Origin of the sequence: Nitrospirillum guaranorum (genome assembly GCF_034653275.1) — a bacterium.
In the GTDB taxonomy this organism is placed as follows: domain Bacteria; phylum Pseudomonadota; class Alphaproteobacteria; order Azospirillales; family Azospirillaceae; genus Nitrospirillum.
Map to the genome: position 1 here is coordinate 2693612 of NZ_JAYEES010000003.1, position 88592 is coordinate 2782203.

Genomic DNA, 88592 nt, shown 5'->3' on the forward strand with positions numbered 1-88592 from the left:
ATCGGCCACCGGCCGCGCCTCGGTCACGCCGAAACCGTGGCGGTCGCCCAGCGCGCGCAGCAACGCCATGTCGCCGCTCCGGTTGTGACCGAACAGGAAGTCGTAGCCGGCCACCACATGGCGCACGCCCAAACCCTGGACCAGCACCGTCTCCACGAATTCCTCGGCCGTCATGCCCGCCAGGGCGGCATCGAAGTGCAGGACCACCATGGCGTCCACGCCCAGGGCCTCGACCAGGTGGGCCTTGATGCGCAGGGGGGTCAGACGGAAAGGCGGGTCGTTGGGGCGGAAAAAGCCGCGCGGGTGCGGCTCGAACGTCAGCACGGCGGCTGGGCGGCCCAGGTCGTCGGCCAGCGCGCGGGCCTGGCCGATGACGGCGCGGTGGCCCAGATGCACGCCGTCGAAATTGCCCAGGGCCACCACGGCCCCGCGCAGGTCGGCGGGCGCATCCTCATAGTGGCGCAATAACTTCATGACCGGCGGCTTTCCGTCGACTTGAGGTGGGCCGTGAACAGGCGGGTATCCGATGCGTCCGGATATAGGCTCTAACACCCCGCCGTGCAAAGCCCTTCCCGCGCAAGCCCCCTGCCCTCAGGCCGCATGGGCGGGGCCGGAATAAATCTTCAGCCGGGCGTTCAGGGCGGCGCTGGCGAACAGCAGGATGGCGGTCACGAAGAACACGGCGCGCATGCCGACATGGCCCCCGACAAAGCCGCCCAGCAGCGGCCCCGCCACCTGACCGGCGAACTGGGCGGAGGTGGAATAGCCCAGGATGGCGCCCGCCACCCGGTCGGGCACGGCATGGCGGATCAGGGTGGTGATGGCCGGCAGCAACCCCGCCAAGGTCAGGCCCATGAGGAAACGCAGGCCCACCAGCTGCCAGACGTGGGTGACGAAGGCCTGGGGGATCATCAGCGCGCCGGTGGCGGCCAGGCAGGCGATGACCACGGTGCGCGGCCCCAGCCGGTCGGTCAGCCGCCCCACGCGGGGCGCCGCCAGCATGCTGGCCAGGGCGCCGCCCGCCATCACCAGGCCGGACAGGAAGGCGATGTCGCTGCCGGGGGCAGCGATCTGGCCGACATAGACGGTGATGATGGGCTCGATCGACATGTTGGCCACCATCAGCATGCAGGCGGTCAGCAGCATGGCGTAGACCGGCCGCCGGTCGGGAATCTGGCGCCACGGGCTGCCGGCGACGTGGGGACCGGCGGCCCTGGCCCGCGGCTCCTCCCGGATCAGGGTGGCGGTGGCGATGAAGGTGAGGAAGATGACGCCGGCGGCGGCGAAGAAGGTCTGCCGCAGGCCGATCAGGCCGGGCAGCGCCCCGCCGATCAGCGGCCCCGCCAGGCTGCCGGCCAGCATGCCGGTGGACAGGATGCCCAGCGCCCAGCCCGAGCGCGCCTTGGGCGTCTGCGTCGCCACCAGCACGATGGAGCCGGAGGCGTAACCGCCCAGCAGGCCAGCCAGCAGGCGCAGGGCCGCCAGCTGATAGACGTCCTGCACCAGGCCGGTCAGGGCGATGGCCACCGTCATGGCCAGGCTGGCGCGGATCAGGATGACCTTGCGGCCGTAGCGGTCGGCGAACTTGCCCCACAGGGGGGCGGTGGCGCCGGCGCCGAAGAAGGTGGCGCCATAGGCGATGCCCGACCACTGCACGATGGCCGCGTGCCCCACCACCCCCAGACGCTCCACGTACAGCGGCAGGAAGGGCAGGATCAGGCTGAGGCCCGCGATGGTGGTGAAGGACCCGAACAGGCAGACGTACAGGTTCCGTCGCCAATGCAGGGATTCCATGATGGCCATCCTCAAAATCAACCGTTCGCCCTGGAAACTGGCGCCGCTGACGCCAGAGGTCCAATATATGGCGCAGGCGATCGTGATCGCTTTCAGCAATGGCGGGGCCAGGACCATGGAACTACGCCACGTCCGCTATTTCCTGGCGGTGGCCGAGGAAGGCAACTTCACCCGCGCCGCGGCGCGCCTGGGCATCGGCCAGCCGCCGCTGAGCCAGCAGATCAAGGCCCTGGAGCGCGAGGTGGGGGCCGCGCTGTTCCACCGCGTGCCCCATGGCGCCGAACTGACGGAGGCGGGCCGCGCCTTCCTGGACCGCGTTCGCCCCTTCCCCACCCTGGCGCAGCGGGCCCTGGACGGCGCGCGGCGGGCGGCGCGGGGGGAGCTGGGCAGCCTGCGGGCGGGCTTCACCTCCTCGTCCGCCTTCAACCCGGCGGTGGCCGGCGCCATCCGGGCCTTTCGCCGGGCCTACCCTGAAGTGGACCTGGGCCTGGTCGAATCGAATTCCATTCCCCTGCTGGCGGCACTGGAAGCGGGTGAGGTCGACATCATCTTCCTGCGTACCGATCCGCCCCCGGGCGGCCCGGTGCGGAGCCGCCTGCTGGCGGTCGAGCCCATGGTGGCCGTCCTGCCGGCCGGCCATCCGGCAGCCGGTGCCCCGGTGCTGGATCTGGGCCGGCTGCGGGACGATCCCTTCATCCTGTTTCCCCGGGGTGCCGGGCCCAGCATGTTCGAAACCACCTTGGCCGCCTGCCGCGCCGCCGGGTTCGAGCCGCGGCTGTACCAGACGGCGCCGCAGATGAGTTCCATCGTCAACCTGGTGGCGGCCGAACTGGGCGTGTCCATCATGCCGGCGTCGATGTCCCAGGTGCGGGTGGCGGGCGTGGTCTTCCGGCCCCTGGCCCCGCTGCCGGACATCCCCCAGCCGACCGCCCGGCTGGCGCTGGCCTGGCGGCGGGGTGACACGCGTGTACTGGTGCGCAACTTCATCAACCACGCGGGCCCCGCCTTGGCCGAACCCGAGGGCGCGGATGAAACTTCTTCCACATCCCTGTGAGCGCGCGCATAGCGGGAAGCGGCACCCCGCCAATAATCTGACAAAATGTGCAGATATGGATCGGCGACTTGATCGCGGCCCCGAATCGCGCCGACAATGGGGACAACAGCGCCGAGAACTATGCGGGCCGGAACCGTCGCCGTCATGGACAACGCAGTCGAAACAACCCCGGGCGCGCCATCCCCCGGCGCCACGCCGGCGGGATGGACCTACCCATCGGGCGGCGCCGGGTGGGCCTTCCTGTATCTGGACCGCCCGGACGGCGCGCGGCTGCGCCTGGGCTGCTGGCAGAGCGGGGGAAGCGAGAGCCGCCGCGGCACCTGCCTGCTGGTCAACGGCCGCAGCGAATTCCTGGAAAAGTATGCGGAGCAGGCGGCGGAGTGGGCCGCCCGGGGGTGGCGCGTCGTGTCGTTCGACTGGCGCGGCCAGGGCCTGTCCACCCGGCCCTTGCCCAACCGCCAGCTGGGGCACATCGACGACTTCTCGACCTACCTGGAGGATCTGGAGGCCATCGTGGCCGCCCTGTGCCCGCCCACCGGGCCGGTCGTCGCCTTCGCCCACAGCATGGGCGGCCACCTGATGCTGCGTCATGTGCTGGACTGCGACACGGCGATGGAGGTGCCGCGGCTGAAGGCCCTGATCCTGTCGGCCGCCATGCTGCGCATCAACACCGCCCCCCTGCCCGGCCGCGCCGCCGCCCTGATCGCCAACCTGGCCTGCCGCCAGGGCAAGGCGGAGGCGTACGCCCCCGGCCAGCGTGACTTCGACCCTGACGCGCAACGGTTCGAGGGCAACCCCCTGACCAGCGACCCGCGCCGCTTCAACGTGGCGCTGGACGCCTGCCGGAAGCAGCCGGACCTATGCCTGGGCGGCGTCACCTATGGCTGGCTGGCGGCAGCCTACCGCTCCACCGACTATCTCGCCCACACCACCATGTCGGGCCTGGACCTGCCCATCCAGATCCTGGCGGCCGGCGCCGACCGGATCGTCAGTTCCCCGGCCTTGCGTGCCCTGGCCCGCCGCCTGCCCGACGCCCGTTTCCACAACTACCCGGGCGCCCGGCACGAACTGATGATGGAGAACGACACCATCCGCCGCGCCGTGTGGGAGGATGTGGACAACTTCCTGGAAGAGACCGGGCTGTAGGGTTTTAGAGTTTTTCCGACTTTCGTTGAAGCGTCGGAAAAACGCCGCCTCACCCCTGGTCCGGCGGCATCAGCATCAGGGGTTGCAGCGCCGGGGCGAGGACGCGCAGCAGCTGGGCCGGCAGGGCGCTGGTGAAGTGGTAGTTGGCGGCCTGGGCCCCGTGGACGTGGGCGGTGATGACACCGAAGAAGCGGTCGCCGGCGTAGAAGACGAAGGTGGCGGTACGGTTCACCACCCGTGATTCCAGCAGCACCCCGCCCGGCCCGAAGCGGTCGAAGCGCTGGTCGCCGGTGCCGGTCTTGCCGCCGAGCGGCAGCGGATTGCCCTCGGCATCGTGGAAGGCGCCCTTTGCACGCTGGGCCGTGCCGTTCTGCACCACGTCCAGCAGATGGGCCTTCACCACCTCCACCAGGTCATGGGACAGCACCCGTTCCCCCTTCATCTGGTCATCCAGGCCCACCACCGTCTCATAGGGCGTGCCGGCGGCGAAGTGCAGGCGGGTGACGCGGGCGGTGGGCAGGCGGATGCCGTCATTGACGACGATGCCCATCAGGTCGGCCAGCGCCCCCGGCCGGTCGCCCGAGCTGCCGATGGAGGTGGCGTAGGAGGGCACCAGCGCCTCGAAGGGATAGCCCAGGCGCTTCCAGTCGGCATGGATGCGGGCGAAGGCCTCCTCCTCCAGCACGATGCCGATGCGCGTGTCCTGCGCGTGCTTGTAGCGGGTGGAGAACAGCCACTGATAGCTTTCCTGGCGCGAGGTGCTGCTCTCCTTCAGCATCTGACGCTTCGGCGCCTTGGGGCTTTCCTGCAGATAGGCCACCAGCCACAGTTCCAGCGGGTGCACGCCGGCCATGTAGCCGCGGTCGTTCAGGCTCCACTTTTCCGGATCGGCCTTCTCGAACAGGGCGGCCACGGTAGCCGGCTTCAGCGGCTGGGGCTTGGCGTTGGCATGCGTCCCGGGCTGCCGGTTGTCGTTTTCCACCGCGCCATGGGCGGCCAGGAAGCGGGCCAGATCCTCCGGTGTCGAATTCGGCCGGACGGAGCGGTAGATGACGGCCAGCCGTTCCTCCCGCGTGCCGGCCTTGGCCGCCAGCTTTTCCAGCGCCTTGTCGGGGCTGAGGCCGCCGTATTCGTCCCAGAAGTGGTTGAGGAAGGTGCTGCCCTCCCGGTCCGCGAACTGGGCAAGATAGGTCTGGCGGGCCGGATGGTGCGGATCGTCCAGGACGTCGTCCTTCCGCGCCGGGCCCTCGGCGATGTAGTGGTTCACCACGTCGCGCATCAGGCGGATGAACACCAGGTTGACCGAGCGGCGCAGCGCCTCCGACACCGTCAGGATGCGGTGGTCGTCCGACTTTTCGAAGTTGTTGAAGCTGTGCAGGCCGCCGCCGGTGAAGAAGCGCTCCCCCGTCCCGGCGGAATAGGTGCGCTCCATGGCCGCGTTCAGCATGGCCGGCAGGCCTTGGTCCCCGGTCTGCGCCAGCGTGTCGGTCACCCAGCGGGTGAGGTTGTCGTCCGCCGCGGCCGAGATGTCGCGCAGCGCGGCAGCGTCGCGCTGGTGATAGTCGCGGTACAGCTTCTCGATGATCTCCAGGTAGGAGATCAGGGTGCGCAGCTTGGCGGTGGAGCCCAGGTCCAGCCGCGCGCCCTCGTTCAGGTCCAGCGGCTGGTCCAGGGTGTCGACCTGCACCCGCACCAGGTTGGCATGGGGGGCCCGCTCATACAGGGTGACGGAATAGACCACCTTGGCCGGATCGGCGCCGGTCAGCAGCCGGTCGCCGGTCAGGCCCAGCTCCGCCGTCGCCGCCGGGTCCGCCAGGCGCTTCAGCACCCCGGTCACCCGCTCCTGCGCCGCCTGGTCCAACGTCGTCTCGGTCGTCAGATCCAGGCGGTCCAACTGGTACAGCGTATGGGCGCCCAGCATCGTGGTCAGGCGGTTGCGGATGGCGTTGACCGCCTTCTGCTCCACATACGACACGTCGGGCGGGTCCGGCGTCTCCTCCCGGAAGCGCAGCTTGAAGTTCTGGGCGGCGTCGGCCAGCGCCGGCGGGATGACGCCCGCCTTCTCCAGCACCCGCAGATGCTCGTTGCACAGGGCGTCCAGCGCCGTGCGGTTGGTGGTGAGGTAGAAGGATGGCCGCCGCTGGGCCAGCAGCAGGCTCAGCACCTGTTTGTAGACCACGGCCTGGGTCGCCAGATCCTCTTCCGTCCGGGGCGTCGCCCGCAGGATCTGGTTGGCGGCCACGAAGTCGGTGCCGTACCAGGCCCACAGGCCGTCGCCCAGGCCGTTGATCTCGCCGATGCCGGGCCGCGCCGACAGGGGCGTGGAGTTCAGATAATCCACCAGGATGCGGTAACGGGTCTGCGTGGTGTCGGCGCCGTCCATATAGGCGCGCATGCTGGCCGACGCCATCTGGCGCAGCTTCTCCACCCCATCCGCCGTCTGGCCCCCGGCGGAATGGCGGTACTTCTCCGTCTGGGTCGCCAGGGTGCTGCCGCCAATCCGCTGGGCGCCGGGGTTGACGACCTGCAACGGGATCTGCAGCAGGGCCAGGCCGAAGCGATCCCAATCCACCGCCGGGTTGCGGTAGGGATGGGCCGGGTCCAGCAGCTGGCGGTTCTCGATGAACAGCAGGGTGTTGGCCACCAGGGGCGGGACGGAGGCGTAGCTGGTGAACACCCGCTCCGGATAGCTGGCGCCGTAGAGCAGCGTGCCGCCCCGGTCCAGCACCTGCAGCCCGGCCGAGGTCTTTTCCGCGTATGGCGGGTAGAAGCTGAGGTCCAGATAGTCCAGCAGGGTGGGCGACATGCGCGCCTGCGCGGTGACGCGGTAGGGCCCGGCCGTCAGCCGTTCCAGGAAGCTGGGCATCTGGGTGTAGCCCAACCGCTCGTCATACGGCCCCGCCGTGGGATAGCGCACGGCGGTGGTGGGGCCGGGATAGACGGAATAGCGCAGGTCGCGCCCGACCCGGGCCAGCAGCACGGATTCGAAGCCCGACGTCTCCGTCTCCAGCCAGGCGGCGCCGCCGATGCAGCCCAGGATGGCCAGGCTGGTGGTCCAGCCCAGGATGCGCACCCATAGCGGCGTGCCCCGCCGCCGGACTTTCGGCGGCTTGGGCGCGGCGTCGGCCGTCTCCGCCCGTGACCCCGCCCCCGGCGCCAGGCGGGAGACGGGCGGGCGCAAGGCGGCCAAGGTATCGGCCCGCCCATTGACACCCGTCAGGGAAGCCCCGCCCAAGCTGTTGTCGGTGCTGGTCGTCATCGCCCGCGTACGCGGTACCCCCCTCAGCGCAGACCCATCATAGGCCACCGGGCAGAGGCTCACCCCCCACCTCAACTAAGCGGCCTATCCTGCCCGCGATCAAGCGATATCAGGGTCAGCCCCCTGTAGGGGGTAGGTTTTGCCGCCGGTTTGACCAAATGCGCGGGCGTCGACGCAAAGCCCGTGCCGGGCAGGAGCATCCCGCCCGGGCGTTTTACCGGGCGCGGCCGAACGCCGCCAGCAGATGGCCGGCCAGATCGGCGCGGGCCACGGCGGCCTGCTCGCCGCTGGCCAGGCGCTTGACCGTGACGGTGCCGGCGGCGGCCTCGTCCGGACCCATCATCAACACCACGGGGATGCCGGCGCGGTCGGCATATTTCATCTGCTTGGCGATTTTTGCCGGCTCCAGATGCACCTCGACGTTCAGGCCGGCGGTGCGCAGCTCACCCGCCAGGGCCAGGTAGTCGGGCAGCAGCTCGGGCGCGAACTGGGTGACCAGCACGTCGATGGTGCTGGTCTGGTCCTTCACCAGGCCGGCCTGGTCCAGCACGTAGAACAGGCGGGTGGCGCCGATGGAGATGCCCACGCCCGGCAGCTTGCTCTTGGTGTACTGGCTGGCCAGGTTGTCGTAGCGCCCACCGGAGCAGACGCTGCCCATCTGCGGGAAATCGGTCAGGAAGGTCTCATACACCGTGCCGGTGTAGTAATCGAGACCGCGGGTGATGGAGAAGTTGACCCGGAAGTGGCTGTCGGGCACGCCCAGGGCGCGCAGGCCCGCCACCACCTGGGTCAGTTCGTCCAGGCCTTCCTGGGCCAAGGCGCTGGCGCTGCCCAGATCCTTGGCCTTGGCCAGCATCTCGTCCGTGGTGCCGTCGATGCCGACGAAGGCCAGGATGGCGTCGGCCGTCGCGGCCGACAGCGCCTGTTCCCCCGTCAGGGTGGTACGCACGGCGTCCACGCCCACCTTGGGCAGCTTGTCGATCTCGCGCAGCACGGCGGCCTGGGCCTCACCCTCGGTCAGGCCCAGCCCTTCCAGGAAGCCACGCAGGATCTTGCGGTTGGACAGGTTGATCTGGAAGGGGCCGACATCGATGCCCACCTGCGCCAGGTCGCGGAACACGGTGTAGATGACGGCCGGCATTTCCGCGTCATAGGCGACGGACAGGCTGTCCTTGCCGATGACGTCGATGTCGCACTGGTAGAACTCGCGATAGCGCCCCTTCTGCGCCCGCTCCCCCCGATAGACGCGCTGGATCTGATAGCGGCGGAAGGGGAAGCTCAGGTCATGCTCATGCTCCGCCACGTAGCGGGCGGTGGGCACGGTCAGGTCGAAGCGCAGGGCGATGTCCGGGCGCTTGGCCTGTTCCAGGGCGCCGGTCGACTGCACGAAATAAATCTGCTTTTCCGTCTCGCCGCCCGATTTGGTCAGCAGCACGTCCACGGTTTCGAACACCGGCGTTTCGATCTGCAGGAAGCCAAAACGCTCATAGCCCCGCCGGATGGTGTCCAGCATGCGCTGGAAGGCGATCTGCTTGGACGGCAGCAGTTCCATCGTGCCGGGCGGCGTGCGGGGGGCGATCAGGGCCATGGGATCGGACTCGGAATCTAAGAGACGGACAAGACGGGCTTCATACCCGATTTGCCCAGCGGTGCGCCACAGGCATGGGCGCCAGCGGCCTGCCCCGGGCCACCGGGGCTTGAGCCCGCGCGCCTGAGCGCGTAGGACTGGCGCCCGGACATCATAAGCCGGACCCTGCCCCATGAGCGCGACCACCGCCGCCCGCCTGACCCTGCACCGCCCCGACGACTGGCACCTGCACGTTCGCACCGGTGCCATGCTGCGCGCCGTGCTGCCGCACTCCGCCCGCCAGATGGGCCGGGCCATCATCATGCCCAACCTGGTGCCGCCGGTGACCGACCGGACCGCCGCCCGGCGCTACAAGGCGGAGATCCAGGAAGCCCTGGCCACCCTGCCGGAAGACGGCGGCGCCCGCTTCCAGCCGCTGATGACCGCCTACCTGACCGATGGCAGCAGCGCCGACGAGATCGCCGCCGGCTATGAGGAGGGCCTGTTCCGGGCGGTGAAGCTGTACCCCGCCCACGCCACCACCAATTCCGCCCACGGCGTCACCGATCTCGCCAACGTGGCCGGCGTGCTGGCGCGCATGCAGGACATCGGCATGCCCCTGCTGGTCCATGGCGAGGTGACCGACCCCGCCATCGACATCTTCGACCGCGAGGCGGTGTTCATCGAGCGCGTGCTGCTGCCGCTGATGGACCGCTACCCGGCCCTGAAGATCGTGCTGGAACACGCGACAACCGAGGAAGCCGTGGCCGTGGTGGAGGCGCACGGGGCCGGGGGCCGCCTCGCCTGCACCATCACCGCCCATCACCTGATGATCAATCGGTCGTCCATCTTCGCGGGCGGCATCCGGCCCCACCTCTATTGCCTGCCCATCGCCAAGCGGGAGAAGCATCGCCTGGCCCTGCGCCGCGCCGCCACCAGCGGCCAGCCCTGGTTCTTCCTGGGCACGGACAGCGCGCCGCACCCCACCAGCGCCAAGGAATCCGGCTGCGGCTGCGCCGGCATCTACACGGCGGCCAGCGCCATCGAGCTCTACGCCCAGGTCTTCGACGAGGAAGGCAGGCTGGACGCGCTGGAGGCCTTCGCCAGCCTGAACGGCCCGCGCTTCCACGGCCTGGCGCCGAATGAGGACACCATCACCCTGGTGCGCGACGGCTATACCGTTCCCGACCTGGTGGACGCCGGCGGCAGCAACGCTGTCCTGCCCTTCCGCGCCGGCGAACGGCTGGACTGGCGCCTGCTGCAAGATTAAACCCGACACCAATCCCAATTCAGTGCCCGAGGCCCCCGATGATCGACGCCCAGACCGCCGCCAGCCTGACCGCCCGCATCCTACTGGACATCAAGGCGATCCATTTCAACGCCACCCAGCCTTTCATCCTGACCTCGGGCAAGGCCAGCCCGGTCTATATCGACTGCCGCAAGGTCATCAGCTTCCCGCGCGCCCGCTCGGCCATCATCGACTACGCCGTGCAGACGGTGATGCGCGATGCCGGGTTCGAGGCGTTTGACGGTGTGGCCGGCGGTGAGACGGCCGGCATCTCCTACGCCGCCTGGATGGCCGACCGCATGGGCCTGCCCATGCAGTACGTGCGCAAGAAGCCCAAAGGCTTCGGCCGCAACGCCCAGATCGAGGGCCAGTTCGACGAGGGCGACCGCATCCTGCTGGTGGAAGATCTGACCACCGACGGCGGCAGCAAGGTGGGCTTCGTCAATGCCCTGCGCCAGGCGGGGGCGGTATGCGAGCATGCCTTCGTCGTCTTCCACTACGGCATCTTCCCCAAGAGCGTGGAGACGATGCGCGACATCGGCGTCACCCTGCATGCCCTGACCACCTGGTGGGACGTGCTGAAAGTGGCCCGCGACCATAACTATTTCGATATCGCAACGATGGCGGAAGTGGAGAAGTTCCTACACGCCCCTGCCGAATGGTCGGCCGCCAACGGCGGTAAGGTGGAAGGATAAACCCCTCCCCGCGACCTCAGCGAATACCTCACAGCGGCAGGGCCATCCCCTGCCGCTGTTTGTTTATGCGGGACCTTCGGCCGCCAACGCCCTGCACCGTTCCGCCGTGCGCTCATCGGCTGGGAACATGCACTCGATGCGCAGTTCCTCCACCGTCACGTCGCGGGCGGTGCCGAAGGTGGTGATAGTGGAGAAGAAGCGCAGGGGGTGGCCCTCGCCGTCCAAGGCGCCGCCGGCGAAGACCGTGGTGCACAGCGGCAGGGGGTAGGCGTCGGGGTCCCGCGACCGCCAGCGGGCGGGCACGCCGGGATAGGCCAGCACGTCGTCCAGCAGGGTGCGCAGGCCCTGATCCAGGGGCGTGGCCGCCACCTCGTTGTGCAGATGGCGGATCAGGTCGCCGGCCAGGCTTTCCCAATTGCCCATGACGGCGCGCATGTCCTCTGGATCGAAGATCTGGCGCAGGATGTTGTTATGTCGGGGCATGCGGCCACGCGCCAGGCTGACGATGCGGGCGGTGGCACGGTTGATGCGCACCACGTCCCATCGGCGGTCCATCACCAGGGCGGGATAAGGTTCCTGCTGCTTGATGATGAAGTCGATGGCCTGACGCACGGGTGCCATCTCCGGCATCGTCAGGGTGCGCTCGCCATAGCGGGGCGCGTAGCCGGCGGCCACCAGCAGGGCGTTGCGCTCCCGCAGGGGCATGTCCAGCGTATCGGCCAGGCGGGCCAACAACTCGCGGCTGGGCTGGGCCTTGCCGGTTTCCACACAGCTGAGGTGCCGGGTGGAGACGCCGGCCTCCAGCGCCAGATCCATCTGGCTCATGCGCCGCGCCGCCCGCCATTCGCGCAGCAGCAGGCCCAGCGGAGTCAGCTGGGAGGGGATGGCGGTCACGGTCGCGGCGGCATGGGTCATGGTGGGTGAATGATACGGCGGCCGTGGGCAAAAGCCATGACCTTGGAGGTCAAGAAACCATGACCTGGCGGGTTATCGACCGCGCATGAGACCCGGGCGTATCCCTGGGGCATCCGAACCACCCGCCCCCACCACCCTGCTCCAGAGGGGATGAGAGATGCTGACCGCACCGTTCGCCCGCCGTCATTTCCTGCAAGGCCTGGCCGGGGCCGGCGCCACGCTGGCACTGGGAAGCCCCGGTGCCGGCGCGGCCGCCCTGTCCGGCACCGGGCCGCTGGACGCCGCCGCCTACCGGTCCTTGCGCCGCTACGCCGGCACGCCCTTCGGCCATGTCGCCTACATGGACCAGGGCAGCGGCCCCGACGCCCTGTTCCTGCACGGTTTCCCCCTGAACAGCTTCCAATGGCGCGGCGCCATCGACCGGCTGTCGGCCCATCGCCGCTGCCTGGCGCCGGACTTCCTGGGCCTGGGCTACAGCCGCGTGCCGGACGGCCAGGCGGTGACGCCCATGGTCCAGGTGCGCATGCTGGCCGCCTTCCTGGACAGCGTGGGCGCCAACACCGTGGACATCGTGGCCAATGACAGCGGCGGGGCCGTGGCCCAACTGTTCGTCACCCAATACCCCAAGCGGGTGCGCAGCCTGCTGCTGACCAACTGCGATACCGAGCCCGACAGCCCACCCCCGGCCCTGCGGCCGGTGCTGGACATGGCGCGGGCCGGAACCTTCGCCGACCGCTGGCTGGCGCGCTGGGTGGCGGACAAGGATTTGGCCCGCGGGCCCACGGGCCTGGGCGGCCAGACCTTCAGCGACCCCACCCGCCCCACGGACGAGGCCATCGACTATTACCTGGGCCCGCTGGTCAGCAGCCCCCGGCGCAAGGACCTGGTGCACGCCTACACCCTGGGCCTGGACCCCAACCCGCTGGCCGGCATCGAGAAGGAATTGCGCCGCGTGACGGTACCCGCGCGCATCGTCTGGGGCACCGCCGACACCATCTTCGACCCCGCCGGCGGCGACTACCTGGCCGGCATCCTGCCCAATTGCCAGGGCGTGCGCCATCTGCCCCAGGCCAAGCTGTTCTTCCCCGAGGAATATCCGGACGTGATCGCGGCGGAGGCCAGGACGCTGTGGGGCGTGACCGCCTGAAAGCCCACCGTCCCCTTTTCCAGCAAAAAAAACCCCGCGGGAGCGATCCCGCGGGGTTTTTCGATGCGCGAGAGCGGCTTAGGCGGCGCGGACCTGCTGCAGGAAGCGGTCCACCTGGCCGGCCAGGGTGTCGGACTGCTGGGCCAGGCCGGTGGCGGCGCCCAGAACCTGGGTGGCCGACTTGCCGGTATCCTCGGCCGCGTGCTGCAGCGAGCCGATGTTGCGCGACACTTCCATGGTGCCCATGGAGGCCTGCTGGACGTTGCGGGCGATTTCCTTGGTCGCCGCGTCCTGCTCTTCCACCGCGCCCGCGACCATGTCGGAGATGTCGTTGATCTCGGCGATGGTCCTGGAAATGGTGATGATGGCGTCGACCGCGTCGCGGGTGGCGTCCTGCATGGTGGAGATCTGGGCGGAGATTTCCTCCGTCGCCTTGGCCGTCTGGTTGGCCAGGCTCTTCACCTCGCTGGCCACGACCGCGAAGCCCTTGCCGGCTTCACCGGCGCGGGCCGCCTCGATGGTGGCGTTCAGCGCCAGGAGGTTGGTCTGGCTGGCGATGTCGGAGATCAGCTTCACCACGTCGCCGATGCTCTGGGCGCGCGAGGCCAGCGACTGCACGGTCTCGTTCGTCTTCTCGGCGGTGGAGGCGGCGGCCTTGGCGATGCGGGCCGAGGTGTTGACCTGGTTGGAAATCTCGGCCAGCGAACCGGCCAGTTCCTCGGTGGCGCTTGCCACCGATTGCACGTTGGCCGAGGCCTGCTGCGTGGCGGCAGCGACGGCGCCGGCCTGGCTGCGGCTTTCGTCGGCCGAACCGGACAACGTCTGCGCGCTGGACTGCATGCGGGTGGCGGCCTCGGACACCTGGGCCACGACGCCCTTCACGGTGCTCTCGAACTCATCGGCCAGTCGGTTCATGGTGCGGCGCTTCTCTTCCGCCGACTCCCGCTCCGCCTGTTCCTGCACCTTCTTCAGGCGCTCCACCTCGATGGCGTTGTCCTTGAACACCTGGACGGAGGCGGCCATGGCGCCGATCTCGTCGCCCCGCTCCGTGCCGGTGATGTCCACGGTCAGGTCTCCGCTGGCCAGGCGGCCCATGGCGGTCTGCAAGGTGGTCAGCGGACGGCTGACCAGGAAGTGCAGCAGCACGGCCAGACCGCCGACCAGGATGGCCAGCACGATGATGGCGGTCAGCAGCGAGCCCTTGACGGTGGAGGAGATGGCCTCGTTCAGGCCCTGGCGGCTCCACGCCACGATCAGGGTGCCGACTTGGTCATGGTTGGCGCCGGCCTTCACCGGCGACATGACGATCAGGTGGTCGCCCTTGTCGAAGGACTTGGTCTCGGTGACCTTCTTGGGCAGGTCCTTGTCCTTGTCGATGGCGTAGGTCGGCAGGGTCTTGCTGTCGAAGCTGTCCAGGGATTCGCCATCGGCGTCGTTCACGCGCACACCCGCCAGGCTGCCGCCCGCGCGGGTGCTGAGGTCGGCATAGGCGTCGGCGATAGAATCCTGCTGCTTGAAGCGGACGGCGGCGCTCATCTGCTGCGCCAGCATTTCCGTTTCCTGCCGCTCGGACGCCACGGACTGGGCCAGCATGGCCTTATGCATCTGGTTGGTGCTGAGCCAAATGACAGCACCCAGGCCGATAATCGTGGGAATGGCGACCGCGGGGGCGATCTTGCGCCCAATGGTAAACCAGCTCTTGGAATTTTCCGGCTTCTTCACCAGGCCACTGACGCGTCCCAAAAACCCATCTGCCTCATACGACATTATTAACTACCCCTGCTTTGTTCATTGCCCCGCGCCGCTCTCATCGCCAAGACCGGCAACCACCCTGCCGAACCCGGTGCGCGCCCCCGGGCCCCACCCACAGTTCGGTGGCGGCCGGCCTAGGCCCTGGGCTAATACCTAGACATGCTTTCGCAGACCTGTAAACTGACTTATAACCTCAACTACAGTTAACGCCGCCAGGGACCACGACGACTGAAATTTATCCTTCGCAATGCGGAAAGGATTTCAGTTCTGATCCATTAGCGTCCGACTCTGGTTAAAACGCCGGAATCCAAGGCGGTAGCGGGGTGAGGTAAACGAAATGGGGGGAAAGGGGTCGGACCCCGCTGTTCTTCTTAGCATTTTAAGTAATAAAAATTCAGCTCGGATGACAAAAAACATCATCGCTCCGTCACATCGGATCTCGGCCGCCATCGCTCCGGCCGACCGGGACGGCGGCTGATCGCGAACAGGGCGTGGGCCCGCAGCGTACGGGCCCCGGGCGTGAACACAACCGTAGGTAACGATCCGTAAACCTTTGGCGGATAGTCTTTTTTTGACCGTGTACTTACTGGACTCTGGGAGGTTGGTGCAGATGATGAAGCGGGTGGCAGCCATCGTCCTGATGGCTGGTTTGGGGGTTGCGGGCGTGGCGCGGGCGGAGTGCTCGCTGGGCGCGCCCCCCGCCGTGCCGGACGGCAGCAAGGCGGCGGAAGCGGAAATGCAGGCGGCATCCGCGGCCGTGAAGAAGTTCATGGCGGAGACCCAGGACTATATGAGCTGTGTCGAGTTCGAAGGCAAAAACGGCAACGGCAACTGGCAGAAGAAGTACAACGACGCCGTCGACCAGATGCAGAAGCTCGCGAGCGAATTCAACAAACAGTTGAAGGCCTTCAAATCCAAATAAAGGTTAACGCCCTCCGTTCCGCCGCCCCTTGCTGGGGCCGGCGGACGGGCGGCGTGGCGCCTCGTTTGGTGGCGCCACCTTAAGTGGCGGATAACGGGTAAGGCGCCTCACCGCCGGTGCGGCGTTTTGTCCGCCGATGGCGAGCCCGCGTTCGACGGACCGGGGGCGCCGGGCACGGCGGGGGCGGTCGGCAAATCCGGCTGGGCAGCCTTTCCATGGGACGGGGCCGCGTCCAGCGGCACCGTCACCACCGTTGGCGGCTTGCGAGGCGTGACGATGGGCGGCATGGCCAGCCCCTGCGGCTGGACGGCGATGGAGGAGTAGGGCGTGCGCTTGGGCTCCGGCGGGCGCTCCAGGTGGCGCGTCACCAGATTCACCAGGGTGGCGTCATCCCAAGGCTCCACCGCGCGGCCCAGGCGCAGGATCACCAGGTCCGCCGCCTTCGACACATAGAGCCGCTGGCCACCGGCACCGGCCATGAAGACGGTGTCCGGCTCGGCGAAGGCTTCGGCCGCCTTGATGGGCCCGCCCTTCTCCCGCGGCCAAGCCAGGCGCACCCGCATGCCCTCGTTGCGGGCGAACAGCGTGGGGCGCTGCATCTCCTCCACCCAGGGCATGGGCAGGACGGGGCGGTTCTCCACCTGGCCGCCGTCCTTCAACAGCAGGCCCAGGCGCAACCAGTCGCGCGCCGTCGCCTTGACGCAGCACCCCACCACGGTGGCGCGGCCGCCGTCATCCAGCAGCATCTCCGCCGGGCGGGCGCCGATCGCGGCCCACAGCCCCTGCGACAAATAGGCCGCCAGCGGCTGCCTGGTCGCCTTCTCCAACACCAGGGCCAGCACCTGCAATTCACCTTCCGCCGGCTTGTAGCGGGTGCCGGGCTCCGCTTCCAGCGCCAAACCCTTCAGCCAGGCGCCGGCATCGGCCGCCGCCGGGCCGCCCGGGGTGCCGTTATCGGGCGGGAAGCCCAGGCCGCTGCTGCCCACCAGCAGGTCGCGCACGGTGATCCGGCCCCGGGGATCGTCCTTCCAGTCCGGGAAGATCTGGCCCAGCGGCTGATCGGCGGAGGTGAGGAAGCCGTCCTGGATGGCCTTGCCGGTCAGGAAGGTCAGCAGGCCCGCCTGGAGGCCGGCGCCGTCCATCAAATCGGCCGGGCGGGTGCCGGGACCGTAGTCCTCCACCTGCAAGGCGCCGCGATACCAGACCAGCAGGGCGGTGGTGCCGGTGTTGGACTCGAAGGTGTGCAGCGCCTTCAGGCCCTCATCGGAAATCTGTCGGTCATCGGGCGAGGCCACCGTCAGGATGGCCCCGTCGCCGCCCGCAACCTCCACCGTCACCGGACCGCGGGGGGCCGGGGGCTCCGCCGCCACCGGTGGCGGGGGTGGCGGCGTTTCCGCGCGCTTGCCCCAGTGGGCCAGCAGCAGGCCGCCGCCGATGGCCACCGCCGCCACCGGTGCCAGCAGCAGGGCCACCCGAAGATAGCCGCCGCGCGGCTCACCAGGCTTGGAAGCGCCGGGCTTGGGCGGGGTCGGCCCCGATTTCGGTGATTGGGACATCGGTACGTAACGCTCCCCAGGGGCGGATGGGTCCGCCCGGGCGCCGGCCCGGCACGAACTCCGCCATAAGCCTTGGCCGTGACTGTGGCACGGCCAAGGCAGCGAGAGTTGGCGGGGCCGCCTTACTTGCGTTCGCGGACCGGATAGTCGACGCCGTCGACCACTTCCCAGCTGCCATCAGGCTGGCGGCAGATGAAACCGGTCTGATGGCGGAACAACTGGCCCTGGAACACCACCGAGTGGAACTCGCGGCACGGGCGGTTCTTGGCGTCGAAGCCGTCGCGCAGCATCTTCACGGTGCCCTGTCGGCCCGTCTGCGGGTTCGTCCAGCTCACGGTTTCCTGGATGGGCTTGCCCGTGGCCTCCTTCAGCGCCGTCTGCAGCGCGGCCAGGTCGCTGGCATCCAGCGTGATGTCCGTGGGCGGCGGCTTGGGCGCCTCGACGGCCGGCGGTTCGGCCGGCGCCGCGGGCTTCTCCTCGGGCTTGGCGGCGCAACCCGCCAGCGCCAGCAGCATCAGTCCCGCGACCGATAGCTTCATCTTCATCCCTTTGGCTCCTGCATCCCCTGGTGAACGCCCCCCAATATCGATGGCGCCCCGATCGAGCGCCCCTTTTGCCAAAGGTGACGCCCGCCGCGCAATCCCCGCCGAAGCCCGACCCCCGAAAGCCAGAGCCCGGAAGCCATATTCCGCCGAAGGGCCGAGACGGGCGGGTGCGACGGATCGTCCGTGAAACCGCTCCCCTTCACGGGCGCAACTGGCATAATGCGGCCCGTATTCGTGCCAGTACCGAAAGCCTGCATCGCATGACCGACATGAAAACCGGCGTAAACCCCCTGTTCCTGCGGGAGGAGGAGCTACGGCAGGCGATGGAGATGCTGTTCTACGCCTACCGCGACTTCACCGCCGAGCCCGACACCATGCTGGAGAAGATCGGCCTGGGCCGGGCGCACCACCGCGTCATCTACTTCGTGGGCCGCCATCCCCACATCACGGTGACCGACCTGCTGGGCATCCTGCGCATCACGAAGCAGAGCCTGTCGCGCGTGCTGCAGGATCTGGTGCGGGAGGAATACATCGTGCAGCGCCAGGGCACCCGCGACCGGCGCCAGCGCCTGCTGGACCTGACGCCCAAGGGCCAGGAACTGGAGCGCCAGCTGTCCGAACCGCAGCGCCAGTTGATCGCCCGCGCCTACCGCCGGGCGGGGGCGGAGGCGGTGGAGGGCTTCCGCAAGGTCATGGTCGGCATCATGGACGACAGCGACCGGGACACGTTCGCCCAGGCGCGGCCCGCCGTGGCGGCGCTGGCGAAGCGCTGAGCCCCAGTTATGCTATGCTGCCGCCCCGCGACCGTTAGGGAGAGCATCCGGCCATGACGATGACGCAGCAGGCCCTGCCCGAGGAGCAGCCCCACATCCTGGTGGTGGATGACGACGACCGCCTGCGCGAGGCCCTGCGGCGGTATTTGTCGCAGAACGGCTTCATCGTCTCGGCCGCGGCGGACGCGGCGGCGGCCCGGCGCATGCTGGCCTCCCTCAACTTCGACCTCATGGTGCTGGACGTCCGCATGCCCGGCGAGTCGGGGCTGGAGCTGACCCGCAGCCTGCGCGCCGATGGCGGCCTGCCCATTCTGCTGCTGACGGCCAACGGCCAGCCGGACGACCGCATCGCCGGGCTGGAGGCGGGGGCCGACGACTACCTGCCCAAGCCCTTCGAGCCGCGCGAGCTGGTGCTGCGCATCACCTCCATCCTGCGCCGCCTGCCCAAGCCGGCGGCGGCCGCGGCGGAGGTGCGCCTGGGCCGCTGGGTGTTCGACGCGGAACGGGAGGAGCTGCGCTCGGGCGAGGAGACCGTGCGCCTGACGAGTGGCGAGGCCAGCCTGCTGCGCACCCTGGCCGCCCAGCCGGGGGTGGTGTTCACGCGGGAGGATCTGGGCCGCGCCGGCATCGACAGCAACGCCCGCGCCATCGACGTGCAGGTCACCCGCCTGCGTCGCAAGATCGAGACCGACCCGCGCCAGCCGCGCTACCTGCAGACCGTGCGCGGCGAAGGCTATGTGCTGCGGCCCGACTGACGCCGCCCTTGAGTCGCTGAAGGACGCCCCATGAGCATGACGCGTGAACAGGCGCCCCGGCGCCAGAGTCTGGGGGCGCCCCCGGTGATCAACCCTTCCGGCATGGTGAAGCGCCTGCTGCCGCGCACGCTGTTCGGCCGGTCGCTGCTGATCATCACCACGCCGGTGATCCTGGCCCAGGCCATCGCCACCTTCTATTTCTATGACCAGCATTGGGAACGGGTGACCAACAACCAGGCCTTCGGCGTGGCGGGCGAGATCGCCATGGTCATCGAGCAGCTGGGTCGCGACCAGACACCGGAAGACCAGGACGCGACCCTGGACATGGTGACCCGCACCACCGACCTGATGGTGACCTTCCGCCCGGGCGAACGGCTGCCCAACTGGCACCGCCAGCATCTGTTCGGCATCCTGGAGCACACGCTGGGCCGGGCCCTGGATGAGAAGGTGGGCCGCCCCTGGACCATAGACACCCACGTCGCCCACGAATGGTACGGGATCAACGTGCAGCTGCCCGACGGCGTGCTGCACGTCCTGTCGCCGGAGCGGCGGCTGTTCAGCTTCACCAGCTGGGTGTTCATCCTGTGGATGGCCGGCAGCTCGCTGCTGCTGTTCACCATCGCCATCATGTTCATGCGCAACCAGATCCGGCCTATCCGCCGCCTGGCCATCGCGGCGGAGGCCTTCGGCAAAGGCCGCGACACCCCCCTGTTCAAGCCGGAGGGCGCGTCGGAGGTGCGGCAGGCCGCCACGGCCTTCCTGCAGATGCGGGAACGCATCCAGCGCCAGATCAGCCAGCGCACCGAGATGCTGGCCGGGGTCAGCCACGACCTGCGCACCCCGCTCACCCGCATGCGCCTGCAGCTGGCCATGCTGCCCGAGGCCCAGGAGGTGGAGGAGCTGAAGGCCGACGTGGCCGAGATGGAGGGGATGATCGAGGCCTATCTGGCCTTCGCCCGGGGCGAAGGCGCCGAACCGCCCGCCCCCACCGACGTGGGCGCCCTGCTGACCGACGTGGTGGCCAACGCCCGGCGCGAGGGCCGCTCGGTGGAACTGAGCCTGCCCGACGCCACCATCCTCGTGCCGCTGCGCGCCAACGACTTCCGCCGCTGCGTCGCCAACCTGGTGGGCAACGCCGTGCGCTATGCCGGCCGCGCCTGGGTGACCCTGCAGCGCCAGGGCGGCCACCTCTATGTCCTGGTCGACGACAACGGCCCAGGCATTCCGGTCGAGATGCGGGAGGAGGTCTTCCGACCCTTCCACCGCCTGGACAGCTCCCGCAACCAAGCCACCGGCGGTGTCGGCCTGGGCCTGGGCATCGCCCGCGACATCGCCAACCGCCATGGCGGCAACGTCCTGCTGGAGGACAGCCCCCGGGGCGGCCTGCGGGCGGTGATCAGGCTGCCTGTGTAACGCGCGCCCAATGAGCACGCGATCCGGAAAGCAAAAATGAAAACGGGCGGCACCCGAGGGTACCGCCCGTCCGTCATTCAGCGCGAGGCTGCAACCAGGCTTAGTGCTTGGTCTGGGCCTTGGCGATGGCGGCCTTCACTTCCTCGATGCTTTCCTTCACGCGGTTGGACAGCACGTCGGCGGCTTCGCTGTTGGACTTGGCGATCAGCTCGGCCAGTTCCTTGACGTTGGCCAGGGCCTTCTCGAAAGCGGTCTTCACCAGCTCGGCCTGCTTGGCGACCTTGTCTTCCGGGGTGCCGGTGGACAGGAAGTCGGAAACCACGGAGGAGGTCTCCTCCAGGCTCTGGCGCAGGATTTCGGCCTGGCGGCGCAGGACGGCCTGGATGCCTTCCACGGCCAGCTGGTTGGCGGCCGTCACGGCCTCGATGTTCTTGCGCTGGGCCGCGACGAAGGCATCGACGTCGATGCCCGGCACCTTGTAGTCGGCCAGCGTCTTGCTGAAGTCCACCTTGGTGAACTCAGCGAACTTGGACGGGTCGAAGAACTTCGTCATGTCGAAGTCGAGAAACGGATTGGTCGCCATAGTGTTCAGATCCCTATACGGCTTGCGCCGCTGCGGTGCGGCAATTCCGGGGGGATAATGCTCGGGGTAAGCCAGCCGGTCAATGGTTTTTGTGCACCGCACAATAAACTCTTTTGGCTAGTATGGGCCGGCCGAGCACCGCCATAGGTCGAACCGGCTAAGACACCGGTGGCACCCGCCCCTTACGCCTAGGCGACGTCCACAACCCGGGCGCCGGTCAGTCGGGCCAGCACGTCGGGGGCGATGGCGAACACGGCGTTGGGGGTGCCAGCCGCCGCCCAGACCGTGGGAAATGACAGCAAACGGCGGTCGAACAATGTGACAGGCGTCACCGCATGGCCCAGCGGCGGAACGCCGCCGATGGGGAAACCCGTGGTCAACCGCACATATTCCGGATCGGCGCGCAGCAACCGGTCGCCGTTCAGCATGTCGGCGAGGGCCTTGGCCACCAGGGCCTCGTTGATGCGGGTGGCGCCCGACGCCACCACCAGGACGGAGGCGTTTTTTTCGCGCGTGCGAAAAACGATTGACTTGGCGATTTGTGCCGCATCGCAACCAATCACCGCCGCCGCCTCGGCCGCCGTACGGGTGGTGGCGGCGAATTCCACGACGTGGATGGGCTGGCCCAGGTCGTTCAGCAGGTTCTGAATCTTCTGCGCGCTGGGGCTGAGGGGTCCGGCCATGACGCGTCAGCCCGCCAGTTCCCGCGACCGCCGACTGGCGGCGGCGACCGCGCGGGTCATCAGCGGCGCCAGGCCCTGCCCTTCGTCCATCAACACGTCCAGCGCCGCCTGGGTGGTGCCCTTTGGGCTGGTGACGTTGATGCGCAACTGGGTGGCGGTGGTTTCCGGGTTGCGGTACAGCAGTTCACCCGCCCCGGTCACGGTGGCCCGCGCCAGACGCAGCGCCAGATCCGGCGGCAGGCCGACGGCGGCGCCGGCGGCGGCCATGGCCTCCACCAAATGAAAGACATAGGCGGGGCCGCTGCCCGACACGGCGGTCACCGCGTCGATCAGCCCCTCATCCTCCACCCACACCACCTCGCCCACGGCGCTCAGCAGCCGCTGGCACAGGTCGCGCTGGGCGGCCGAGACGGCCGGCGTGGCATAGGCGCCGGAGATGCCCCGGCCCACGGCCGCCGGCGTGTTGGGCATGGCCCGCACCAGCGCGGCGCCCGCCCCCAGCACCTTCTGGAAATAGGCGATGGTCTTGCCGGCGGCGATGGACAGGAAGACGGCGCCGCCGGCATACGCGGCGTAGGCCGGCAGCGCCTGGTCCATCATCTGGGGCTTCACCGCCAGCACCACGGCGGTGGGACTGAAATCCGCAGGGATGGCGGCGGGATCGGACACCAGGACGGTCCCTTCCGGCGCGGTCGCGGCAGGGGCCGCGGGGTCGACGATGACCACGCGACGGACGGTGCCCGCCGCCTGCCATCCGGCCAGCATGGCGCCGCCCATCTTGCCGAAGCCCACCAACAACAAATCCACAGCCGTCATCCCCGCACCATAGTCATGACATTCAAACGGAGGTCCCGGGGTGTGGGCTGTATCAAGCTTCGCCGAGCGTGTCCAGAATGGCGGCGGAAACGGCGTCCGCGGCACTTTTGCCGCCCCAGATGACGAACTGGAACGCGGGGTAGTAGCGCTCGCACTCCGCCACCGCGATTTCGACCAAATCCTCGATCTGTTCGACGCTGGCGGCCCGCGCGCCCCGCAGCAGCAGGGTCTGGCGGAACATGGGCGTGTGCTCTTCACTGCACACGTCGAAGTGGCCCAGCCACATCTTGCCGTTCACCTCGGCCAAAAGCTCGGTGACGGCCAGCTTGCGCGCCGGCGGCACCTTCATGTCGAACTGACATGAGAACTGCATGGCGCTGACTTCGTTCTGCCAAACGAAAAACAGCCGGTAGTCGCACCACCGGCCGTTGATCTCGACGATCATCTCGTCTTCGCTGGCGCGCTCGAACGGCCATTCGTTGGCCGAGACGATCTCCTCGACGATATCAAGGGGATTGTGGGTGGTGCTGCTAGTCTCGACGGCAAGTGCCGACATGATACGCCCTCCTGTCGCGCGCGATGGCAAGGGACGACCCATCCCACCCGGCGCCGGACCGGAAACGTCCGATCCGCTCAAAACAAAATCTGGTGCTGCCGGGCGTGGGAGCTACCAGGGGTACGGTGCCAGAGGACAACCGCACTCGCAACCGTCTTCTACCCGGCCGCCTAGGCCGCTTAACCCCACTTCCCATGTGGGCAGGGCCGGAAGCCCGGGATCCCTTGGGTTTCCGGCCCAAGGCACCCCTTTCGGCCAGGGGTGCGCACGCTCAGGCCGGCTTGTCCGCCTCGGCCGCGGCCTTGGCCACAACCGACTCAAGGTGGGCGACGCGATCCAGCAGCGCCTGCTGCAGGGCCATCAGCCGGTTGATCTCATCCTCCTGCGCGCGGGCGCGGGCGGCCATCTCCTTCACGGCCTCGAACTCGTCCCGGCGGACCATGTCCAGGCCGCTGAGCACGCGTTCCAGGCGCTGGCGCACATGGCCCTCGACCTCGTTCTTCAGCCCTGCCACGGCGCCGACGGCGCCCCCGGCCACGCGGGCCAAATCGTCCAGCACCTTGTTGTCCACCTGCATCGCCCTTATCCTCAAAGCAGTGCCGCCGCCTCGGCCCCGATGCGGCGGGACCCCGGAAAGCGAACGGCCATCAAGCCGCCATTATCGCGCCCCACGTTCGCACGTGCAACAGCACCTTCGAAGCGCCCCGGGTGACCGTCATGGGGCGTGCCGCAGGGCGTTCGCATACCGGCCGCCGGTTGCGACCGGGGCGCGGGGCCCCTATAAAGCCGAACAGCCGAGTCCATTTCTTTCACACGGCCGGCCATGTGGGGGTGGATGCCGGCCGGGACAAGGGCGTGCCGACGTGCCCGGCGCCCACCGCATGACAGGCCGGAAGAAGACGTCCACGGGGATATCCGCAGCATCATGGCCCTCGCCTTTCCCAACATCAGCCCAACGATCGTCGAGATCGGCCCCTTCGCCCTGCGCTGGTACGCGCTGGCCTACATCGTGGGCGTCACGCTGGGCTACCGCCTGGCGCTGGGCATGGCCCGGCGCATGAACGGCCGTCCCACCCCGGCGGAGTTGGACGACTTCCTGGTCTGGGCGGTGGTCGGCGTGCTGGCCGGCGGGCGCCTCGGCTTCATCCTGTTCTACAACCTGGATTTCTACCTGCAGCACCCGCTGGACATGTTGAAGGTCTGGAACGGCGGCATGTCCTTCCACGGCGGCATGACGGGCGTGGCCCTTGCCGTGCTGCTGTTCGCGCGGCGGCGCGGCTTCAACCCGCTGTCCTTGGGCGACCTGGCCGCCGTGGCCGCCCCCATCGGCCTGTTCCTGGGCCGCCTGGCCAATTTCGTGAACGGGGAATTGTGGGGCCGGCCCACCGACGTGCCCTGGGGCATGGTCTTCCCCCACGCCGACGACCTGCCCCGCCACCCCAGCCAACTGTATGAGGCGGGGCTGGAGGGCATCGTGCTGTTCACCGCGCTGTTCCTGCTGTCGCGCGTCCCGGCGGTGCGGGACCGCACCGGCACGCTGACCGGCGCCTTCCTCATCGGCTACGCCCTGTGCCGCATCACGGCCGAGTTCTTCCGCGAGCCCGACGTGCAGGTGGGCTTTCTGCTGGGCGGCGGCGTCACCATGGGCCAGATCCTGTCTGTGCCCATGCTGCTGATCGGCGTGGTCCTGGTGGCCCTGGCCCGCCGCCGCGTGCCGGCGGCGGCCTGATGCCAGGGACGTCTTCGCCCCCCGGAACCCTGGCCGGCCATCTCATCCGCCGTATCCGTGACGAGGGGCCGTTACGTCTGTCCGCCTTCATGGCCGAGGCGCTGGGCCATCCCACCCTGGGGTATTACACCACCCGCGACCCGCTCGGCGCCGCCGGCGACTTCACCACCGCGCCCGAGATCAGCCAGATGTTCGGGGAACTGCTGGGCCTGTGGTGCGCCCAGGCGTGGCTGACCCTGGGCTCGCCTGCGCCTTTGCACCTGGTGGAACTGGGCCCCGGGCGCGGCACGCTGATGGCGGACGCGCTGCGCGCCATGGCCCGGGTACCCGGCCTGACCCAGGCCCTGCGCGTCCACATGGTGGAAACCAGCCCGTCCTTGCGCGCCCGTCAGCGCGCCACCCTGGCGGCCCTGCCCGCCACCGCCCAGCCACCCCATCCCGTCGCCTGGGCCGATAGCCTGGAGGCGGTGCCCGATGGGCCGCTGCTGGTGCTGGCCAACGAATTCTTCGACGCGTTGCCCATCCGCCAGATGCAGAAGACGGCGCGCGGCTGGGCCGAACGTTGCGTCACCTGGCTGGAGCCGGAAAGCCGCTTCGCCTGGACGCTGGACGCCGGCGGCGGCGCCGAACTGCTGGTGCCGCCCGGCCTACGGGACGCGCCCGACGGCGCGGTGGTGGAACTGTGCCCCGCCGCGCTGACCGTTGCGGGGGAGATCGGGCGCCGCCTGGCCGCCCAACCGGGCGCCGCCCTGGTGGTGGACTATGGTTATGACGCGCCGCCGCTGGGCGACACGCTGCAGGCGGTGCGCGGCCACGCCTACGCCGCCGTATTGGACGACCCCGGCCAAGCCGACCTGACGGCCCACGTCGATTTCCGCACCCTGGCCGCCATGGCGGTGGCGGCCGGCGCCCAGTCCCATGGCGTTGTCGAGCAGGGGGCCCTGCTGCACCGTCTGGGCATCCAGCAGCGCGCCGCCACCTTGAAGCGGGGCGCGGTGGCCCCGCAGGCCCATGCCATCGATCTGGCGCTGGACCGCCTGACCGCCCCCGACCAGATGGGCCGCCTGTTCAAGGCCCTGGCCCTGACCAGCCCAGGCGTGCCGGCGCCCGCCGGCTTCGAACCCAATGAAGGCTGATCCATGACCGCCCCGATCCCTGACGCCCCGATCCCCGAAGGCCGCGCCTACCTGACCTTAGACGCCCTGGATCTGCCCGGCGTGCGCCATGGCTATTTCACCCGGCGGGGCGGCGTCTCCACCGGGCTCTACGCCGGGCGCAACGTCGGCTTCGGCTCCAACGACGACGCGGCGGCGGTGACGGAGAATCGGGCGCGCTGCGCCGCCGACCTGGGCCTGGCGGCGGACACCCTGGTCACCGTGTACCAGGTGCACAGCCCCACGGTGGTGACGGTGGAACAGCCCTGGGCGCGGGAGGACGCGCCCAGGGCCGACGCCGTGGTCACCCGCCGGCGGGGCACCGCCCTGGGCATCCTGACGGCGGATTGCGTGCCCGTGCTGTTCGCCGACTCGACCGCCGGGGTGATCGGCGCCGCCCATGCCGGCTGGAAGGGCGCCTTCACGGGCGTGCTGGAGGCCACCGTGCGGGCCATGGCGGCCCTGGGCGCCGACCCCGCCCGCATCGTCGCCGGCGTCGGTCCGCACATCGGCGCCACTTCCTATGAAGTGGGGCCGGAGTTCGAGGCCCGCTTCCTGGAGGCCGATGCCAGCAACGCCCGCTTCTTCCATCCCGGCCGGCGGGCGGACCATCCCCTGTTCGACATCGGCGCTTACGTCGGGCACCGGCTGTCTGGGTGCGGCCTGGCCAGGGTGGCGCATACCGGCCACGACACGGTTGAGCGGGAGGATTCTGTTCTTCAGCTATCGGCGGTCCACCCTGCGGCGTGAAGGTGATTATGGTCGTCATATCAGCATGATAGCCCTGGAACCCAGCCGCTGAGACCGCTTCCGGCGAGGGGTCGGCGCCCCTGTATCGGCGCATGCCCCCCGTGCCCAGACAGCGGGGGGCGGCGGTTTACAGCCTAGGCCTTGCTTGATATGGTCCGCGCGCCTTTATGAAGGTATGAAGACGCTCCGGCGTCGCCCACTTCCTGTTTAAAAGAGCGACCCCATGAAGCTCATCGCCGGCAACAGCAATCGTCCGCTTGCCGAGGCCATCTCGGCCTGCCTGAATGTCCCACTGACGAAGGCCAGCATCCGGCGCTTCAGCGACATGGAAGTCTTTGTGGAAATCCTGGAAAACGTCCGCGGCGAGGACGTGTTCGTCATCCAGTCCACCTCTTATCCCGCCAACGACAACCTGATGGAACTGCTGGTCACCATCGACGCCCTGCGTCGTGGTTCCGCCCGGCGCATCACGGCGGTGCTGCCCTACTACGGCTATGCCCGCCAGGATCGCAAGACGGGCCCCCGCACCCCCATCTCGGCCAAGCTGGTCGCCAACCTGATCACCACCGCCGGTGCCAACCGCGTGCTGACCATGGACCTGCATGCCGGCCAGATCCAGGGCTTCTTCGACATCCCCACCGACAACCTGGTGGCCGCCCCGGTGTTCGTGCAGGACATCGAGGCCACCATGGGCCGCGAAAACCTGATGATCGTGTCGCCGGACGTGGGCGGCGTGGTGCGCGCCCGCGCCATCGCCAAGCGCCTGGACGCCGACCTGGCCATCATCGACAAGCGGCGTGAGCGCGCCGGCGTGTCTGAGGTGATGAACGTCATCGGCGACGTCAGCGGCCGCGACTGCATCCTGGTCGACGACATCGTGGACAGCGCCGGCACCCTGTGCAACGCCGCCGTGGCCCTGAAGGAGCGGGGCGCCAAGTCGGTGCGCGCCTACGTCACCCATGGCGTGCTGTCGGGCGGCGCCGTCGCCCGCGTGGCCCAGTCCCCGCTGGAAGCGCTGATCACCACCGACAGCATCCAGGCGACCGAGGCCGTGCGCGTGTCGCGCAACGTCCGCCACCTGACCGTGGCCCCCCTGATCGCCGAGGCCATCGAGCGCATCAGCCACGAAAAGTCGGTGTCGTCCCTGTTTGACTGATCACTGATCAAAGGCCCCCTCAAACGCCGGGCGCGGCCATCCGGCCGCTTGGCTTCCTCGGCTTCCAGTCCACTGCGTTCCCCGGAAACCTCCGGCGGACGCAGTCGCGTCCTACAGCGGCATGAGTTCAGAACTCATGCCGCTGATATGCTTTATGCCGGCGGTGCCAAGTACCCTCGAAGGCGGCCTCATGGCCGCCTTCTTGGAATTTATGGCTTGACTCCGGGTTCGCGCACGCATACACCCGCGCATTCCGACCGCGTCAGCACCCCTGGAGGCTGGCGCATTTTCTTAAGGAGAGTACCAATGACCCAGATTATCGCGCTCGCCGCCGAGGCGCGGAACGGGGCAGGCAAGGGGACCGCCCGTCAGACCCGCCGCGATGGCCGCATCCCTGCCGTGATTTACGGCAACAAGGAAAAGCCGGTGACGATCTCCCTGGAGGCCGTCCATTTCACCCGCGTGCTGCACAAGCCGGGCTTCTTCACGCACCTGTACGACGTGACCGTCGACGGCGTGACCACCCGCACCCTGCCGCGCGACGTCCAGTTCGACCCGGTGACCGACCGTCCCCTGCACGTCGACTTCCTGCGCGTCAGCGACACCACCGAAATCGTGGTGAAGGTGCCGGTGGAATTCGTTGGCCATGACGCCAGCCCCGGCCTGAAGCGTGGCGCCGTGCTGAACATCGTCCGCCACGAGGTCGAACTGCACGTCCGCGCCAACAACATTCCGGAGCACCTGACGGTGAACCTGGATGGCGTTGACGTCGGCGCCTCCATCCACATCAGCAGCGTGACGCTGCCGGAAGGCGCCCGTCCGGTCATCGATCGCGACTTCACCATCGCCACCGTTGCCGCTCCCTCGGGCCTGAAGTCCGAAGAGAACGCTGCGGCGGCTGCCGAGGCCTGATAGACGATGCGGCTGGTGGTCGGTCTGGGCAATCCCGGCCCGGAATATGCGCACCACCGGCACAACGTCGGCTTCATGGCGGTGGACGAGATCGCCCACCGCCATCGGTTCGGCCCCTGGAAGAAACGCTTCCAGGGGCTGATCACCGAGGGGCAGATCGGCCCCGAAAAAGTCTACCTTCTGAAACCGCAGACCTTCATGAACCTGTCCGGCCAATCGGTCGGGGAGGCGATGCGGTTCTATAAAATGACGCCCGACCAGGTCATCGTCCTACACGACGAACTGGACCTGCCGCCGGGCAAGCTGCGCGCCAAAAAGGGCGGCGGCCACGGCGGGCATAACGGCCTGCGCTCCATCGACGACCATATCGGCAAGGACTATTGGCGCGTGCGCCTGGGCATCGGCCATCCGGGGGACAAGAACCTGGTGCACGGCTGGGTGCTGTCCAACTTCGCCAAGGCCGACCAGGCCTGGCTGGTCCCTTTCCTGGACGCCGTCGTCGGCGATTTCAGCCTGATGACCGAGGGCGAGCCCGAGAAGTTCCAGAGCCGCGTCGCCCTGGTCACGCAGCCGCCCAAGCCGGCCCCCAAGCCAGACAAGACCGGTCCTGCGGCCGACAAGGCGCCCAAGGCCTGAGCCGAGACCCCGGCCGCGCGCCACGCCGCCGTTATCCGCAATTTTCGAAAAGCCGCCTTAGGCGAAAATATCCAGCAGCCGCTTGCTGTTGTCGTCCACCGTCTGGGCGACCTTGGTCAGGGCCTTGAAGGTCAAGGCGTCGCCGCTGAGGCTGACCACGTCGGTGGGATTGATGTCGCCGCCCTTGGACGCCGCGATGGCCGTGGCGTCCCGGTCCACGCGCGCGCTGCTGGACTGCAGGCCGGCGGCCACGGTGGCATAGGGGTTGGGGGCGGAGATGCTGGTCATGCCCCGGAATATAGCACCGCCGCCGGCCCTGGCACAGGGGGCCGCGCGCGAAAGGTGCCGGGCTCAGCCCTGCGGCGGCACCACCAGCACGGTGATGGTCGCCGCAGGGCTGTTGGAGAATTGCAGTTGGTAGCTGCCGGCGGCCAGGCCGAAGTCCACCACCTTATGGATGCCGGAGCAGTTGGGGCCATGCTTGTGGCTGGTGCTGTCCAGCGACTTGCCGTCCGCCACCACGTCGACCCAGGCCCCCCCATCGATGGCGATGCGGTAGGGGCCCGCGGCGGGCACGGTGAAGGCCACGGTGCCGGCGTAGGTCTTCTCCCCCGCCGGCTTGGGCGGGGTGACGGCCAGGGTCACCCCCTCCTTCGCCGCCAGGGTCACGCGCGCCGGCGTGCCGGGCGTCAGGGCGGGCGCGCCGGCCGGGGTGGACGCGGCCGTCACCGGCACCGCCGCCAGCCCCCAGGCCTTGAGGTCGGCCGGCCATTCCACGGCGACACCCTTGCAGGATGGGTCGACCATCTGCGCCCAGGCCGGCGCCGCCAGCGCCATCACCACCGCTACCGTTCCCACTGCCACGGTTCCCACTGCCACGGTTCCCACTGCCACGGTTCCCACTGCCGCCGCCGCACGCCTCATGACGGGTTCCCCTCACTGCGAAGTCCGCGCTATATTCAATTAGATATAGCGTGAATGCTTCCTTGATGGACAAGGAAATTGCGCGGAAAGGCGCGGCGGCAAGTCGGCATTGCCCCTAAAATCGACCGCCAACCGGCCCTATACTTGCCCCAATCACAACCCTTAGTAAGAGGGCGGCCGATGGGGGCCGGTGATGGACAGGATGGGGATATCCTTGAAAGCCATACTGTACGGGCGGGCGACGCTGATCGCCCTGGCCTTGGGGTGCGCCGGCGCGGCCGGCGCCCAGACGACTGAACAACCGCCGACTGGACAACCGCCGGCCGGGCAGCCGGCGGCGGATCAAGCACCGACGGCGCAGGCCGAGGCCCAAACCGAGGCAGTGCCGGAAATGGTGGTGACCTCGCGGGAACAGTTCGGCAAGACCTCCTACCGCACGCTGGCGGAAGCCCTGAAAGTGCTGGACCGCATGGAGAACTCCAGCGGCCGTCACCTGCGCATGATCTTCAAGGTCGAACTGGCCAAGGACAAGTCCGGCCCCCTGCCCATCCAGCTATGGGCGGTCTACAGCGGCAAGGAAGAGCCCATCGAGTCCACGCCCGACGGCTATTTCCACGTCCCCTACCGCGCCGACTGGGAGGCCGCCGACGCCAAGCTGGTCAGCAACCAGGCCAAGGGTTCGCTGCGCGCCACGGTGATGCTGGAGGTGCTGTCCGACGGGAAGCAGCCCATCGCCTATGGCGAGTTGCGCCAAGGCGCCAAGGTGTTGGACCAGGCGATCGAGGAATTCGTAGGGCCCGTCATGGGCTTCTTCGTCCCCAGCATCGACGAACTGGACTTCAGCTGCGAGCCGGACGCCCACTGCCACGTCCATGCCGCCCTCGACACGGGGGAGGCGCTGGAGACCGACGACAAGGGACGGCCCATTCTGGAATTCGGCCGCAAGCTGGACCGGCGCAACCCAACCCTGCAGCTCGGCGCCACGGCGGAGGACGGCACCCCCACGCGTCTCTACGCCCTGCCCCAGTTGCATGTGTTCTGATCGGAAAGGCGGGGCCGGCGGCATCATAGCCGGCCTACATCCCAGATTGCCCAAAAGGGTGGACGGGGCGCGGGGCCCCGTCCACGGCAATCAGAAGCCGTTGTTCTTGGCGACCTTGGCGTACCAGAGGCCGCTGTCCTTGAGGGTCCGCTTCTGGTCGTTCTTGTAATCGACATAAGTCAGGCCGAAGCGCTGGGTGTAACCCTGGGCCCATTCGAAATTGTCCATCAGGCTCCAGGCGTGATAGGCGCGCACGGGCGCCCCGTCCTGGATGGCGCGGGACAGGGCCGCGAAATAGGCCTTCATGTACGCGATGCGCTTTTCATCCTTCACGTGGCCATCGACCAGCGGCGTGTTGTAGGCCGCACCGCTTTCCGTGATCTCGATGGGGCGGCTGCCGATGGCCTTGGCCATGCGCACCAGCGTGTCGTGGAAGCCGTCGGGGTCGATGTCCCAGCCGATGTCGGTCTTGGCGTGCGGGCCCTCCCCCCACTCGTGCGCCGTGTTCAGGCCGGGGACGCCGTTGCCCTCGGGCTTATCCGCCACCACCCAGCGGGTGTAGTAGTTCAGGCCCACCATGTCGTAGTCGGCGCGCATGATCTTCTCATCGCCCGGCTGGAAACCCAGCAGGGCGTCGCGCTGGTCGGCCGGCAGCACGTCGGGGTAGGAGCCGTCCAGCACCGGCTGCAGGAACCACAGGTTCAGGAAGCGGTGGTAGCGCTCGGCCGCGGCCTTGTCCGCCTCGCTGTCCGTGCGTGGCACCATGTTGGCCACGTCGCAGACGCTGCCCACCTGGAACTTGGGGTTGATGGCCTTCATCGCGCGGAAGGCCTTGCCTTGGCTGAGGTTCACCACGTGGGTGGCCTTCAGCATCTGCAGCGGGTCCTTGTGGCCCGGGGCGAAGATGCCTTCCCAATAGCCCAGGTGGGTGAAGGTCTTGGGCTCGTTCAGGATGGCCCAATGGTTGATGCGGTCGCCCAGGGCGCGGCCCACGATGTCGGCGTACTCGGCCAGCCGGTCCGACGTGTCGCGGTTGGTCCACCCGCCCTCATCATCCAGGGCCTGCGGCAGGTCCCAGTGGTACAGCGTGACCAGGGGGCGGGCACCCGCCTCCAGCACCGCGTCGGTCAGGCGTTTGTAATAGTCCAGGCCGGCCTGGTTGACCGCCCCCTTGCCCAACGGTTGCACCCGCGACCAGGCGATGGAATAGCGGTAGCTCTTCAGGTTCATCCGCCGGATGAGGGCCGCGTCTTCCTTGTACTTGTGGTAGCTATCGCAGGCCACGTCGCCGGTGTCGTCGTTCTTGATGCGGCCCAGGCCCTTCTGATGGGTGAAGGTGTCCCAGATGGACGGCCCCTTGCCGTCGGCGTTCCAGCCGCCCTCGACCTGATAGGCGGCGGTGGCGGCCCCCCACAGGAAGTCCTTCGGGAACACGACCTTGCCCGCCGGCGTGGCGGCCAGCGCGGACCGCCAGGTCGCGGCCGTCCCCCCAGGGCGCCCACACCGGCCAGGGCGGCGGCGCCCTGCAAAAGGGTGCGACGATTCATCATGCTCATTACACTCCGCTTCTTGGTAGCGCCTCATCCCCACGGAGGCCCCGCCGCGAACGCTCATCCCGCGGCAAGATCCGGTATCGGCTGTACGGCAAGGCCAGGGCGCGCGCCGGCGGTGTCGATCCAACCGGGTGAACCGGCCTGGAAACGGTGCCAGCCTTGGTTTTTGTCATGCCCTTCCTCCCAGCACGACTTTTACCCCATCCCGGACAACGCTGTCACACGTCATGTGACCGCTACCGTGCCGGAACCTCGTCCCTTACCCCGGGCCTATCCGATAGAGTCACATTTCACACTTTTTTCATGGCGATTTATTGAAAGACGCATGGCACCGTTGTGAAAGACGTGCCTGCACCCCACGGCGTGAAGGTTGTACACGCTCCGGGGCTTATGCATTAATCTCGCGTCTCGAATTTGGGGAAAGGCCGCTCATGACCCGACCGGGTTCGTCTCACGTCGACTTATCCCTTTCGGGCGGGGAAGCCTCGTGACGGCCGCGGCGTCGACCACGGCGGCCCGGCCCGCCAAGCGGGGTTGGCTTTTCCTGGCCCCCACCATCCTGCCGGGCTTCGGCACCGCCTTCGGCTTCACCCTGGCCTATCTCTGCCTGATCGTCCTGATCCCCCTGGGCCACATGGCCCTGCGCGCGGCGGACGTGGGGTGGGACCGGTTCTGGGCCATCACCCTGGCGCCCCGGGTGCTGCACGCCTTTTATGTCAGCTTCGGCTGCGCCCTGGCGGCCGCGCTGATCAACGCCGTGTTCGGCCTGGTGGTGGCGTGGGTGCTGGTGCGCTACCGTTTTCCCGGCCGGCGCATCATCGACGCCATGGTCGACCTGCCCTTCGCCCTGCCCACCTCCGTCGCCGGCATCGCGCTGACGGCGATCTACGCCCCCAACGGCTGGATCGGGGCCCTGGCCAAGGCCGCCGGGTTCAAGATCGCCTTCACCCCGCTGGGCATCGTCATCGCCCTGGTGTTCGTGGGCATGCCCTTCATCGTGCGCACGGTGGAACCGGTGCTGCAGGACCTGGACGCCGAGGTGGAGGAGGCCGCCGCGTCGCTGGGCGCCACCCGCTGGCAGACCTTCACCAAGGTGCTGCTGCCGGCCATCCTGCCGGCGCTGATCACCGGCGTGGCCCTGGCCTTCGCCCGTGGCGTGGGGGAGTACGGCTCCGTCATCTTCATCGCCGGCAACATCCCGGCGGTGTCCGAGATCGTGCCCCTGCTGATCGTCGCCCGGCTGGAGCAGTACGATTATGCCGGCGCCACCGTCATCGCCACGGCCATGATGGGGCTTTCCTTCCTCATGCTGCTGGGCATCAACTTCCTGCAGCGTTGGACCCGGTCGCGCCATGCCCGCTGATCCGCATTCCCGCCGCCCCGCCGTGGGCGAAGGCCCCGTGACGCGCCTGGCGCTCATCGGCCTCGCCATTCTGTTCCTGGCGGCCTTCCTGGCCCTGCCGCTGGCGGCGGTGTTCAGCCAGGCCCTGGCCAAGGGTGTCGGCGCCTTCCTCAAGGGACTGGCCGATCCCGACGCCCTGTCGGCCATCCGGCTGACGCTGACGGTGGCCGCCATCGCCGTGCCGCTGAACCTGGTGTTCGGCGTGGCCGCCAGCTGGGCCATCGCCAAGTTCAATTTCCGGGGCAAGAGCCTGCTGCTGACCCTGATCGACCTGCCCTTCTCCGTCTCGCCCGTCATTTCCGGCCTGGTCTACGTGCTGCTGTTCGGCCTGCACGGCAGCTTCGGCCCCTGGCTGCGCGACCATGGGGTGCAGATCATCTTCGCCGTGCCGGGCGTGGTCATGGCGACCGTCTTCGTCACCTTCCCCTTCGTGGCGCGCGAGCTGATCCCCCTGATGCAGGAGCAGGGCGTGGAGGATGAGGAGGCCGCCATCGTGCTGGGCGCCAGCGGCTGGCAGACCTTCCGCCTGGTGACCTTGCCCAACATCCGCTGGGGCCTGCTGTACGGCGTATTGCTGTGCAACGCCCGCGCCATGGGCGAATTCGGGGCGGTGTCCGTCGTCTCCGGCCACATCCGGGGCAAGACCAACACCATGCCCCTGCATGTCGAGATTCTGTACAACGAATACAACTTCGTGGCCGCCTTCGCGGTGGCCTCGCTGCTGGCGCTGTTGGCGCTGGTGACCCTGGCGGCCAAGGCGGCCCTGGAATGGCGCTTCGCCGACCAGATCGCCGCCGCCAAGCGCTAACAGGGGCAGCGACAATGACGACCAAGCAAACGGGCGGCGCGCATGGCCATTGAAATCCGCAACGTGGAAAAGACCTTCGGCGCCTTCACCGCCCTGGGCGGCGTCAGCCTGGACGTGCGCTCGGGCGAGCTGCTGGCCCTGCTGGGGCCCAGCGGCTCCGGCAAGACCACCCTGCTGCGCATCATCGCGGGGCTGGACCATGCCGACGCCGGCGAGGTCAGCTTTGACGGGCAGGACACCCGCGACCGCGCGGCGCGGGACCGCAAGGTGGGCTTCGTCTTCCAGCACTACGCCCTGTTCCGCCACATGACCGTCTTCGACAACGTGGCCTTCGGCCTGCGCGTCAAGAAGAAGGCGGAGCGGCCGGCGGAAATGGACATCCGCCGCCGCGTGGACCAGCTGCTGACCATGGTGCAGCTGTCGCACCTGGCCACCCGCTATCCCAGCCAGTTGTCCGGCGGCCAGCGGCAGCGCGTGGCCCTGGCCCGCGCGCTGGCCATCGAGCCCAAGGTGCTGCTGCTGGATGAGCCCTTCGGCGCGCTGGACGCCAAGGTGCGCAAGGACTTGCGCAAGTGGCTGCGCCACCTGCACGACGACATGCACATCACCTCCATCTTCGTGACCCATGACCAGGAGGAGGCGCTGGAGCTGGCGGACCGCGTGGTGGTCATGAACCACGGCCAGATCATCCAGGTGGGCACGCCGACGGAGGTGTACGACCATCCGGCCGACAGCTTCGTCTTCGATTTCCTGGGCGGGGTGAACCGCCTGAACGGCGTCATCGAGGCGGGCGTGGCGCGCCTGGACGGCAAGGCCGTGCGGGTGGATGGCGCCGTAGGCGCCGACGGCCCGGCCGTCATCTATGTCCGCCCCCACCAGGTGGAGCTGGGCGTGGCCCCGGCCGATGGCGTGCCCGCCGGCAAGTGGAGCGCCCGGGTCAGCAGCCTGCACGCCGCCGGCCCCGTGGCCCGGCTGGAGCTGGACCTGGCCGGCCGCGCGCTGGAAGCACAGCTGTCCCGCGACCGTCTGAGCGATCTGGCGCTGGAGGTGGGCAGCTGGTGTACTGTGGACTTCCGCCACGCCCGGGTGTTCCCCGCCAAAAGCTAGGGGCGACGGCGTGACGGCGTAACGGATATCAGGGCGTTGGGATCATGGACGGGCAGACGGTCGACCTCACGGCATTGATGCGGGACATCGGGCAGCGGGCGCGCGCCGCCAGCGCCCAGCTGGCCGTGACCACGCCGGATCAGCGCGTCGCCGGCCTGCGCGCCGCCGCCGCCGCCCTGCGCGCCGACGCCGCCACCATCCTGGACGCCAATGCGCGCGACATGGCGGCCGGCCAGGCCAAGGGTCTGACCCCCGCCCTGCTGGACCGCCTGCGCCTGGACGAGGGGCGGCTGGAGGCCATCGCCAAGGGGCTGGAGGACGTGGCCGACCTGCCCGATCCCCTGGGGACCGTCATGGCCGATTGGACCCGGCCCAACGGCCTGCGCATCCAGCGGGTGCGGGTGCCCCTGGGCGTCATCGGCATCATCTATGAAAGCCGACCCAATGTGACCGCCGATGCCGGCGGCCTGTGCGTGAAGTCGGGCAATGCGGCCATCCTGCGCGGCGGGTCGGAAAGCCAGCATTCCTCATCCACCATCGTCGCCGCCATGCGCCGGGGCTTGGTGGAGGGCGGCCTGCCCGCCGACGCCGTGCAGCTGGTCCCCACCACCGACCGCGCCGCCGTGGGCATCCTGCTGACCATGACCGACCATGTCGACGTCATCATCCCCCGGGGCGGCAAGTCGCTGACCGCGCGGGTGGCGGCGGAATCGCGGGTGCCGGTGATCAAGCACCTGGACGGCATCTGCCACGTCTACCTGGACAATGCCGCCGATCCGGCCAAAGGCCGCGCCATCGCCCTTAACGCCAAAATGCGCCGTACCGGCATCTGCGGCGCCATGGAGACGCTGCTGGTCCACCGCGACGTGGCGGCAGCCCAGCTGCCCGCCCTGATCGAGGATCTGGTCGGCGCCGGCTGCGAGGTGCGGGGCGACGCCGCCGTGCAGGCGCTGGACGCGCGTGTGCTGCCGGCCGATGACGCCGACTGGGATACCGAGTATCTGGACGCCGTCCTGTCGGTGAAGGTGGTGGATGGCGTGGATGAGGCCATCGCCCATATCGAGCGCCATGGCAGCCACCACACCGACAGCATCGTGACCGAGGACGCCGCGACGGCCGAGCGCTTCCTGGCGCGGGTCGACAGCGGCATCGTGCTGTGGAACGCCTCCACCCAGTTCGCCGATGGTGGGGAGTTCGGCTTTGGCGCGGAAATCGGCATTTCCACCGGCAAGCTGCACGCCCGCGGCCCCGTGGGCGCCGAGCAGCTGACCAGTTACAAATACGTCGTGCGCGGCGACGGCCAGACGCGCCCGTAAGCGACCCGCCGGCGCCCTCGATGTCAACCTCCCCCCACGGCCGCTATTGGATTCGACCGCGGCCGCTGACCGGGGCCAGCTGGGCCGGCCGGCGCATCGGCATCCTGGGTGGCTCCTTCAACCCCGCCCACGCCGGCCACCGCCACGTCAGCCAATGGATGCTGCGCCGCCTGAACCTTGACCAGGTGTGGTGGCTGGTCAGCCCCCAGAACCCGTTGAAGCAGACGCGCGGCATGGCCACGCTGGACGCGCGCCTGGACGCCGCCCGTGCCGCCGCCCGGGATCCGCGCATCCTGGTGACGGACCTGGAGACGCAGCTGGGCACGCGCTACACCGTGGACACGCTGGCGGCCCTGCGCCGCCGCTATCCCCGCACCCGCTTCGTCTGGATCATGGGTGCCGACAACCTGCTGCAGATTCCGCGCTGGCGGGGATGGACGCGCATCCTGGGCCGCATGCCGGTTGCCGTGTTTCCGCGCCGCCCCTATTCCCTAAAGGCGCTTGTCGGCAAGGCCGCGCGGCGTTATCTCCGCAATCGGGTTCCTCCACGGGACGCGGGCGGGCTGCCGGCACGATCGGCACCGGCCTGGACCTTCCTGGACGGGCCGCTGCATCCCGCCTCCGCCACCGAAATCCGGCGGAAGGGGTGGTGGGCCGGCCGGTGACGGGAAAAGCGGACTGCAAGGACTGAAGCGCGGTCGCTTCGGATGGTCTCATCCGAAGCGTGAATCGCGCGACGGAACAGAATCCCGTAGGCAAGCGTGCCCCGTGCGGCTTGCCCACGCACATCATCGGACTATCATCAGGGTGCGGGCCGGCCATGCCGGATCCTCAGCGCCCTTTTTTGCTTAGAGGTAACGATCATTTCCACCATCGCCCATTTCCCGACGCCGACCGCTGGGCGGACGGCGCCCCAGCCGCTTCCGGACATGGCGGCCCCCGACTTTCCCGAGCAGCTGCGCGACCTGATCGTCGCCAGTGTGGAGGATGACAAGGCCGAAGGCACCGTGGTGCTCGACCTCAAGGGCAAATCCACCCTGGCCGACTACATCGTCATCACCTCGGGCCGTTCCGCCCGCCAGGTGGACGCCATGGCCGGCCACCTGCTGTCCAAGCTGAAGGAAGTCGGCCTCATCGGTCTTGACGCCGAAGGCACGCCCCAGTGCGACTGGGTGCTGATCGACGCCGGCGACGTGCTGGTCCACCTGTTCCGTCCCGAGGTGCGCGCCTTCTACAACCTGGAAAAGATGTGGGGCGTGGAACTGCCGCCCGACTTCGCCGGGTTCGGCGCGCCGGCCGGCGACTTTTTGTCTGTTTGATGCCCTCAGGCGGCGGGCGGCCACATCCGTGGCCTTGCCTTACGGGCCTGACCGGCCCGGGCCGGCGGTCGCCGACCATCCGTGGCGTGAGCCGTTGTCGCACGCCACGGGCATACCCCTGAACTAGTAACGGGAAACGGGGCCATGCGCGTTTGGCTGATCGCCGTCGGCCGCAGCCGGCCGGGCCCCGCCCGCGACCTGTTCGAAGAGTACAAAGGCCGCATCACCTGGCCCTTCACCCTGCGCGAGGTCGAGTGCCGCAAGCGGGTGGAGGGGGACGAGCTGAAGCGGCTGGAGGCCCAGCTGCTGCTGGAAGCCATCCCCGCCGGCGCCACCCTGGTGGCCCTGGACGAACGCGGCAAGGCCCTGCCCAGCGAGGCCTTCGCCCGCCAGGTGGGCACCTGGCGCGATGGCGGCGTGGCCGACCTGGTCTTCGTCATCGGCGGCGCCGACGGCCTGGCGGAGGAGGTGCGCCGCCGCGCCTCCCTGCTCATCGCCTTCGGCCCCATGACCTGGCCGCACATGATGGTGCGCGGCATGCTGGCCGAACAGCTGTACCGCGCCCAGCAAATCCTGGCGGGCCACCCCTACCACCGGGTGTAAGGCGCACCCTCTTGCGGTGCGTCAATGCGCACCCCGCCCCCGTCGGCCATTCTTCCCCCAGCGTGTGCGACCGCCCGGTGAGGGCGACCGGAAATGGAGGGGACCATGGCCGTGCTGATCGCCTTTTACTCGCTGACCGGAACGACCCGCACCGTGGTGACGGAGCTGGCCCGGCACCTGCAAGCCGATATCGAGGAAATCCGCTGCGAGCGGTACGGCGTCAGCTTCAGGGGCTGGTGGCGGGCGGCGGCGGACAGCTGGCGCGGCCGGCTGCCCGGCATCGCCCCGGCCGTCCACACGGCCCGCAATTATGACCTGGTGGTGCTGGCCGAGCCCATCTGGGCCTGGCATCCCTGCCCGCCCCTGCGCGCCTATGTGCGGCGCGAGCGGGCGGATCTGCCGGAAACCGCCCTGCTGCTGACCCACGGCGGGTCCGCGGGCCGACAATCGCTGGACGCGCTGCAGGCCATGCTGGCCAGGCCACCCAAGGCGCGGCTGACCATCACCGCCGCCGAGATGAAAAGCGGCACCTACGCCGAGACGGTGGCCCACTTCGCCCAGACCGTGCGTCCCAAGTCCGCGCTGGCGCCGGCACCCCTTGCGGTGGATCAATGCGCCGGGTGAACGATTGGGGCCGACTGGACGGATCGCCCCCCTTCCAGGACCGCCTTGATGGATCCCACCACCCTGCTCAGCCGCCTGGCGGTTTCCTTGGCGATCGGCCTGCTGGTCGGATTGGAACGGGGATGGCACAGCCGCAGCGGCCAGGAATACCAGCGCGCGGTGGGGCTGCGCACCTTCGCCCTGTCGGGGCTGTTGGGTGGCATCGCCGGCGCCCTGGCGGGGGCGCAGCAGCCTTATATCCTGGGCCTGGTCTTCCTGGGCTACGCCGCCGCCTTCACCGCCTTTCACTGGCTGGAGGCCAGGGCCGACACCGACCCCAATCCTGAGCGTGACCTCAGCATCACCTCGGTGGTGGCGGGGCTGGTGACCTTCCTGCTGGGGGCCCTGGCCATCCTGGCCGACGTGCGCGTCGCCATCGCCGCCGGCGTGGCCGTGACCGGCCTGCTGGCGCTGCGCGATCCCCTGCACCGCTGGGTGGCGGCGTTGAGCGGGGATGAGGTGCGGGCCATCCTGACCTTGCTGGCCATGTCCTTCCTGCTGCTGCCGGTCCTGCCCAACCGCCCGGTGGACCCGTGGGGGGCGCTGAACCCCCATTCCATCTGGCTGCTGGCGGTCATGGTCGCCGCCATCTCCTTCGGTGGCTATGTCGCTGTCCGCGCCCTGGGCGACCGGCTGGGGGTGCTGATGGCGGCGCTGGCCGGCGGCCTCGCCTCGTCCACCGCCACGACGCTGACGCTGGCCCGGCTGGGCCGGGTGCACCCCACCTCGTCCCGGCTGCTGGGGGCGGGGGTGCTGCTGGCCGGGGCGGTGATGATGGCGCGGGTGGGGGTGCTGGCCATGGTGCTGAACCCCGACCTGCTGCGACCGCTGGCGCCCCCTCTGGCCTGCGCCGCGCTGGCCCAGGTGGTCGGCGCCGCCGCCCTAATCGTGCGCAACCGGCACTATCACGTGCCCAAGCTGAACATCGCCAACCCGCTGGAGGTGGGCATGGCCCTGAAGATGGCGGCCTTCATCGCCGCCGTGGCCCTGGCCAGCCAGTTGCTGGCGCAGTCCTTGGGCGCCCCCGGCGTGCTGGTCATGGCCGCCCTGTCGGGGGTGGCCGACGTGGACGCCGTCACCCTGTCCATGGCCCATCTGGGCGGGCACGGCCTAGCCCTGAAGGTGGCCATGGAGGGCGTGCTGATCGTCACCGCCGTCAACACCGTGACCAAGGCCGCCATGGCCGGCTGGGTGGGTGGCGCCCGCCTGGGCCTGGTGGTGGGCGGGATCAGCGCCCTGGCGCTGGGCGCCGGCGCCCTGGCCGTGGGCTGGTAGGAACCCCACCAGGAGGGGCAAACACATCTATATGAACCAGCCTCTGGTTGCGGCCCCGTCGGTAGGCCTGTAGCCTGTCGCGACCGCGCGAACGAGAAATCCCCGGGGCAACCATAATGAAAAAATCCTTATTCGCCGCCTGCTTCTCGGCTGCCGGCTTATTTGCCCCCGCCTATGCCGCGGACAGCCTGCAGGACGCGGTGAAAACGGCGAACGCGCAGGGTCACGCGGTAAAGTCCATCACGCCCATCTTCAGCCAATTGGTCATGTTTTCCATCCCGGCCGGTTTCCAGCTGGGCAGCGAACACACCCAGGGCAATCAGTACTTGAGGGAGATGGTGCTGGAGGGCGAGACCCTGGATCGTTGGACGCAGATGATCACCATCACCGGTTTCCAGGGTTTGGGCGCCAACCCCAACGTCACGCCCCAAGGCTTCGCCGCCATGTTGGCCGGCCGCTTCAAGAACGCCTGCCCCACCACATTCGCCGCCAAGGAAGTGGCCAACCTGACCATCAGCGGCCAGCCAGCCTTCATCGCCTGGATCAGTTGCGGCACCGCCCCCGGCAGCGACCACAGCGAGTCGGCCATAATCTTCAGCATCAAGGGGGCGAACGACTATTACACCCTTCAATGGGCGGAACGAGAGGCGCCATCCGGCCAGCCCTTGACCTTCGATGATGCCAAGTGGAAGGAGCGGATCGCGCGCCTGAACCCCGTGAAGATCTGCCCGATCGTCCCCGGGGAGCAGGCGCCCTATCCCAGCTGCGTCGATCAGAAATAGAAGGCAGCCCGCAAGGACATGCTTCCCTCAAAACCCCGCACCTCACCAGGTGGTGGGCTTGGGGTTGCGGTGGTTGAAATCCTTCTGGTGCCAATAGGGGTAGATCGGCTCCTTCTGGCTGGCCTGTTCCAGGCGCGTCACCTGGTCGGGCGTCAGCGACCAGCCGACGGCGCCCAGGTTCTGCCTCAGCTGTTCCTCATTGCGGGCGCCGATCACCAGGTTGGCCACGCCGGGCCTGGCCAGCAGCCAGTTCAGCGCCACTTGCGGCACCGTCTTGCTCGTCTCCGCCGCGACGGCGTCCAGCGCATCGACGACGGTGTAGAGATAGTCGTCATCCACCTTGGGCCCGCCGGCGGCGCCACCCGAGGCGATGCGGCCGGCCTGCGCCGGCTGGCCGCGCCGGATCTTGCCGGTCAGGCGGCCCCAGCCCAGGGGGCTCCACACCATCAGGCCCACGCCCTGGTCCAGGCCCAGGGGCATCAACTCCCACTCATACTCACGCCCCACCAGGGAGTAATAGCCCTGGTAGGCGACATAGCGGGCCAAGCCGTACCTCTCCGACGTCGCCAGCGCCTTCATCAGGTGCCAGCCGGAGAAGTTGGAGGCGCCGATGTAGCCGATCTTGCCGGCGGTGATCAGGTCGTCCAGTGCGCGCAGGGTCTCGTCCACCGGGGTGGTGGCGTCGAAGCCGTGCATGAAATAGAGGTCGATGTGGTCGGTGCCCAGCCGCTTCAGGCTGGCCTCGCACGCGCGGATCAGGTGATAGCGTGACGAGCCCACGTCGTTGGGGCCGTCCCCCATGGTGAAGGTGGCCTTGGTGGAGATGAGCACCTTGTCCCGCCGGCCCTTGACGGCCTGGCCCAGGATCTCCTCCGACGCGCCCCGGGAATAGACGTCGGCGGTGTCGAAGAAATTGACGCCCGCGTCCAGGCACAGATCCACCAGGCGCGTGGCCTCGGCCACGTCGGTGCTGCCCCAGCGGTTGAAAAACTCCCCCGCCCCACCGAAGGTGCCGGTGCCGAAGCTGAGGACGGGAACCTTCAGGCCCGACCGTCCAAGTTGCCGATATTCCATGGTTTTTTCCCTCATGGGTTCATATGGCTGCCGCCGGCGCGTCCCCCTGCCTGGGGAGCGTCGGCGCCGGCAGTTGACCCCAGGAGGGCGCCGTGGGGGAAGCGTTTTCGTGTCGCGGTGGGGAGGTTCGCGACGACGCGGGACCGCTATCGATCCAACCGCGCCGGCCAATCGCGAGCGGCATGACGAACCGCCAGAATATCCACGGAGTTTTCCGTAATCTGATAAGCGATGATGAAATCCGTGCCCGAAATGACCAGCTCGCGCGTACCGTTGACGCGACCCTGCCGCCCTTTTTGAGGATGAGAACCCAACCCTTGCGCCTGGGCGCGGAGCGACTTGACCAGCTTGAGCGCGGCCGTCGAATTGAACTGGCTCAGATAATCGTGGATATCCACCAAGTTTCGTGTCGCCGGCCTGGTCCACCGCACCTTCATCGGTCGGCTTCCGCCTCGAATTTCTCAAACAAGGCGTCCATCTCGGCGTCGGTGGCGAAGTCGCCTGCCGCCGCTGCTGCCAAGCCGGCCTGCACCTGGGCAGTCCACTGACGCTCCTCGGCGAGATAGCGTTCAATGGCCTCATTGACCACGAAATTGCGGGATCGGTTCTGTGCCTCGGCCAACTTGTCCAGCTCCGCTAAAATGGCGGGTTCGGTTCTTATGGAAAAGTTCTGGCTGGCCATATCCGCGCCCTCCAATCTCGATGATTACAGGTGATTACGTTGTAATCATGTGACGCTAAATCCCCTGGTCGTCAACACCACTCACGCCTCCTCCTCGAACACCGGGTAGGTCCCGAAGTCGCGGATGGGGCGGAGCACGACGTTGCTGACCACGCGGGCGACACCCATCTCGGCATCGTCGATCCAGCTGTCGGTCAGTTCCTGGTAGGTCTCAAGGTCGCGGCAGACCAGCTTGGCAATGTAGTCGTAGGGGCCGCTGACCTCGAAGCACTCGATGACCTCGGGCACCTCGCGCAGGCGGCGCTCGAAGGCGCTGGTGCGCTGGCGGCCTTGTTTTTCCAGGGAGATCTGGGCCAGGACGAAGACGCAGGATTGGATGCGGCGCACGTCCACCTGGGCCTGGTAACGCACGATGACGCCCTCGCGCTCCAGCCGGCGCACCCGTTCCAGGCAGGGGCGGGCGGAGAGGCCCACCCGTTCCGACAGGGCCTGGTTGGTGATGCGGCCGTCGGCCTGCAGTTCCGTCAGGATCTTGATGTCGATGGCGTCAAGCTTGCGCGGCTTCAAGGCGGGGTCCGATGGGGCGGGAGATTGGGCATCAGCTTAAGCGCCAAACCTCCCGCCCCCAAAGACTTTGGTAAACCACCGGCGTGAACAGCTCATGCCGGTGCAGGCCCCGACCGGGGCCGCCGGAACTTTCCGGGGAGCGATAGCGGACTGGAAAGTGAGGACAAGGCAAGCGGCCGGATGGCCGCGCCCGCCGTTTGAGGGGGCCTTAAACCGACACCCGATCCAGTTTCAGGATCAGGCAGAAGGCCGAGCCGCCGGACAGGCCGAAGTCGCTGACCGGCGTCTCGTGCACGCGGTAGCCGCGTTCCGTCAGCATGCCGCGCAGGGCCGGGCTGGCGGTGGCCAGCACGATATCGCGTCCCAGGTTCACGGCGTTGACGGCCAGGGTGCAGGCATCGGGTTCCGGCGCCACGATCAGGTTTTCGGCGCCGAAGCGCTCCAGGATGCGGGCGTTGCCCTCGGCGGAGAAGGCGCCGGGGAAGTACAGCACCTCGCCGCCCGTCAGGGGGCAGAGGCAGGTGTCCATGTGATAGAAGCGCGGATCGACCAGTTCCAGCGCCTCGACCTCCATGCCGAACAGGTCGCGCACCACGGGGGCCGCCGCCTTGTCGGAGCGCTGGCCGTAGCCCAGCCAGAAGGTGCGGCGCACGGGGTCCCACACGCAGTCACCCGCCCCCTCCAGCACCACGCCGTCCGGCATGTCGTGCACCTCGGTCAGCAGGCCCCGGTCCTTCAGCGCGTCGAAGGTGCGGCGGAACACCGGCGTCTCGCCCTGGCGCTGCGGATGGCGGAAGGTCGCCACCAGGGCCTTGCCGTCCAGCACCACGGCGGCGTTGGCGGTGAACACCATGTCGGGCAGGCCGGCATGGGGCACGGCGAACTCCAGCTCAACCCCCAGGCCACGCAGGGTGGCCACCAGCCGTTCCCAGCCGCTGGACGAGCGCGCGCCCAGCAGGGCGCCCTCCTCCTGCCAGCGATCGGGCCGCATCCAGGGATTGATGGCGTAACTGACCTCGAAATGGTCGGGCGCGCACATCAGGATGCGACCGCCGGGCAGGGCGTCGGTGACGGCAGCGGCGGCGGTGGCCAGGCGGGTGTCGGGCATGGGTGGGGTTCCCCGGATGTTGTTGTCGGTTGGGTTCAGGCCAGCGCCGCCAGGGTCTCGGCCAGGCGGTCCACCGCCCAGTCCAGATCCTCCGGCGCGATCATCAGCGGCGGCGCCAGGCGCACCACCGTGTCGTGGGTTTCCTTGGACAGGACGCCGCGGCGCATCCAGTCCTCCACCACCTGGCGGGCGGTGGCGCGGGCGGGGTCGATCTCCAGTCCCACCCACAGGCCCAGGCCCCGGATGTCGCGGATGAGGGGGCTGTTCAGGCCACGCAGGCGGTCCATCAAGTGGGCGCCCAGCGTGGCACTGCGCTGGACCAGACCTTCGTCCTCGATCACCGCCAAGGCCTCCAAGCCCACGGCGGCGGCCAGCGGGTTACCGCCGAAGGTGGAGCCGTGGCTGCCGGGGTCGAACACGTCGATGACATCCTGGCGCGCGACGAAGGCGGAAACGGGCAGCACACCACCGCCCAGCGCCTTGCCCAGGCACAGGCCGTCGGGCCGGATGCCCTCATGCTGATGCGCGAACCAGCGGCCGGTGCGGCCCAGGCCGGACTGGATCTCATCCAGGATCATCAGGATACCGGCGCGGTCGCAGGCGGCGCGCACACCCTTGAGGTAGCCGGCCGGCGGCAGGACGATGCCGGCCTCCCCCTGGATGGGCTCCAGCAGCACGGCCGCCGTGTTGGGCCCGATGGCCGCCGTCAGGGCGTCCAGGTCGCCGAAGGGCACGACGCGGAAGCCGGGGGTGTAGGGGCCGAAGCCTTCCCGGTAGGCCTCTTCGGAGGAGAAGCTGATGATGGTGGTGGTGCGGCCGTGGAAATTGCCGCTGGCCACGATGATCTCCGCCTGGTTGGCGGGAATGCCGCGATGGCGGTAGCCCCAGCGGCGGGCGGCCTTCACCGCCGTCTCCACCGCCTCCGCCCCGCTGTTCATGGGACAGGCGCCGTCCAGGCCCGTCAGGGCGCACAGGCGCTCCAGGAAGGGTCCCAGCTTGTCGGTGTGGAAGGCGCGGGAGACGACCGCCACCTTGGACGCCTGCTCGGTCAGGGCCTTGAGGATGCGGGGATGGCTGTGCCCGACATTGACGGCGGAATAGGCGCTCATCATGTCCAGGTAGCGGCGGCCGGCATCATCGTGCACCCAGGCGCCCTGGGCCCGGGTGATGACCACGGGCAGCGGCTTGTAGGTGTGGGCGCACCACCGGTCCTCCAGGGCGATGGGCCCAGGGGACGGGGCTTTGCCGATGTCGCCGTTCAGCCGCTGGTCCATGATGTCCTCCACCTTATCCCGGTCTCGTTACCCTGGATGGTGGCATGGGCGCGGCAGCCGAAACGGTCGAAGTTCGCGAGCGGCGCGACAGAACCGGGCGGCGGGTGGTGCGCCGGGCACACCGTTTCTGTCCTGCCGCCTTTGCGCCTGCGGCATGGGAAAGAGGCGGGACGGGCGAACCGCCGGCGGCCTATAAAGGTTTATCAGGTCGGAAATTCGGACGCGCCGCTTGCCATCGCGCGCGGAAATCCCGATTTTCCCAATAGGTTCGCACCTCCTCCCCCACCAGGATCAGGGAACAGACAGCCATGGCCGCCACCGACAAGACCAGCAAAGCCCCCCGCCCCGTGGTGCTGTGCATCATGGACGGCTGGGGCTATCGGGAAGAGGTGGCGGACAACGCCGTCGCCCAGGGCAACACCCCCAACTACGACCGCCTGTGGACGGACTGCCCGCACGGCCTGCTGTCCGCCAGCGAGGAGGATGTGGGCCTGCCCGCCGGCCAGATGGGCAATTCCGAGGTGGGGCACATGAACCTGGGCGCCGGCCGCGTCGTGTTCCAGGACCTGCCCATGATCGACCGCGCCATCGCCCAGGGCGAGTTCGAAACCAACGCGGCGCTGACCTCGTTCAAGGCCGCGCTGAAGAAGTCGGGCGGCACCGCCCACATCCTGGGCCTGGCCTCGCCCGGCGGCGTGCACAGCCACCAGGACCACATGGTGGCCCTGGCCCGCACCCTGGCCCGGGCCGGAATCCCCGTGGCCCTGCACGCCTTCACCGACGGCCGCGACGTGCCGCCGCAGAGCGCGTTGGAGCAGCTGGCCGCCATCGAGGCCGGCCTGAAGGACGCCCCCGGCGCCCAAATCCCGCCCAGGATCGCCACGGTGGACGGCCGCTACTACGCCATGGACCGCGACAAGCGCTGGGATCGGGTGGAGAAGGCCTACCGCGCCCTGGTGTCCGCCCAAGGCGAGACGGCCGCCAGCGCCGAGGCGGCGGTGAAGCAGAGCTATGACGCCGACAAGCACGATGAATTCATCCTGCCCACCGTCATCGGCGATTACGCCGGGATGAAGGACGGCGACGGCGTGCTGATGGCCAACTTCCGCGCCGACCGCGCCCGCGAGATCCTGTCCGCCCTGGTGGAGCCGGAGTTCAGTGGCTTCGATCGCGGCGCGCCCGTGAAGTTCGCCGCCCAGCTGGGCATGGTGGAATATTCCTCCGCGCTGGCCAAGGTTCTGCCGGCCATCTTCCCGCCCAAGGAAATCCGCCACACCCTGGGCGAGATCGTGTCGCAGAAGGGCCTGAAGCAGCTGCGCATCGCCGAGACGGAGAAGTACCCCCACGTCACCTTCTTCTTCAACGGCGGCGAGGAGAAGGTTTACGAGGGGGAGGAGCGCATCCTGGTCCCCTCGCCCAAGGTGGCGACCTATGACCTGCAGCCGGAAATGTCGGCTGACGAGCTGACGGACAAGCTGGTGGCTGCGGTGGACAGCGGCGCCTTCGACCTGGTGGTGGTGAACTACGCCAATCCGGACATGGTGGGCCATTCCGGCATCCTGGCCGCCGCGGTGAAGGCGGTGGAGGCGGTGGATCGCAGCATCGGCCGGCTGGAGGCCGCGGTGAAGCGCCAGGGCGGCGCCCTGCTGATCACCGCCGACCACGGCAATTGCGAACTGATGAAGGACCCGGAGACGGGCGGCCCGCACACCGCCCACACCCTGGACCTGGTCCCCGCCATCCTGGTGAACGCCCCGGCCGACGTGGTGCGGCTGGAGCGGGGCAAGCTGGCCGACGTCGCCCCCACCCTGCTGGAGCTGATGGGCCTGCCGCAGCCGGAGGAGATGACGGGCCATTCCCTGCTGGTCCGCGACGCGGCGCGCGCGGCGGCCGAATAAGCCGACACCCGAGTGAGCGCAGCCCCGGCGTGATTCCGCACACGGCCCCGTTCCGATTGTTGCCCCTGGTGCTGGCCCTGCTGGCGCCGGGACCGGCATGGGCCGAGCACGCCCCGCCGGTGGTGCTGACGCCCGTGGCGCAGACGACGGCGCCGCAAGGCGCCGCCGTCCCCCGGGACGCCCAGCGCCAACTGGACAAGGTGGAAAAGGACCTGAAGGCCGACCAGGCCCGCAAGGCCGAGCTGGACGCCAAGAACGACGCCCTGGAGCGCGAGCTGGCCGACCTGCGCGCCAAGTCCGTGGCGGTGGCCGAGGACCAGCGCCGCCAGGACGAGGCCCTGCGGACCGTGGAGCAGTCGCTGGCCGGCCTCGCCGCCAACGAGCAGGAGCAGGTGGCCCGGATCGACGCCGACCGCGCCGCCCTGGCCGACCTGTTGGGCGCCCTGCAGCGCCTATCCCGCCTGCCGCCGGAGGCCATGGTCGCCCGGCCGGAGGCGCCGGGGGAGATGGTGAAGAGCGCCCTGCTGCTGCGCGAGGCCATTCCCCAGCTGAAGAAGCGGGCGGACGCCCTGGCGGCGCAGTTGCGCGACCTGGCCGCCCTGCGCCAGAAGCTGGCGGACAAGCGCGCCCAGGCCCTGGCGGCGAAAAAGGACCTGGAAAAGCGCGAGGGGGAGTTGCGCGACCTGGTGTCGCGCCGTGAGGCCCTGTCGCAGGCCAACGACGCCGAGCTGCAGGACGTGGCGGGCCACATGGCGGTGTTGGCCACCCAGGCCGGCGACCTGCGCGACCTGGTGGAAAAGCTGGAGGCGGAACGCAAGGCCGCCGCCGAACGCGCCCGCCAGGCGGAGGCGCAGAAGCGCCAGCTGGCCGAGGAGGCGCGGCAGAAAAAGGCGCAGGATCGGCTGGCCGCCATGGGCCGCACGCCCAAGGATGTGCCGGGCGGCATGGCGCTGGGCGGCATGACCCTGCCGGTGGCCGGCCCCGTGGCCCAGCGCTATGGCGAGCAGGACGCCGTGGGCACCACCAGCCGCGGCGTGCGCATCAGCGCCCGCGCCGGGTCGCCGGTGGTGGCGCCGTATGAGGGATCGGTGGTCTTCGCCGGCCCCTTCAAGGGATATGGCCTTATCTTGATCGTCGAGCACCCCAATGGCTATCATAGCCTGATCGCGGGATTGGGTCGGATCGATACGCGGGTGGGACAACGTGTGTTGACCGGCGAGCCCATGGGCGCCATGGCCAGCGACGGGACCCCCACATTGTATTTCGAGTTGCGGCGGGGCGGTCAGCCGATCAATCCCCTGCGCGGCTTCGCGGGCACCGAGGGTAAAGGACAAGGGTGAGATGAAGAAACTGCTGACCTCCGTGGCCGTCGTGGCCCTGGTCTATCTGGCAAGCCCCCTGTCCCGGCCGCTGGACGCCAAGCCGCCGATCAAGGCGGAAACCTATAAGCAGCTGGAACTGTTCACCGAAGCGTTCGAGCGGGTGAAGTCCGACTATGTCGAGGAGGTGCCGGACGACCAGCTGGTCGAGGCCGCGATCAACGGCATGCTGGCCTCCCTCGACCCGCACTCGAACTTCATGAACAAGAAGAACTGGGAGGACATGCAGGTCCAGACCAAGGGCGAGTTCGGCGGCCTGGGCCTGGAGGTCACGGAAGAGAACGGCGTGGTCAAGGTGATCTCGCCCATCGACGACACCCCCGCCTCCCGCGCCGGCGTGCAGCCCGGTGACTACATCACCCACCTGAACGACGAGGCCATCGTCGGCCTGGGCCTGAATGAGGCGGTGGAGAAGATGCGGGGCGCCCCGGGCACCGACATCAAGGTGACCATCCACCGCAACAACGTGCCCCAGCCCCTGACCTTCACCTTGACCCGCGCCGTCATCAAGGTGCAGTCGGTGCGGTGGCGGGTGGAAGGCAACGTCGGCTACATCCGCCTGTCCGGCTTCACCGAGCAGACCCAAGTCGGCCTGGACAAGGCCCTGGCCGGCATCCAGAAGGAGCTGGGCGACAAGGTCGTGGGCTATGTTCTGGATCTGCGCAACAACCCCGGCGGCCTGCTGGACCAGGCCATCTCGGTCAGTGACACCTTCCTGGAACGGGGCGAGATCGTTTCCACCCGCGGCCGCCGCCCGGACCAGGGCGAGCGCTACAACGCCAAGCCGGGCGACGCCATCCATGGCCTGCCCCTGGTGGTGCTGATCAACGGCGGTTCCGCCTCGGCCTCGGAAATCGTGGCCGGCGCGCTGCAGGACCACAAGCGCGCCATCCTCATGGGCACGCAGAGCTTCGGCAAGGGATCGGTCCAGACCCTGATGCCCATGCCCGGCGGCAACGCCATGAAGCTGACCACCGCGCGCTACTACACGCCCTCCGGCCGCTCGATCCAGCAGCTGGGCATCACCCCGGATATCGAGGTCCAGCAGGCCAAGGTGGAAGAGGTGGGCACCCCCGCCGGCGTCATCCGCCGGCGCGAGGCCGACCTGCCGCACGCCCTGCGCAACACCGACCCGGGCGCCAAGCAGCCGGGCAAGCCGGGTGACGACGCCAAGGACAAGACCTCGGAAAAGACGCCGGACAGCAAAGGGGCAGATAACAAGGGCCCCGACAACAAGGGGGTTGGCGCCGACAAGGCCAAGGTCGATTCCAAGACCCAGGATCCGAAGGCGGGCACCAAGGGCCAGGACGCGCCAGGAACGCCGGTGCCGCCGGCCGCCACCGGCGACGCCACGCCCCAGGATTACCAGCTGACGCGCGCCCTGGATCTGCTGCGCGGCCTGTCGCTGTTGCAGCAGTCCAAGGCCACCAACTGACGACGCCCTAGCCAACCGACGGGGACCCCTTGGCCGCCCTACCCACCCGCCTGAAGGCCTTGGTCTCGCGCCCGCCGCGCAAGACCAAGCCCGCCAAGGCGGCAAAGACAACAAAACGCGAGAAGGGCGGCGATGACGACGCCTTCGAGGCGCTGCTGGCCGGCGCGGACGAGGACGCGTCCGCCGACGTGCTGGCGGCACGCCTGGGCGTGCCCAAGCGCGCCGGCCGCGCCGGGGCGGCCACCACCACGGAGCATGCCAGGGACGGCACTGACAAGCCCCGCCGCCGGCTGAACCTGTTCGCCGTGGCCGTGGCCCTGACGGTGGTGGCGGTCGCGGGTACGGTCGCCTGGCTGGCCGCCACGGCGGAGGAGACGGCGGCGGCGCGGCGCAAGGCCACCACCCTGGCCGACATCCCCGTCACCCTGCCCCAGGGCGGCGCCCGCCCGGTGGAGGCCCCGCATGCCGCCGCCCCGGCGGCGGAGGGCGCCGCCAAGCCGGCGGCCGCGCACGACCCCGACCCCATGGACGTGGCCGTCAAGCTGGCGCCCAGCCGTAACGAAGACCTGCTGGAAAAGACCCGCGCCGGCTATCTGCCGCGCATGCCCGCCAAGGGCCCCGCCCCCTGGCAGGCCTATAGCCGCCCCTTCCCCCAGGATGACACGCGCCCGCGCATCGCCCTGGTGATGGCCGACCTGGGCTGGTCGCCCAGCGCGCTGGAGAAGGTGCTGGCCCGCATGCCGGCCGCCGTCACCCTGGCCTTCGCCGCCGGCGCCCCCAACCTGCAGAAGGCCGTGGACCAGGCCCGGGGCGATGGGCATGAGGTGCTGCTGCAGGTGCCGATGGAGCCGCAGGGCTTCCCGCTGAACGATCCCGGTCCCGGCACCCTGCTGACCAGTCTGTCGGATGAGAAGAACGTGGACCGGCTGGAGACGGCCATGGCCAGCGCCACCGGCTATGTCGGCCTGACCAACCTGACCGGCACCAAGTTCCTGGCCAGCCACGACAGCCTGCAGACGGTGCTGCGCCAGGTGCAGCGGCGCGGCCTGATCTACGTCGACAGCTGGCCCACCACCTCCAGCCAGGCCACCCGCATCGCCACCCAGCTGGGCCTGCCCCGCGCCGTGTCGGACGTGCAGGTGGACCGGTCCCCGTCCGACGCCGGCGTCGCCGCCCAGCTGGCCGAGCTGGAGCGCCTGGCCAAGCTCAACGGCGTCGCCGTGGGCTACGCCCAGCCTTATCCCGTGACCCTGGAAGGCATCGCCCGCTGGGCCGTGGGCCTGCGCGACCGGGGCATCGTGCTGGCGCCGGTCACGGCGGTGGTCAACCGGCAGGCGGATCGATAGTCCTTTGGTGGCCGATAGATCAAACCCTATCGGCCGGTTTAATCGTGAGCGGCTGGCGTCCGGCCAGCCCTGACCTTTCGAAGCCCACGCCTACCCCCTTATGGCCCATAGGCGTGCGAGGCCGTGCCCGGCATCCTGGTGGGACATCCCCCGCCCACCTGGAGGAAAACCGCATGAGTGTCAAACGCATCCTGATGATCGTCGGCGACTTCGCCGAGGACTATGAGACCATGGTGCCCTTCCAGGCCCTGTCCATGGTGGGCTACCAGGTCGATGCCGTGGCGCCGGGGAAGCGCCCGGGCGACAAGATCGCCACCGCCATCCATGATTTCGAGGGTCACCAGACCTATACCGAGAAGCGCGGCCACGACTTCACGCTGAACGCCGATTTCGAGAGCGTGAGGGCCGATGATTACGTGGCCCTGGTCATCCCCGGTGGCCGCGCGCCGGAGTTCCTGCGCCTGGACAGCCGCGTGCTGGCGCTGGTGAAGGCCTTCGCGGCCCAGGACAAGGCCATCGCCGCCGTCTGCCACGGCCCGCAGATCCTGGCCGCCGCCGGCGTGTTGTCCGGCCGCAAGGTTTCCGCCTACCCCGCCTGCCGGCCGGAGGTGACCCTGGCGGGGGGCGAGTATGCTGACATCCCCGTGGACGGCGCCGTCACCGACGGCAAGCTGGTGACCGCCCCGGCCTGGCCCGCCCATGCCGCCTGGCTGGCGCAGTTGCTGAAAGTCTTGGGCGCCGAAATCCATCTGTAGAAAAGCGAAGCCCCCGCCCGTAGATCTCGAGCGGGGGCTTCGTCTTAAAGACAACGCTGGACGGGCTTACAGCTTCACCAGGGCCTTGCCCAGGTTCTTGCCCTGCAACAGGCCCAGGAAAGCCGACACGGCGTTCTCCAGGCCCTCGGTCACGTCCTCGCGATAGCGCAGCTGCCCGCTTTTCACCAGGGCGCCGACCTCTGCCAGGAAGGCGTCGTTGCGGTGCCAGTGGTCGGAGACGATGAAGCCCTGCACATGCAGGCGGCGGGTCAGGATGGCCGACAGCAGGGCCGGCGTCCGGTCGGGACCCGCGGGCAAGGCCGTGTCGTTCAGGTTGCCGATGCGGCCGCACAGCGGCACGCGGGCGAAGGTGTTCAGCAGGTCGAACACGGCATCGGCCACCCGGCCGCCGACATTGTCGAAATAGACGTCGACACCGTTGGGGCAGGCGGCGGCCAGCGCCTCCTTGAAATTCTCCGCCTTGTAGTCGACGCAGGCGTCGAAGCCCAGCTCGTCCACCACGAAGGCGCACTTCTCCGGCCCGCCGGCGATGCCGACGGCGCGGGCCCCCTTCAGCTTGGCCAGCTGGCCGACGACGGAACCCACGGCGCCGGCGGCGGCGGACACCACCACCGTCTCGCCCGCCTTGGGCTGGCCGATGTCGTAGAGGCCGACGTAGGCGGTCAGGCCCGGCATGCCCAGCACGCCCAGGGCCGTCGTCACCGGCAGGCCGTCGGTATCCAGCTTGTGCACCGATTTCGGCCCCGCGACGGCGTATTCCTGCCAGCCGGAATTGGACAGCACCAGGTCACCCGCCTGGAAGCCGGGGACGTTGCTTTCCACCACCTCGCCGATGGTGCCACCGACCATCAGGCCGCCCACCTCGATGGGCGGGGTGTAGGACTTGGCGGCGCTCATGCGGGCGCGCATGTAGGGGTCGAGGGAGAGCCACCGCGTCTTCAGCAGCATCTGGCCGGGGCCCGCCACGGGGATGGACGCTTGCTCCATCCCGAAGTTCTGTTCCGTCGGGAGCCCTTCGGGGCGCGAGGCCAGAACAATCCTGCGGTTCAGCGGCATGTCTTTCCTCTTTTTCCTTCAGAAGGGGCGTCACCCTCTGCCGGGTGGTCCCCGTTTATTGGCTTGAGCCGGGCCTGTCGTCCGGGGCGCAAACCTTAGCCCAGGGCCCGGCGCCCCGTGAAATGCCGTTGGCGCAACCCCCAGCCCCACCGCCGGGGCCGGGCGGCGCGCCACCTATGGCTGTCTTTCCTTGGGCGAACACCAAAGCCGATTTTATCGCAGGCGCACAAAAAAGCCCGGTCGCGACGGGGCGGACCGGGACTTCTTCTGGCATGCGCCTGAGCTTCAGAGTCGCCGCAAGCCGGATCGGTGTCAGTCCGGCTTGCGGGTCAGGCTGGTGAGGGAAACCAGCTGCTGCTGCAGCTCGTCCAGCCGCTTCTGCAGTTCGTCGAACTGGCCGCCACCGGCGGGCTTGGCCTTGGGCGCCTCCGCCGTCTCCGGCTTGCCGCCTTCGGCACCCGCCAGAGGGGAGAACATGCGCATGGCCCGTTCGAACATGGCCATGTTCTGCTTGCCCACTTCCTCCAACGAACCGAAGGGGAACATGCCGCCCAGCGTGCCCTGGAAGTAATCCCGCATCTTTTCATGATTACGGGTGAACGACTGCATGCTGTATTCCAGGTACTTCGGCACCATCCACTGCATGTTGTCGCCGTAGAGGCTGATCAACTGCCGCAGGAAGCCGATGGGCAGCAGATTCTGCCCGCCCTTGGATTCCTCTTCCACGATGATCTGGGTCAGCACCGAGCGCGTGATGTCGTCACCCGTCTTGGCGTCGTAGACGACGAAGTCGGTGCCGTCCTTAACCATCTGGCACAGATGGTCCAGGGTCACGTACGAGCTGGTGGCCGTATTGTAGAGACGCCGGTTGGCGTACTTCTTGATGGTGATCGGCGCGGGCTTGGGATCTTCTTTGTCGACCATAGGCGGCGTTTCCCGGCGATGTTTATCACCCGCACAACGGGTGCACTGCACATAGCTAATCCATGCAGTGCGGAACGTGCAAGCATCCTGCCAAGAACCAATGCGCGTATGTCGTTCCGCCACCGCTTTGCCAGGCGGCGGCGGGGGGTGTAGATTGGCCTCATGCCCCGCGAAACCGATGCCCCACCATCGCCGTCAGGCGCCCCGGAAGACGAGGCCGCCCCCACCCCCGGCGAGCCACCAAGCCTGGAGTCTCTGGCCCGCCGCTACCTGGACTTGTGGCAGGACCAGTGGGCCGCCGTGGCCGCCGACCCGGACATGACCGGCGCCTTCGCCCGCCTGGTGCGCACGCTGGGCCAAGCCACCGCCTGGACGGCGGGCGGGGGCCAGGCCACCTGGCCGGGCGGCAACCCGTTCGCCGCCGGCACGGGCGGCAGCGGCGCGAATCCTGGGGCCGGCGCCTGGATGGGCGCCCCCTTCTTCACCCCCGCCACCTTCCCCTGGGGGGCCTATGCCAACCCGCAAAGCACCACCGGATCCAGCCCCTTCGGCGGCACCGCCGACGCCGGACGAGGCGGCGCGGGCAGCGCCCCGCCGACCCCGCCAGGGCCCCCGGCCGCTGGCGACGCACCTGACGGCGGCGATGGCCGTCTTGCTGAACTCGCAGGCCGGATTACCGCTCTTGAACGGCAGCTCGCCGATCTGGCGCAAGGAGCTGGAACCGAGGTGCCGCCAACTGCGCGCCGACCTCGCCGGCGCCGACCCGGAAGCGCTGAAAGCGGCGGTTGAGCGTGAAACCCGGCGCCGACTCGACACATTGCTGACCGGGCTGGAACGCTACCGCCGCAACCCCTACCAGCGCGACGTCACCGACCCGCCCCCGGTGTGGACGGAGGGCAACAGCCGCCTGCTGGATTACAGCCGGCCCGGTGCCAAAGGCCCCGTGCTGCTGTTCGTGCCCTCTTTGGTCAACCGCGGCTATGTGCTGGACCTGTCGGCGCGCAAGAGCCTGGTGCGCTGGTTGGCTGGCCGCCATGACGCCAAGGGGGCCTTCCGCCCCCTGCTGCTGGACTGGGGCACGGTGGGCGCGGTGGAGCGTGGGTTCGACCTCACCGACTATGTCGCCGGCCGCCTGGCTCGCGCCGTGGACGCCGCGCGCGACCTGACGGGCCAGGCGCCGGCCCTGGTGGGCTATTGCATGGGCGGCACGCTGGCCGCTGCGGCCGCCGCGCTGCGGCCCGAGGCGTTGTCCGCCCTGGTGCTGCTGGCCGCCCCCTGGGACTTCCACGCCGACGACCCGGCCGCCGCCCTGCGTACGGCCGCCGTCCTGCCCCTGGTGGAGCCGGCGCTGACCTGGCTGGGCGAACTGCCGGTGGACATGATCCAGTTCCTGTTCGCCGGGCTGGATCCGCTGCTGGCCCTGCGCAAGTTCAGCCGCTACGCCACCCTGGACCCGGACAGCCAGGACGCCCAGGACTTCGTGGCGCTGGAGGATTGGCTGAACGATGGCGTGCCGCTGGCGGCGGCCGTGGCGCGGGAATGCCTGGGCGGCTGGTACGGCCGCAACGACCCGGCAGAAGGCACCTGGCGGGTGGGCGGCCAGGCCATCGACGCCCGCGCCATCCGCCTGCCCACCCTGGCCATCATCCCCGCCCGCGACCGCATCGTGCCCCCGGGCGCCGCCCGCGCCCTGATCGACGCCGTTCCCGGCGGCGACCGGCTGGAGCCCCCCTGGGCCATATCGGCATGGTGGTCAGCGCCGGCGCCCCGGACCAGGTGTGGGCGCCGCTGGCCGATTGGCTAAGGGCACGCCTCGATCACCCCCGGTCATAACGGTAGGGCCCGCCCTTCTTCACCGCCGCGCGGTAGGCCGGGCGGGTCTGTATGCGGGTCACGAAGGCGGCCAGGTGGGCGAAGTGCTGGCCGGTGCCGGGCATCATCATCGCCGCCTCGATGGGGAAGCTCATCTGGATGTCGGCGGCGGTGAACTGATCGCCCATGAACCAGGGGCCCTGTGCCAGCTCCGCGTTCATGTAGCCCAGGTGGTTGGCGGTTTCGCTGGCGATGCGGGGCTGCAGGGGGGCGGCCGCCTCGCCCAGGCGGCTGGTGTAGAGATGCAGCAGCAGGGGCAGCATGGCCGACCCCTCGGCGAAGTGCATCCAGTGCAGGTAACGCGCCTGGGCGGCCCGGTCGCCCGGCGCCGGGGCCAGGCGACCCTCGCCGTAGGTGCGCACCAGGTACTCGATGATGGCGCCCGATTCCGCCAGCACCAGGCCGTCATCCTCGATCACCGGCGACTTGCCGAGCGGATGCACGGCCTTCAGCGCCGGTGGCGCCAGCTGGGTGGCGGGGTCGCGCTCATAGCGCACCACCTGGTAGGGCAGCGCCAACTCCTCCAGCGCCCACAGCACGCGCTGGGAGCGGGAGTTGTTCAAGTGATGGACGATGATCATGGAAGCGCCCTCCGGCTTTCTGGTTATGAAGTACCCTTTACGGCCCGCTCACAGGCCCAGATCAACCGCCAGCCGCCGGGCCAGCGCCTCGGCCTCGCCGGCGGCGTACGCCCGCTCATGGCCCGAGCCCCAGATGGGCCCCGGCCAGGCGGCGTCCTCGCGCTTGCGGGCCACCACGTGGACATGCAGCTGCGGCACCATGTTGCCGATGGCGGCCACGTTCAGCTTATCGGGCGCGAACGCCGCCTCCATGACCTGCGAGGCCTGGGTGATCTCGGCCATCAACTGGACCTGGTCAGCCGTGGCCAGCCTATGGATTTCCACGGCGCCGACCCGGCGCGGCACCAGGATCAGCCAGGGCCAGCAGGCGTTGCGGGACAGCAGCGCGCGGCAGAGGGCCAGGTCGCCCACGGCCACGGTGTCGGCGGCCAGGCGGGGGTGCAGCGTGAATGCGTCGGCGCTTGTCATTTCGAGAAAATCCGTTGCTGGACCGATGGCGGGGGCCGGGTGTGGCGATGCGGGCGACGGTGTCCGCAATACCGCTGGACGCCGCCGCCGGGATGGCTATGTACTACTGCCCGACGCCGCCCGTCCAAAGGGTTCGGCTATGGGGTGGATGACGGGGCCTGGCTTGGAAGCCTGGGTCGGCAGCCTGACTTGGGGGGCCGGATTGATGCCGGACCGCCGGATGGCGGCCCTTCGTCCACAAAATTGCCCCATAGTCGTGCCATAGGACGAGGCCAGTCGCACGCGGGGTGGTCCCTGGGGCAAGGAACCGTCCTGTTTGTTCACATGTTTCCGGTCCGCCGTTTTGCTATTCCGTCGCCATCATCCCGTTCATCGTTCTCCCGTTCATCGTTCTCCCGTTCCTGGGGCAGGGGTCGTTCACAATGCGTAAGATTTTGAGGATGCAGAAATCCGCCTGGGCGGTCCTGCTTCTTCTGGTGCTGGGCAACATCGGCGCGTGGGCGATCGTCAATCGCCCGGCCGTGGAGCGCCCATGGGCCGGCACCATCGCCGGCGTGGCCTTCGTGCCCTTCCAGGCCAACCAGACCCCGCAGAATGGCGACAGCCCCACGGCCGATGACATCAAGCACGACCTGGACGTGGTGGCGCCGCACGTGCAGTCCATCCGTACCTACCAGGTGGGCAACGGCATCGACCAAGTGGCGCCCATCGCCCTGGAGCGCTACCCCAACCTGACCATCACCCAAGGCGCCTGGCTGTCCAAGGACACCGCCGCCAATGAGGCGGAACTGGCCGGCCTGGTGCGCGTCGCCCGCGCCTACCCCAACGTGAAGCGGGTCATGGTCGGCAACGAGGTGCTGTTCCGTGACGATTTCAGCGTCGCCCAGCTGATCGACTACATCCAACGCGTGAAGCGCCAGGTGAACGTGCCGGTGTCCACGGCCGAACCGTCCTACGTCTGGCTGGACCACCCGGAACTGGCCGACGCCTGCGACTTCATCACCATCCATCTACTGCCCTACTGGAACAAGGTGTCGGTGGACCGCGCGGTGGAGGACGCCATGGCGGCCTATCGCCAGGTGCAGGAGCGCTTCCCCAACAAGCACATCCTGATCGGCGAGACCGGCTGGCCGTCCGACGGCGCCTATCGCGGGGCGGCCGAGGCCGGCCTGGTGAACGAGGCCAAGTACATCCGCAGCTTCCTGAACATCGCCGGCCAGCAGCGCCTGGACTTCTACATCATGGAGGCCTTCGACCAGCCGTGGAAGCGCACGCTGGGCGGCACGGCGGAAACGGCCTGGGGCATCTGGGACGCCCACCGCCACCAGAAGTTCCCCATGGTGGGCGGCATCCTGGAGGTGCCGTCGTGGCGGGTGCTGTGCGCCATCGCCACCGCCCTGGCCTTCCTGCCCATGTTCTTCTTCGTGCTGGCCCGCGACGACCTGAAATGGCGCGGCCAGCTGTTCTACGGCTTCCTCATCCAGACGGTGGCGTCGGTCCTGGTATGGACGGGCACCCAGGCCTTGACCGTGGGGATGGGCACCCTGTCCTTCACCGCCTTTATGGTGCTGATCTTCGCCCAGCTGATCCTGTTCGCCGTCATGCTGATCGACGGGCTGGAATTGACGGAGGTGGTGTGGACCCAGCGCTGGAAGCGGCGCTACACGCCGGTGCGGGAGCCGCTGGGCGACTACACCCCCAAGGTTTCCATCCACGTGCCCTGCTATAACGAGCCGGCGCACATGGTGATCGAGACCCTGGACGCGCTGGCGGCCATGGACTACCCCAACTTCGAAGTTCTGGTGATCGACAACAACACCAAGGACGAGGCGGTGTGGCGCCCGCTGGAGGAATACTGCGCCAAGCTGGGGCCGCGTTTCCGCTTCTTCCACCTGCCGCGCTGGCCGGGCTTCAAGGGCGGCGCCCTGAACTTCGGCCTGTCCGTCACCGCCCCCGATGTGGAGGTGGTGGGTGTCATCGACAGCGACTACCAAGTCACGCCCGACTGGCTGTCGGCCACCATCCCCTATTTCAAGCGGCCGGAGGTCGGCTTCGTCCAGTCGCCGCAGGATTACCGCGACTGGTCCGACGACGCCTTCAAGTCGATGATCAACTGGGAATACCAGGGCTTTTTCCACATCGGCATGATCCAGCGCAACGAGCGCAACGCCATCATCCAGCACGGCACCATGACTCTGGTGCGCAAGAGCGCGCTGGACGGCGTGGGCCGCTGGGCCGAGTGGTGCATCTGCGAGGATTCGGAGCTGGGCCTGCGCCTGTTCGAGGAGAAGCTGGAGGCGGTCTACATGCCCGACAGCTTCGGCCAGGGCTTGGTCCCCGACAGCTTCGCCGGCTACAAGACCCAACGCTTCCGCTGGGCCTATGGCGCCGTGCAGATTCTGAAGCGCCACTGGCGCGAGATGACGCCGGGCGGCACCAAGCTGACGGCCGGGCAGAAGTATCACTTCATCACCGGCTGGCTGCCCTGGTTCGCCGACGCCGCCCACATGGGCTTCGTCATCGGCGGCATCATCTGGTCGCTGGGCCTGCTGCTGCTGCCGCAGTGGATCGAGTTTCCGCCCACCGTCTTCATCCTGCCCACCCTCAGCGTCTTCTTCTTCAAGGTGCTGTGCGGCCTATGGCTGTATGGGGAGCGGGTGAAGTGCCGCTTCATCGACAAGCTGGGGGCGGCCATCGCCGGCATGGCGCTGACCCACACCGTGGGACGCGCCGTGTGGGTGGGCCTGTTCACCAGCGGCCGTCCCTTCGTGCGCACGCCCAAGTGCGAGGACCAGCCGGCCCTGATCCAGGGCTTCCTGCACGCGCGGGAAGAGGTGGCGCTGATGCTGGGCCTGTGGCTGGCGGCGGCCGCCATCGCCCTGTTGAAGGGCAGCGACAACCGCGACGCCTATGTCTGGGCCACCATGCTGGTCGTCCAGTCCTTCCCCTATATCGCCGCCCTGTTCCTCAGCACCCTGAACGCCCTGCCCAAGGGCGGCGGGGCCGAGGCCACCGCCCCGGCGGAATGAGGCGGAAGCCAAGCACCGGAATAGTTCGGGGCGGCGGGGCAACCTGCCGCCCTTTCCTTTTCGGGCACAATTCCGTGACCAAGACCCCGAGTCGAGGACACACGGCGTGGGGCCGCGCTAAGCTGACGGTGGATCGGCGCCAGAGCGCGATCGCTTCAGAGGTCTTCGTCTGAGGCGAAAATCGCGCGACGGAACAAAAGCTTGGAGGTTTTCTGACACTTCGGCGAACGTCGGAAAGCCTCTGAGAGAGCCGGCCGGAATGCCGCCAACAGGGGAGGCAATGGTGAAGACCCAAGCGCTTTCATGCCAGGCACCGGAAACCGAAACGGCGGAGGGTGACGCCCATCAACACGAACCCGGCGACACGGACATCCAGGATGTGCTGGCCGCCAACCGCCGTTTCTACCAGGCCTTCGCGGACCGCGACGTGGCCGGCATGGAAGCCCTGTGGGCGCAGGATCGCGACGTGCGTTGCGTCCATCCCGGCTGGCCGGCGCTGTCGGGGCGCGAACCCGTGATGCGCAGCTGGCGCGAGCTGCTGGGCAATCCCCGGTCCCCCGGCGTGCGTCACCAGGGTGAGCAGGCCACGGTGTGCGGCGACATCGGCTGGGTGGTGTGCGAGGAGTTCGTGGCCAACACGGCGCTGGTGGTCACCAACCTGTTCGCCCGGTCGGGCGGCGGCTGGCGGATGATCCATCACCAGGCGACCCCCATCTCCTCCATCGCCGCGTTCGAGGACGCCAGCGGTTATGAGGATCTGAACGGCCGCCCGCCGACGCTGCACTAGGCCGGCACTGCAACGGGCCGATGCCGTATTAGTACGACAAATTCGATCTGCGTCCTTGCGGCCGCCCCGCTTTTCCGTACTGTTATCGCTAACAATATGGAAAGGGAGAGGACCCCATGCGGCGTTGGCTGCGCATCGCGAGCTTGTTACCGACCTTACTGGCCGCCGGCACGGCGTTGGCGGCACCGCCCGCGTCCAAGTCGCCGGCCCCCACGCCCCCCATGGGATGGAACAGTTGGGACGCCTACGGCTTCACCGTCGACGAGGCCGACTTCAAGGCCAACGCGGGCGTCCTGGCGACGCTGAAGCCCTATGGCTGGACCTACGCTGTGGTGGATGAAGGCTGGTACATGGCCGACCCCTTCGGCAAGTCGCTGGCGGAGCGGCAGTACCTGCTGGACGGCAACGGCCTGCTGGTCCCCGTCCCCGCCCGCTTCCCCTCGGCCGCCGGCGGCCAGGGCTTCAAGCCGCTGGCCGACTGGCTGCATGCCCAGGGCCTGAAGTTCGGCCTGCACATCGTGCGCGGCATCCCCAAGCAGGCCGTGGAGCGGAATACGCCGGTGGCCGGGTCGTCCTTCCATGCCACCGACGCGGCGGACACCGCCGACACCTGCCCCTGGGACGATGGCAACTATGGCGTGCGCGACACGCCGGCGGGCCAGGCCTACTACGATTCGATGATGGCCCAGTACGCGCGGTGGGGGCTGGATTTCCTGAAAGTCGACTGCATCGCCGACCACCCCTACAAGGTCAGTGAAATCCGGCAGATCAGCAGCGCCATCGCCAAGACGGGACGGCCCATCGTGCTGAGCCTGTCCCCCGGGCCCACCAACCTGTCCCACGCGGATGAGATCAGCCGCTATGGCCAGATGTGGCGCATCACCAACGACGTCTGGGACGGCTGGACCTTCCCGCATGACAAGCCCACGGACGGCTTCCCCTATGGCTTGCGGGACCTGTTCGACGTGCTGCCGGGCTGGGCGCCCCACGCCAAGCATGGCCGCTGGCCCGACGCCGACATGCTGCCCCTGGGCGCGCTGGAACCCCACCCCGGCTGGGGCGACCCGCGCCAGTCACGGCTGACGGCGGACGAGCAGCGCACCCAGGTGACCCTGTGGGCCATCGCCCGGTCGCCCCTGATCCTGGGCGCCAACCTCACCAAGCTGGACGAGGCCACGCGCGCCCTGATCACCAACCGCGCCGTCATCCAGGTGGACCAGACGGCCACGGAAAGCCACCCCGTGACCGACCTGCCCGCCGGTTTCGAGAACGCGCGCGTCTGGCTGGCCACGGGCGCCAAGGGCCAGCGCTACCTGGCCCTGTTCAACCTGGGCGACAAGCCGTCGAGGCTGTCGGCGTCCTGGGGGAAGCTGGGCCTGGCCGGCGGCGGCCTCGCCGCCCACGACCTGTGGACGGGCAAGGCCCTGCCGGCGGCGGACAGCCTGAGCGTCACGCTGCCCGCGCACGGCAGCGCGCTTTATGAAGTGAAGTAAATCCCCGAAGGAGAGCTTGCGCCGGGCTATTCCCGGCGCAGCACCTTGTCCGCCAGCACGCTGGCCCACCAGCGCGTCATGAAGGTCTTCTTGAACTCGGGCGGGTCGTAGACGTCGTCCACCCAGGCGTAGAAGGCGTCGACGCTGGGTTCGATCTTACGGGCCTTGGCATAGGCCAGGAAGGTCTCGAAGAAGTGGTCGAGAATGCCGGTCTTGGCGTGGCGCAAGTGGCCGTACTTGGGGCTGAGCTGGCCCAGCGCCGTTTCCAGCGGCACGCCCTCATGCACGAACTGGTACAGCACGCTCATGAAGCCGACGCGGTCGGACCCGGCCTTGCAGTGCATGAGCACGGGGTACTGGGCGTCGCGCCAGATCTGCCGCGCCTGGTGCAGGATGTGCTTCTTGGGCGCGTCGCGCGAATTGACGGGGAAGTTCACCAGGGTCAGGCCGTGGCGCGTGCAGGCTTCATCCTCCAGCACCCAGGAGCCGCAATTATCGCGGCGGCCGCGCAGGTTGATGACGGTGCGCACGCCCAGGCGGGCCGCCTGGGCGATGTGGCGTGGCGTCGGCTGGCTGGACCGGTACAACCGCGGCGAAATCTTGAACATGTTCTTGTAGATCATGCGGATGAACGCGTGATCCTTGAAGAAGCTGTTCAGATAGCGCTTGAAGCCGCGAATCTGGTTCAGCGGCACGGCGGCCTGGGCGGGGGCGGGCTGCCCCCCGGCGCGGGGTGGGAGGGCGGCGCCCCGGGGCCGGCCGCCGGCATCTTGTCCACCGTCGCGGCCTGCAGCCGATAGTCCGTCATCGCGTGCACTTGTCCTAAAGCAAAGGCAGGAAACCACCGGCCCACCGTCCCAGGGGATCAGTCAGGCATACGGCCCCTATATAGGGTGTTTGCCCGCCGGGGGCGAGGGGCCTCGCGCGCATGGGCGCATCGACCGCAGGCCCGCGCTGGTGGATATAATGGATTAAGCGCGCCGGATACGGCCGGTCAGCGCGCCATGGGGCGGACATGGCTGGCGTCCAGCCGATCCAGCCGATCAAAGAAGGGTGCCACCACCGACCGGTCCTCCTTGGTTTCCTGCTCCAGGGCGGCGCGATCATGCTCCGTCCAGCGGACCAGGGTGGCCATCTCCTGCCGCTCGAAGGCGCTGAGGCTGGAGGCGGACGCCAGCTTCTGCGCCGCCGCCCCTTTTTCCACCGGCTCCTCCGCCGCGCGGGCCGCTTGGCGGGCGGCCAGCACGCGCTGGGTCACCTGGCGCCAACGCCGCTCGTCAAAGCCATACTTGGCCAGCAGGGATTTCCCCTCCGGCCCCGGGTGGGCCAGCAGGACGAAAGCCGGTTGCCCATCGTCCGGCGCGGACGCGACCAGGGCCTCCGCCGCGGTCACGTAGCGGCCAACCTCGGCGGCGTCCAAACGCTCATGCGCCAGCATCGGCGCGGATACCATCAGAACCACTAACGCGGCTGCGAAACGCATCGTTTGCCCCCAAACGTTCGCGCGCCAAATGTGATTGTTTCTTATATCGGGCGCGCAACGACATTTCCAGCGGAAAGCCTGTAAGTGGAGAGTAGAATTGAAGAATTATGGCGGGGGTATGGCCGGCGACGCCCCCGGCGCGCACTCTTCCGGAGAGCGCGCAAGGACAGGCCTGCGGCGGGAGCGCGCATGCCCCTTGAATGATGCCATGCCGTGCCCTAGGGTCCCGTCGCACCCATGGGTTTCATTTAGGATAAGACGTAGCCCCGTGTCCCGCTTCACCGCCCGTCTTCTTGCCGCCGGCACCGCCCTGGTCCTGGCCGGTTCCGCCCTTGCCCAGACCACTCCCCAGCCGGATCAGACCTCGGGGGGCCAAGCGCCGGCCGGTGGTGGCGACAGCGGCGGCCTGATCCTGCCGGGCGCCATCTCCTCCGGTTCCAGCGTGGCCGCGCCGCAGCAGGCGCCCGTGCCGACCGGCCCGGCCGCCGGCCCCGCGGCGGGCCCGGCACTGGGCCCCAGCGCCGGCCCGCGCCAGGCCCCGGCCGCGCAGGCCCCGATCGCCGGCCCTGCCGTAGGCCCCAGCGCCGGCCCGGCCGCTCCCTCTGGCGCGCCGGCCGCTTCCAAGGTGGGCACGGTCACCGGCAACTGGCAGGTGGGCCCGCAGGTCTACACCGACGGCAGCTTCAAGCTGTGCGAGGCGCAGGCCAGCTTCGACAACGGCCTGGCGCTGGTCTTCCTGGCCCTGCCCGTGCCGCAGGCCGAGCAGCAGGCGAAGAAGCTGCCGCCCAAGATCATCAACCTGGTGATCGGCGTGCCCGGCGCCAACATGCCGCCGGGCCAGGGCCCGGCCATCAAGCTGAAGCTGGACGGCAAGCTGGAGCAGACGCGCGGTTCGCAGGTCATCCAGCCCAACGCCATCATGACCGGCTTCGACCCCATGGACGCCAACTTCACCAAGGCGTTGCAGGCGGCCAACAAGCTGGAGATCACCAGCCCCAACGACACCGCCACCTTCGTGCTGAAGGGCGGCACCAAGGCGTTCAAGGACCTGAACGCCTGCTTCGACCAGGCCATGGCCGGCAAGCTGCAGCTGCCCGCCCCACCGCCCGCCATCCCGCCGGCCTTCGCCGCCCTGCTGATGGATGCCGGCCTGAAGGACGCCCACCCCCTGCCCGTCGACAAGATGTCGCCGCAGGAACGGCCGGGCGATTTCGCCTGGGCCATCCAGAAGGACGTCATCGGCTCGCTGCGCTCGGTGGGCCTGAAGCCCGAGGCCGGCGACCTGGAAAAGATCATGCAGAACTACCTGGACAGCCTATCCAAGGGCTGCCAGGGCACCTACACCCCGACCAAGGGCAAGCTGGAGAAGCTGCTGCAGATCGACATGCAGACCGGTTCCGCCAGCTGCAAGACGGACAAGGGTGAGTTCTACGCCAACCTGATCCTGTACCTGACCAAGGACCGGCAGCTGTTCATCATCTCGCATGAGGCGCCGGTGGCATCCAAGGCCGTGGCCGACAACGCCGGCACCGCCATCGCCGGCGTGCTGCGCAAGAAGGCCAACGAACCGCCGCCCGCGCAAGGCGCGCAGCAGCAGCAGCCCGCCGCCGGTCCCCGCCCGGCCGCCGGCCCGCGTAAGCAGCAGTGATCCTCAGCCATCCGGCTGAAATGGAAACGGGAGGGGCCAACACCCCTCCTGTTTGTTTTTGTGTGGAACCAGAACCTAGGCCGCGACTGCGGCCGCCGGAGCATTCCGGGGAGCATCAGCGGACTGGAATGCGAGGATAGCCAAGGGCTGGATGGCCCGCCGGCGCTTGAGGAACAGAAAACTACACCACTTCCCGCACCAGCTTGGACAGGAAGGCGTCGGCGAAGGCGTGGCGGTTGGCGGCGGTGATGACGAAGGCGTCGTCCCCCGCCACCACGTTCTCGCGGTAGTAGGGTTCCAGCCAGTCGTATTCGTCCAGGATGACCAGGCCGTTCACGCCCACGCCGGCGGCCTGGGCGTGCGCCCGGGCGGAACGCGGATCGATGCCGCCGTTGTTGAAGCCGTTGCTGACCAAGTCGATGGTCCGCCGGTCGGCGCTATAGGGGCAGGCATCCAGCTGCCGCACCGCCTGGACGATGCAATCCCCCAACGCCGTGTTGCCGCCCATGGCGACGCCGGGTGCGGCGTCGATGCGGTCGGCCAGGGCCAGCGCGTCCTGGGTCCCGGCCAGCAGGGTCCACGGCACCAGGGTGGTCAAGGTGCCGGGGCCGGAGAACAGGGCCAGTTGCACGGCCACCTTGCCCTTCGGACCGCCGGCCAAGGCCTGATGCACCGCCTTGTCGCGGAAGGCCGCGGCGTGGCCGCGCAGCTGGAAGTCCAGCATCACCTTGGAAATGCTGGCGGAGCTATCGACCGCCATCACCAGGGCCAAGTCCACCGGCGTGCCGCCGGCCCCCGCCCCACCGGCCCGCGCCCACGCCCGGCCCGTCAGGGCGGGGGCGGCCAGCGCCGCCCCCATACCGGCCAGCAGCGCGCGCCGTGTCGGCGCGACCGTCCCCTGGCCCACCATTTGGCCACCCTTACTCACGTCTCGTCCCATCTACCCGTCAGTCCCATGGAGACACGCGGCGGCACCTGGGCGGGATCAGTCCTTGCCCCGCCCCGCGTCCCCGCCCCGCGCCCAGGCGACGACCTTGCGCATGACGGTGGGCAGGGCCTGGTCATGGAAATCGGCGGGGGCGCACCACACGCCCTCCACCGCCGCCCCATCGTCATCCAGGTGGCCACGAACGACGGTAAGTTCCAGGTGAAAATGGGTGAATGTATGGCGGACAATACCGGGCAGGCGCTGCCAGTCGGCCGCCGCCGGCGCCCAGCCCAGGGCGCGGGTGTAGGCGAGATCCGCACCCGGTTCCCAGGCGCTGGACGGTACCTCCATCATCCCGCCCAGCAGGCCCGATTCGGGGCGCCGGCGCAGCAGCACCTGCCCTCGGGCGTTGGTCAGCCAGAAGGCCACGCCCCGGCGGGTGGGCTTGGCCGCCTTCTCCGCCTTCAGCGGCAGCAGCTCCGCCAAGCCGTCGCGCCGGCCCCGGCAGGCCGCCATCCACGGGCACAGCACGCAGCGGGGGCTGCGCGGGCTGCACAGGGTGGCGCCCAGGTCGAACAGGGCCTGGGTGTAATCGCCCGGCCGCCGGGTCGGCACGAGGGCGGCGGCCAACGCCTTCAGCTTGGGCTTGGAGCCGGGCAGCGGATCGGTCACGGCATAAATGCGGGACATCACCCGTTCCACATTGCCGTCCATGGCCGTGGCGGGCCGGTCGAAGGCGATGGCCGCGATGGCGGCGGCGGTGTAGGCGCCGATTCCGGGCAGGTCCAGCAGCGCCGCCTCGTCCGCCGGGAAGCGGCCACCGTGCCGTTCCACCACCGCCTTGGCGCAGGCGTGCAGGTTGCGGGCCCGGGCGTAATAGCCAAGGCCGGCCCATTCCTTCAGCACCTCGTCCAGGTCCACCGCCGCCAGGTCCGCGACCGTGGGCCAGCGGGCCAGGAAGCGCTGGAAATAAGGGCCGACCGTCGCCACCGTCGTCTGCTGCAGCATGATCTCCGACAGCCAGACATGATAGGGATCGGCCTTCACGCCGGGGGCGGCGCGCCAGGGCAGCACGCGGCGGTGGGCGTCGTACCAGGCCAGCAGATCGGCAGGCTGGGGAGCCGGCAATCCGCTTCCGGCGGCCGGGGATGCGGCGGAGGATGCGCCTGCGACGATCATTGTATGGTCAAAGCCCCTTGCGGCGTGGTTCAACTGGCCCCAAACACTGTTCCGAGATCGGGGGTCCGGTTCCAGCGGATACGCCGCCCCCGCAACCGTTTCAAGGTCCACCACCACCCATGCCCGGCCCCCGCCCCATTGGCCGCCATCTGAACGCCATCGCCGGCAAGGCGCTGGGCCCCCATGGCCCCGCCTTCGCCACCCTGCTGGCCGAGTGGGACGCCATCGTGGGGCCCCGGCTGGCCAGCGTGGCCCTGCCGCTCAAGCTGCAGTTCCCCAAGGGCCGGCAGGACGACGCCGTGCTGCACCTGGGCGTGGCCGGACCCGCCGCCCTGTTCATCCAGCATGAGGAGCCGCAGATCCTGCAACGGCTGAACGGCTTCTTCGGTTTCCGCGCCGTGGCGCGGCTGAAGCTGCTGCAGGCGCCGCCGGCCACCAACCGGCGGCGCGACCGGCCGGCGCCAATTCCCCGCCGCCTGTCGGCGGGCGAGGCGGCGGCGCTGGAAACCCAGACGGCGACCGTGGAAGACGGGGATTTGCGGGAGGCGCTGACCAGCCTGGGCCGCGCCATCCTGGCCACCGAAAAGCCGGCCGGGTCCCCGAAGCGATAGTCTCTCGGACGCGGCTTGCCGGCCCCCGGCGCCGCCCCCTATAGTCACTACAGTTGGTATCGGAGGAACTAAGGTGAACCTACATCTGCGTAATTCGTTGGCCGCCGCCGTGGTGGCCGCCGGCACCATGACCGGTGCCCTGGTGGCCGGCGCCGCCAGCGCCCAGACGGCGGACGCCCCCGTCACCATCGACGTGGCGGCCGCGACCAGCCCGCGCGTGCTGGGCGACACCAAGGCGCCCATCGTGGTGGATGAATACGCCTCGTTCACCTGCCCGCACTGCGCCCATTTCGAGGAAGCGTTCCTGCCCCGACTGAAGGCCGACTTCATCGACACCGGCCAGGTGCAGCTGGTGTTCCACGACTTCCCGCTGGACCAGTTGGCCTTCGCCGCCGAAATGGCCGCCCGCTGCCTGCCGCCCGACCGCTACACCGCAGCCAAGGGCCTGATCTTCAAGACGCAGGCGCAGTGGGAACACGCGGACGATCCGCTGAAGGCCCTGCAGCAGACCCTGCGCCTGGGCGGCATGTCCGACGCCACCTTCACCGCCTGCCTGAGCAACAAGCCGCTGCAGGACTTCATCACCCAGAGCCGGCTGGACGCGTCGGAAAAGCTGGGCGTCGACGGCACCCCGACCTTCTTCATCAAGAAGGGCGACGCCGTGGTGGAGAAGATCGACAACCTGCGTGAATACAGCCAGCTGTCGGAAGCGCTGGTGAAGGCGGGCGCCAAGGCCCCGGCCAACCCGGCCCCGGCGCCGGCCACCGTCGGCGCGCCCGCCGACCAGGCGGCGACCCCGGCCAGCACCCCCGCCGCCAGCACCCCGGCGGCCCCAGCGCCGGCCGCGGCCGCCGGCCCCAGCACGGGCCTGATCGTGGGCGGTATCGTCGCCGCCCTGGTCGTGCTGGGCGGCATCTTCATGCTGACCCGCCGCAAGAAGTGAGATCGGCGGCGCCCTGGGGACGGGGATCCCCGGGGCGCCTCCTTGTGCCGGTCTGGTTTGGCCTGGTTTCGTTTAAAGCGGCCGCGTTTTGAAAGTGGGATGGAGGGGGATATGGCAGGGCGTTGGATGCGCGATCGGGCCGGCATGGCCCAGGGCCTGGTCATGGCGATGGTGGCGCTGGCCGCCCCGCTGGTCCTGGCCGCGCCCGCCATGGCCCAGACAGCCGCGGCCCAGACAGGGACCGCCCCCGCCCCGTCCGCAGGGGGCGGCGCAGGGGGCGGCGCAGCGGGTGGCATCGACATCGCCGCCGCCACCAGCACCCGCGCCCTGGGCAGCGGCAACGCCCCGGTGGTGATCGAGGAATACGCTTCGCTGTCCTGCCCGCACTGCGCCCATTTCGAGGAGACGATGCTGCCCCGCCTGAAGGCGGACTTCATCGATCCCGGCCAGGTGCGCTTCGTCTTCCACGACACGCCCACCAACCGTGTGGGTTATCTGGCCCACATGGCCACGCGCTGCCTGCCCGTCGGCGGCTATAATGACGCCCGCAGCCTGTTGTTCAGCACCCAGGGCCAATGGCTGGGCGCCAAGGACCCCGAGGCGGGCTTGAAGGAGATGATGGGCATGGCCGGCCTGCCGGGCCTGGCCTATGACGCCTGCGTCGCCAACAAGCCCCTTCAGGACTATATCGCCGCCAGCAGCCAGGAGGCCAACCAGGCGAAGATCGAGGTCACGCCCACGGTCATCATCCGCAAGGGCGGCAAGGAAGTGGACCGCATCGCCGGTCCCAACGACTATGACAAGCTGGCCGCCGCCCTGGTCAAGGCCGGCGCCAAGGCACCGAAGAAGTAAGTCCCCGTGCAATTCACCAAGCTTCGCATCTCCGGCTTCAAGTCCTTCGTGGACCATACCGAGCTCCTGATCGAGCCCGGGATGACCGGCATCGTCGGCCCCAACGGTTGCGGCAAGTCCAACCTGGTGGAGGCGTTGCGCTGGGCCATGGGTGAGACCTCGGCCAAGAAGATGCGCGGCGAGGACATGGACGACGTCATTTTCGGCGGCACGGCCACGCGCCCCGCGCGTAACCTGTGCGAAGTCGTCCTGCACCTGGACAGCCCCAACCTGACCGCCGGCACGCCGGGCGTCAAAGCGGACGCGGTCCAAACGGAAATGGAGATCAGCCGCAAGCTGGAACGCGGCGCGGGCTCCGACTACCGCATCAACGGCCGGCCGGCGCGCGCCCGCGACGTGCAGCTGCTGCTGGCCGACAACGCCTCGGGCGCCCACTCCCCGGCGCTGGTCAGCCAAGGGCGCGTCGGCGCCCTGATCAACGCCAAGCCAGGCGACCGCCGCCAGCTGCTGGAGGAGGCCGCCGGCATCACCGGCCTGCATTCCCGCCGGCATGAGGCGGAATTGAAGCTGAAGGCGGCGGAAACCAACCTGACGCGCCTGGACGACGTGGTCGTCACCATGGACGCGCAGTTGCAGAACCTGCGCAAGCAGGCCCGGCAGGCCGCCCGCTACCGCAACATCTCCGACCACATCCGCCGGGCAGAGGCGCTGCTGCTGCATCTGCGGTGGACCACCGCCACCGCCCAGGTCATGCAGGCCCGCGCCGGCTTCGACAAGGCGGAGGAGGCGGTGCGCGGCCTGATGCTGGCCGTGACGCAAGCCACCACCAAGCGCACGGATCTCGCCGCCAGCCTGCCGCCCAAGCGCCATGCGGAGGCAGAGGCCGCCGCCGCCCTGCAGCGCCTGCTGGTGGCGCGGGAGCAGCTGGACGCGGAGGAGCGGCGCGCCACCGAGGCCTTGGCCACGCTGCAGCGCCGCCTGGCCCAGATCGAGGGCGACCTGGCGCGCGAAAAGGACCTGGCCGCCGACGCCGATCGCGCCCTGTCCCGCCTGGCGGAGGAACGCCAGGCCATCACCGACGCGCAAGGGGACGAGGCGGAAAACCAGGAGCTGGCCAAGGCCCGCCTGGAGGAAATCCGCGACACCGTGGCCAGCCTGGACGCCGAACTGGCGGCCGCCACCGAGCGCCTGGCCGCCGATGAGGCCAAGCGCGCCCAGATCCAGCGCCAGGCCCAGGACCTGGAGCAGCGCGTCGCCACCCTGCGCCGCCGCGTCGAGGAACACCAGGCGCAGAAGGCGGAGCTGGAGCGCCAGCAGGCCGCCCGCGACGACGTGGCCGAGGCGGAAGAGGCCATCCACTTGGCCGAGGAACGGCTGGAACTGGCCAAGGGCACGGCGGAGGAGGCGGAGACCGCGAAGGCGGCGGCCGAGCAGGCCGCCAACGCCGCCCGCGCCCTGGGCACCCAGGAACAGGCCGCCGCCCGCGACGCCCTGCAGCGGGCCGAGGGCGACCGCGCCCGCCTGACGGCGGAGGCCGACGCCATCACCCGCCTGCTGAAAGCCGGGGCCGGCGACCTGTTCCCGCCCCTGGTGGACGCGCTGAGCGTGGCCAAGGGCTATGAGCACGCCCTGGCCGCCGCCCTGGGCGATGCCCTGACCGCGCCCTTGGATGAGGCGGCGCCGGTGCACTGGCGCGCCCTGCCCGCCCTGGGCGCCGTGATCCCCCTGCCCGCAGGGGCGGAGCCGCTGGCGGCCAGGGTGAAGGCCCCGGCCGCGCTGGACCGCTGCCTGACCCATATCGGCATCGTCGCCGACACCGCGACCGGCACCCGCCTGGCGCCCGGCCTGGCGCCAGGCCAAATCCTGGTGACCCGCGATGGCGCCGCCTGGCGCTGGGACGGGCACTGCATCGCCGCCGGCGCGCCCACCGCCGCCGCCGAGCGCCTGCGCCAGCGCAACCGCCTGACCGAACTGACGCAGGAGATCGCCGAGGCCGACGCCGTGGTGGCCGAGGCCCGCGCCGCGCATGAGGCGGTGAAGGACGCGGCGGAGGAGCGCGTGACCCTGGCGTTGCGCGCCGTGGACCAGGCCTCGGCCAAGGACCGCGCGGCCCGCGACGCCGTCAGCGCCGCCTTCCGCGCCGTGGCCGACGCGCGCGCCACCCACGCCCGCGTGGCCCAGGCCGCCGCCGCCCTGGCCAGCCGCCTGGCCGCCCTGTCCGAAACCCTGGGCCAGATGGCGGCGGACCAGGAGGATTTGCAGGAGCGCTGGGCCGAGGCCCGCGCCACGCTGGAGGAGCTGCCGCCCCCGGGCGAGGGCCGCGAGCAGATCGCGGAGGCCCGCCTGCGCCTGACCGAGGCGCGCGGCACCCAGGCGGAGGCGCAGAACGCCCTGGACCGGCTGCTGCGCGAGGCGGAGGATCGCCACCGCCGGCTGGACGCCATAGCCGCCGGGGAAACCTCATGGCGCCAGCGCCGCGACGGCACCGGCGGCCGCCTGGCCGAACTGACCGAGCGCGCCGAGGAGACGCGGGAGGAGCAGGAGCGCCTGGCCGAACGCCCGGCAGAGATCGAGGAAGAGCGCCTGACCCTGGCCGACCTGATCCATGAGGCGGAGCGGGTGCGCAAACGCGCGGGCGACGACCTGGCGGAGGCCGAGGGCGCGCTGACCACGGCCGAGCGCACCTTGAAGGAGGCGGAAAACGGCCTGGCCGACGCGCGCGAGGCCCGCGCCCACGCCGAAGCCGCCGTGGGCTCCGCCCACCAGCACCTGGACACGGTAAAGGAGCGCATCGCCGAACGGCTGGACTGCCCGCCCGAGCAGGTGCTCGCCCTGGCCGGCCTGGACGAGGGCGAGCCCCTGCCGGAGGCCCATGCCGTGGAGCAGCGCCTGGGCCGGCTGGAGGCCGAGCGCGACAACATGGGGCCCGTCAACCTGCGCGCCGAGCAGGAGGTGCAGGAGCTGGACGAGCAGATCGGCGTCATGAAGACGGAGCGGGAGGACCTGGTGTCCGCCATCGCCCGACTGCGCCAGGGCATTTCCGGCCTGAACAAGGAGGCGCGCGAGCGGCTGCTGGCCGCCTTCCACAAGGTGGACGCCCATTTCCAGGAGATGTTCACCCAGCTGTTCGGTGGCGGCCGCGCCCAGCTGAAGCTGACCGATACCGAGGACCCGCTGGACGCCGGCCTGGAGATTTACGCCAGCCCGCCGGGCAAGAAGCTGCAGATCCTGTCGCTGCTGTCGGGCGGCGAGCAGGCCTTGACCGCCATCGCCCTGCTGTTCGCCGTCTTCCTGTGCAACCCGGCGCCCATCTGTGTGCTGGACGAGGTGGACGCGCCGCTGGACGAGGCCAACGTGGGCCGCTTCTGCGACCTGGTGGAGGAGATGGCGCGGGCGGGCCATACCCGCTTCCTCATCATCAGCCACCACCGCCTGACCATGTCGCGCATGGACCGCCTGTTCGGCGTCACCATGGCGGAGCGGGGGGTGTCGCAGCTGGTGTCCGTCGACCTGGCGACCGCCGAGGAACTCCAAGCCGCCGAATAGGCGCAAAAATGTAGCTGTGGCTGGGAGTTAACCCCGTTACCCGCGACAACTGGCGCGCCGGCCCGCAACAGTCGGGCCCTGGCGGGAAGGCGCGCGCTGCACTATCTTAAAGAAGGTGGGCCCTAGGGGCGGGGCCCTGGCGGTTGGGGCTTGTTCATCCGGCGGCAGCGGCCGAACCGGAAGCGTGAGGGAGACTGAAATGCGGTACCGTTCCTTGGCACTCGCGGCGGTGGGCCTGTTGGCCGTTGCCGGTTGCGCCACCAACCCCGACGCCGACCAGGCGGCGTACGCCCAGCGCGCGCTGATCGGCATGCCGAAGCAGACCCTGTTGTCCTGCGCCGGCGTGCCCACCCGCCAGACGGCGGTCGACAACGTGGAATACTACACCTACTCCAGCGACAGCCTGCAGACCCGCGTGGGCCCGTCCTACTGGGGTGGTTTCGGCGGTGGTCCGTGGCACCGCGGGTACTGGGGTGGCGCCGATTTCGGCCCCACCGAGGTGTCGGCCCGCAACTGCAACGCCACCTTCACCCTGAAGAACGGCGCCGTGCAGCAGCTGGTCTACGGCAGCTCCACCGACAGCCCGGCCGGCCGCCTGTCGCAATGCTACGCCATCGTGCAGAACTGTCTGCCGCTGGTGCCGCAGCAGCCGGGCCCGGCGGCCTCCGCCGCCACCGGCGTGGGCAGCCACGCCCGTTAAGGGACCAAACATTGCGCCGCCGCAACAACCCCCGGGTCGCCGGGGGTTGTTGGGTACGGCGGGCCGCGTTCGGTACCCATATCCCTCGACCTATGCTTAAGGCCCGGCCCTCCGCCGGGCCTGTCGCCGTTTGGCCCATTGCGGACGCGGCGCAACATGACGTTTCATAGTCCCCTGGAAGGAGGGGCCGCCGGTTGCGGCCCGCTTCCGGAGGGGGCCGTTACCGGTCGACAGAAACCGGCGCTGGTTTCCTTGGTATGAATCCACTGGGCACGCGGAAGACCGGCCCTTGGGAAGCCGGACCACCGGGCGCGAGATCGCCCCCGCCCGCGTTCCCCGTGATGAACGGGAGAAGCGCCTATGCATGTTTCCGGTATCCTGAAGCATAAGGACAGCAGCAGCATCATCAGCGCCAAGCCGGGCGACACCATAGAAACGGTGGCCGCCCTGCTGGCGGCCCATCGCATCGGCGCCCTGCTGGTGCTGGACCCCGGCGGCGGCGTGGCCGGCATCATCTCGGAGCGGGACATCGTGCGCGGCCTGGCGACCCACGGGCCCGCTGTGCTGAACCAGAGCGTGTCGGAACTGATGACCCGCAAGGTCGTGGCTTGCGCGCCGGGTGACAGCGTCTCCTCCATCATGACCCGCATGACGGAAGGACGCTTCCGCCACATGCCGGTGATGGATGGCGGCCGGCTGGTGGGCTTCATCAGCATCGGCGACGTGGTGAAGCATCGCCTGGCGGAAGCCACCAGCGAGGTGGAGAGCATGCGCGTCTACGTGGCCGGCGGTTTCTGAGCGGCACGTCCCGCGCCTCGCGCCGCCCCGGTGTCCCGCACCGGGGAACGGGGCCTGTTGCGCCCGCTTACAGGACGGTTTGCGACTGCCCTCGCGAGGGATGGGCGGGTCGCTGTGACGACCATCGCAGCGGCCCGCCGCCCGTTTGGGGAGGCTGCCGGCCCCGCCCCCTCTCAGCGAAAGCCGCCATCCCATGGTGACCGATCCCAAAGCCATCGCGCTGTACGCCTGGCCCACGCCCAACGGCCACAAGATCTCCATCGCCCTTGAGGAAATGGGCCTGCCCTATGTCGTCCACCCGGTGGACATCGGTGCCGGCGACCAATTCAAGCCGGACTTCCTGGCGATCTCGCCGAACAACCGCATGCCGGCCATCGTCGATCCCGACGGCCCCAACGGCCAACCGCTGTCGCTGTTCGAGTCCGGCGCCATCCTGATCTACCTGGCGGAGAAGACGGGCCGGTTCCGCCCGGCCGACGCCGCGGTGTGGTATGGCCATGTGCAATGGCTGATGTGGCAGATGGGCGGCGTCGGCCCCATGTTCGGCCAGGCCGGCCATTTCCGTAATTACGCGCCCGAGCGTATCCAGTACGGCATCGATCGCTACACCAATGAAGCGCGCCGCCTGATCCGTGTCGCCAACACCCAGTTGGCCAAGACGGAATTCCTGGCCGGCGACTACGGCATCGCCGACATGGCGACCTTCCCCTGGCTGCGCCTGCATGAACGCTACGAGATCGACCTGGCCGACTTCCCGCACGTGAAGCGCTGGATCGACACCGTGGCCGCCCGCCCCGCCGTGCAGCGCGGGCTGGAACTGTTGAAGGACAAGAGCCGCCCCGCCGGCCAAGCCCTGGATGAGAAGACGCGGGAGATTCTGTTCGGCGCCCGGCAGCGCTGAAATCCCATCCCCGGCGATCACCGCCGTCGGGCCTCTTCTTCCGGCCTCTTCTTCCGGATAGTGGCGCCTTGACCATGCCGGCGGCGCTGCCATCTACCCTTCGCGCTCCCGTCCCTGCGGCGGGGGCGCCGCGTGGGTATGGTCAAGGGATGGGCATGGTGGGGTGGTTCTCGGGTGTGCGGCGTCGACGCCGAGTCGCGGCGTGGGCTCGCGCGATCTTGCTGGCTGCGGGGATGGCTGCCGCCCCGCCGGCCGTCGGCGCCACCGTCAGTCGGCCGGAGGACATGACCTTCAGCGGCAAACTGATCGCCACCGGCGGCGTCACCCAGGTCGAGGGGGCGGCCGGCGGCGGCCTGACGCCCTGGGCCGTCATCGGCGGCGGCGAAACGCGGGAGGAGGTTGGCGCCACCGCCTTCTTCACCGCCGTGCGCACCCATGATTATGGCATGAACGCCTATGGCGCCCTGATCGGCCTGTGGGACCGGGTGGAACTGTCGGTGGCCCAGGACAGGTTCGACACCCAGGCCATCGGCGGCGCCCTGGGGCTGGGCGACGGCTACGCCTTCACCAACACCATCGCCGGCATCAAGGTCCGGGTGGCCGGCGACGCCGTTTATGACCAGGACAGCTGGATGCCCCAGTTGGCGTTGGGCGCGCAGTACAAGTCCAACAACCGCGGCGGCCTGGTGAAGGCGCTGGGTGCGCGCAGCGGCGATGGCGTCGACCTCTACGCCAGCGCCACCAAGGTGCTGCTGGCGCAAAGCCTGCTGCTGAGCGGCACGATGCGCCTGACCAAGGCCAACCAGGCCGGCCTGCTGGGCTTCGGCGGCGCCGACGACGACTACCACGCGGAACTGGAGGGCAGCGCCGCCCTGCTGCTGGACCGCACCTTGGTGGCGGGCGTCGAATACCGCATGAAGCCCAATACCCTGGCCCGCGCCAATCCCGCGCTGGCGCCGGAGGATGACTGGTACGACGCCTTCGTCGCGTGGCTGCCCACCAGGAACCTGGCCGTCACCCTCGCCTATGTGAATCTGGGCCGGGTGGTGACGCCCACGCGGCAGAACGCCGTCTACCTGTCCCTGCAAGCGGGGTTCTAAGCCATGCCCGCCCTTCCCCGCCGCGCCGTGCTGTCGCTGGCGATCGCCCTCGCGGGCCCCTTGGCCTGTCTCCTGACGGGTTGCGCCACCGGTCCCTCGCCCGATCTTTACCAGACCTTCGGCGGCCAGCCTGGCCTGGTGGCCCTGGTGGACGACTTCATGGACGGCATGTTGCGCGACCCCGACCTGCGCCCTTACTTCGTCAACGCCAACCGCCCCCACATCAAGGCGGAGCTGGTGGCGCAGTTCTGCGCCACCCTGGGCGGCCCGTGCGAATACAAGGGCATGGACATGAGGATGGCCCACGCCCGTTATGGCATTGGCGATCATGAGTTCAACGCCCTGGTCCGGGATCTGCAGGACGCCATGGACCGGCATCACATCCCCTACCGCGCGCAAAACCGCTTCCTGGCCATGCTGGCGCCCTACCGCGATGACGTGGTCCACCCGGCCCCGCCGCCCCGCGCCCGTCCGCCCCTGACCATCGCGCCCGACGCCGTGGTGGTGCCGGAGGCGGTGCCGACGGGCGGGCCGCCGGCACGCTGACGCTGCCCTTTTTGGGGCAGATGCCCAAGCGGCGGGCAGCCGCCGTCCTTTGGACAGCATGGCCCCGAAATCCTCCGCCTAAAGAATAGTGGGACTAGCGCTAGCCCTGGATCGTGGTTTAGCATCTACCTATAGCCGGCCACCCACCCCATCGTGGGGTTTGAAGGGTTTTCCAGGGCCGGCCGGGACCTGCCGAGCGGTCCGGCGCAAATGGGCCGCAGCGGCCAAAAACATGTATCCCCGGGCTCATCGTTAACACTTTGGTGAGGCCTTGGCGCTCACCCTGCCCATAGGGAATACGCATGAAATACCGCCGGCGCGGTGGTCGCGGGAGCAGCCCGGGCCTAGGCCATTTGGCGGAAGGACGCGTGGCACCGGGCGCCGCTGCATGGGCCCGATTATAAACGGACAAGGTTGCCCGGATGGCTGACCGGTGCCTGGGGGATAGGTGGAATGGACGAGGCCGCCGCCAGGTGGGGGCACAACGTTTGGTTTTCGCTGAAAATTTCCCGATCTGCCTCTACTCCGTCGCAATCATCCACCAATATCTAAATTAAGACCCAAGGCATCCGGGTACAGGGAGAACGAAGGACGGCAGCTGAGTGTTCAAGTGGAGTCCGGAGGGTCGATCCAGGGCGATGGACCATCTGGTACGGAACTTGCCTCTTCTGAAACGTCAGTCACGAGGTTGGTACCCCGTTGGAACGGGGGAGAGTGGAGCCGTCGCGGTCCCGCGTGTTGGGACCGCCCGTCGAGTTGCCTGATAGGCGTGATCCTTCTGAAAGGGTGAACCCATGCCGAAGTCGACCGATTTGTTCACAACCTTCGCCCAGAGCTACGAGGCGCGCCGCGAGGTGGCGATGTCGTTGCAGGAGTACCTGGAAGGGTGCCGCGACGACCCGATGATGTACGCCAGCGCGCCGGAGCGTCTGCTGGCCGCCATCGGCGAGCCGGAGGTGGTGGACACCGCCAAGGACAGCCGCCTGTCCCGCGTTTTCATGAACCGCACCATCAAGATCTATCCCGCCTTCGCCGAGTTCTACGGCATGGAGGAGACGATAGAGCGCATCGTGGGCTTCTTCCGCCACGCCGCCCAGGGCCTGGAGGAGCGCAAGCAGATCCTCTATCTGCTGGGTCCCGTGGGCGGCGGCAAGTCCTCACTGGCCGAACGCCTGAAGGCGCTGATGGAGGAACAGCCCATCTATGTGCTGAAGGCCGGCGATCAGCTGAGCCCGGTGTTCGAAAGCCCCCTTGGCCTGTTCGATCCCGGCACCATGGGCGAGGCGCTGGAGGAACGCTACGGCATTCCCCGCCGCCGCCTGACCGGCCTGGTCAGCCCCTGGGCCATCAAGCGCCTGGATGAGTTCGGCGGCGACATCACCCGGTTCAAGGTGGTGAAGCTGCGCCCCTCGCGCCTGCGCCAGATCGCCGTGTCGAAGACCGAGCCGGGCGACGAGAACAACCAGGACATCTCATCCCTGGTGGGCAAGGTCGACATCCGCAAACTGGAGATGTTCCAGCAGAACGACCCCGACGCCTACAGCTATTCCGGCGGCCTGAACCGGGCGAACCAGGGTCTGCTGGAATTCGTCGAGATGTTCAAGGCGCCCATCAAGATGCTGCACCCCCTGCTGACCGCGACGCAGGAGGGCAACTACATCGGCACGGAGAACATCGGCGCCCTGCCCTTCACCGGCGTCATCATGGCCCACTCCAACGAGGCGGAGTGGCAGAGCTTCAAGAACAACAAGAACAACGAGGCCTTCATCGACCGCATCTGCGTGGTCAAGGTCCCGTACAGCCTACGCGTCACCGAAGAGCAGCGCATCTATGAGAAGCTGATCGGCGGGTCGGAGCTGGCCAAGTCCCCCTGCGCGCCCGGCACCATGGAGATGCTGGCCCGGTTCACCGTGCTGTCCCGCCTGCGGGAGCATGAGAACTCCAACCTCTTCTCCAAGATGCGCGTCTATGACGGCGAAAGCCTGAAGGAAACGGACCCCAAGGCCCGTACCTTGCAGGAATACAAGGACGCCGCCGGCATGGACGAGGGCATGAACGGCATCTCCACCCGTTTCGCCTTCAAGGTGCTGGCCAGCACCTTCAACTACGACACGGTGGAGGTGGCGGCCGACCCGGTGCACCTGATGTACGTGCTGGAGCAAGCCATCCGCCGCGAGCAGTTCCCGGATGAGACGGAGAAGCGCTACCTGGAATTCATCAAGGCCGAACTGGGCCCGCGCTATGCGGAGTTCATCGGCTATGAAATCCAAAAGGCCTACCTCGAGTCCTACCACGATTACGGTCAGAACCTGTTCGACCGGTATGTCGACTACGCCGACGCCTGGATCGAGGATCAGGACTTCAAGGATCCCGACACCGGCCAGTTGATGAACCGGGACCTGCTGAACCAGGAGCTGACCAAGATCGAGAAGCCCGCGGGCATCGCCAACCCGAAGGACTTCCGCAACGAGGTGGTGAAGTTCGTGCTGCGGACGCGGGCGGCCAACGCCGGCCGCAACCCCAGCTGGACCTCTTATGAGAAGCTGCGGCTGGTCATCGAACGGCGTATGTTCAGCCAGGTGGAAGAGCTGCTGCCGGTCATCAGCTTCGGCAGCAAGAAGGATGGCGAGACGGAGAAGAAGCACCACGAGTTCGTCGAGCGCATGGTGGATCGCGGCTATACCGAGCGTCAGGTGCGCCGGCTGGTCGAGTGGTACATGCGGGTGAAGCAGGCGGGCTGACGGATGATCCGGGCCCGGCTTCACCGGCCGGGCCCCATCCCGCGATCCCCTGCGCTCACACGCGAAACGGACACCACCCCCGCCCGGCTGACCCCCGGTGGCGCTCTCCCGCCCGGCCCCTTCAAGGGTGCCGGGGTGTCGGCGCCGCCGGTACGGTTCCCGGGACCGGGGTACCGGGGAGTAATGCCTTGTCGTCGATGATCATTGTCGATCGCCGCAGCAATCCCAAGGGCAAGAGCCTGGCCAACCGCCAGCGCTTCATCCGGCGTGCCAAGGAACAGATCCTGCGCGCCGTGAACGGCGCCTCCAGCAACCGCCGCATCAAGGACGTGGAAAGCGGCGCCGATATCTCCATCCCCACCGGCGGCATTTCCGAACCCACCTTCCACCGCTCCGGCCAAGGCGGCATCCGCGACCATGTGGTGCCCGGCAACAAGGAGTTCATGGAGGGTGACACCATCGCCAAGCCGCCCAGCGGCCAGAGCGGCGGGCGTGGCACGGATGGCAGCCCCGACGGCGGCGGCGAGGACGAGTTCCGCTTCGTCCTGACGCGGGAGGAGTTCATGGACCTCTTCATGGAGGATTCTGGAGCTGCCCGACCTCGCCAAGCGCAAGCTGAAGGCGGCCGACGCCGTGCTGTGGCAGCGCGCGGGTTATTCCTCGTCCGGCTCGCCCACCAACCTCAACCTGGTGCGCACCATGCGCAACAGCCTGTCGCGCCGCATCGCCCTGAAGCGCCCCAAGTCGGACGAGATGCTGGCGCTGGAGGCGGAGATCGCGGAACTGGAGGCCCAGCCGGGCAAGGACCCGGACCGGCTGATGGAACTGCGGGGCCTGCTGGAACGCCAGGTGATGCGGGCCAAGCGCATCCCCTACATCGACCCCATCGACGTCCGCTACAACCGCTTCACGCCCATTCCCAAGCCTGCGGCCCAGGCGGTGATGTTCTGCCTGATGGACGTGTCGGGATCGATGACCGAGCATATGAAGGATCTGGCCAAGCGCTTCTTCATGCTGCTCTACCTGTTCCTCACCCGCCGCTACAAGCAGGTGGAGGTGGTGTTCATCCGCCATACCCATGAGGCGGAGGAGGTGGACGAGGACACCTTCTTCCACTCCACCGAGACCGGCGGCACCATGGTGTCGACGGCGCTGGAGGAGATGAAGCGCATCATCAAGGAGCGTTATCCCGTCGCCGACTGGAACATCTACGGCGCCCAGGCCTCGGACGGTGACAACACCACCAGCGACGGCGGCCGCACGGCGGCCCTGCTGCAGCATGACCTGCTGCCGGCCTGCCAATATTACGCCTATGTCGAGGTCGGGTCCGACCCCGACGCCATGCCGGCGGGCTTCGCCACCCACGCCCGCGAAACCGACCTGTGGCGCACCTACAAGCAGGTCACCGGCACCGAAACGCCCTTCGTCATGAAGAAGGTCCGCCATCGGCGGGAGATCTACCCGGTATTCCGTGAACTGTTCGCCCGCGACGGCGCGAAACAGTCGGAGGAGGCGACACCTTGACCTTAGCCCCCGTTGAACGCCTGAAGCCTGCCAAACGATCGGAACCTGGGGAGAAGGCGCCGCCGCCGGATGATGCCAACCTGCTCTACACCGGGGCCGATTGGGACTACGACACCATCAAGCGCTGCCACGACGCCATCCAGGAGATCGCGCTGGGCGAGCTGGGGCTGGACGTCTACCCCAACCAGATCGAGGTCATCACGTCCGAGCAGATGCTCGACGCCTATGCCTCCATCGGCATGCCCCTGCTGTACCGCCACTGGTCCTTCGGCAAGCATTTCGCCCGGGACGAGGCCATGTACCGCCGCGGCATGCGCGGCCTGGCCTATGAGATCGTCATCAACTCCAGCCCCTGCATCAGCTACATCATGGAGGAGAACTCCATCACCATGCAGGCGCTGGTCATCGCCCACGCGGCGTTCGGCCACAACCACTTCTTCAAGAACAACTACCTGTTCCAACAGTGGACGGATGCCGAGGGCATCCTGGGCTATCTGGACTTCGCCAAGTCCTACATCGCCCGCTGCGAGGAGCGCTATGGCCAGCAGCTGGTGGAACGCACCCTGGACGCCGCCCACGCCCTGATGAACCAGGGCATCCACCGCTACCCCCGCCGCCGCCTGGACCTGCAGTCCGAAGCCCGGCGGGAGCAGGAGCGGCAGGAGATGCAGCGCCAGCTGTACAACGACCTGTGGCGCACGGTGCCCGCCAAGAAAGGGCAGAAGGCGCCCTCGGATGAGGAACGGCGCCGGGCCCTGCTGGACCTGCCGGAAGAAAACATCCTCTATTTCCTGGAGAAGAAGGCCCCGCGCCTGGCCAATTGGCAGCGCGAGGTGCTGCGCATCGTCCGCCACGTGGCGCAGTACTTCTCCCCCCAGCGGCAGACCAAGGTGATGAACGAGGGGTGCGCCACCTACGTGCACTACCGCATCATGACCCGGCTGCATGAAACCGGCCGCATCAGCGACGGCGCCTATATGGAGTTCCTGCACTCCCACACCAGCGTCGTGTTCCAGCCGGCCTTCGACGATCCGCGCTATTCCGGCATCAACCCCTATGCCCTGGGGTTCGCCATGATGCAGGACATCGAGCGCATCGCCACCAACCCCACGGAGGAGGATCGCGCCTGGTTCCCCGGCTATGCCGGCAGCGGCGACGCCATGGCGGCGCTCCGCGACGCGTGGGCCAACTACCGCGACGAGAGCTTCATCCTGCAGTATCTGAGCCCGCACCTGATGCGCAAGATGCGGATGTTCCACCTGCACGACGACAGTGATGAGAACGTCTATCGCGTCGCCGCCATCCATGACGAACGCGGCTATCGCCGGGTGCGCCAGCAGTTGGCCGCCCAGTACGACTTCTCCTCCCTGGACCCGGACATCCAGATCAGCGACGTGGACCTGGCGGGCGACCGGCGCCTGATCCTGGAGCACAAGGTGCAGAATGGGGTGCTGCTGGCGGAGGAGGACGCCAAGTCCGTGCTGCAGCACGTGGCCAACCTCTGGGGCTATGACGTGCTGCTGTTCGAGAACGACGACGCCGGCAACACCCTGCGCAAGCTGACCGTGCCGGCCCGCACCATTTTATTGGCAGAATGAGGCCTGCTGGCGGAATGAGGCTCCCGAGGAGGAGGCCCGGCGTCAGAGGCAGCCTTCGATATAGTCCACGGCCGGGGGCAGGCCCGCGCGGAAGCGGGTGACCCGGCCGTCGGCTGTTTCGAACAGCAGCACCCGCCCCCGTTCCTCGATCCGGAGGTAGTGTCCCTCCTCATAGGCATGGGGCTGCACCACCACCGCGGGGCCATAGGCCTTCAGCACCGCCGCCTCCGTCGCGCCCACGCCGATCCCCTGGGCCGTTTGGATGGTCGCCGCCCCGCCCGGCGGCGCGAAGACGTCGATGCGGGTGATGCGGTCCTTTTGCACCATGTAGCTGACCTGCCCGTCCTTGCCGTCGCTCCGGCCGGTCAGCCAGCAGTCCGCCGACTGGGTCCGGTCCATGGGACGAAAGGAAACGCCCAGCGCCGATTCCGCCTGGGCCAACGTCATGCCCAGGCGCACGGGCTCCAGGCCATCGAAGGTCAAGGGCGCCGGCGACTGCCGGCAAGCGGCCGGAAGGACGGCCATCACGGCCAGGAAGGGGTAGAGCCAAGCCCGCATCGGAACCTTCTCCCGCGCGGCCGCTTGTTCCCGCGCGGCCGGCCACCGATTTGTCATGCCGCAGATGCGAAATCGCCCTAGTTAAGCCATGTTGCATCGCGATATTATGAGCGTACCCCAAGCGGGTAGCAAACCGCCAACGTCCTAGAGAGCAACTCCGATGTCCACCCTGGAACTGGATCCCGCCTTCGTCGCCGCTTGCGAAGCGCACGGGCTGGACCCGCAGAAGACCAACATGTTCCTGCTGGAATGCGCCGTTCAGGGCCGCGAACCGTCCAAGGTCTCCATGTTCGAGCTGGACCGCCAGCCGTCCGACCTGTGGGCCAAGGTGCGCAAGCTGAACCGCGCCGCCTGATTCCTATCGCGATCACGTTGGAGGAAGCCGCCGGGCCGCGAGGCCCAGGCGGCTTTTTTCATGTCCGCGCGGCGAAACCGTCGAGGGATGCCGCCACGCGGGCCAGCACGCCGTACCAGTCGCCGGGCACCTCCTGCCGGAACTGGCGCAGGGTGGGATACCAGGGGCTGTCATCACGGTCGCGCAACCAGCGCCAATCGGAATCGAAGCGGTTCAGCAGCCATACCGGCCGGCCCAGGGCGCCCGCCAGATGGACGACGGCGGTGTCGACGCTGATCACCAGGTCCATCGCCTGGACCAGCGCGGCGGTGTCGGCGAAGTCGGCAACGTCCCCCATGCGGTCGACGACGCCGGCGGGCAGGCCACCGGCCGCCTCCGGATCCTTCTGCAGACTATGGAACGCCACCTCCGGGCAGGCGGCCACTAGGGACTCGACCTGCGCCCGGGTCAGGGAGCGTCGGCAGTCCACCTTGTAGGTGGGGTTGCCGGCCCAAACCAGGCCGACGCGCGGGCGCTCATCCGGGGCCACGGGAGCCGCCGGCGCCCTTAAATAAGGTACCGCCGCCGGCACCGTCTCCAACCGCGTGTCCAGCGCCAGCGGCAGGCTCAGCATCGGGCAATGCCGATCGAAATCCGGCAGGGGCCCGCCCCGGCCGATGAACCGCACCTCCCCCACGGCCGTCAGCGCCGGCGAGGCCCGCAGCAGGCGCAGCAGGGGCCGCGGCACCTCCACCACCACCCGTCGGCACCGGGCGGCCACCAGGGGGATGTAGCGGCAGAATTGCAGGGTGTCGCCATAGCCTTGCTCGGCATGCAGCAGCAGCGTCCCCCCGGCCATGTCCTCGCCCCGCCAGGTCTTCTGGGCGAAGGGGCGGCGGTGGGGACGGAAATCGGGACTGGCCCAGCGCCATTCATACGCCGCCCAGCCCCGGGGATAATCGCCCAGGCCCAGCCAGGCGAGACCCAGGTTGTAGCGGGCCTCGGCATAGCGGGGGTCGATCGCCAAGGCCGCCTGGTAGCAGGCGATCGCGCCGTCCATATCGCCCAGCGCCTTCAACGCGCTGCCCAGGTTGTTGTGCGCCTCCACCAAGCGGGGGTTGAAGGCCAGGGCGGCGCGGTAGCACTCGATGGCTTCCGCGGTCCGGCCCCGGTCCAGCAGCACGTTGCCGAGGTTGTAGTGACCCTCGGGATAGGCGGGGCGCAGGACCAGGGCCTGGCGGTAGGCCGCCTCCGCCCCATCCAGATCCTGGCGCTGGCGCAAGGCGTTGCCCAGGTTGCTGTGCGCCTCGGCGAAGGTCGGTCGCAAGGACAGCGCCTGCCGGTACTCGGCCTCCGCCTCGTCCCAGCGGCCGTGATGGCGCAGGACGTTGCCCAGGTTGCTGTGGGCGTCGGCATTGTCGGGCCGCAGGGCGATGGCCCGCCGGTAGGCGCCCTCGGCGGCGTCCAGCCGGCCCAGCTTGGCAAGGGCGATACCCAGGTTGCCCTGCATGGCGCTGTCGTCCGGTTTCAACGCCACGGCCTCGCCGATCAGCTCGGCGGCGATGGCGGACTGGCCGCGCGCCTGCGCCACAAGGCCCAGCACGTGCAGGAAGGCCGGCTGGCGCGGGTTCTGGGCCAGGACGCGCCGGCAGGCGCTCTCCACCCCGGCCAGGTCGCCGGCATGGAAGCGGGCGACCACCTGGTTGAAATCGGCCTGGTTGGGGCTGGCCGGAGCGTGAGCGGTCGCGCTGATTTTGAAAGCCCTCTGTCCCGGTGTCCCTCCGCTTTACACGGGCGCGCGAGGGAAAACGGGCGGCAAAAAGGGCGGGGCCTTCAAGGCTCACCCCAATAATCGCCGAAGATCCAGACATGGCCCTCCGGGTCGCGGGCCACGTACTCGCGGGTGCCATGACCGGTGTCGTGCGGGTCGGTCAGGATGTCGGCGCCGGCGGCGCGCGCCCGGGCGTGGTGGGCGTCGACGTCGTCCAGCGCCACCCACACCCCCTGGTTCAGACCGTTCAACACCCGGGGGCTATGCATGCCGTAGCGGTCGACCGGGTTGTCCGGCCCCAGCATCAGCAGGGCGTCCCCCAGCTTCAGCTGGGCATGGACCACGCGTCCCCGCTCGTCCGTGATCACATGGTGACGGATCAGGCCGAAGGCGGCACACAGCCAATCAACGGCGGCGGCGGGGTCTTCATAACGCAGCAGGGGAAAGAATTTCGGGCTCCGCGGGCCAGTACCAGGCCCGCCATCAGGCGCCAGGGTCATGTAACCGTCCTTGCAGCGGCAGGACGGATGCCGGTCCCGCGACAAGGACCATGGTAGCCCGGCCGCCAAGCCGCCGGAACGGGACCAAGGTTCATCATACCATAGCAATAAGGCCGCCCCCGAACGGGAACGGCCTTATTTGCATTTGTGATGAGGTCTTGAATAAACCCGTGTATCGCACCGGGCGTCAGCGCACGGGATTACCGTTGCGCGCGGCGCCGTTAAGGAGTGA

Annotated in this window: 83 protein-coding genes and 2 pseudogenes (1 of these 85 cut by a window edge); 51 read left to right on the forward strand and 34 right to left on the reverse strand. The window is 68.8% G+C overall.

Annotation, left to right across the window (positions count from 1 at the left end):
* Positions 1 to 474, reverse strand: partial view of a bifunctional riboflavin kinase/FAD synthetase gene (locus UAJ10_RS21350; RefSeq protein ID WP_322917218.1) — the beginning only. 477 nt of this gene lie to the left of the window's left edge; only the first 474 of its 951 coding nucleotides appear in the window; the start codon lies at positions 472 to 474; the stop codon falls past the left edge of the window.
* Between the two features lie 117 nt (positions 475 to 591).
* Positions 592 to 1794: an MFS transporter gene (locus UAJ10_RS21355; protein WP_322917219.1), complete on the reverse strand. Its 1203-nt coding sequence runs from the start codon at positions 1792 to 1794 to the stop codon at positions 592 to 594.
* Positions 1795 to 1861: 67 nt separating this feature from the next.
* Here UAJ10_RS21355 and UAJ10_RS21360 point away from each other — a divergent pair, with 67 nt between their 5' ends.
* A complete protein-coding gene (locus UAJ10_RS21360) occupies positions 1862 to 2848 on the forward strand; it encodes a LysR family transcriptional regulator (RefSeq protein ID WP_322917220.1) in 987 nt (328 codons plus the stop codon).
* A 144-nt stretch (positions 2849 to 2992) separates the two neighbouring features.
* The gene (locus UAJ10_RS21365; RefSeq protein WP_322917221.1) at positions 2993 to 3994 is read left to right on the forward strand and encodes an alpha/beta hydrolase; all 1002 of its coding nucleotides are present in this window, start codon (positions 2993 to 2995) and stop codon (positions 3992 to 3994) included.
* A 49-nt stretch (positions 3995 to 4043) separates the two neighbouring features.
* On the opposite strand, the gene UAJ10_RS21370 is transcribed toward UAJ10_RS21365, so the two are convergent.
* A complete protein-coding gene (locus UAJ10_RS21370) occupies positions 4044 to 7253 on the reverse strand; it encodes a transglycosylase domain-containing protein (protein WP_322917222.1) in 3210 nt (1069 codons plus the stop codon).
* Positions 7254 to 7467: 214 nt separating this feature from the next.
* Positions 7468 to 8841 (reverse strand): histidine--tRNA ligase, encoded by a 1374-nt coding sequence (hisS, locus tag UAJ10_RS21375; RefSeq protein WP_322917223.1) that lies wholly within the window; start codon positions 8839 to 8841, stop codon positions 7468 to 7470.
* A 172-nt stretch (positions 8842 to 9013) separates the two neighbouring features.
* Here hisS and pyrC point away from each other — a divergent pair, with 172 nt between their 5' ends.
* Both pyrC and UAJ10_RS21385 read left to right on the forward strand, forming a co-directional pair.
* Complete coding sequence (gene pyrC / locus UAJ10_RS21380) at positions 9014 to 10090, forward strand: dihydroorotase (RefSeq protein ID WP_322917224.1); 1077 nt, start codon at positions 9014 to 9016, stop codon at positions 10088 to 10090.
* A 38-nt stretch (positions 10091 to 10128) separates the two neighbouring features.
* Positions 10129 to 10803 carry an orotate phosphoribosyltransferase gene (locus UAJ10_RS21385; RefSeq protein ID WP_322917225.1) on the forward strand — a complete coding sequence of 225 codons (675 nt, stop codon included), beginning with the start codon at positions 10129 to 10131 and terminating at the stop codon, positions 10801 to 10803.
* Between the two features lie 63 nt (positions 10804 to 10866).
* On the opposite strand, the gene UAJ10_RS21390 is transcribed toward UAJ10_RS21385, so the two are convergent.
* On the reverse strand, positions 10867 to 11718 hold the full coding sequence (locus tag UAJ10_RS21390) for a helix-turn-helix domain-containing protein (protein ID WP_322917226.1): 852 nt from the start codon (positions 11716 to 11718) through the stop codon (positions 10867 to 10869).
* A gap of 157 nt (positions 11719 to 11875) precedes the next feature.
* On the opposite strand from UAJ10_RS21390, the gene UAJ10_RS21395 reads away from it, so the two are divergent.
* Positions 11876 to 12865 (forward strand): alpha/beta fold hydrolase, encoded by a 990-nt coding sequence (locus tag UAJ10_RS21395; protein ID WP_322917227.1) that lies wholly within the window; start codon positions 11876 to 11878, stop codon positions 12863 to 12865.
* 78 nt (positions 12866 to 12943) lie between these two features.
* Here the strand turns inward: UAJ10_RS21395 and UAJ10_RS21400 are convergent, their stop codons facing one another.
* Positions 12944 to 14608 (reverse strand): methyl-accepting chemotaxis protein, encoded by a 1665-nt coding sequence (locus tag UAJ10_RS21400; RefSeq protein ID WP_322917228.1) that lies wholly within the window; start codon positions 14606 to 14608, stop codon positions 12944 to 12946.
* Between the two features lie 619 nt (positions 14609 to 15227).
* Between UAJ10_RS21400 and UAJ10_RS21405 the strand changes: the two genes are divergently transcribed.
* The gene (locus UAJ10_RS21405) at positions 15228 to 15539 is read left to right on the forward strand and encodes a hypothetical protein (RefSeq protein WP_322917229.1); all 312 of its coding nucleotides are present in this window, start codon (positions 15228 to 15230) and stop codon (positions 15537 to 15539) included.
* Positions 15540 to 15646: 107 nt separating this feature from the next.
* On the opposite strand, the gene UAJ10_RS21410 is transcribed toward UAJ10_RS21405, so the two are convergent.
* Together UAJ10_RS21410 and UAJ10_RS21415 are read right to left on the reverse strand one after the other, a co-directional pair.
* A complete protein-coding gene (locus tag UAJ10_RS21410) occupies positions 15647 to 17095 on the reverse strand; it encodes a serine hydrolase domain-containing protein (RefSeq protein ID WP_322917230.1) in 1449 nt (482 codons plus the stop codon).
* A 122-nt stretch (positions 17096 to 17217) separates the two neighbouring features.
* Entirely contained in the window at positions 17218 to 17640 is a 423-nt protein-coding gene (locus tag UAJ10_RS21415) for an RT0821/Lpp0805 family surface protein (protein ID WP_322917231.1), read from the reverse strand.
* A gap of 260 nt (positions 17641 to 17900) precedes the next feature.
* Here UAJ10_RS21415 and UAJ10_RS21420 point away from each other — a divergent pair, with 260 nt between their 5' ends.
* From UAJ10_RS21420 to UAJ10_RS21430, 3 genes are read left to right on the forward strand one after another with little or no spacing between them, the layout of a single operon-like run.
* Positions 17901 to 18413 carry a MarR family winged helix-turn-helix transcriptional regulator gene (locus UAJ10_RS21420; protein ID WP_145613288.1) on the forward strand — a complete coding sequence of 171 codons (513 nt, stop codon included), beginning with the start codon at positions 17901 to 17903 and terminating at the stop codon, positions 18411 to 18413.
* A 53-nt stretch (positions 18414 to 18466) separates the two neighbouring features.
* On the forward strand, positions 18467 to 19168 hold the full coding sequence (locus UAJ10_RS21425; protein ID WP_322917232.1) for a response regulator: 702 nt from the start codon (positions 18467 to 18469) through the stop codon (positions 19166 to 19168).
* Positions 19169 to 19198: 30 nt separating this feature from the next.
* Positions 19199 to 20581: an ATP-binding protein gene (locus UAJ10_RS21430; protein WP_322917233.1), complete on the forward strand. Its 1383-nt coding sequence runs from the start codon at positions 19199 to 19201 to the stop codon at positions 20579 to 20581.
* Between the two features lie 100 nt (positions 20582 to 20681).
* Here UAJ10_RS21430 and UAJ10_RS21435 read toward each other — a convergent pair whose 3' ends face one another.
* The 5 genes from UAJ10_RS21435 to UAJ10_RS21455 form a co-directional block, all read right to left on the reverse strand.
* Positions 20682 to 21164, reverse strand: a complete 483-nt coding sequence (locus UAJ10_RS21435) for a phasin family protein (protein ID WP_004272223.1) — start codon at positions 21162 to 21164, stop codon at positions 20682 to 20684.
* Between the two features lie 188 nt (positions 21165 to 21352).
* Positions 21353 to 21847, reverse strand: a complete 495-nt coding sequence (locus UAJ10_RS21440) for a YbaK/EbsC family protein (protein ID WP_322917234.1) — start codon at positions 21845 to 21847, stop codon at positions 21353 to 21355.
* A 6-nt stretch (positions 21848 to 21853) separates the two neighbouring features.
* On the reverse strand, positions 21854 to 22663 hold the full coding sequence (proC, locus tag UAJ10_RS21445; RefSeq protein ID WP_322917235.1) for a pyrroline-5-carboxylate reductase: 810 nt from the start codon (positions 22661 to 22663) through the stop codon (positions 21854 to 21856).
* Between the two features lie 52 nt (positions 22664 to 22715).
* Positions 22716 to 23219: a type III secretion system chaperone family protein gene (locus UAJ10_RS21450; protein WP_322917236.1), complete on the reverse strand. Its 504-nt coding sequence runs from the start codon at positions 23217 to 23219 to the stop codon at positions 22716 to 22718.
* Positions 23220 to 23490: 271 nt separating this feature from the next.
* Positions 23491 to 23796 carry an accessory factor UbiK family protein gene (locus tag UAJ10_RS21455; RefSeq protein WP_322917237.1) on the reverse strand — a complete coding sequence of 102 codons (306 nt, stop codon included), beginning with the start codon at positions 23794 to 23796 and terminating at the stop codon, positions 23491 to 23493.
* Between the two features lie 348 nt (positions 23797 to 24144).
* On the opposite strand from UAJ10_RS21455, the gene lgt reads away from it, so the two are divergent.
* The 6 genes from lgt (at position 24145) to pth (ending at position 29556) form a co-directional block, all read left to right on the forward strand.
* Complete coding sequence (lgt, locus tag UAJ10_RS21460; protein ID WP_322917238.1) at positions 24145 to 24948, forward strand: prolipoprotein diacylglyceryl transferase; 804 nt, start codon at positions 24145 to 24147, stop codon at positions 24946 to 24948.
* Positions 24948 to 26084 carry a class I SAM-dependent methyltransferase gene (locus tag UAJ10_RS21465; RefSeq protein ID WP_322917239.1) on the forward strand — a complete coding sequence of 379 codons (1137 nt, stop codon included), beginning with the start codon at positions 24948 to 24950 and terminating at the stop codon, positions 26082 to 26084. Before lgt ends, UAJ10_RS21465 begins: the two co-directional genes overlap by 1 nt.
* Positions 26085 to 26087: 3 nt before the next feature.
* Positions 26088 to 26852 carry a purine nucleoside phosphorylase YfiH/LACC1 family protein gene (locus tag UAJ10_RS21470; protein WP_322917240.1) on the forward strand — a complete coding sequence of 255 codons (765 nt, stop codon included), beginning with the start codon at positions 26088 to 26090 and terminating at the stop codon, positions 26850 to 26852.
* 223 nt (positions 26853 to 27075) lie between these two features.
* Entirely contained in the window at positions 27076 to 28008 is a 933-nt protein-coding gene (locus tag UAJ10_RS21475; RefSeq protein ID WP_322917241.1) for a ribose-phosphate pyrophosphokinase, read from the forward strand.
* A 306-nt stretch (positions 28009 to 28314) separates the two neighbouring features.
* Positions 28315 to 28920 (forward strand): 50S ribosomal protein L25/general stress protein Ctc, encoded by a 606-nt coding sequence (locus UAJ10_RS21480; protein WP_322917242.1) that lies wholly within the window; start codon positions 28315 to 28317, stop codon positions 28918 to 28920.
* Between the two features lie 6 nt (positions 28921 to 28926).
* Entirely contained in the window at positions 28927 to 29556 is a 630-nt protein-coding gene (gene pth, locus UAJ10_RS21485) for an aminoacyl-tRNA hydrolase (RefSeq protein ID WP_322917243.1), read from the forward strand.
* 57 nt (positions 29557 to 29613) lie between these two features.
* Here pth and UAJ10_RS21490 read toward each other — a convergent pair whose 3' ends face one another.
* Both UAJ10_RS21490 and UAJ10_RS21495 read right to left on the reverse strand, forming a co-directional pair.
* Positions 29614 to 29844, reverse strand: a complete 231-nt coding sequence (locus tag UAJ10_RS21490; protein WP_322917244.1) for a hypothetical protein — start codon at positions 29842 to 29844, stop codon at positions 29614 to 29616.
* A gap of 63 nt (positions 29845 to 29907) precedes the next feature.
* Positions 29908 to 30414, reverse strand: a complete 507-nt coding sequence (locus tag UAJ10_RS21495) for a hypothetical protein (RefSeq protein WP_322917245.1) — start codon at positions 30412 to 30414, stop codon at positions 29908 to 29910.
* Between the two features lie 280 nt (positions 30415 to 30694).
* On the opposite strand from UAJ10_RS21495, the gene UAJ10_RS21500 reads away from it, so the two are divergent.
* Positions 30695 to 31522: a DUF2987 domain-containing protein gene (locus tag UAJ10_RS21500; RefSeq protein WP_322917246.1), complete on the forward strand. Its 828-nt coding sequence runs from the start codon at positions 30695 to 30697 to the stop codon at positions 31520 to 31522.
* 90 nt (positions 31523 to 31612) lie between these two features.
* Here UAJ10_RS21500 and UAJ10_RS21505 read toward each other — a convergent pair whose 3' ends face one another.
* Together UAJ10_RS21505 and UAJ10_RS29950 are read right to left on the reverse strand one after the other, a co-directional pair.
* Positions 31613 to 32956, reverse strand: a complete 1344-nt coding sequence (locus tag UAJ10_RS21505; protein ID WP_322917247.1) for a GH1 family beta-glucosidase — start codon at positions 32954 to 32956, stop codon at positions 31613 to 31615.
* Positions 32957 to 33000: 44 nt separating this feature from the next.
* Positions 33001 to 33078: pseudogene (locus tag UAJ10_RS29950) on the reverse strand (twin-arginine translocation signal domain-containing protein); the annotation flags it as partial.
* A 484-nt stretch (positions 33079 to 33562) separates the two neighbouring features.
* On the opposite strand from UAJ10_RS29950, the gene cysT reads away from it, so the two are divergent.
* The 10 genes from cysT to UAJ10_RS21555 all read left to right on the forward strand — a co-directional run bounded on the left by cysT (position 33563) and on the right by UAJ10_RS21555 (position 42350).
* Complete coding sequence (gene cysT, locus UAJ10_RS21510; protein ID WP_416235389.1) at positions 33563 to 34438, forward strand: sulfate ABC transporter permease subunit CysT; 876 nt, start codon at positions 33563 to 33565, stop codon at positions 34436 to 34438.
* Positions 34428 to 35285 (forward strand): sulfate ABC transporter permease subunit CysW, encoded by an 858-nt coding sequence (cysW, locus tag UAJ10_RS21515; protein WP_322917248.1) that lies wholly within the window; start codon positions 34428 to 34430, stop codon positions 35283 to 35285. Before cysT ends, cysW begins: the two co-directional genes overlap by 11 nt.
* Before the next feature lie 42 nt (positions 35286 to 35327).
* Positions 35328 to 36392 carry a sulfate/molybdate ABC transporter ATP-binding protein gene (locus UAJ10_RS21520; RefSeq protein ID WP_322917249.1) on the forward strand — a complete coding sequence of 355 codons (1065 nt, stop codon included), beginning with the start codon at positions 35328 to 35330 and terminating at the stop codon, positions 36390 to 36392.
* Between the two features lie 44 nt (positions 36393 to 36436).
* Positions 36437 to 37708: a glutamate-5-semialdehyde dehydrogenase gene (locus tag UAJ10_RS21525; RefSeq protein WP_322917251.1), complete on the forward strand. Its 1272-nt coding sequence runs from the start codon at positions 36437 to 36439 to the stop codon at positions 37706 to 37708.
* Positions 37709 to 37728: 20 nt separating this feature from the next.
* Positions 37729 to 38373 (forward strand): nicotinate-nucleotide adenylyltransferase, encoded by a 645-nt coding sequence (locus UAJ10_RS21530; protein ID WP_322917252.1) that lies wholly within the window; start codon positions 37729 to 37731, stop codon positions 38371 to 38373.
* A gap of 264 nt (positions 38374 to 38637) precedes the next feature.
* Positions 38638 to 39027, forward strand: a complete 390-nt coding sequence (gene rsfS / locus UAJ10_RS21535) for a ribosome silencing factor (RefSeq protein ID WP_081486582.1) — start codon at positions 38638 to 38640, stop codon at positions 39025 to 39027.
* A gap of 144 nt (positions 39028 to 39171) precedes the next feature.
* The gene (gene rlmH / locus UAJ10_RS21540) at positions 39172 to 39630 is read left to right on the forward strand and encodes a 23S rRNA (pseudouridine(1915)-N(3))-methyltransferase RlmH (protein WP_322917253.1); all 459 of its coding nucleotides are present in this window, start codon (positions 39172 to 39174) and stop codon (positions 39628 to 39630) included.
* Positions 39631 to 39735: 105 nt separating this feature from the next.
* Positions 39736 to 40254 (forward strand): flavodoxin family protein, encoded by a 519-nt coding sequence (locus UAJ10_RS21545; RefSeq protein WP_322917254.1) that lies wholly within the window; start codon positions 39736 to 39738, stop codon positions 40252 to 40254.
* A 48-nt stretch (positions 40255 to 40302) separates the two neighbouring features.
* A complete protein-coding gene (locus tag UAJ10_RS21550; RefSeq protein WP_322917255.1) occupies positions 40303 to 41568 on the forward strand; it encodes an MgtC/SapB family protein in 1266 nt (421 codons plus the stop codon).
* Between the two features lie 116 nt (positions 41569 to 41684).
* Positions 41685 to 42350 carry a hypothetical protein gene (locus UAJ10_RS21555; protein ID WP_322917256.1) on the forward strand — a complete coding sequence of 222 codons (666 nt, stop codon included), beginning with the start codon at positions 41685 to 41687 and terminating at the stop codon, positions 42348 to 42350.
* Between the two features lie 42 nt (positions 42351 to 42392).
* Here the strand turns inward: UAJ10_RS21555 and UAJ10_RS21560 are convergent, their stop codons facing one another.
* The 6 genes from UAJ10_RS21560 to rocD all read right to left on the reverse strand — a co-directional run bounded on the left by UAJ10_RS21560 (position 42393) and on the right by rocD (position 47055).
* Positions 42393 to 43424 carry an aldo/keto reductase gene (locus UAJ10_RS21560; protein ID WP_322917257.1) on the reverse strand — a complete coding sequence of 344 codons (1032 nt, stop codon included), beginning with the start codon at positions 43422 to 43424 and terminating at the stop codon, positions 42393 to 42395.
* Between the two features lie 146 nt (positions 43425 to 43570).
* On the reverse strand, positions 43571 to 43861 hold the full coding sequence (locus tag UAJ10_RS21565) for a type II toxin-antitoxin system RelE/ParE family toxin (protein ID WP_322917258.1): 291 nt from the start codon (positions 43859 to 43861) through the stop codon (positions 43571 to 43573).
* Complete coding sequence (locus tag UAJ10_RS21570; protein WP_322917259.1) at positions 43858 to 44106, reverse strand: CopG family ribbon-helix-helix protein; 249 nt, start codon at positions 44104 to 44106, stop codon at positions 43858 to 43860. Before UAJ10_RS21570 ends, UAJ10_RS21565 begins: the two co-directional genes overlap by 4 nt.
* Before the next feature lie 81 nt (positions 44107 to 44187).
* Positions 44188 to 44673, reverse strand: a complete 486-nt coding sequence (locus tag UAJ10_RS21575; protein WP_322917260.1) for an Lrp/AsnC family transcriptional regulator — start codon at positions 44671 to 44673, stop codon at positions 44188 to 44190.
* Positions 44674 to 44881: 208 nt separating this feature from the next.
* Positions 44882 to 45781, reverse strand: coding sequence for a dimethylarginine dimethylaminohydrolase family protein (locus UAJ10_RS21580; RefSeq protein WP_322917261.1), 900 nt, complete (start codon positions 45779 to 45781; stop codon positions 44882 to 44884).
* A gap of 35 nt (positions 45782 to 45816) precedes the next feature.
* Positions 45817 to 47055 carry an ornithine--oxo-acid transaminase gene (rocD, locus tag UAJ10_RS21585; RefSeq protein ID WP_322917262.1) on the reverse strand — a complete coding sequence of 413 codons (1239 nt, stop codon included), beginning with the start codon at positions 47053 to 47055 and terminating at the stop codon, positions 45817 to 45819.
* Between the two features lie 308 nt (positions 47056 to 47363).
* On the opposite strand from rocD, the gene gpmI reads away from it, so the two are divergent.
* From gpmI to UAJ10_RS21610, 5 genes are all read left to right on the forward strand, one after another.
* A complete protein-coding gene (gpmI, locus tag UAJ10_RS21590) occupies positions 47364 to 48953 on the forward strand; it encodes a 2,3-bisphosphoglycerate-independent phosphoglycerate mutase (RefSeq protein ID WP_322917263.1) in 1590 nt (529 codons plus the stop codon).
* 29 nt (positions 48954 to 48982) lie between these two features.
* Positions 48983 to 50293, forward strand: coding sequence for a murein hydrolase activator EnvC family protein (locus UAJ10_RS21595; RefSeq protein ID WP_322917264.1), 1311 nt, complete (start codon positions 48983 to 48985; stop codon positions 50291 to 50293).
* A 1-nt stretch (position 50294) separates the two neighbouring features.
* Complete coding sequence (locus UAJ10_RS21600; RefSeq protein WP_322917266.1) at positions 50295 to 51767, forward strand: S41 family peptidase; 1473 nt, start codon at positions 50295 to 50297, stop codon at positions 51765 to 51767.
* 29 nt (positions 51768 to 51796) lie between these two features.
* Positions 51797 to 53113, forward strand: a complete 1317-nt coding sequence (locus UAJ10_RS21605) for a divergent polysaccharide deacetylase family protein (protein WP_322917267.1) — start codon at positions 51797 to 51799, stop codon at positions 53111 to 53113.
* A 173-nt stretch (positions 53114 to 53286) separates the two neighbouring features.
* Positions 53287 to 53868: a DJ-1/PfpI family protein gene (locus UAJ10_RS21610; protein WP_322917268.1), complete on the forward strand. Its 582-nt coding sequence runs from the start codon at positions 53287 to 53289 to the stop codon at positions 53866 to 53868.
* Between the two features lie 66 nt (positions 53869 to 53934).
* Here the strand turns inward: UAJ10_RS21610 and UAJ10_RS21615 are convergent, their stop codons facing one another.
* Both UAJ10_RS21615 and phaR read right to left on the reverse strand, forming a co-directional pair.
* The gene (locus UAJ10_RS21615; protein ID WP_322917269.1) at positions 53935 to 54945 is read right to left on the reverse strand and encodes an NADP-dependent oxidoreductase; all 1011 of its coding nucleotides are present in this window, start codon (positions 54943 to 54945) and stop codon (positions 53935 to 53937) included.
* 312 nt (positions 54946 to 55257) lie between these two features.
* Entirely contained in the window at positions 55258 to 55869 is a 612-nt protein-coding gene (gene phaR / locus UAJ10_RS21620; RefSeq protein WP_322917270.1) for a polyhydroxyalkanoate synthesis repressor PhaR, read from the reverse strand.
* Positions 55870 to 56031: 162 nt separating this feature from the next.
* Here phaR and UAJ10_RS21625 point away from each other — a divergent pair, with 162 nt between their 5' ends.
* Together UAJ10_RS21625 and UAJ10_RS21630 are read left to right on the forward strand one after the other, a co-directional pair.
* Entirely contained in the window at positions 56032 to 56658 is a 627-nt protein-coding gene (locus UAJ10_RS21625; protein WP_322917271.1) for a hypothetical protein, read from the forward strand.
* Positions 56552 to 57673: an alpha/beta fold hydrolase gene (locus UAJ10_RS21630; protein ID WP_322917272.1), complete on the forward strand. Its 1122-nt coding sequence runs from the start codon at positions 56552 to 56554 to the stop codon at positions 57671 to 57673. The genes UAJ10_RS21625 and UAJ10_RS21630 overlap by 107 nt, the downstream gene beginning before the upstream one ends.
* 13 nt (positions 57674 to 57686) lie before the next feature.
* Here the strand turns inward: UAJ10_RS21630 and UAJ10_RS21635 are convergent, their stop codons facing one another.
* A complete protein-coding gene (locus tag UAJ10_RS21635; protein ID WP_322917273.1) occupies positions 57687 to 58322 on the reverse strand; it encodes a glutathione S-transferase family protein in 636 nt (211 codons plus the stop codon).
* Positions 58323 to 58370: 48 nt separating this feature from the next.
* Positions 58371 to 58790, reverse strand: coding sequence for an HIT domain-containing protein (locus UAJ10_RS21640; RefSeq protein ID WP_322917274.1), 420 nt, complete (start codon positions 58788 to 58790; stop codon positions 58371 to 58373).
* Between the two features lie 440 nt (positions 58791 to 59230).
* On the opposite strand from UAJ10_RS21640, the gene UAJ10_RS21645 reads away from it, so the two are divergent.
* The 3 genes from UAJ10_RS21645 (at position 59231) to UAJ10_RS21655 (ending at position 64099) form a co-directional block, all read left to right on the forward strand.
* Positions 59231 to 61819 (forward strand): glycosyltransferase, encoded by a 2589-nt coding sequence (locus UAJ10_RS21645; protein ID WP_322917275.1) that lies wholly within the window; start codon positions 59231 to 59233, stop codon positions 61817 to 61819.
* Between the two features lie 280 nt (positions 61820 to 62099).
* Positions 62100 to 62606: a nuclear transport factor 2 family protein gene (locus tag UAJ10_RS21650; protein ID WP_322917276.1), complete on the forward strand. Its 507-nt coding sequence runs from the start codon at positions 62100 to 62102 to the stop codon at positions 62604 to 62606.
* Between the two features lie 116 nt (positions 62607 to 62722).
* Entirely contained in the window at positions 62723 to 64099 is a 1377-nt protein-coding gene (locus UAJ10_RS21655) for a glycoside hydrolase family 27 protein (RefSeq protein ID WP_322917277.1), read from the forward strand.
* A 26-nt stretch (positions 64100 to 64125) separates the two neighbouring features.
* Here the strand turns inward: UAJ10_RS21655 and UAJ10_RS21660 are convergent, their stop codons facing one another.
* Positions 64126 to 64794, reverse strand: a complete 669-nt coding sequence (locus UAJ10_RS21660) for a protein tyrosine phosphatase family protein (RefSeq protein WP_322917278.1) — start codon at positions 64792 to 64794, stop codon at positions 64126 to 64128.
* A 299-nt stretch (positions 64795 to 65093) separates the two neighbouring features.
* Positions 65094 to 65552, reverse strand: a complete 459-nt coding sequence (locus tag UAJ10_RS21665; protein ID WP_322917279.1) for a hypothetical protein — start codon at positions 65550 to 65552, stop codon at positions 65094 to 65096.
* A 298-nt stretch (positions 65553 to 65850) separates the two neighbouring features.
* On the opposite strand from UAJ10_RS21665, the gene UAJ10_RS21670 reads away from it, so the two are divergent.
* Positions 65851 to 67230, forward strand: coding sequence for a hypothetical protein (locus UAJ10_RS21670; RefSeq protein WP_322917280.1), 1380 nt, complete (start codon positions 65851 to 65853; stop codon positions 67228 to 67230).
* Between the two features lie 181 nt (positions 67231 to 67411).
* On the opposite strand, the gene UAJ10_RS21675 is transcribed toward UAJ10_RS21670, so the two are convergent.
* Both UAJ10_RS21675 and mutY read right to left on the reverse strand, forming a co-directional pair.
* Positions 67412 to 68158, reverse strand: a complete 747-nt coding sequence (locus UAJ10_RS21675) for a DUF1194 domain-containing protein (RefSeq protein ID WP_322917281.1) — start codon at positions 68156 to 68158, stop codon at positions 67412 to 67414.
* Between the two features lie 57 nt (positions 68159 to 68215).
* Positions 68216 to 69286: an A/G-specific adenine glycosylase gene (gene mutY, locus UAJ10_RS21680; protein WP_322917282.1), complete on the reverse strand. Its 1071-nt coding sequence runs from the start codon at positions 69284 to 69286 to the stop codon at positions 68216 to 68218.
* Between the two features lie 170 nt (positions 69287 to 69456).
* Between mutY and UAJ10_RS21685 the strand changes: the two genes are divergently transcribed.
* From UAJ10_RS21685 to UAJ10_RS21745, 13 genes and pseudogenes are all read left to right on the forward strand, one after another.
* Entirely contained in the window at positions 69457 to 69948 is a 492-nt protein-coding gene (locus UAJ10_RS21685; RefSeq protein WP_322917283.1) for a DUF721 domain-containing protein, read from the forward strand.
* A gap of 73 nt (positions 69949 to 70021) precedes the next feature.
* Positions 70022 to 70891 carry a thioredoxin domain-containing protein gene (locus tag UAJ10_RS21690; protein WP_322917284.1) on the forward strand — a complete coding sequence of 290 codons (870 nt, stop codon included), beginning with the start codon at positions 70022 to 70024 and terminating at the stop codon, positions 70889 to 70891.
* Between the two features lie 126 nt (positions 70892 to 71017).
* Positions 71018 to 71743, forward strand: coding sequence for a thioredoxin domain-containing protein (locus tag UAJ10_RS21695; protein WP_322917285.1), 726 nt, complete (start codon positions 71018 to 71020; stop codon positions 71741 to 71743).
* 6 nt (positions 71744 to 71749) lie between these two features.
* The gene (smc, locus tag UAJ10_RS21700; RefSeq protein ID WP_322917286.1) at positions 71750 to 75289 is read left to right on the forward strand and encodes a chromosome segregation protein SMC; all 3540 of its coding nucleotides are present in this window, start codon (positions 71750 to 71752) and stop codon (positions 75287 to 75289) included.
* A gap of 199 nt (positions 75290 to 75488) precedes the next feature.
* Positions 75489 to 75989, forward strand: coding sequence for a hypothetical protein (locus tag UAJ10_RS21705; RefSeq protein ID WP_322917287.1), 501 nt, complete (start codon positions 75489 to 75491; stop codon positions 75987 to 75989).
* A gap of 360 nt (positions 75990 to 76349) precedes the next feature.
* Entirely contained in the window at positions 76350 to 76787 is a 438-nt protein-coding gene (locus UAJ10_RS21710) for a CBS domain-containing protein (protein ID WP_322917288.1), read from the forward strand.
* A gap of 193 nt (positions 76788 to 76980) precedes the next feature.
* Positions 76981 to 77688 carry a glutathione S-transferase N-terminal domain-containing protein gene (locus UAJ10_RS21715; protein WP_322917289.1) on the forward strand — a complete coding sequence of 236 codons (708 nt, stop codon included), beginning with the start codon at positions 76981 to 76983 and terminating at the stop codon, positions 77686 to 77688.
* 233 nt (positions 77689 to 77921) lie between these two features.
* Positions 77922 to 78788: a DUF3034 family protein gene (locus UAJ10_RS21720; RefSeq protein WP_322917290.1), complete on the forward strand. Its 867-nt coding sequence runs from the start codon at positions 77922 to 77924 to the stop codon at positions 78786 to 78788.
* A gap of 3 nt (positions 78789 to 78791) precedes the next feature.
* Positions 78792 to 79334 carry a group I truncated hemoglobin gene (locus UAJ10_RS21725; protein ID WP_322917291.1) on the forward strand — a complete coding sequence of 181 codons (543 nt, stop codon included), beginning with the start codon at positions 78792 to 78794 and terminating at the stop codon, positions 79332 to 79334.
* Between the two features lie 794 nt (positions 79335 to 80128).
* Complete coding sequence (locus UAJ10_RS21730; protein WP_322917292.1) at positions 80129 to 82075, forward strand: PrkA family serine protein kinase; 1947 nt, start codon at positions 80129 to 80131, stop codon at positions 82073 to 82075.
* Positions 82076 to 82272: 197 nt separating this feature from the next.
* Positions 82273 to 82599, forward strand: a pseudogene (locus UAJ10_RS21735) (DUF444 family protein); the annotation flags it as partial.
* Positions 82600 to 82708: 109 nt separating this feature from the next.
* A complete protein-coding gene (locus UAJ10_RS21740; protein WP_322917293.1) occupies positions 82709 to 83599 on the forward strand; it encodes a YeaH/YhbH family protein in 891 nt (296 codons plus the stop codon).
* An 80-nt stretch (positions 83600 to 83679) separates the two neighbouring features.
* Complete coding sequence (locus UAJ10_RS21745; RefSeq protein ID WP_322917362.1) at positions 83680 to 85197, forward strand: SpoVR family protein; 1518 nt, start codon at positions 83680 to 83682, stop codon at positions 85195 to 85197.
* Between the two features lie 42 nt (positions 85198 to 85239).
* On the opposite strand, the gene UAJ10_RS21750 is transcribed toward UAJ10_RS21745, so the two are convergent.
* A complete protein-coding gene (locus tag UAJ10_RS21750) occupies positions 85240 to 85755 on the reverse strand; it encodes a hypothetical protein (RefSeq protein WP_322917294.1) in 516 nt (171 codons plus the stop codon).
* Positions 85756 to 85915: 160 nt separating this feature from the next.
* On the opposite strand from UAJ10_RS21750, the gene UAJ10_RS21755 reads away from it, so the two are divergent.
* Positions 85916 to 86110, forward strand: coding sequence for a hypothetical protein (locus tag UAJ10_RS21755; RefSeq protein ID WP_040842430.1), 195 nt, complete (start codon positions 85916 to 85918; stop codon positions 86108 to 86110).
* 58 nt (positions 86111 to 86168) lie between these two features.
* Here the strand turns inward: UAJ10_RS21755 and UAJ10_RS21760 are convergent, their stop codons facing one another.
* Positions 86169 to 87788: a tetratricopeptide repeat protein gene (locus UAJ10_RS21760; RefSeq protein ID WP_322917295.1), complete on the reverse strand. Its 1620-nt coding sequence runs from the start codon at positions 87786 to 87788 to the stop codon at positions 86169 to 86171.
* A gap of 134 nt (positions 87789 to 87922) precedes the next feature.
* Entirely contained in the window at positions 87923 to 88360 is a 438-nt protein-coding gene (locus tag UAJ10_RS21765; protein ID WP_322917296.1) for a VOC family protein, read from the reverse strand.
* Positions 88361 to 88592 lie beyond the last annotated feature (232 nt).

What these genes read in the sequence shown, in the direction of transcription:
- UAJ10_RS21355 (WP_322917219.1), bottom strand. Translation starts at nt 1,794, where the DNA reads ATGGAATCCCTGCATTGGCGACGGAACCTGTACGTCTGCCTGTTCGGG.
- UAJ10_RS21360 (WP_322917220.1), top strand. Translation starts at nt 1,862, where the DNA reads ATGGCGCAGGCGATCGTGATCGCTTTCAGCAATGGCGGGGCCAGGACC.
- UAJ10_RS21365 (WP_322917221.1), top strand. Translation starts at nt 2,993, where the DNA reads ATGGACAACGCAGTCGAAACAACCCCGGGCGCGCCATCCCCCGGCGCC.
- UAJ10_RS21370 (WP_322917222.1), bottom strand. Translation starts at nt 7,253, where the DNA reads ATGACGACCAGCACCGACAACAGCTTGGGCGGGGCTTCCCTGACGGGT.
- hisS (WP_322917223.1), bottom strand. Translation starts at nt 8,841, where the DNA reads ATGGCCCTGATCGCCCCCCGCACGCCGCCCGGCACGATGGAACTGCTG.
- pyrC (WP_322917224.1), top strand. Translation starts at nt 9,014, where the DNA reads ATGAGCGCGACCACCGCCGCCCGCCTGACCCTGCACCGCCCCGACGAC.
- UAJ10_RS21385 (WP_322917225.1), top strand. Translation starts at nt 10,129, where the DNA reads ATGATCGACGCCCAGACCGCCGCCAGCCTGACCGCCCGCATCCTACTG.
- UAJ10_RS21390 (WP_322917226.1), bottom strand. Translation starts at nt 11,718, where the DNA reads ATGACCCATGCCGCCGCGACCGTGACCGCCATCCCCTCCCAGCTGACT.
- UAJ10_RS21395 (WP_322917227.1), top strand. Translation starts at nt 11,876, where the DNA reads ATGCTGACCGCACCGTTCGCCCGCCGTCATTTCCTGCAAGGCCTGGCC.
- UAJ10_RS21405 (WP_322917229.1), top strand. Translation starts at nt 15,228, where the DNA reads ATGATGAAGCGGGTGGCAGCCATCGTCCTGATGGCTGGTTTGGGGGTT.
- UAJ10_RS21410 (WP_322917230.1), bottom strand. Translation starts at nt 17,095, where the DNA reads ATGTCCCAATCACCGAAATCGGGGCCGACCCCGCCCAAGCCCGGCGCT.
- UAJ10_RS21415 (WP_322917231.1), bottom strand. Translation starts at nt 17,640, where the DNA reads ATGAAGATGAAGCTATCGGTCGCGGGACTGATGCTGCTGGCGCTGGCG.
- UAJ10_RS21420 (WP_145613288.1), top strand. Translation starts at nt 17,901, where the DNA reads ATGACCGACATGAAAACCGGCGTAAACCCCCTGTTCCTGCGGGAGGAG.
- UAJ10_RS21425 (WP_322917232.1), top strand. Translation starts at nt 18,467, where the DNA reads ATGACGATGACGCAGCAGGCCCTGCCCGAGGAGCAGCCCCACATCCTG.
- UAJ10_RS21430 (WP_322917233.1), top strand. Translation starts at nt 19,199, where the DNA reads ATGAGCATGACGCGTGAACAGGCGCCCCGGCGCCAGAGTCTGGGGGCG.
- UAJ10_RS21435 (WP_004272223.1), bottom strand. Translation starts at nt 21,164, where the DNA reads ATGGCGACCAATCCGTTTCTCGACTTCGACATGACGAAGTTCTTCGAC.
- UAJ10_RS21440 (WP_322917234.1), bottom strand. Translation starts at nt 21,847, where the DNA reads ATGGCCGGACCCCTCAGCCCCAGCGCGCAGAAGATTCAGAACCTGCTG.
- proC (WP_322917235.1), bottom strand. Translation starts at nt 22,663, where the DNA reads ATGACGGCTGTGGATTTGTTGTTGGTGGGCTTCGGCAAGATGGGCGGC.
- UAJ10_RS21450 (WP_322917236.1), bottom strand. Translation starts at nt 23,219, where the DNA reads ATGTCGGCACTTGCCGTCGAGACTAGCAGCACCACCCACAATCCCCTT.
- UAJ10_RS21455 (WP_322917237.1), bottom strand. Translation starts at nt 23,796, where the DNA reads ATGCAGGTGGACAACAAGGTGCTGGACGATTTGGCCCGCGTGGCCGGG.
- lgt (WP_322917238.1), top strand. Translation starts at nt 24,145, where the DNA reads ATGGCCCTCGCCTTTCCCAACATCAGCCCAACGATCGTCGAGATCGGC.
- UAJ10_RS21465 (WP_322917239.1), top strand. Translation starts at nt 24,948, where the DNA reads ATGCCAGGGACGTCTTCGCCCCCCGGAACCCTGGCCGGCCATCTCATC.
- UAJ10_RS21470 (WP_322917240.1), top strand. Translation starts at nt 26,088, where the DNA reads ATGACCGCCCCGATCCCTGACGCCCCGATCCCCGAAGGCCGCGCCTAC.
- UAJ10_RS21475 (WP_322917241.1), top strand. Translation starts at nt 27,076, where the DNA reads ATGAAGCTCATCGCCGGCAACAGCAATCGTCCGCTTGCCGAGGCCATC.
- UAJ10_RS21480 (WP_322917242.1), top strand. Translation starts at nt 28,315, where the DNA reads ATGACCCAGATTATCGCGCTCGCCGCCGAGGCGCGGAACGGGGCAGGC.
- pth (WP_322917243.1), top strand. Translation starts at nt 28,927, where the DNA reads ATGCGGCTGGTGGTCGGTCTGGGCAATCCCGGCCCGGAATATGCGCAC.
- UAJ10_RS21490 (WP_322917244.1), bottom strand. Translation starts at nt 29,844, where the DNA reads ATGACCAGCATCTCCGCCCCCAACCCCTATGCCACCGTGGCCGCCGGC.
- cysW (WP_322917248.1), top strand. Translation starts at nt 34,428, where the DNA reads ATGCCCGCTGATCCGCATTCCCGCCGCCCCGCCGTGGGCGAAGGCCCC.
- UAJ10_RS21520 (WP_322917249.1), top strand. Translation starts at nt 35,328, where the DNA reads ATGGCCATTGAAATCCGCAACGTGGAAAAGACCTTCGGCGCCTTCACC.
- UAJ10_RS21525 (WP_322917251.1), top strand. Translation starts at nt 36,437, where the DNA reads ATGGACGGGCAGACGGTCGACCTCACGGCATTGATGCGGGACATCGGG.
- UAJ10_RS21530 (WP_322917252.1), top strand. Translation starts at nt 37,729, where the DNA reads ATGTCAACCTCCCCCCACGGCCGCTATTGGATTCGACCGCGGCCGCTG.
- rsfS (WP_081486582.1), top strand. Translation starts at nt 38,638, where the DNA reads ATGGCGGCCCCCGACTTTCCCGAGCAGCTGCGCGACCTGATCGTCGCC.
- rlmH (WP_322917253.1), top strand. Translation starts at nt 39,172, where the DNA reads ATGCGCGTTTGGCTGATCGCCGTCGGCCGCAGCCGGCCGGGCCCCGCC.
- UAJ10_RS21545 (WP_322917254.1), top strand. Translation starts at nt 39,736, where the DNA reads ATGGCCGTGCTGATCGCCTTTTACTCGCTGACCGGAACGACCCGCACC.
- UAJ10_RS21550 (WP_322917255.1), top strand. Translation starts at nt 40,303, where the DNA reads ATGGATCCCACCACCCTGCTCAGCCGCCTGGCGGTTTCCTTGGCGATC.
- UAJ10_RS21555 (WP_322917256.1), top strand. Translation starts at nt 41,685, where the DNA reads ATGAAAAAATCCTTATTCGCCGCCTGCTTCTCGGCTGCCGGCTTATTT.
- UAJ10_RS21560 (WP_322917257.1), bottom strand. Translation starts at nt 43,424, where the DNA reads ATGGAATATCGGCAACTTGGACGGTCGGGCCTGAAGGTTCCCGTCCTC.
- UAJ10_RS21565 (WP_322917258.1), bottom strand. Translation starts at nt 43,861, where the DNA reads ATGAAGGTGCGGTGGACCAGGCCGGCGACACGAAACTTGGTGGATATC.
- UAJ10_RS21570 (WP_322917259.1), bottom strand. Translation starts at nt 44,106, where the DNA reads ATGGCCAGCCAGAACTTTTCCATAAGAACCGAACCCGCCATTTTAGCG.
- UAJ10_RS21580 (WP_322917261.1), bottom strand. Translation starts at nt 45,781, where the DNA reads ATGCCCGACACCCGCCTGGCCACCGCCGCCGCTGCCGTCACCGACGCC.
- rocD (WP_322917262.1), bottom strand. Translation starts at nt 47,055, where the DNA reads ATGGACCAGCGGCTGAACGGCGACATCGGCAAAGCCCCGTCCCCTGGG.
- gpmI (WP_322917263.1), top strand. Translation starts at nt 47,364, where the DNA reads ATGGCCGCCACCGACAAGACCAGCAAAGCCCCCCGCCCCGTGGTGCTG.
- UAJ10_RS21600 (WP_322917266.1), top strand. Translation starts at nt 50,295, where the DNA reads ATGAAGAAACTGCTGACCTCCGTGGCCGTCGTGGCCCTGGTCTATCTG.
- UAJ10_RS21610 (WP_322917268.1), top strand. Translation starts at nt 53,287, where the DNA reads ATGAGTGTCAAACGCATCCTGATGATCGTCGGCGACTTCGCCGAGGAC.
- UAJ10_RS21615 (WP_322917269.1), bottom strand. Translation starts at nt 54,945, where the DNA reads ATGCCGCTGAACCGCAGGATTGTTCTGGCCTCGCGCCCCGAAGGGCTC.
- phaR (WP_322917270.1), bottom strand. Translation starts at nt 55,869, where the DNA reads ATGGTCGACAAAGAAGATCCCAAGCCCGCGCCGATCACCATCAAGAAG.
- UAJ10_RS21625 (WP_322917271.1), top strand. Translation starts at nt 56,032, where the DNA reads ATGCCCCGCGAAACCGATGCCCCACCATCGCCGTCAGGCGCCCCGGAA.
- UAJ10_RS21635 (WP_322917273.1), bottom strand. Translation starts at nt 58,322, where the DNA reads ATGATCATCGTCCATCACTTGAACAACTCCCGCTCCCAGCGCGTGCTG.
- UAJ10_RS21640 (WP_322917274.1), bottom strand. Translation starts at nt 58,790, where the DNA reads ATGACAAGCGCCGACGCATTCACGCTGCACCCCCGCCTGGCCGCCGAC.
- UAJ10_RS21645 (WP_322917275.1), top strand. Translation starts at nt 59,231, where the DNA reads ATGCAGAAATCCGCCTGGGCGGTCCTGCTTCTTCTGGTGCTGGGCAAC.
- UAJ10_RS21650 (WP_322917276.1), top strand. Translation starts at nt 62,100, where the DNA reads ATGGTGAAGACCCAAGCGCTTTCATGCCAGGCACCGGAAACCGAAACG.
- UAJ10_RS21655 (WP_322917277.1), top strand. Translation starts at nt 62,723, where the DNA reads ATGCGGCGTTGGCTGCGCATCGCGAGCTTGTTACCGACCTTACTGGCC.
- UAJ10_RS21665 (WP_322917279.1), bottom strand. Translation starts at nt 65,552, where the DNA reads ATGGTATCCGCGCCGATGCTGGCGCATGAGCGTTTGGACGCCGCCGAG.
- UAJ10_RS21685 (WP_322917283.1), top strand. Translation starts at nt 69,457, where the DNA reads ATGCCCGGCCCCCGCCCCATTGGCCGCCATCTGAACGCCATCGCCGGC.
- UAJ10_RS21695 (WP_322917285.1), top strand. Translation starts at nt 71,018, where the DNA reads ATGCGCGATCGGGCCGGCATGGCCCAGGGCCTGGTCATGGCGATGGTG.
- UAJ10_RS21705 (WP_322917287.1), top strand. Translation starts at nt 75,489, where the DNA reads ATGCGGTACCGTTCCTTGGCACTCGCGGCGGTGGGCCTGTTGGCCGTT.
- UAJ10_RS21710 (WP_322917288.1), top strand. Translation starts at nt 76,350, where the DNA reads ATGCATGTTTCCGGTATCCTGAAGCATAAGGACAGCAGCAGCATCATC.
- UAJ10_RS21715 (WP_322917289.1), top strand. Translation starts at nt 76,981, where the DNA reads ATGGTGACCGATCCCAAAGCCATCGCGCTGTACGCCTGGCCCACGCCC.
- UAJ10_RS21720 (WP_322917290.1), top strand. Translation starts at nt 77,922, where the DNA reads ATGGCTGCCGCCCCGCCGGCCGTCGGCGCCACCGTCAGTCGGCCGGAG.
- UAJ10_RS21725 (WP_322917291.1), top strand. Translation starts at nt 78,792, where the DNA reads ATGCCCGCCCTTCCCCGCCGCGCCGTGCTGTCGCTGGCGATCGCCCTC.
- UAJ10_RS21730 (WP_322917292.1), top strand. Translation starts at nt 80,129, where the DNA reads ATGCCGAAGTCGACCGATTTGTTCACAACCTTCGCCCAGAGCTACGAG.
- UAJ10_RS21750 (WP_322917294.1), bottom strand. Translation starts at nt 85,755, where the DNA reads ATGCGGGCTTGGCTCTACCCCTTCCTGGCCGTGATGGCCGTCCTTCCG.
- UAJ10_RS21755 (WP_040842430.1), top strand. Translation starts at nt 85,916, where the DNA reads ATGTCCACCCTGGAACTGGATCCCGCCTTCGTCGCCGCTTGCGAAGCG.
- UAJ10_RS21765 (WP_322917296.1), bottom strand. Translation starts at nt 88,360, where the DNA reads ATGACCCTGGCGCCTGATGGCGGGCCTGGTACTGGCCCGCGGAGCCCG.